The sequence below is a fragment of the Robertmurraya sp. genome, assembly GCF_036676585.1.
Taxonomy (GTDB): Bacteria; Bacillota; Bacilli; order Bacillales; family Cytobacillaceae; genus Robertmurraya_A.
In genome coordinates this window covers 1-82,213 of record NZ_JAKFCQ010000087.1, presented here as the reverse complement: position 1 = coordinate 82,213, position 82,213 = coordinate 1, and the positions used below count along the sequence as shown (strand labels likewise).

Annotated in this window: 84 protein-coding genes, 1 pseudogene and 1 other annotated feature; of the genes and pseudogenes, 66 read left to right on the top strand and 19 right to left on the bottom strand. The window is 38.3% G+C overall.

Annotated features, from left to right (window positions below):
- The 3 genes and pseudogenes from ACGLXV_RS12555 to ACGLXV_RS12545 all read left to right on the top strand — a co-directional run.
- Nucleotides 1-196, top strand: a pseudogene (locus tag ACGLXV_RS12555) (carboxylesterase/lipase family protein); the annotation flags it as partial.
- Between the two features lie 230 nt (nt 197-426).
- On the top strand, nt 427-903 hold the full coding sequence (locus ACGLXV_RS12550; RefSeq protein ID WP_391558873.1) for a DsrE/DsrF/DrsH-like family protein: 477 nt from the start codon (nt 427-429) through the stop codon (nt 901-903).
- 99 nt (nt 904-1,002) lie between these two features.
- On the top strand, nt 1,003-2,502 hold the full coding sequence (locus tag ACGLXV_RS12545) for an aminotransferase class V-fold PLP-dependent enzyme (RefSeq protein ID WP_391558872.1): 1,500 nt from the start codon (nt 1,003-1,005) through the stop codon (nt 2,500-2,502).
- Between the two features lie 55 nt (nt 2,503-2,557).
- On the opposite strand, the gene ACGLXV_RS12540 is transcribed toward ACGLXV_RS12545, so the two are convergent.
- Both ACGLXV_RS12540 and ACGLXV_RS12535 read right to left on the bottom strand, forming a co-directional pair.
- On the bottom strand, nt 2,558-2,716 hold the full coding sequence (locus ACGLXV_RS12540) for a hypothetical protein (protein WP_391558879.1): 159 nt from the start codon (nt 2,714-2,716) through the stop codon (nt 2,558-2,560).
- A 65-nt stretch (nt 2,717-2,781) separates the two neighbouring features.
- Nucleotides 2,782-4,296 carry a PucR family transcriptional regulator gene (locus tag ACGLXV_RS12535; protein ID WP_391558871.1) on the bottom strand — a complete coding sequence of 505 codons (1,515 nt, stop codon included), beginning with the start codon at nt 4,294-4,296 and terminating at the stop codon, nt 2,782-2,784.
- Nucleotides 4,297-4,507: 211 nt separating this feature from the next.
- On the opposite strand from ACGLXV_RS12535, the gene ACGLXV_RS12530 reads away from it, so the two are divergent.
- The 11 genes from ACGLXV_RS12530 to ACGLXV_RS12480 all read left to right on the top strand — a co-directional run bounded on the left by ACGLXV_RS12530 (nt 4,508) and on the right by ACGLXV_RS12480 (nt 15,795).
- Nucleotides 4,508-6,454: an NAD(P)/FAD-dependent oxidoreductase gene (locus ACGLXV_RS12530; RefSeq protein WP_391558870.1), complete on the top strand. Its 1,947-nt coding sequence runs from the start codon at nt 4,508-4,510 to the stop codon at nt 6,452-6,454.
- Nucleotides 6,455-6,659: 205 nt separating this feature from the next.
- Nucleotides 6,660-7,250 carry a CBO0543 family protein gene (locus tag ACGLXV_RS12525; RefSeq protein ID WP_391558869.1) on the top strand — a complete coding sequence of 197 codons (591 nt, stop codon included), beginning with the start codon at nt 6,660-6,662 and terminating at the stop codon, nt 7,248-7,250.
- 229 nt (nt 7,251-7,479) lie between these two features.
- Nucleotides 7,480-8,583: a 5-methyltetrahydropteroyltriglutamate--homocysteine S-methyltransferase gene (locus ACGLXV_RS12520; protein WP_391558868.1), complete on the top strand. Its 1,104-nt coding sequence runs from the start codon at nt 7,480-7,482 to the stop codon at nt 8,581-8,583.
- A gap of 376 nt (nt 8,584-8,959) precedes the next feature.
- Nucleotides 8,960-9,415 (top strand): DinB family protein, encoded by a 456-nt coding sequence (locus ACGLXV_RS12515; RefSeq protein ID WP_391558867.1) that lies wholly within the window; start codon nt 8,960-8,962, stop codon nt 9,413-9,415.
- A gap of 379 nt (nt 9,416-9,794) precedes the next feature.
- A complete protein-coding gene (locus tag ACGLXV_RS12510) occupies nt 9,795-10,043 on the top strand; it encodes a hypothetical protein (protein WP_391558866.1) in 249 nt (82 codons plus the stop codon).
- Between the two features lie 197 nt (nt 10,044-10,240).
- Nucleotides 10,241-11,254 (top strand): macro domain-containing protein, encoded by a 1,014-nt coding sequence (locus ACGLXV_RS12505; RefSeq protein WP_391558865.1) that lies wholly within the window; start codon nt 10,241-10,243, stop codon nt 11,252-11,254.
- A gap of 81 nt (nt 11,255-11,335) precedes the next feature.
- Nucleotides 11,336-11,989 (top strand): vWA domain-containing protein, encoded by a 654-nt coding sequence (locus ACGLXV_RS12500; RefSeq protein ID WP_391558864.1) that lies wholly within the window; start codon nt 11,336-11,338, stop codon nt 11,987-11,989.
- Between the two features lie 148 nt (nt 11,990-12,137).
- Entirely contained in the window at nt 12,138-12,569 is a 432-nt protein-coding gene (locus tag ACGLXV_RS12495) for a hypothetical protein (RefSeq protein ID WP_391558863.1), read from the top strand.
- Nucleotides 12,535-12,792 carry a hypothetical protein gene (locus tag ACGLXV_RS12490; protein ID WP_391558862.1) on the top strand — a complete coding sequence of 86 codons (258 nt, stop codon included), beginning with the start codon at nt 12,535-12,537 and terminating at the stop codon, nt 12,790-12,792. Before ACGLXV_RS12495 ends, ACGLXV_RS12490 begins: the two co-directional genes overlap by 35 nt.
- Before the next feature lie 219 nt (nt 12,793-13,011).
- On the top strand, nt 13,012-14,637 hold the full coding sequence (locus tag ACGLXV_RS12485; RefSeq protein WP_391558861.1) for a glycoside hydrolase family 13 protein: 1,626 nt from the start codon (nt 13,012-13,014) through the stop codon (nt 14,635-14,637).
- Nucleotides 14,638-14,730: 93 nt separating this feature from the next.
- Nucleotides 14,731-15,795 (top strand): Gfo/Idh/MocA family protein, encoded by a 1,065-nt coding sequence (locus tag ACGLXV_RS12480; protein ID WP_391558860.1) that lies wholly within the window; start codon nt 14,731-14,733, stop codon nt 15,793-15,795.
- A 119-nt stretch (nt 15,796-15,914) separates the two neighbouring features.
- Here the strand turns inward: ACGLXV_RS12480 and ACGLXV_RS12475 are convergent, their stop codons facing one another.
- Together ACGLXV_RS12475 and ACGLXV_RS12470 are read right to left on the bottom strand one after the other, a co-directional pair.
- Entirely contained in the window at nt 15,915-17,624 is a 1,710-nt protein-coding gene (locus ACGLXV_RS12475; RefSeq protein ID WP_391558859.1) for a sensor histidine kinase, read from the bottom strand.
- A 15-nt stretch (nt 17,625-17,639) separates the two neighbouring features.
- Nucleotides 17,640-19,178, bottom strand: a complete 1,539-nt coding sequence (locus ACGLXV_RS12470) for a response regulator transcription factor (protein WP_391558858.1) — start codon at nt 19,176-19,178, stop codon at nt 17,640-17,642.
- A 205-nt stretch (nt 19,179-19,383) separates the two neighbouring features.
- Here ACGLXV_RS12470 and ACGLXV_RS12465 point away from each other — a divergent pair, with 205 nt between their 5' ends.
- The 4 genes from ACGLXV_RS12465 (at nt 19,384) to ACGLXV_RS12450 (ending at nt 23,689) form a co-directional block, all read left to right on the top strand.
- Complete coding sequence (locus ACGLXV_RS12465) at nt 19,384-21,075, top strand: type 2 periplasmic-binding domain-containing protein (RefSeq protein ID WP_391558857.1); 1,692 nt, start codon at nt 19,384-19,386, stop codon at nt 21,073-21,075.
- Nucleotides 21,076-21,161: 86 nt separating this feature from the next.
- A complete protein-coding gene (locus ACGLXV_RS12460; protein ID WP_391558878.1) occupies nt 21,162-22,079 on the top strand; it encodes an ABC transporter permease in 918 nt (305 codons plus the stop codon).
- Nucleotides 22,080-22,093: 14 nt separating this feature from the next.
- Nucleotides 22,094-22,987: a carbohydrate ABC transporter permease gene (locus ACGLXV_RS12455; RefSeq protein WP_391558856.1), complete on the top strand. Its 894-nt coding sequence runs from the start codon at nt 22,094-22,096 to the stop codon at nt 22,985-22,987.
- A gap of 84 nt (nt 22,988-23,071) precedes the next feature.
- The gene (locus tag ACGLXV_RS12450; RefSeq protein ID WP_391558855.1) at nt 23,072-23,689 is read left to right on the top strand and encodes a YesL family protein; all 618 of its coding nucleotides are present in this window, start codon (nt 23,072-23,074) and stop codon (nt 23,687-23,689) included.
- A 226-nt stretch (nt 23,690-23,915) separates the two neighbouring features.
- Here ACGLXV_RS12450 and ACGLXV_RS12445 read toward each other — a convergent pair whose 3' ends face one another.
- Nucleotides 23,916-24,056, bottom strand: a complete 141-nt coding sequence (locus ACGLXV_RS12445) for a hypothetical protein (protein WP_391558854.1) — start codon at nt 24,054-24,056, stop codon at nt 23,916-23,918.
- Nucleotides 24,057-24,407: 351 nt separating this feature from the next.
- Between ACGLXV_RS12445 and ACGLXV_RS12440 the strand changes: the two genes are divergently transcribed.
- Nucleotides 24,408-25,481, top strand: coding sequence for a PrsW family glutamic-type intramembrane protease (locus ACGLXV_RS12440; RefSeq protein WP_391558853.1), 1,074 nt, complete (start codon nt 24,408-24,410; stop codon nt 25,479-25,481).
- A gap of 107 nt (nt 25,482-25,588) precedes the next feature.
- On the opposite strand, the gene gltC is transcribed toward ACGLXV_RS12440, so the two are convergent.
- Complete coding sequence (gene gltC / locus ACGLXV_RS12435; RefSeq protein WP_391558852.1) at nt 25,589-26,491, bottom strand: glutamate biosynthesis transcriptional regulator GltC; 903 nt, start codon at nt 26,489-26,491, stop codon at nt 25,589-25,591.
- Nucleotides 26,492-26,623: 132 nt separating this feature from the next.
- On the opposite strand from gltC, the gene gltB reads away from it, so the two are divergent.
- The 12 genes from gltB to ACGLXV_RS12375 all read left to right on the top strand — a co-directional run bounded on the left by gltB (nt 26,624) and on the right by ACGLXV_RS12375 (nt 44,169).
- Nucleotides 26,624-31,165 (top strand): glutamate synthase large subunit, encoded by a 4,542-nt coding sequence (gene gltB / locus ACGLXV_RS12430; protein ID WP_391558851.1) that lies wholly within the window; start codon nt 26,624-26,626, stop codon nt 31,163-31,165.
- Nucleotides 31,166-31,183: 18 nt separating this feature from the next.
- A complete protein-coding gene (gene gltD / locus ACGLXV_RS12425) occupies nt 31,184-32,650 on the top strand; it encodes a glutamate synthase small subunit (protein WP_391558850.1) in 1,467 nt (488 codons plus the stop codon).
- A gap of 167 nt (nt 32,651-32,817) precedes the next feature.
- Complete coding sequence (locus ACGLXV_RS12420; protein ID WP_119708269.1) at nt 32,818-33,090, top strand: HU family DNA-binding protein; 273 nt, start codon at nt 32,818-32,820, stop codon at nt 33,088-33,090.
- 234 nt (nt 33,091-33,324) lie between these two features.
- Nucleotides 33,325-34,314 carry a LacI family DNA-binding transcriptional regulator gene (locus ACGLXV_RS12415; RefSeq protein WP_391558849.1) on the top strand — a complete coding sequence of 330 codons (990 nt, stop codon included), beginning with the start codon at nt 33,325-33,327 and terminating at the stop codon, nt 34,312-34,314.
- Between the two features lie 43 nt (nt 34,315-34,357).
- Nucleotides 34,358-35,365 (top strand): Gfo/Idh/MocA family protein, encoded by a 1,008-nt coding sequence (locus ACGLXV_RS12410; RefSeq protein ID WP_391558848.1) that lies wholly within the window; start codon nt 34,358-34,360, stop codon nt 35,363-35,365.
- A gap of 195 nt (nt 35,366-35,560) precedes the next feature.
- Complete coding sequence (locus tag ACGLXV_RS12405) at nt 35,561-36,370, top strand: sugar phosphate isomerase/epimerase family protein (RefSeq protein WP_391558847.1); 810 nt, start codon at nt 35,561-35,563, stop codon at nt 36,368-36,370.
- Between the two features lie 19 nt (nt 36,371-36,389).
- Entirely contained in the window at nt 36,390-37,382 is a 993-nt protein-coding gene (locus ACGLXV_RS12400; protein ID WP_391558846.1) for a Gfo/Idh/MocA family protein, read from the top strand.
- Between the two features lie 70 nt (nt 37,383-37,452).
- Nucleotides 37,453-38,436: an ABC transporter substrate-binding protein gene (locus ACGLXV_RS12395; protein WP_391558845.1), complete on the top strand. Its 984-nt coding sequence runs from the start codon at nt 37,453-37,455 to the stop codon at nt 38,434-38,436.
- Nucleotides 38,437-38,519: 83 nt separating this feature from the next.
- The gene (locus ACGLXV_RS12390) at nt 38,520-40,007 is read left to right on the top strand and encodes a sugar ABC transporter ATP-binding protein (RefSeq protein ID WP_391558844.1); all 1,488 of its coding nucleotides are present in this window, start codon (nt 38,520-38,522) and stop codon (nt 40,005-40,007) included.
- A gap of 18 nt (nt 40,008-40,025) precedes the next feature.
- Complete coding sequence (locus ACGLXV_RS12385) at nt 40,026-41,060, top strand: ABC transporter permease (RefSeq protein WP_391558843.1); 1,035 nt, start codon at nt 40,026-40,028, stop codon at nt 41,058-41,060.
- A gap of 268 nt (nt 41,061-41,328) precedes the next feature.
- Nucleotides 41,329-43,707: a beta-glucosidase gene (locus ACGLXV_RS12380; RefSeq protein ID WP_391558842.1), complete on the top strand. Its 2,379-nt coding sequence runs from the start codon at nt 41,329-41,331 to the stop codon at nt 43,705-43,707.
- A gap of 168 nt (nt 43,708-43,875) precedes the next feature.
- Entirely contained in the window at nt 43,876-44,169 is a 294-nt protein-coding gene (locus ACGLXV_RS12375) for a hypothetical protein (protein ID WP_391558841.1), read from the top strand.
- Nucleotides 44,170-44,282: 113 nt separating this feature from the next.
- Here the strand turns inward: ACGLXV_RS12375 and ACGLXV_RS12370 are convergent, their stop codons facing one another.
- Nucleotides 44,283-44,996, bottom strand: coding sequence for a 5-formyltetrahydrofolate cyclo-ligase (locus ACGLXV_RS12370; RefSeq protein ID WP_391558840.1), 714 nt, complete (start codon nt 44,994-44,996; stop codon nt 44,283-44,285).
- Nucleotides 44,997-45,111: 115 nt separating this feature from the next.
- Here ACGLXV_RS12370 and ACGLXV_RS12365 point away from each other — a divergent pair, with 115 nt between their 5' ends.
- Both ACGLXV_RS12365 and ACGLXV_RS12360 read left to right on the top strand, forming a co-directional pair.
- Nucleotides 45,112-45,411 (top strand): hypothetical protein, encoded by a 300-nt coding sequence (locus ACGLXV_RS12365; protein ID WP_391558839.1) that lies wholly within the window; start codon nt 45,112-45,114, stop codon nt 45,409-45,411.
- A gap of 104 nt (nt 45,412-45,515) precedes the next feature.
- Complete coding sequence (locus ACGLXV_RS12360) at nt 45,516-46,766, top strand: MFS transporter (protein WP_391558838.1); 1,251 nt, start codon at nt 45,516-45,518, stop codon at nt 46,764-46,766.
- A gap of 70 nt (nt 46,767-46,836) precedes the next feature.
- On the opposite strand, the gene ACGLXV_RS12355 is transcribed toward ACGLXV_RS12360, so the two are convergent.
- Complete coding sequence (locus ACGLXV_RS12355; protein ID WP_119708280.1) at nt 46,837-47,208, bottom strand: VOC family protein; 372 nt, start codon at nt 47,206-47,208, stop codon at nt 46,837-46,839.
- 200 nt (nt 47,209-47,408) lie between these two features.
- Between ACGLXV_RS12355 and ACGLXV_RS12350 the strand changes: the two genes are divergently transcribed.
- The 3 genes from ACGLXV_RS12350 to ACGLXV_RS12340 all read left to right on the top strand — a co-directional run bounded on the left by ACGLXV_RS12350 (nt 47,409) and on the right by ACGLXV_RS12340 (nt 48,381).
- Nucleotides 47,409-47,639 (top strand): SRPBCC family protein, encoded by a 231-nt coding sequence (locus ACGLXV_RS12350; RefSeq protein WP_391558837.1) that lies wholly within the window; start codon nt 47,409-47,411, stop codon nt 47,637-47,639.
- 6 nt (nt 47,640-47,645) lie between these two features.
- A complete protein-coding gene (locus tag ACGLXV_RS12345; protein WP_391558836.1) occupies nt 47,646-47,861 on the top strand; it encodes an SRPBCC family protein in 216 nt (71 codons plus the stop codon).
- A 124-nt stretch (nt 47,862-47,985) separates the two neighbouring features.
- Nucleotides 47,986-48,381, top strand: a complete 396-nt coding sequence (locus tag ACGLXV_RS12340) for a VOC family protein (protein WP_391558835.1) — start codon at nt 47,986-47,988, stop codon at nt 48,379-48,381.
- 58 nt (nt 48,382-48,439) lie between these two features.
- Here the strand turns inward: ACGLXV_RS12340 and ACGLXV_RS12335 are convergent, their stop codons facing one another.
- Nucleotides 48,440-48,832, bottom strand: coding sequence for a DUF2243 domain-containing protein (locus tag ACGLXV_RS12335; protein ID WP_391558834.1), 393 nt, complete (start codon nt 48,830-48,832; stop codon nt 48,440-48,442).
- 296 nt (nt 48,833-49,128) lie between these two features.
- Here ACGLXV_RS12335 and ACGLXV_RS12330 point away from each other — a divergent pair, with 296 nt between their 5' ends.
- The 5 genes from ACGLXV_RS12330 to ACGLXV_RS12310 all read left to right on the top strand — a co-directional run bounded on the left by ACGLXV_RS12330 (nt 49,129) and on the right by ACGLXV_RS12310 (nt 53,329).
- Complete coding sequence (locus ACGLXV_RS12330; RefSeq protein WP_391558833.1) at nt 49,129-49,935, top strand: carbon-nitrogen hydrolase family protein; 807 nt, start codon at nt 49,129-49,131, stop codon at nt 49,933-49,935.
- Nucleotides 49,932-51,431 (top strand): sodium:solute symporter family transporter, encoded by a 1,500-nt coding sequence (locus ACGLXV_RS12325; RefSeq protein ID WP_391558832.1) that lies wholly within the window; start codon nt 49,932-49,934, stop codon nt 51,429-51,431. The genes ACGLXV_RS12330 and ACGLXV_RS12325 overlap by 4 nt, the downstream gene beginning before the upstream one ends.
- A gap of 14 nt (nt 51,432-51,445) precedes the next feature.
- Nucleotides 51,446-51,610 carry a hypothetical protein gene (locus ACGLXV_RS12320; protein WP_162927754.1) on the top strand — a complete coding sequence of 55 codons (165 nt, stop codon included), beginning with the start codon at nt 51,446-51,448 and terminating at the stop codon, nt 51,608-51,610.
- Between the two features lie 358 nt (nt 51,611-51,968).
- On the top strand, nt 51,969-52,172 hold the full coding sequence (locus ACGLXV_RS12315) for a hypothetical protein (RefSeq protein ID WP_391558831.1): 204 nt from the start codon (nt 51,969-51,971) through the stop codon (nt 52,170-52,172).
- A 95-nt stretch (nt 52,173-52,267) separates the two neighbouring features.
- Nucleotides 52,268-53,329: a flavin-containing monooxygenase gene (locus tag ACGLXV_RS12310; RefSeq protein WP_391558830.1), complete on the top strand. Its 1,062-nt coding sequence runs from the start codon at nt 52,268-52,270 to the stop codon at nt 53,327-53,329.
- Between the two features lie 42 nt (nt 53,330-53,371).
- On the opposite strand, the gene ACGLXV_RS12305 is transcribed toward ACGLXV_RS12310, so the two are convergent.
- Nucleotides 53,372-53,866 carry a metallophosphoesterase family protein gene (locus ACGLXV_RS12305; protein WP_391558829.1) on the bottom strand — a complete coding sequence of 165 codons (495 nt, stop codon included), beginning with the start codon at nt 53,864-53,866 and terminating at the stop codon, nt 53,372-53,374.
- A 314-nt stretch (nt 53,867-54,180) separates the two neighbouring features.
- Between ACGLXV_RS12305 and ACGLXV_RS12300 the strand changes: the two genes are divergently transcribed.
- The 14 genes from ACGLXV_RS12300 (at nt 54,181) to ACGLXV_RS12235 (ending at nt 68,023) form a co-directional block, all read left to right on the top strand.
- Nucleotides 54,181-55,182 (top strand): GerAB/ArcD/ProY family transporter, encoded by a 1,002-nt coding sequence (locus tag ACGLXV_RS12300; RefSeq protein ID WP_391558828.1) that lies wholly within the window; start codon nt 54,181-54,183, stop codon nt 55,180-55,182.
- A 125-nt stretch (nt 55,183-55,307) separates the two neighbouring features.
- A complete protein-coding gene (locus ACGLXV_RS12295; RefSeq protein ID WP_391558827.1) occupies nt 55,308-56,867 on the top strand; it encodes a spore germination protein in 1,560 nt (519 codons plus the stop codon).
- Between the two features lie 22 nt (nt 56,868-56,889).
- Nucleotides 56,890-58,041: a Ger(x)C family spore germination protein gene (locus tag ACGLXV_RS12290; protein ID WP_391558826.1), complete on the top strand. Its 1,152-nt coding sequence runs from the start codon at nt 56,890-56,892 to the stop codon at nt 58,039-58,041.
- 343 nt (nt 58,042-58,384) lie between these two features.
- Nucleotides 58,385-58,534, top strand: a complete 150-nt coding sequence (locus ACGLXV_RS12285; protein ID WP_391558825.1) for a hypothetical protein — start codon at nt 58,385-58,387, stop codon at nt 58,532-58,534.
- Nucleotides 58,535-58,691: 157 nt separating this feature from the next.
- Entirely contained in the window at nt 58,692-60,116 is a 1,425-nt protein-coding gene (locus ACGLXV_RS12280) for an amino acid permease (protein ID WP_391558824.1), read from the top strand.
- A gap of 83 nt (nt 60,117-60,199) precedes the next feature.
- Nucleotides 60,200-61,297 (top strand): D-TA family PLP-dependent enzyme, encoded by a 1,098-nt coding sequence (locus ACGLXV_RS12275; protein ID WP_391558823.1) that lies wholly within the window; start codon nt 60,200-60,202, stop codon nt 61,295-61,297.
- A gap of 384 nt (nt 61,298-61,681) precedes the next feature.
- Nucleotides 61,682-62,014: a nuclear transport factor 2 family protein gene (locus ACGLXV_RS12270; RefSeq protein ID WP_391558822.1), complete on the top strand. Its 333-nt coding sequence runs from the start codon at nt 61,682-61,684 to the stop codon at nt 62,012-62,014.
- A 102-nt stretch (nt 62,015-62,116) separates the two neighbouring features.
- Nucleotides 62,117-62,341 (top strand) — a binding site (T-box leader).
- A gap of 46 nt (nt 62,342-62,387) precedes the next feature.
- Nucleotides 62,388-64,079 carry a 2-isopropylmalate synthase gene (locus ACGLXV_RS12265; protein WP_391558821.1) on the top strand — a complete coding sequence of 564 codons (1,692 nt, stop codon included), beginning with the start codon at nt 62,388-62,390 and terminating at the stop codon, nt 64,077-64,079.
- Nucleotides 64,080-64,767: 688 nt separating this feature from the next.
- Entirely contained in the window at nt 64,768-65,331 is a 564-nt protein-coding gene (locus ACGLXV_RS12260; protein ID WP_391558820.1) for a CBO0543 family protein, read from the top strand.
- A 97-nt stretch (nt 65,332-65,428) separates the two neighbouring features.
- Nucleotides 65,429-65,845 carry an RrF2 family transcriptional regulator gene (locus ACGLXV_RS12255; RefSeq protein ID WP_119708296.1) on the top strand — a complete coding sequence of 139 codons (417 nt, stop codon included), beginning with the start codon at nt 65,429-65,431 and terminating at the stop codon, nt 65,843-65,845.
- Nucleotides 65,846-65,910: 65 nt separating this feature from the next.
- Nucleotides 65,911-66,210 (top strand): iron-sulfur cluster assembly accessory protein, encoded by a 300-nt coding sequence (locus ACGLXV_RS12250; RefSeq protein ID WP_391558819.1) that lies wholly within the window; start codon nt 65,911-65,913, stop codon nt 66,208-66,210.
- A 51-nt stretch (nt 66,211-66,261) separates the two neighbouring features.
- Nucleotides 66,262-66,624: an IDEAL domain-containing protein gene (locus tag ACGLXV_RS12245; protein ID WP_391558877.1), complete on the top strand. Its 363-nt coding sequence runs from the start codon at nt 66,262-66,264 to the stop codon at nt 66,622-66,624.
- 16 nt (nt 66,625-66,640) lie between these two features.
- Entirely contained in the window at nt 66,641-66,955 is a 315-nt protein-coding gene (gene trxA, locus ACGLXV_RS12240) for a thioredoxin (RefSeq protein ID WP_119708299.1), read from the top strand.
- 36 nt (nt 66,956-66,991) lie between these two features.
- Nucleotides 66,992-68,023: an NADH:flavin oxidoreductase/NADH oxidase gene (locus ACGLXV_RS12235; protein ID WP_391558818.1), complete on the top strand. Its 1,032-nt coding sequence runs from the start codon at nt 66,992-66,994 to the stop codon at nt 68,021-68,023.
- A 36-nt stretch (nt 68,024-68,059) separates the two neighbouring features.
- Here the strand turns inward: ACGLXV_RS12235 and ACGLXV_RS12230 are convergent, their stop codons facing one another.
- Nucleotides 68,060-68,380, bottom strand: a complete 321-nt coding sequence (locus tag ACGLXV_RS12230; RefSeq protein ID WP_391558817.1) for a hypothetical protein — start codon at nt 68,378-68,380, stop codon at nt 68,060-68,062.
- An 81-nt stretch (nt 68,381-68,461) separates the two neighbouring features.
- Between ACGLXV_RS12230 and ACGLXV_RS12225 the strand changes: the two genes are divergently transcribed.
- The 4 genes from ACGLXV_RS12225 (at nt 68,462) to ACGLXV_RS12210 (ending at nt 71,171) form a co-directional block, all read left to right on the top strand.
- Complete coding sequence (locus ACGLXV_RS12225) at nt 68,462-69,025, top strand: histidine phosphatase family protein (protein ID WP_391558816.1); 564 nt, start codon at nt 68,462-68,464, stop codon at nt 69,023-69,025.
- A 2-nt stretch (nt 69,026-69,027) separates the two neighbouring features.
- Entirely contained in the window at nt 69,028-69,567 is a 540-nt protein-coding gene (locus tag ACGLXV_RS12220) for a GNAT family N-acetyltransferase (RefSeq protein ID WP_391558876.1), read from the top strand.
- A gap of 274 nt (nt 69,568-69,841) precedes the next feature.
- Entirely contained in the window at nt 69,842-70,186 is a 345-nt protein-coding gene (locus ACGLXV_RS12215) for a PadR family transcriptional regulator (RefSeq protein WP_391558815.1), read from the top strand.
- On the top strand, nt 70,173-71,171 hold the full coding sequence (locus tag ACGLXV_RS12210; protein WP_391558875.1) for an HAAS signaling domain-containing protein: 999 nt from the start codon (nt 70,173-70,175) through the stop codon (nt 71,169-71,171). The genes ACGLXV_RS12215 and ACGLXV_RS12210 overlap by 14 nt, the downstream gene beginning before the upstream one ends.
- A 298-nt stretch (nt 71,172-71,469) precedes the next feature.
- Here ACGLXV_RS12210 and ACGLXV_RS12205 read toward each other — a convergent pair whose 3' ends face one another.
- From ACGLXV_RS12205 to ACGLXV_RS12195, 3 genes are all read right to left on the bottom strand, one after another.
- The gene (locus ACGLXV_RS12205) at nt 71,470-71,907 is read right to left on the bottom strand and encodes a GNAT family N-acetyltransferase (RefSeq protein WP_119708303.1); all 438 of its coding nucleotides are present in this window, start codon (nt 71,905-71,907) and stop codon (nt 71,470-71,472) included.
- Between the two features lie 219 nt (nt 71,908-72,126).
- Entirely contained in the window at nt 72,127-73,446 is a 1,320-nt protein-coding gene (locus ACGLXV_RS12200; protein WP_391558814.1) for a prolyl oligopeptidase family serine peptidase, read from the bottom strand.
- A gap of 256 nt (nt 73,447-73,702) precedes the next feature.
- A complete protein-coding gene (locus ACGLXV_RS12195; RefSeq protein WP_391558813.1) occupies nt 73,703-74,227 on the bottom strand; it encodes a DinB family protein in 525 nt (174 codons plus the stop codon).
- 85 nt (nt 74,228-74,312) lie between these two features.
- On the opposite strand from ACGLXV_RS12195, the gene ACGLXV_RS12190 reads away from it, so the two are divergent.
- From ACGLXV_RS12190 to ACGLXV_RS12165, 6 genes are all read left to right on the top strand, one after another.
- Nucleotides 74,313-75,071, top strand: coding sequence for a GNAT family N-acetyltransferase (locus tag ACGLXV_RS12190; RefSeq protein ID WP_391558812.1), 759 nt, complete (start codon nt 74,313-74,315; stop codon nt 75,069-75,071).
- A gap of 194 nt (nt 75,072-75,265) precedes the next feature.
- The gene (locus ACGLXV_RS12185; protein ID WP_391558811.1) at nt 75,266-75,763 is read left to right on the top strand and encodes a hypothetical protein; all 498 of its coding nucleotides are present in this window, start codon (nt 75,266-75,268) and stop codon (nt 75,761-75,763) included.
- A gap of 342 nt (nt 75,764-76,105) precedes the next feature.
- Nucleotides 76,106-76,810 (top strand): CAP domain-containing protein, encoded by a 705-nt coding sequence (locus tag ACGLXV_RS12180; protein ID WP_391558874.1) that lies wholly within the window; start codon nt 76,106-76,108, stop codon nt 76,808-76,810.
- 139 nt (nt 76,811-76,949) lie between these two features.
- The gene (locus ACGLXV_RS12175) at nt 76,950-77,375 is read left to right on the top strand and encodes a hypothetical protein (protein ID WP_391558810.1); all 426 of its coding nucleotides are present in this window, start codon (nt 76,950-76,952) and stop codon (nt 77,373-77,375) included.
- 206 nt (nt 77,376-77,581) lie between these two features.
- Nucleotides 77,582-78,493 carry a ParA family protein gene (locus ACGLXV_RS12170; protein WP_391558809.1) on the top strand — a complete coding sequence of 304 codons (912 nt, stop codon included), beginning with the start codon at nt 77,582-77,584 and terminating at the stop codon, nt 78,491-78,493.
- Between the two features lie 9 nt (nt 78,494-78,502).
- A complete protein-coding gene (locus ACGLXV_RS12165) occupies nt 78,503-79,075 on the top strand; it encodes a hypothetical protein (protein ID WP_391558808.1) in 573 nt (190 codons plus the stop codon).
- A gap of 20 nt (nt 79,076-79,095) precedes the next feature.
- Here ACGLXV_RS12165 and ACGLXV_RS12160 read toward each other — a convergent pair whose 3' ends face one another.
- The 5 genes from ACGLXV_RS12160 to ACGLXV_RS12140 all read right to left on the bottom strand — a co-directional run bounded on the left by ACGLXV_RS12160 (nt 79,096) and on the right by ACGLXV_RS12140 (nt 81,523).
- Nucleotides 79,096-79,464: a DMT family transporter gene (locus ACGLXV_RS12160; protein ID WP_391558807.1), complete on the bottom strand. Its 369-nt coding sequence runs from the start codon at nt 79,462-79,464 to the stop codon at nt 79,096-79,098.
- Nucleotides 79,461-79,787 carry a DMT family transporter gene (locus ACGLXV_RS12155; protein WP_391558806.1) on the bottom strand — a complete coding sequence of 109 codons (327 nt, stop codon included), beginning with the start codon at nt 79,785-79,787 and terminating at the stop codon, nt 79,461-79,463. The genes ACGLXV_RS12160 and ACGLXV_RS12155 overlap by 4 nt, the downstream gene beginning before the upstream one ends.
- A 5-nt stretch (nt 79,788-79,792) precedes the next feature.
- Nucleotides 79,793-80,341 carry a TetR/AcrR family transcriptional regulator gene (locus ACGLXV_RS12150; protein WP_391558805.1) on the bottom strand — a complete coding sequence of 183 codons (549 nt, stop codon included), beginning with the start codon at nt 80,339-80,341 and terminating at the stop codon, nt 79,793-79,795.
- Nucleotides 80,342-80,446: 105 nt separating this feature from the next.
- Nucleotides 80,447-81,073: a nitroreductase family protein gene (locus ACGLXV_RS12145; protein ID WP_391558804.1), complete on the bottom strand. Its 627-nt coding sequence runs from the start codon at nt 81,071-81,073 to the stop codon at nt 80,447-80,449.
- 21 nt (nt 81,074-81,094) lie between these two features.
- Nucleotides 81,095-81,523, bottom strand: coding sequence for a MarR family winged helix-turn-helix transcriptional regulator (locus ACGLXV_RS12140; RefSeq protein ID WP_391558803.1), 429 nt, complete (start codon nt 81,521-81,523; stop codon nt 81,095-81,097).
- Between the two features lie 201 nt (nt 81,524-81,724).
- Here ACGLXV_RS12140 and ACGLXV_RS12135 point away from each other — a divergent pair.
- On the top strand, nt 81,725-82,213 hold a 489-nt coding region (locus ACGLXV_RS12135; RefSeq protein ID WP_391558802.1), incomplete at its 3' end, for a GNAT family N-acetyltransferase.

The following is an 82,213-nucleotide window of genomic DNA, read 5'->3' as shown; positions in this document are numbered from 1 at the left end:
TGCGAATGAAACAAATGCCTTGGCAGAAATGTCTGTGGTTTCTACTGATAAATTAGATGTGATAAATGAGATAGAAAAAGATACTTCTATTTCTTCAGAGGCCAAGAAAAAGATCATTAGTGACGTATTGAATGGGCGTTGGTTCAGTGCAGAGCTTGATGAATTCTACGGAAACAAAAGCTTGTGGGTTGAATAATTTCTAAAAATTAATAAAGTTAAAAGTAGCACAGGTGAGTATTGCGATCTGTGCTATTTTTTTTCTACTTTAAAAAATGTAGAGCTCACCTATTTGATTTAGTTAATACCTAAGTTAAGAAATCTGGGATTAACATGATATACTTCCAACAATTCTGTGACAAGCCGCATACGATTTTTGCCTGATTACATAATAAGACCATTCTACAATGGAAAGAAGGGTGGTTTATTATGCCAAAAAAGATGTGCTTAATCATGTTTAGTGGCGAGTATGATAAGGCGATGGCCGCGTTGATTTTAGCGAATACGGCTCGTGAAATGGATGTGGAAGTGACGGTTTTTTGTACGTTTTGGGGGTTATTTATGCTACGCGAACCAGAGAAAATGACCATGGATGATAAGACCGCATTTGAAAAAATGTTGAATTTTATAACACCAAAAGGGGTGGAGGACCTTCCGTTATCGAAAATGAATGTTGCTGGGCTAGGAAAAAAGATGATGGGTCATATGATGGAAGATGACGATGCACCACCTCTTATTGCATTTTTAAAAGGGGCACGGAAAAAACAGGTGAGATTCTGTGCCTGTAAGCTATCAGTCGATATTCTTGGATTTAAACAGGAGGAGTTTTTTCCAGAAGTAGAGATTGTGGATGCAAAAGCGTATATGGAGGATGCATTGCAATCCGATATTCAATTATTTATCTAATGAGTTTGCCAATCCTGTGACAGTTTTTCTAGACAATTGCCCAATTCCCACCACTTTACATACGTTATAAAAGCCCTTTGTTTTAAGGAGGATTACCACATGTTGTATGTAAAGATTGGGAGCTACGAAAGGTCTTTTAACGGTAAACTCGAGTCCTATTTTACCCAATTTCGAACAGAAACGATAGGAACAAATCATATGATTACTACCCCTTTTGGTCTCAAACGAATGATTTATGCAGATTGGACAGCAAGTGGCCGGCTCTATCGCCCCATTGAAAAAAAGATCATCGATGAGCTTGGTCCGAATGTTGCTAATACTCATACCGATGTAAATTATAGTGGTTTGTTTATCACAGAAAGCTATAAGGAAGCTAAAAACATTATTAAAAAACATGTGAACGCAGGACCAAAGGATGTCCTACTATCAAGTGGGACCGGAATGACAGATGTCGTAAATAAACTACAAAGGATATTGGGATTACGAGTTCCTGAGAATGTTAAAAAGGGTCTCAAATTGGAAGGAAAAGACCGTCCAGTTATTTTTATCACCCACATGGAGCATCATTCGAATCACATTTCATGGGAGGAAACCATTGCGGATGTGGTCGTATTGAAACCCACAAAAGATGGGATGATTGATGTTGATGACTTAAAAGCGATGCTAAAAAAATATGAGAACCGTAAGCTAAAAATTGGTTCTTTTACAGCCTGCTCGAACGTTACAGGCGTTCAGACGCCCTATCACAAACTAGCAGCCATCATGCATAACCATGGAGGACTATGCTTTGTTGATTTTGCCGCATCCGCCCCTTATGTCCCGATTAATATGAATCCAGAGAATCAAGAGGAAAGACTTGATGCGATTTTCTTTTCTCCGCATAAGTTTTTAGGTGGACCAGGTTCGTCTGGGATATTATTGTTTGATTCGGACCTTTACCAAAATATGATCCCAGACCATCCGGGTGGAGGAACGGTTACTTACACGAATCCCTGGGGAGGTCGCCTCTATTTGAAAGACGTGGAAGAGAGAGAAGATGGGGGAACACCTGGATTTTTACAAACCATTCGCTCCGCTCTAGCTATTAGACTGAAAGAAAAGATGGGAACGCAACAAATCTTAGCAAGAGAAAAGGAACAGCTAGATATCCTGTTCCCTGCGCTAGGTAAAATAAGTCATTTACATGTATTTGAATCTCAGCAAGTAGATCGACTAGGCATCATTTCTTTTCATGTCGAAGGGATTCATTACAATCTTTTTACCAAACTACTAAACGATCGGTTTGGTATTCAAGTCCGTGGCGGCTGTTCCTGTGCGGGAACGTACGGTCATTATTTATTGAATATTGATAAGGGGACTTCCAAACAAATGAGTCATACGATTTCTAAAGGTGATCTGTCTTCTAAACCAGGCTGGGTAAGACTTTCGGTACATCCGATTATGACAAACGAGGAAATGTATGCCATCATTTATGCAATCGAGCAAACCGTAGCGAATATAAATGATTGGGCGAACGATTATATGTATGATCCTAACAAAAATACTTTTTATCATAGGAAAGAAAAGAATGGTAATGGAATGAAAGGGTTGAACTATTAAACCAGATATAAAGCTGTAGTCATTAGAGCAGAGGATGAACCTCTGCTCTTTCCATTCAATCTTGCATGGATCCTGCCTCACGGGAAGTCATTGCACCTTTTCCTTGGCTTACATCTTTTTGTATTTCTTTTTTAACCTTTTGAGTATTCGTTCCAGTGAATTCTGGTTTCATGATAGATTGAGTTTGTTGATTCTGTTGATTCTGTTGCATCATACTTCCTCCTTTATTTTGTTAGTCTGTTGTAGTGTTTACAAGAATATAGACGATAAATATATTTTTTAATGTTCCAACAATATTTCCAACGATAACTGAACGTGCCGACATTGGCTAATATTATCTAAAGAGAAATTCACTATCTCTTCGGCCTTTCTTAGACGATAGGTCAATGTATTCCTATGTATCTGTAGCTTCTTAGAGGTTTCTGTAATACTTTTGTAGTGCTGAAGGAAGGTTTGCAGTGTTAGACCATACTGGGTATTATTAGCATGGTCATATTCGATGAGTACGGTTATACCAGGATAAACAAAAACGTTCGACTGTTCTTGTTTTATCGCCGATTGAATCAAATGCTGGTGAACATAATCACTATATTTATAATAGGTCTTGGTTTCATCTCTTTTTTCACCTAGTTCATAGGCGATTACTGCCTGTCGGTAATAGATTGGGGTGTCCATTAATTCAAAATAGGTTTCGCTAATCGCTAATGGCAGTTTACCTTTAGAAAGAATACGTTTAGATGTTTCTAGAGAGTCTGCCAGTTTTTTTCCGAACAAAAGTAATACGATATTGCCGCGATGGTTAATAAGGTGGATATTAGGTATGTTTGTACGTAATTTGTCTTGGATTTGTTGGAGATTCGTATAACTGTTGGAAAGACTTAATGGAACAACAAGTATGGAATAAGGGCCCCTCAATCTCAAGTTGATAGTAGTGCCAGCTTGTTCAAGGGATTCCTTCGATGTTACACCTCCATCTAATAGATTGGCAAGAAAGGTTTGTTGCATGATAAGAGAATCATAGTTGGAGGAGTTATTATTAATTAGCAAGTTCCTGAACATAACGCATAGAAGATTGGTAATTTCGTAATCAGCTTCGATAAAAGGGCGATTATACTCCAGAACGCCGAGATAACCAAATACATGATTTCCGTCCATGATGACTCCTGATATCCTCGGAATCTCTTCTGCCCAACTCCAATTTAAATAAATGGGTCTCGTGCTTTCCAATGTTTTCTTTCTCGTCATATCTGCTTCGAGCAGCATGATGTAATCCTGATGTAAAAAACGTTTTTCGTACAGGCAATCCCAAATGGGGTCATTCAGGGTTTTATATGGAACCATGTCAATTAACCGAAACGTAGAACTGGTTAGAACAACAGGATTTCCCAAAAGGTCATAAGCTGTTTGGAGCAGGGAAGATACCGTCATTTCTTTTCCTGAGATGGTTTCGTGAAACAGTCTTTCCTTTGCATCCTTGACGATCACTTCTTGTTTCAAGATCTCTTTTGTACGATCCATCATTTCTTTCAATTGGTTATTTGGCACAAAGATTAGATTCATGTTTTTCAAAGGGGAGTATCCTTCATCGCTATTTTCAATCATGAAATTGAGAAGCTTAGAGGACTGACTAGTTGATGGTTGAATAAGAGATTTGCAGATATATAAGGTGTTTGAATCCCATTCGGTAAACTCATTATTTAAGAATTCAATCCGATGGATAGGATATGTTGGATCAGTAAATTGGGAGGTTAACCCGGTTATGTTCAAATGTTCAAAAAGCTGTAATATATTCATCTAATACTCCTCCAGAATAGAAAAGCTTGTGATTACAACGTTCGTGTACTCTGGTTGTGCAAGACGCACAACTACATTAGCAGCACTTGTTCTAAGTATACATTGTTCACTACTGAGCATGTCAATATAATCGAGATAAATCTATGAGTCAAAAACCTTTATAAGTTTGTTTCATTTAAAGGAGGACTTAATAAAAAAGGAGTTGCTCAATATGTCACAAAGTTTTGAAGTGCTGTTTACCCCATTTAAGATTGGAAAGATGGAAGTTAAGAATCGGATTGTTATGTCACCCATGGGTACCAACTCAGCTGAGAAAGACGGAAGAATCTCAGAAGACGAAATCACGTACTATGAAACACGAGCACGTGGTGGAGTAGGAATGATCATTATGGGTTGTCAGTTTTTGACTCATGAGTTAGCTCAAGGGTCACAGGAAGGAGTTCTAGAAGATGACATTGTCATTCCAAGATTAACAGATTTGGCAGAAGCTGTTCAAAGATATGGGACCAAAATAATTGCTCAACTCAGCTGTGGGACTGGAAGAAATGCTTTTCCAAACATGTTTGGAGAACCCCCAGTATCTGCATCAGCCATCCCTTCCACTTTTAATCCAGATCTCTTATGTCATCCGTTGAGTGTGGAAGAAATTAAAGTCATTATGAAGCAATTTGCTGCATCCGCAAAAAGAGTAAAAGCAGCAGGGATTGATGGAATAGAAATTCATGGGCATGCAGGTTATCTAATCGATCAGTTTATGTCTCCGATTTGGAACAAAAGGGAAGACGAGTACGGAGGAACGCCAGAAAAACGGATGAAATTTGCCGTAGATATTGTTCAATCTATTCGTGAAGCAGTGGGACCAGATATGCCTATTTTATTCCGAATATCTGTGGATCATCGATTTAATGGGGGACGGACTTTAGAAGAAAGTATGAAATTACTACAAGTATTAGAAACTGCCGGTGTAGATGCGGTGGATATTGATTCTGGCTCTTACGAAACCATTGATTATATCTTCCCACCATCCTATTTAGGAGATGCCTGTATGGCCTATGTTTGTGGGCCTGCGAGGGAAGCGGTTTCTATCCCAATTTTAAACTCTGGTAATCACACGCCTGAGTCAGCAAGAGAACTAATCCAATCAGGTCATGCTAATTTTGTGATGTTTGGCCGTCCACTAATTGCCGATCCCGACCTACCAAATAAACTATTGGAAAACAGACGGGAAGATGTTCGACCTTGTATTCGTTGTAATGAGGACTGTATTGGAAGAATCGCAGGGCGCTTAACAAAACTAAGTTGTTCGGTAAATACACAGGCATGTAACGAAGTGCGTTTTGCCATTGAGAAAAGTCCTTCTCCTAAGAAAGTTGTGGTCGTGGGAGGAGGCCCAGCTGGAATGGAAGCGGCGAGAGTTGCAGCAATGAAAGGTCACACAGTTACCCTGTTTGAGAAGGAAGCCATTCTAGGCGGACAGCTTGCCAGTGCAGCTACCCCACCTTTTAAAAAGAAGTTGCGGGAATTAATTACCTGGTATGAGGTTCAGCTTAAAAAACTCGGAGTGACTGTTTCTATGAATACAAAGCTAGAAGCTGATGATCCTGTGTTAGAGGAAGCGGATCATATTATCGTTGGATCAGGGGCCGTTCCGGTTGTACCACCAATTGATGGAATTAATAATGAAAATGTAGTAGGAGCAATCAATGCCCATTTAGAACGAGATCTAGTTAAAGGAAAGAACATTGTCATCACTGGTGGGGGATTAACAGGCTGCGACCTGGCTCTCGAACTCGCAATGGAAGGGAAGAATGTTACGATCGTGGAAATGCAGGATAAAATGGCTCCGGATCTATTCTTTATCAATGCTGCTTCATTAATGCCAATGCTAGAGGTACATAAGGTTAAACAATTAACCAACCATAAAGTATTAGCATTTGAAGAGAATGGCTTAAGAGCATTAAATGACAATGGTGAAGAGGTATTCATTGAAGCAGATACCATGATTACGGCTTTCGGAATGAGACAAAATACATCGGTGAGCAATGAAATAAGCAAAAAATATCATACGAAAACTCGCCAGGTGGGTGATGGTGTTTCTATCGGAAAAGTTGGAAATGCGGTACGTTCAGGGTTCTTCGCTGGAAGTACAATAGCATAGGCAAAAACATAGGGAGGGTTCTCTTGCTTCTAAAGGTGTTAGGAGCGTAGGGGAGAAATATAGACCTAATTGAAGAGCATTGTTTAGAAGAATATGTTTGATCTACTGTACATACGGCTGCTTAATGCAGCCTTTTTTTTCGCCTCCTAGATAAAGTATAAATCTCCTGCTATTCAAAATAATAATAAAAAAGGACGGTGCATAGGTGAAAAGTGAACAATTAGATTTGCTTGATAAAATCATGAAAGCCGAGATAAAACAAAACACTAGATGGATAGAATATTGGGAGACTTATTCTCATTTTTTCACATGGCAATTTTGGGTTGTACTCGCTATGTTTATCATTCCTCTGATTTTAGTCATATTATTTATTGACCGAAGAAAAATATTCCAGATTGGATTTTATGGATATAGCGTCCATGTATTTTTTACCTATACGGATTTAATAGGAACGAATCATGGGCAATGGATATATCCTTATAAACTTCACCCTTTCATTCCCTCAAGTTTGACACTTGATGCTTCATTAGTACCAGTAATCTACATGATGCTTTATCAGTATACATTTAATAAAGGGAAAAATTATTACATATGGATAACAGTCCTATGCCTAACTTTAGCGTTTATATTTAAACCACTTATGGTGGGAATTGGTCTATTCCATTTTCGTAAGAAAGAAAATTTCTTCATTCTTTTTGTAGGGTATGCTGTTGGCGCTCTTATTTCAAAATGGATCACAGACCTATTTATCTATTTGAAAAGAACTTCAAAATTTAGTTTGTACCGAGGGGAGTAAAACAATAGGTATTATTGTTTGTCCTAGAACAGGTTATTTCCAGAATTAGTGGAAACAGTGAACTAAACGATCAGTTTACAACAAAGCACTTTAACAAAACCACCTCGGTTATAGCTAAAAGTTATAACGAGAGATAGATATATAGTGTTACGTTATAATGATTTTCCTATGCTACACTGACCTTAGATCAGAAAATTAAGAGTATTTAAAAGAAAGAGGGAGATCATTTATGACAAAAACACTAGTTAAAGCACCATTTCGAGCGGATCATGTAGGTAGTTTATTACGACCTGAGAGAATTCATCAGGCTAGAAGAGATTTCCAAGCAGGCAATCTGACTGCACACGAACTACACGCAATTGAAACGGAAGAAATTAAACACATCGTTGACAAGCAAATCGAAGTCGGGCTACAAGCTGTGACAGATGGAGAATTCCGTCGTAGATTTTGGCATACCGATTTTCTCGAACATTTACATGGTGTAGAGGGCTATGTTCCGGACCATGGATTTGCATTCAAGGGAGAGGAAACGGAAAGATACGATGTGCGTGTGACCGGGAAAATCTCGTTTAACCAAGATCACCCTCATATCAAAGAATTTATCGAATTTAAAGAAATTGTAGGAGACCGTGCAGTTGCCAAACAAACGATTCCAAGTCCAAACCAATTATTTAATGCGGGTATTCGCAATCTAGATATTTATCCAGACCTTGAAGAATATACAAATGATATTATTCAAACCTATAGTGATGCCATCAAAGCTTTTTATGATGCTGGCTGCCGTTACCTACAGCTAGATGATGTATACATTGCTGGTCTAAATGCACCGAACATTCCATTTAATGATAGTGGGTATTCCCGTGAAGAATTAATTGATTTAGCTCTTCGTGTGGTGAATGGAGTATTAGAAGATAAACCGGAAGATCTTATTGTAACCACTCACCTTTGCCGTGGAAACTACCGTTCGAAATGGGCATTTGAAGGTAGTTACGCGAAAATCGCCCCAACCTTATTTGCAAAAGAAAAAGTCAATGGATTTTTCTTAGAATATGATGATGATCGTTCTGGAGATTTCGGTCCATTGGAATACATACCAAATGGTGGAGCACAAGTAGTGCTAGGTGTATTCACATCAAAACATGGGGAATTAGAAGATAAGGAAAATATTAAAGCTCGTGTAGAAGAGGCAACAAAATATGTGCCATTAGAGCAATTATGTATTAGTCCTCAATGCGGCTTTGCTTCTACGCATCACGGAAATATTTTAACCGAGGAAGAGCAATGGGCCAAGCTGAAATATATTGTAGATATTTCTAAAGAGATCTGGGGATAAGATTTAAACGAACACCTTTTGGCGGGTGTTCGTTTTTTATAATATCGGAAAGGGTATTTAGTTCATATTATCTGTGTTTGGACCTGAAATTGTCGATGTAAGAATTAACAGTCAAAAATGAACCAATCAAGAATAATACTATTCCTGTTATACTAGTAGGATACAATAGTTCCCACATATAAACCCCTCCTTGTTTATATCGTATTAAGATGCTTTGTTATTTAAAATAATATCATGTTGAGATATAATTAACAACATAAAAAGAGTGGATTCCTTTTATCAAAAAATGTTTTGATTCAGGTAACCTCAAAGGGTTTTGAGTGATTAGAAAAACGACAACCTAAGCGCATTTCCAAATTTTAAGGAGGGTATAATTATGAAACATCTTATTGATGAGTATAAAGAAAGTTACAACAAAATGGTTACGGAAATGGAAGGTTTAACGAAAGAGCAAATCTTATATAAACCAAATGAGAATAGCTGGAGTATAAGGGAAATTATCATACATGTTACGGATGCCGAACTCGTGCATGTTCATCGAATGAAGTCAGTTTTATCAGAAAATAATCCTATACTTACTGCCTTTGATCAAGATGCATGGACATCTAAATTACAGACACAATCCCTTGATCATAAGCTGTATCTTACGTTGTTAGATGCTATGATTAATAGTTTTATTCCTATTTTAACTAAATTAGACGAGGATGATTTTTTGCGTGTTGGTACGCACAATGTAGAAGGAGAATTTACTTTTAAAGAGTTGTTAGAACACTCTATAGAACATATCCAAAACCATGTAGAGCAGATTAGAAAGATAAAGAAAGTATTTTAAAATTTTTGAAAAAGGTAACGACTGGTAAAAAATATATATAAATATTTATTTAAAATTTGATCCTAATCAAATCCCTTTTTAAAAGAAAGTAATAGAATATACCTATTATCAAATGAAGGAGGAACTACATGGTAAAAGCCTAGAACTTGAACCCCACGTAAAAAAACAGCTAGGTGTGAATAAAAAAACAATAAACAGACTGGAGTATATCTTATTATTCTCAGAAGTCTCGTAGAAGTGTATCCCTCACATGTTAGATTAGATGCCTTAGAAAGTGTAATCCTTTCAGGGCATTTTTTTATAAAATCAAATGACACAACTTTATTTTGTGAAGACAGAGATTAGTTCTTTTTAAATAATGAAAGGTTGGTGTGAAATAATGTTATATCGAGTAACTTTATATGTTCTAGGAATCTGCTGTTTAGATAGCTTATCTTCCATTAAGAAAGAAGTTGAGGGATTAGTTGGGGTAATTTCCTTTAAAGGGTATTCCCCAAAGGGAAAGATAGTTATTGAATTCAAACCTAACTCCTTATCTACTTCGGATATTGTTAGTAAGGTTGAAGATCAAGGTTTTGCGGTAATCAAGAAAGTACAGAGAGAATTTTTCCAGGAAATATATAATTAATTCAAGTTTCTTATTCGTAAGTAGGTATAGTATCTTTTTAAAACAAAAAGAAGTACCCTAATACAAACGTAACGCTGTTAAGAGAGTGGATTTGATTTTGTGGTAAATTAGAGAGTAACTAGTAATCTTTTCTTAGTAAGATATTTTTAAGGTACAAGGAAATTGAAAAATTTTTAGATTGGAAGGAGACTACTTGCATGCCATTAGAAATTGTCCGCCACGATCTAACAAAGATGAAGGTAGATGTGATTGTAAACGCTGCAAACACAGAATTAAAAATGGGTGGAGGTGTTTGTGGAGCAATTTTTCGTGCCGCCGGTGTGGATGAGTTAACACAAGCGTGTGAGGAAGTAGGTGGGTGTCCGGTTGGCCAGGCTGTCATAACAAAAGGGTTTCATTTGCCTGCCAAATATATCATACATACACCAGGGCCTGTTTGGAAGGGGGGATCTCATCAAGAATCAGAACTGCTGAAGAATTCTTATGCTCATTCTCTAGAGCTAGCGAAAACAAATCAATGTGAGTCCATTGCCTTTCCACTGATTTCGACGGGTATCTATGGGTATCCGAAAGAAGAGGCGTTACAAATTGCCGTTTCTACCATTAGTCAATTTCTATTGCAACATGACATGCTTGTTTATTTAGTTGTGTTTGATCAAACTTCCTTTGGGTTAAGTCAAAAGCTATTCTCATCAATCTATGAATATATTGATGAACATTATGTTGAGGAAGTAGAACTGACCTTTCATCGACGACAAGAGCGATTCATCCTAGAAGATTTGCAAGAGTCTGTGACTAAACCAGAAGATTTTTACGAAAAAAAGAATGAGCCTATACTAGAAAATAGTCTAGCGCATCTTGTGGATGAACTCGATGAGTCCTTTTCGGAACGTTTGCTTCGGCTGATTGATGAAAGAGGAATGACGGATGTCGAGACCTATAGAAGGGCGAATATGGATCGTCGCTTGTTTTCAAAAATTCGTAATAAAGTAGATTACTCCCCTACAAAGAAAACAGCCCTTGCCTTTGCTATTGCTTTACATCTAAATGTCTACGAAACCAACGATTTGCTGTCTGCTGCAGGATATACGTTGTCGCGTAGCAGTAAATTAGATGTCATTATTGAATTTTTCATCCAACAAGGCAATTATAATATTCATGAAATCAATGAAGCTTTATTTGCTTTTGAACAACCTTTACTAGGGGCGTAAATGTCGCTTTTGAAGCGACCATATCTTTTTCAAATCTTGGTATCCTTCATATATAAATAAATGAAGTGGAGGAAAACAAGGATGAAAAAGAATGTAACAGAAGTGGTGTTTATCCTAGACAAAAGTGGGTCAATGGCGGGGCTTGAAACGGACACAATCGGTGGCTATAATTCGATGCTAAATAAGCAAAGAAAAGCGGAAGGAGAAGCATTTGTCACGACGGTATTATTCAATCATCAGTATGAACTCTTGCATGATCGAATCAACGTAAGAGGCATATCTCCCATCACCGAACGTGACTATGAGGTAGGGGGAACGACAGCCTTACTGGATGCAATCGGCTTTTCCATCCAAAAAATCGGTAATGTCCAAAAGTATACAAGTGAAGAAGAGAGAGCCGATAAGGTCCTATTCGTCATTACAACCGATGGCATGGAAAATGCCAGTCGTGAATTTTCTCCAGATAAAATAAAGAAGATGATCAAGCATCAAAAAGAGAAATATGGATGGGACTTCATCTTTCTAGGCGCGAATATTGATGCCATTTCAACGGCTGCACAGTTTGGAATTGAGGAGGACTTCGCGGTTGACTACCATGCCGACAACATTGGAACAAAATTAAATTATGAGATGGTAAGTGAGGCCGTAGTCAAGCTTCGAAGCGGAAAGAACATTGATCGGAGCTGGAAAGAAGGGATTGAGCGGGATTATCAGGGGCGTTTGAGAAACAAATAGGAAAATTCCAAGTTGAAGCTTTTTATAACCGTAAATAAGTTATCCGGAGAAGGGACATAGGAGATACCGACTTCTATGTTCCTACTATTAGATTTTTTACATCCATGAACGAAACTTCTTAGATTGATAAAAATAAGGAGTGAATAAAATGGAGTTAATAAAGGCTGAGCATTTGAAAACGAAATTTGAAGTAGAAGGAAGTTTTTATAATATAGAGATTGGTAGTAAAGTTTTCGAGTGTAGAAACTATGCTCAAGTATATCGAATTGATAGTAAAAATAATCAATGGTATGATGCTATTTTCGTATTAGCTAATCCGGGATTATGTACTCCAAAACAATCATCATATGAAATTCCACATTTATCTATTGAAGAATCCTCAGTGAATTATACTCTCGCTAAAACAGACAATACCCAATACCAAATCATGCGTTTTATGCAATTAAAGAACTGGAACAAAGTATTATTAATCAATCTTTCTGACATGCGTGCCGGAAATCTAAATGAATTTAGGGGGAAATTAAACGAAGCGAAGAAGGCAGGATTTGAAAGTCATAGCATCTTTTCCTTTAAGAGTTAATGAGTTAAAAAAAATCATCGCCCAATGTACTGGCCAGACTATTTTGGCTTGGGGCACTGATCCAATTGTAAAACAATTAGCCAATCGTGCTTGTGATGTGCTACCACAAGAGAGAATTATAGGAATGAAACACGAAAAAGCACCCTTTTATTATCATGCTAGTCCCACTCCATTAAAGGGGAAGATCAGGTGGTTAGAATATATGAATGAGAGGATTTCTTGATATTAGACCAATTTGATTCATATCCAACCGAAATAACTTGACAGGAATTCCGGTAAAAAGTACATGAAAACGGTTTATTTGATATTTATTAAATAATCATAAAAAATTAAACTTAATTTAATTGGGAGAAATGAATTTACAAAGGCATAGCTACTTAGAAAAAATAGCCGTTAAGGTATATGAAAAAACAGTCAAAAAAGATATTTAGGAGTGGAATGAATGAACGTGAAATGGTGGCAGACAGCAGTAGTTTATCAAGTATATCCGCGCAGTTTTCAAGACAGTGATGGTGACGGGATAGGTGATTTAAGGGGAATTATTCGTCGATTAGATTATTTAGAAAAACTTGGGATTACTGCTATTTGGTTAAGTCCTGTTTACAAATCACCGAATGATGACAATGGCTATGATATCAGTGATTATCAAGATATTATGACGGAATTTGGCACAATGGATGATATGGATGAATTAATCAAACAAGCAGATCAAAGAAATATCAAGATTATTATGGATTTGGTCGTCAACCACACATCCGACGAACACAAGTGGTTTATTGAATCTCGTAAAAGTAAAGACAATCCATATCGTGATTACTATATCTGGAGAGATCCGGTAAACGGTGAAGCTCCCAATTCTTTAAAATCAACATTCAGTGGTTCTGCTTGGGATTTTGATGAAGATACAGGTCAATATTATTTACACTTATTCAGTAAAAAGCAGCCAGATTTAAATTGGGAAAATGAAAAAGTTAGAAAAGAAGTTTGGGATATGATGAATTTTTGGTTGGAAAAAGGTGTTGGCGGATTCCGGATGGATGTCATTGATTTAGTAGGTAAAATTCCTGATAAAGAAATTACAGGAAATGGACCGAAATTGCATGATTATTTACAAGAAATGAATCGAGAAACCTTTGGTAAATATGATGTTTTAACCGTGGGAGAAACATGGGGGGCCACTCCAGAGATTGCGAAGCTATATTCTGATCCAAAACGCAATGAGTTATCCATGGTCTTTCAGTTTGAACATATAGGCTTAGATCAACAACCTGGGAAAGAAAAATGGGATCATAAACCTCTAGAAGTAAATGAGCTAAAACAAGTTCTTAGTAAGTGGCAAACAGCTTTAGGGAATGAAGGCTGGAACAGTTTGTTTTGGAATAATCATGACCTTCCAAGAATTGTCTCTCGATGGGGAAATGATACAACCTACCGTGTGGAAAGTGCAAAAATGTTCGCGATTTTACTTCACCTTATGAAGGGAACACCTTACATCTATCAAGGGGAAGAAATTGGAATGACCAATTATCCTGTCAATGATATTAGTGAAGTTGAAGATATTGAAAGTGTGAACATGTATCACGAACGTTTGGCGAATGGATATAAGAAAGAGGATATCATTGCTTCCATCAATTTTAAAGGGCGTGATAATGCGCGGACACCGATTCAATGGGATCGAACAGAAAACGCGGGTTTCACAACTGGAACACCTTGGTTACACGTAAATCCAAACTATCAAGAAATTAATGTAGAAGCTAATCTGGAAGACCCAAATTCTATTTTTTATTGTTATCAAAAATTGATTCAATTAAGAAAAGACCATCCAATTATTGTTTGGGGAGATTATGAACTGGTGACGGACACACCGGAACAAGTGTTTATGTATCTAAGACATTTTGAGGGTAAGACTTGGAGTGTAGTAGCCAACTTTGGTGAGCAAACGAAAACCTTACAACTTGAGCATTTTGGTCAGAGTAGTGATGTCGTAATAAGTAATTACGAAAGAACTTCCGTTAATTTTCAACACCTTGAATTAAAACCATATGAAGCATTTGCTGTAAAGTTGTAATTACTTTTTAAATGAATAGCAAAAGAAGTGAAGCGGTGAGGCGGGATAGAGTGTTTCATTGCTTTTCTCATTTTAGGGATAAGGAGGAAGCAGATGATGAAAGATCAAGTTGTAACAGTAGGGTTAATTGGTTTAGGAGGAATGGCGAATGCGCACCGCCGCATGATTTCCGAGTTAGATCAACTATCATTGATTGCTCTTTGTGATGTGAATCAAGACCTCTTAAAGAAAATAGGTGAGGAGGAAGGAATTAGCGAGGAGATGTGTTTTCATGAGATGGAAGCCTTAATATCACATCCTGATGTTGACGCGGTTATCTCAATTGTGCCTAATCACTTACATGCTAAGGTGATAGAGTTATGTATTCACTATCAAAAACCGGTTATGGCTGAAAAACCTTTTACACTAAACTTTGCCGAAGCTGAGAAATTGGCAGTTTTGTATGAAAAACAGCCCATTCCTTGCATGGTTGGATTCTCTTACCGCTATATTCCGTCTTTTCGCTATGCAAAAACACTACTAGAAGAAAATAAAATTGGTACAATCCGGCATATTAATGTGCGATATCTGCAATCATTTGGAGCACCTTTATATGAAGTTCCATACACCTGGCGTTTTAACCAATCTATTTCTGGTACAGGAGCACTGGGGGATTTAGGTGCTCATATGATTGATAGTGCTCGATTCTTTATTGGTGAGTTTCAATCGGTATCCGCACTTATGAAAACATTCATACATGAACGGAAAGACCCAATGAGTGGAGAAATGAAAAAAGTGGATGTAGATGACTATGCTAGTTTTCATGCAATTCTAGAAGAAAATGTGATTGGACATTTTGTCACGACAAGAAATGCGGTTGGATCAGAAAATCAGCATGAAGTGACCATTTACGGTGATAACGGTACGATTCACATTAATTGTGAACGCCCGAATGAGATCGATATTTGTTTCAAAGATGATACAAACAATAAACCTGTTTTTAGGACCTACGATGTCCCAGAAAACTATAAAAGACAACAACTTGAGGATTTTGTGGACGTAGTCACGTTCAATTCCAAACAGGGGATACCTACCTTTTATGATGGCTATCAAAATCAAAAAGTAATAGAAAAAATAATTCAATCTGCAGAGAGTGGACAAACAGTAAGAATCGACTAGCTGCTTTTATATCATAAAAAGACCGATTGGTAAAATCCTAGAATATGGGATTCTATCAAACGGTCTTTTTCATTCTATGAATTAAAGTAAGAAGATACTTATACTTAACATGAATTTACTCAGCTAACTTTTGGAATAGTAAGTGTCACGGTTGTTCCCTCCATCCATTTACTTGTATAAGCTAAGCCATAATCAGTTCCATAAGTAAGTTGCACACGATGGTGAACATTTTGGACCCCATAGCCTTTCGTTTTAGTAGTTAGAATGGATTCTAACATTTCAAGATCCATACCACACCCATTATCAGAGACTTTAAAGATGAGACTATTATCTGTTTGTTTTGCTGTGATGGTTAATACCGCTTTTCCAGGACTTTCTTTATGATCAATCCCATGATTAATAGCATTTTCAACTAAAGGTTGTAAAAGAAGATTCAGCATGGTGTAATCCAAGATCTCTTCGTCAATTTCGCAACGAACATCAAAGGAGTCAGAATGCATCATTCGCTGAATTTGAATATAAGATGTTGTGTTTTCTAGTTCCTCTCTGACGGAAATCGTATTTTTCCCTCTATTTAATGTGGTTCGATAAAATGTAGAAAGAAGTTGAGCCATCTTACTTATGTCTTCTTGTTCAGCTATAATTGCCTTGCTGTTAATAAGGGAAAGGCTGTTATAAAAAAAGTGTGGGTTGATCTGAGCTTGAAGAGCTTTCATTTCATATTGTTGTTCGGCGATTTTACTTTTATAAACTTCATTAATCATTTCCTGTAGTTTATGAACCATATTGGTAAATCGCCTAATTAGGTTCCCGATTTCATCCGTTGAAGAATTTGTAACGGTTACAGATAATTCGCCTTTTTCGATCAGTTCCATATTCTTCTCTAGCTTTTCTAAAGGTCGAACGGTAATTCGGGAGAGATAGTAGATGGAAAGAAACAAAGTCAATACACATAACAAAATCACGATAATAACGGTGACAGTGATCTTATAAGTAGAAGCATAAATGGTGTCCAATGGACGATATAGATATGCAGTCCAATTATAAGAGCTTAATGAGGACTCTTTATATACAAAATCCTCCGACAGAGAACCATCATTTAATTTTTTTTGGAATTCGTTTGTTGTTAATTCATATGAATCATATGCTTCCTGAAAATTTTGGATGGTATATACAGGTTTATTATATTCATCAAGGATGACTAAACCATAATTGTTTTCAAATAAACCAGACATGCTTTCAAAGACATGTTCGTAATCAATATCTATATACACTACATTTGTAATACTATGATTTCGATCAAATATTTGGGTGACTACTTCAAAAGTCCGATCCGCTGCGGAAACAACAAATTTTGGAGTAGACGTTTCTAATATTTGATCAAACCAGCTTTTTTGTTCAATGGTTGTTAGTGGGCGAAGAATATCACCATGTGCATGCATTGGATTGTCACTAAAGATAGTGATGGTATTAATTTCGCTGTATAAAAAATGAGTGTTTAAGGATAATGGGTCTAGTATGTCTCGGTAAAACAAATACATCTCATAGGAATTGTCATACTCAGAAGTAACTCCTCTCTTTACATCTTCATTCCAAACAATTTGGTTAATCACATTTGTATACGTATTAACTTTGTAATCGATACTTGAAACTGCCTGGTTTAAGGACTCCTCTAACACTTCACTTTCTCGATTGATTAGTATATTTTGAATTTGATGATAACAGTAACTCCCCAATACGACGACAGGAAGGATACTTGATAGAAGGCATATAAATAGAATTTTACTTCTGAATTTCAAATTTTTGAACCAAGCTGTCATTTTCCGCATAAGAATCTTCTCTTTCTATTGCTTTTTCATCTGGCGGTATTTTTCAGGACTTGAGCCGAAATGTTCCCGAAAACTTCGAACAAAATAGGATAGATTATGATAGCCTACCTTTTTACATATATCAGTGATTTTCATATTTGTATTATTAAGGAGATCTTTTGCATTTTCCATCCGAAGACTCTTAATGTATTTATTAATTCCACAGCCCGTTTCTTGTATGAAAATTTCGCTTAAATAACTAGGGGACAAGTACACTTTTTCAGCTAGTATATTCAAACTTAAGTCATCTCCATAGTGCTCAGTAATATATTGCTGAACGAGATGAATGACGTGTTTAGGAGATTGTTCTTTTTTCTCTAATTTTTCTATCACTTCATCCTGAACATTGACTAAAATCGTTTCAATTTCAGAAAAATGCTGACAAGAAAAAATAGCTTCCATCTTTTTATTTATCAATTCCTTGTTATAATGAGGCAGCTTCTGACAAAGTGTCTGCAATAGCTTTGAAAAGAAATAGCGGACATAAATATGGGAAATCCCCTGTTTTGCATGATATTTTTGAAATAGAAGTTTCATGTTTTGTTTAAAGGTAACAATATCTACTAATTGAATTGCTGTTTGTATCCTCTGGAGGGTATGTTCATCTTGTTCAAGATACTCATTGCTTTCTCTAGTTGAGGCATCTATTGGATAGATATAGGTATCAGAATAGAAGAAACGATCTTCTAGATACTGTTCCAACTCTTCAAATACTTTAGGCAACTCACTTGGAGAAAAGGATTCATTACTGAAAGATATATAACAATTTACTCCATAAGTGGAGTAGACCTGTTTTTGGATCTTTATTGCCATTTCTTTATATTCCGTATGTTTTTCCTTTTTCCCAAATAACAACAGGATTTGAAACGCATTCAAATTAATAAAATCGCACGGATAATCTGGGATCATTTTCTTAATTTGATTATAAAAGAAAAATGTATCTTCTTCCTTTGGTAATCGATCAAAAAATGGTTCTTCAAACTGCATTAACATTAAGGAAGTATAATGATGTAAAAAATCAAAATTCATAGTGGGATATTCATTCTTTAACAAATCAATAGGTGTTTTATTAATTAGTCGATATAAAACATGAGTTTTAAGAAATTCGGTATTTGCTTCTCTTAATTCATGTTCCTTTTCTTCTTTTTTTATATTTTGCAAAACAGTTGAAATAGTATTCTGAAATTCATCCGGTTTTACTGGTTTCAATATATAATCTACAGCCCTTAATGATAGTGCCTTCTTGGCATAATAAAAGTCATCATGACCACTGAAGAATATAATGTGAAGGTTAGGATAAAGCTCTCGAGCCCTCGTTGCTAATTCAATTCCATCAACAAAAGGCATTTTTACATCTGTAAATAATATATCTACAGGCTGTGTTTCTAATAGAGAAAGAGCCTCTTTTCCGTTAGAGGCTTCGTCTATTACAAGTTGAAAATTGTACTTATTTAGAAGGAATCGAATAACATTCCGTTCGTCTCTTTCATCATCTATTATCAAGATACGATACATTGTTGTTACCTCCACGTATAATTCATGTTGATTATATCATTGTGATTTCCTTTCTTATACTCTGTACTAAAAGTTCCGGAAAAAAGTACATGAAAACGTTTTTTTAAATATTTAGGATTATGCTAGTATCACTTAAACTAAACGTAAGCTTAATTCAATGGCCAGAAATTAAATTGGTCAGAGACAAATAAAAGTTGGAGGGGTCATGATGAAGAAGTATAGGGCATTATTTAAACGTGTGACAACACTTTCTATTGCGTCCATGCTCACAGTTTCTTTAGCAGCATGTGTTGATTCATCTTCACAGCAAGAAAGTGCGTCAACAACAGAAGATGGAAAAACCGTTATTACTATGGGACGTGTTACAGCTGCAAACTCGAAATTACCAGAGGGTGATACGTATGAGAACAATGCTTACACACGACTTGTTGAAGAAAAGTTGGATGCGAAAATTGTCAATCAATTTGAAGCTGAAGGAGAAGATTACGATCGTCAGGTGGCTCTAGCCATTGCATCAGGTGAATTGCCAGATATGATGCGAGTGAACTCAAAAGATGAATTGAAGGAGTTAGTGGAAAACGATTTAATTGCTGATTTAACCGATGTTTATGAAAAGAATGCAAGCGATTACATTAAAGAAATATATGGTTCCTATGATGGGAGAAGCTTAGCAGATGCGACATTTGATGATCGTCTCATGGCGATTCCAGCAACCGTTGGTGCAAACGCTCCAAATATGGTTTGGATCAGACAAGATTGGATTGAAGAACTAGGATTGGAACTAGATAAAGACGGGGACAGCCTAATCACATTAGAAGAGTTAGAAAATACTGCGAAGGCTTTCATAGAAAATGATCCTGGTGCCTCTGGGAATCCTGTTGGAATACCTTTTGCTCATTGGTTGAATGCTGGCGATTACGGTGGATCGGCTTTAACGATGTCCTCTGTAGCTGGTGTTTTTAATGCACATCCTAGACATTACATGGAAGATGAAAAAGGAAATATCACCTATGGATCAACTACTGAGAGCACAAAACAAGCACTTGGAGTTTTGGCTGAATGGTTTGATAAAGGAATTCTTGATCCACAATTTGGGACAAGAACCTGGGATGACATTATGGCACTTCTAACAAACGGACAAACAGGTATCGTAACAGGTCCGTGGCATATTCCAGATTGGGGTCTATCTGCTGTAAGGGAAATGGATAAAAATGCACAGTTTGTTCCCTATACATTAGAAGGAGAAAATGGTAAAGCAAACGTTTTTCGTGAAAATCCGACTGGTCAATTTATTGTAGTTAGAAAGGATTATGCACATCCTGAATTAGCCCTAAAAATAGTAAATCTATTCTACGATGAATTAGCTAATGCATCTGATCTAGAAACAAATTATCCCGAAATCGCAAAATATGCTGAACTTGGTGTAGATGGGTCAACTAGACCATTTAACATTGAAGTTTATAAATCTACTAGTACGCTAGATGATTTTTCGGACTTTATTGTGCCTGCAGTAAATGGTGAAATATCAATCGACGACATAACAAAAGCTGGTATTAAAACGGATGCTAAAACGATTCTTGATTATGTAGAAGCTCCTGAAAATGCAGAAACGTCAGCATGGTCAAAATACCATTCTCGTATGAAAGGGATCGGTTTGATTGAAAAACTTACCGATGAAGATACTTTCAATTGGACAACTCCTGTATATTATGGAACAACCGCTACAATGGAGAAAAAGGGTGCTAACCTTTTAAAATTAGAAGAAGAAGATTTTATAAAAATCGTAACTGGTACTGAGCCTTTGGATTATTTCGAAACATTTGTTACGAACTGGAAGAAACAAGGCGGAGATGAAATTATTGCTGAAATAGAAGCAGAATTGGCAGAACAGCAATAAGAAACAGTAATAAGGGCTGCTTTGCAGCCCTTATTATATAAGGAGGTTTACTTATGAAAGTACAGACTGAAAAAACTGCCAACTTTATGAATGCAGATACGGTAAAACAAAAGAAAAAATGGACAACGGGCAATTCTGTTTACCATATGATGATGCTACCCGGAATGATCTTTCTTTTGATATTTAGTTATATTCCCATGTTTGGAATTATCATGGCATTTCAGGATTACGTACCAGCAAAAGGGATGTTGGGCTCGGAGTTTGTAGGATTGGAACATTTTATCTATATGTTTCAATTACCGGATATTGGCCAAGTATTTAGGAACACAATGGTCATTGCTTTTGGGAAAATTCTAATTGGTACTTTCGCTGCCATTGTATTCTCTATTTTATTGAATGAGATCCGTATAAAGCTATTAAAAAAATCAATTCAAACGGTTGTTTATCTACCACATTTTCTATCATGGGTGGTGTTGGCATCTGTGGTCGTCAATATGTTTAATCTTGATGGGTCTGTGAATCAAATATTAACCTTTTTCGGATTGGAAAAATTGAATTTTCTTGGAAGTAATTCACTATTTCAACCATTATTAATTGGTACTGATGTATGGAAGGAATTTGGATTTAATTCGATTGTTTATTTAGCCGCCATCACTGCAGTTGATCCAGGACTTCATGAAGCAGCTAGTATTGATGGGGCCAATTGGTGGAAGAGAGTTTGGCATATCACACTTCCTAGTATGCTACCAATTATTCTTCTTTTGGCCATCCTTAGCTTACCCAATATTTTAAATGCTGGATTTGATCAAGTTTATAACCTATATACACCAATGGTTTATGAATCAGGAGATATTTTGGACACTTATGTATACCGAATTGGATTACTAGGTCGTGAGTATAGTTTCGGGACAGCCGTTGGTATATTTAAATCCATTATTGGCATGATTCTAATCATTTCTGCAAATGAAATGGCTAAAAAATACACAGATCGTAAATTATTCTAAGGAGGAACAATAATATGGTTGAAAGTAAAAGTATTTCAGCGCGAATTGGACGAACTGTTATTCATACTATTGTGATTTCTTTGGGATTGATCTGTCTGCTTCCTTTATGGAATATTCTAGCCATTTCTTTTAGTAGTAGTGAGTCAGTTACAGCAAATGCAGTAGGGTTAGTACCGGTGAATTTTACGATTGAAACATATAAGATGATCATGGAGGATGCGCAATTTTGGCGTTCGTTTGGAATTTCGGTACAAAGAGTATTCCTATCGCTCATTATTAATATGGTCTTGATTGTGTTAATGGCATACCCTCTATCGAAATCTAAAAAGGTTTTTAAAGGTAGAAACATCTATATGAATCTACTAATCTTCTCGATGTTATTTAATGGAGGGATGATTCCTACGTATTTAGTAGTGAAAAATTTAAACCTATTGAATACTATATGGTCTCTGGTTTTACCTGGTGCCGTACAAGTTTTTAGCATTATATTAATCATGAATTTCTTCATAGGAATACCTAAATCGTTGGAAGAAGCGGCCATTATGGATGGTGCCAATCCATTACAAATATTAGTCAGGGTTTATATTCCAATCTCGTTACCAGCATTAGCTACCGTTGCATTATTTAGTATTGTAGGGAATTGGAATGACTTTTTCTCAGGGTTAATATATATGACGAAAGTTTCTAATTATCCATTAATGACCTATATTCAATCCTTATCCATTAATATCGAAGAACTGCTGAAGTCAGGAGCAAGCTCTAATTCTTTAGAAAATATGATGCAAGTCTCTAATAAAAACTTAAACGCTGCAAAAATAGTGGTTTCTATTATTCCATTATTAGTGATTTATCCATTATTGCAAAAATATTTTATTCATGGGATTGTTGTCGGCTCGGTTAAAGAATAGTAGATGATTGATGAAACACTACTTTAATCATTAGACGATTTGTGTAGTGTTTCTTATTAATTTTTATCATTTTAGAGGTGAGTTATGAAACATTTTCTATCTATGGAAGGTCCTGTGTATCGTATTCTAACAAGATTTGTCGAGTTGATTGTATTAAATGGCTTGTTTCTATTATTTTGCATCCCTATCTTTACGATTGGAGCTTCTACGACTGCACTTTACTCCGTGACATTAAAAATGGTTCGGAATGAAGAGAGTGGAGTATATAGTGGATTTGTACAGGCTTTCAAGAAGAATTTCAAACAAAGTACAAGTATCTGGATCCTGTTAATGTTCGCTGGGCTAATCCTATATTTAGATTATTTATATTTAGGTTTATATGAAGGGGATTTTACGCTGCTCATTATTTTAAGTCTATTCTTTTTCACATGCATCTATTTGTTATTAACGATACTTATCTTCCCTTATGTTGCTCGTTTTAAAAATACAATAAGAGAATCAGTCGTAAATGCTATGAAAATTGCCATTACGAATCCATTCCAAACGATTTCTGTACTGATTTTTTCTATCGGGCCAGTATTGCTAATTTTCTTTTCACCGTACCTCTTCTTACTTGCTCTATATCTAAGTATATTTTTGGGATTTTCTCTTGTAGCATATTTAAATTCATTTCTATTGCGAAATATCTATGAGAAATATTAAAAACGAAGTAATCCTTGGGGTATGAAATTCTAGTGATCAGAAAAGTGATGGAATCAGAATTATCTACCTTTGAGACTGACGGTAATTGTATTACAACCATGTAGTTATCCTAAAGCATAGAATTTGATGTTTCGTACTGACAACTAACTGTATTTTTGGAAGAGAGCAGAGGATGATCCTCTGCTCTTTACGTTTCCTATAACGACATCTTCAGTGTGTTTTAATCTTACATCGCTCCTGCCTCTCGGGAAGTCATTGCACCTTTTCCTTGGATAACATCTTTTTGTATTTCTTCTTTCACTTTTTGTACATCTGTACCAGCGTATTCTGGTCTCATAATATTTTTAGGCTGACGATTCTGTTGCAAAAAAGTTCCTCCTTTATATTTTTGTAATCAATTTATTGTTTACAAAAAGACATTTAATAATTATTGGGGTTATTAGATACGAAGACAACTCTTGGAGTTAGTCTTCATTATATGGACAGTATAGATACGGTAATGATGGTAGGAATTTATTCTTTTTCGAAGTTTAGTAAAGTGGACAAATGATTTGAAGAGGTTTTTTGAAATGGCTTTTTTTCTTTGGTTTTGTAGATAGGAATTTATATGTAAAGAATAATTAATTTTCCTATTCTGGGACATACTCTTTTTGATATCGTTATTGCCCGTAAGAGCTTTTTTGAACCTAGCTACATTAATTGATAGAGGTGGGACTTTTTGAAATGTTCACAATGTGATTACGCCAATCCAACTGGTTCGAAGTTCTGCTTAAGCTGTGGCGAAAAGTTCCTTAAAATGAATACACCACAGGATGATAGCAGCTTTTTTTATGAGTTTGCTAATTATGTAAATGTGGTACCAAAGGTGGAACGTTCGGTTGAACCAAAATTTGTCAATATTTTTTCTCGTGTTTTTGCTGATCATAGTGAACTGGAAGCGGAACGATTGTTTATTGTGGGAACAGCACTTACTACACCGAAAATATCTGAAGTAAAAGATACATGGCCCAAACCTTGGCTGTTTGCGAGGTTATTCATTATTGCACTACTAGTTTTTGCGGGATTTTACGTAGGTGCGAGTTACTTTGGAAATGCGAACTTTCTACCGGGACTGATTATTGTTGGGGCATTTGGGGTTCCGTTGACCACGTTAATTTTCTTCTGGGAGATGAATGTACCACAGAATATTGCGATTTACCGTGTGATTTATGTGGTGTTAGTTGGCGGTATACTCTCCATGTTAATCGCACTCGTGTTTTTCGACATTCTGAAGAAAACCATCAATCCGATTACCATTGGAATCATTGAAGAGCTTGCCAAAACCGTCATCGTTATTACGTTTGTTCACTACAGAAGGTACAAATATATTTTAAACGGTTTACTTATCGGTGCTGCAGTCGGGGCAGGTTTTGCAGCTTTTGAAACGGCAGGGTACGCACTTAGAGCACTGCTTTCGGGAGATGCAGTCAGTCTGTATGGAACGATCCTATTGAGAGGCTTCTATGCTCCTGGTGGGCATGTTGCGTGGGCTGCTTTGACAGGTGCTGCGTTTTGTAGAGTGCAAAAGGACCAACCTTTTCAATTTAACATGCTATTCCATTATCAATTTTTACAAGTGTTTATTTTAGTAGTGGGGATACACGCTTTATGGGACACATCGATTCCCGGAATGTTTCCCTTTGGACAGGTTATTTTAATGGTTATCTCATGGCTTGCGGTTTTCCTATTCATTCGTGGGGGTCTAAAAGAGATTGGCGAGAAAAAATTAATGCATTCGAAGATGTACACTTAGGAATGGTAGGGGAGAAAAGCACTGCCAGATATAAAAGTGATTAGAGAAAATGCTGATTTCCGTTTGGGGAATCAGCATTTTCTCTATAGCCTAGTAACTGGACAACACTATTTATACTGCTCCAACCGATTAAAAAACTCTATAAGAAACTGATAAAAATTCCTCTCAGCCGGTGCCAGTTCCCGGTGCTTCGGAATAATCACACCAACGGTACGCATGGCTTTTGGCGTTTCAATCGGTACTTTAACGGTAAAACGAGGAGTAGAGTCATAAAACGTGCTCTCCGGTAAGAGACTGACTCCAATTCCGGCGGAAACGAGTCCTTTTAACGCATCCATGTCCTCTCCTTCAGAGGTAATCTCTGGTTCAAAGCCGGCTTCACGACATGCTTCAACCGCCAGCTTTCGAAGAACATACCCCTTCGGAAATAAGACAAACTTATCTGACCGCAAATCACTTAAAGGAATTCTTTTTTTCTCAGCTAACGGGTGCAGAGAGGGAATCAAGGCCACGATGTTTTCCATAAATAAAATCTTTGTTTCTAAGTCAGGATCATTGGTTGGGACAGGTCCAAGGAACGCCAAATCAATTTCCCCGTTTTTCACGGCATCGATCAAGTTGGCATACGATCCTTGACGCAGATGGAAAGATACATTTGGGAAATCATTCTTATAAGCAGAAATCACCGTTGGAAGCCAATATCGGGCTAGACTTGTTGGATAGCCGATTTTAATCGTGCCTGCTTGAGGATCGAGGTACTCGTCTATTTTCTCTTTTGCTTCATCCAGCTTTTTTAAGGAGCTTTTGACATACTTCAAAAAGATATATCCAATCTGTGTGACCTTAATGTTTCTACCGACTCGTTCGAGTAGCTTTACCCCTAGCTCCTCTTCTAGCTTGGTTATTTGATAGCTCACCGCTGATTGTGCCACGTTTAAGTTATCAGCTGCTTCTGTCATATGTTCTCGTTCGGCTACTTCTATAAAATAGCGCAATTGACGGAGTTCCATTTTGTTTCTTCTCCCATTCATATTGATTTTCGATTGATTTAATATAAATTATATATTGTTTATATGATTTTGAAAACATAAAATGATGTTATATGAATTTTTCGACAACAATCGGCAGGGAGAGAATAGAATATGACATATCATCAACTACCAAAAGCACAAGGTCTCTACCGTCCTGAATTTGAACATGATGCATGTGGAATCGGCTTATACGCTCACATTAAAGGGAACGCCACACATGATATAGTGGCAAAAGGACTATCAATGCTTTGTCAATTAGATCATCGCGGCGGACAGGGAAGTGACCCGTTAACAGGCGATGGCGCGGGACTAATGGTTCAAATACCGGATCTATTTTTCAGAAAAGAATGTTCAGACATGAACTTACCTGAAAAAGGGAAGTACGGTGTGGGAATGCTATTTTTCTCAAAGGATGACAGAGAACGGGAAGAAATAGAAGCTTATATTAATAAAATAATAGAACAAGAAGGTCAAACGGTGCTTGGCTGGAGAAACGTTCCAGTCGATGCAGGGAAAATTGGGGTAACTGCACAGGAAAGCTGCCCGGTTGTTCGCCAGGTGTTTGTTGGGGATAACGAAGGTGATTCACTAGCGTTTGAACGAAAATTATACGTCATTCGTAAGCAAGCAGAAAACTGGGCAAAGGGTTCTGACTATCGTTTCTATTTTGCAAGTTTTTCAAGCAGAACGATTGTTTATAAAGGACTATTAACTCCTGAACAAGTAGATCAATTCTATTTGGATTTACAGGATGAGAGCTTTGTGTCTGCGTTTGCTTTAGTGCATTCACGCTTTAGTACAAATACCTTCCCAAGCTGGGAAAGAGCCCATCCGAATCGTTATTTAATTCACAATGGTGAAATTAATACTCTTCAAGGAAATATTCACTGGATGAAGGCACGTGAAACTCAATTTATATCAGAAGCATTTGGTTCTGATTTAGAAAAAGTATTGCCGATCCTTGATACTGATGGAAGTGATTCGTCGATTTTAGACAATGCGCTTGAATTCATGGTTCTTGCCGGCAGAAAGCCTGCTCATGCTGCGATGATGTTGGTTCCAGAACCTTGGTCTAATAATCCTCATATCACGGACGAGAAGAGAGCTTTTTATGAATATCACAGCTCATTAATGGAGCCATGGGATGGACCATCAGCGATTTCATTTACAGACGGAAAACAAATTGGTGCCGTTCTAGACCGTAATGGACTTCGACCAGCACGTTATTATGTAACAGAAGATGATTATATTATTTTCTCATCTGAGGTTGGTGTCATCGATGTAGAGCCGGAAAAGGTGTTATACAAAGAGCGTCTTCAACCAGGGAAAATGCTTTTAATCGATTTAGAAGAAGGTCGTATTATTTCCGACGAGGAAGTAAAATCTGAGATGGCGCAAGCCCAGCCTTACCAGCAATGGCTCAATGAAGAGCTTGTTCGCTTGGAAGATAGCGTAGAGTCTGAAGGAGAGGTTCCGGAGGATTTAATCGTCCGTCAAAAAGCGTTTGGATATACGTATGAAGATATTCAAAAATACATTATTCCAGCTGTGAGTGAAGGCAAAGATCCGCTTGGAGCGATGGGGAACGATATGCCGCTAGCGGTCTTATCAGATAAGCCGCAGAATTTGTTTAACTACTTTAAGCAATTATTCGCTCAAGTAACGAATCCTCCGATTGACGCGATTCGTGAAGCAATTGTTACATCAACGGTTTCCTATTTAGGAGCAGAAGGGAATTTACTTCATCCATCAGCAGAAAATTGCCGTCGCATTCAGTTAGAAACACCGATTTTGACAAACAGCCAGCTAGAAGCTTTAAAAATTGGTAAAGAGTTCAAAAGTGCTGTCATTGAAAGTGTGTTCCAAGAAGATCTAGAAAGCAGTCTGAACAACCTTTGTCGTCAAGCAGAAGAAGCGATTGCAGGTGGAGCGAGTTTACTGATTCTATCTGACCGTCATATTAATGAAACAACGATTGCGATTCCATCTTTACTAGCAGTGAGTACCCTTCATCAGCATTTGATTCGTGAAGGATTACGAACAAAGGCAAGTATTATTGTGGAATCTGGAGAAGTAAGAGAGGTTCATCACTTTGCTGTATTGCTTGGATACGGTGTGGACGCGATCAACCCTTATCTAGCGTTCTCGATTTATCAGCAAGCTGTTTCTGAAGGCACATTACCATACACGTATCAAGAAGCGGTGAAAAAGTACATCGTTTCTATGAATGAAGGCGTTGTGAAGGTTATGTCAAAAATGGGGATTTCAACGGTACAAAGTTACCGTGGCGCTCAAATTTTTGAAGCGGTTGGAATCAGCTCTGATGTGATCGACCGTTATTTCACGGGAACTGTTTCACAGCTTGGAGGAATTGGGTTAGACACGATCGCTGAAGAAGCGAAGCTGCGTCACGCGGAAGCTTACTCTCCATTATCTGACCATACGTTAGAGTCCGGCAGTAACTTCCAATGGAGACATGACGGCGAACACCATGCCTTTAATCCAGGAACGATTCATACCTTGCAATGGGCTTGCCGTAACGGTGATTATGAATTATTTAAAAAATATTCGACACTTGCCAATGAAGAAAGACTCGGCTTTTTACGTAACTTATTCTCTTTCAATGGTTCAAGACAACCGTTACCAATTGAAGAAGTAGAAAGCGTGGATTCGATCGTTCGCCGCTTTAAAACAGGTGCGATGAGCTTTGGATCAATTAGTAAGGAAGCACACGAAACATTAGCTATTGCCATGAACCGTTTAGGTGGAAAAAGCAATAGCGGTGAAGGTGGAGAAGATGCTAGCCGATTTGTTCTTGATGAAAATGGTGACAACCGAGGAAGTAAAATTAAGCAAATCGCTTCTGGTCGTTTTGGTGTGAAAAGTCATTATCTTGTAAATGCTGAAGAGCTGCAAATTAAAATGGCTCAAGGAGCGAAGCCTGGTGAAGGCGGACAGTTAATGGGGAAAAAGGTGTATCCATGGGTAGCAGATGTTCGTGGTTCAACACCTGGTGTTAGCTTAATTTCACCTCCACCACATCATGACATCTACTCGATTGAAGATTTGGCTCAGCTAATTCATGATTTGAAAAATGCCAATCGTCAAGCGCGCATTAGCGTCAAGCTTGTATCAAAGGGCGGAGTCGGAACGATTGCTGCTGGTGTAGCAAAAGCTGTAGCTGACGTAATCGTGATTAGCGGATACGACGGTGGAACAGGTGCCTCACCAAAAACAAGTATTCAACACGCTGGATTACCTTGGGAACTTGGATTAGCAGAGGCACATCAAACGCTAATGCTCAACGGATTACGCGACCGTGTGGTTCTTGAGACAGACGGAAAATTAATGACTGGTAAAGACGTAGTCATGGCGGCATTATTAGGTGCCGAGGAATTCGGCTTTGCTACTGCACCATTAGTAGTTCTTGGCTGTGTCATGATGCGTGTGTGTCATTTGGATACATGTCCAGTAGGGATTGCGACTCAAAATCCAGAGCTTCGTAAAAAGTTCACAGGTGAAGCAGATTATATCGTGAACTACATGCGCTTTGTGGCACAAGAAGTTCGTGAGATGATGGCGGAGCTTGGCTTTAGATCGGTGGAAGAAATGGTTGGACGTACCGATGTATTAACGGTAAGTGAACGTGCAAAATCACACTGGAAGGCGCAACATTTAGATTTAACAGCATTGCTGCACAAGCCTGAAGGAGCAACAACCTTTAAACACCCTCAAAATCATCGAATTGACGAAAGTCTTGATATAAAGCATATCCTACCGGCTGTTCAAAAAGCATTAGAAGACGGAACACCTGTAGAAGCAAGCTTCCCGATTACAAACGTGAATCGTGTAGCGGGTACGATTGTTGGAAGTGAAATCTCGAAACGTTATGGTGAAGTTGGTCTTCCAGAGGATACGATTACGTTAAAGTTTAACGGATCAGCTGGTCAAAGCTTTGGTGCGTTTGTACCTAAGGGAATGACACTTGAATTAACGGGTGACGCGAACGATTATGTTGGAAAAGGACTTTCTGGCGGAAAAATCATCGTGAAAGCTGATGAACATACAAAGATCGCTTCAGGCGAGAATGTCATCGCAGGAAATGTTGCCTTCATTGGAGCTACCAGCGGTGAAGCGTATATTAACGGACGTGCCGGGGAACGTTTTGCTGTTCGTAATAGTGGCGTACATGTTGTGGTTGAAGGAATTGGTGACCATGGCTGTGAATATATGACAGGTGGACGCGTCGTTATTTTAGGGGATGTAGGGAAAAACTTCGGAGCTGGAATGTCTGGTGGAATTGCCTATGTTTATACAGAGGACGAGAAAGCATTTAAGAATCTAACCAACCAAGAAATGATTGAATTTGAAGCAGTATCCTCTCCTACTGAAGAGGATGAGCTAAAAACATTAATACAAAACCATTACCGCTACACAGAGAGTGTGAAGGCGAGTTGTATTCTAGAAGACTGGGCAAAATGTGTCAGAAAATTTGTCAAAGTCATTCCAAAAGATTACAAACGAATGATCACTTTGATCGACGAGCAAAAACTAGCAGGATTATCGGAAGAAGAAGCCGTCATGAGCGCCTTTTTAGCGAATTCCGGAGCAACAACAAAACCATCGAAACAGCAGGAAGCTGCCATCCGCTAAGAAAGGGGAGTAAAAAACATGGGAAAAGCAACAGGATTTATGGAATATGCTCGTGAAAAAGCAGCAGAAAGAGATCCATTACAAAGACTAAATGATTGGAAAGAACATAAACTTCCTATTTCTGATGAGAAATTAAGTACACAGGGGGCGCGGTGTATGGACTGCGCCACTCCCTTCTGTCATATCGGTATGGAAATTGGGGGAGCTACTTCTGGGTGTCCGATTCATAACTTGATTCCTGAGTGGAATGATCTTGTGTATAAAGGCCGCTGGAAAGAAGCGCTAGATCGCTTGTTAAAAACCAATAATTTCCCTGAGTTTACAGGGAGAGTATGTCCGGCACCTTGTGAAGGTTCTTGTACTGTGGCCCTTTACGACCCGGCAGTTACGATCAAAAATATTGAACAAGCGATTATCGATAAAGGCTTTGAAAACGGATGGATTACACCGCGAATTCCTGCTTCACGCTCTGGGAAGAAAGTGGCGATCATCGGTTCTGGCCCTGCCGGTTTAGCAGCAGCGGACCAACTGAATCAAGCCGGTCACTCGGTTACTGTGTTTGAACGTGCCGACCGTCCAGGAGGCTTGCTCATGTATGGAATTCCAAACATGAAGCTTGAAAAAGAAGTGGTTGAACGCCGCATTCGTTTATTAACGCAAGAAGGAATCGACTTCGTGACAAATACAGAAGTGGGCAAGGATATTCAAGCTTCTGAACTTCAAGAACAATTCGATTCGGTCATCCTTTGTACAGGGGCGCAAAGACAACGTGATTTAGTGATTGAAGGCCGTGAAGCAAAGGGTATTCACTTTGCGATGGATTATTTAACTCTATCAACGAAAAGTCTATTAGATTCGAATTTTGAAGATGGGAACTTCATCGACGTGGAAGGCAAAGATGTGATCGTAATCGGTGGCGGAGACACAGGTGCTGACTGTGTGGCAACCGCTCTTCGTCAAAAATGCCGCAGCGTTGTTCAGTTCGGGAAACATCCACAATTGCCAGCACAACGTACGTCTGATAACTTATGGCCTGCATATCCAAATGTGTTTACCATGGATTATGCGTATAAGGAAGCAGAAGCGAAATTTGGAGAAGATCCTCGTCAATACTCGATTCAAACAAAGAAGATCGTTGCTGATGAGAATGGGAATTTGAAGGAGCTTCACACAATCCAAATGGAAAAACTAAAAGATGAAAACGGACGTTTTTACTTTAAAGAAATTCCAGGTACGGAAAAAGTATGGCCAGCTCAGTTTGTGTTTATCGCGATTGGCTTTGAGGGAACAGAGATGCCTCTGTTAAGCCAATTCGGAGTAGAATCAGTTAATCAAAAGATTAAAGCTACTAAAGGTGATTACAAAACAAACGTAGAAGGCGTGTTCGCTGCTGGCGATGCAAGAAGAGGACAAAGCCTGATCGTTTGGGCGATCAACGAAGGTAGAGAAGTGGCTACCGAAGTTCACAAATACTTGATGGTGTAATATCAAACAAATGTAGGCTGCTTTGGCAGCCTATTTTTTTCTATAATTCCTGTAATCCGTTAATCCATTAAACTACTTATTCCTTGCATTACGGAATACGCTTATGTTAAAAATAACAAATAGGCAATTCAAGAATTGCTAGAACATGATTAATAGAGGTACATCATATGAACAAAACAGATTTAATCTACTCAATAGCTAAAAAATGTGACTTACCAAAAAAACACTCAAGAAAAGTAGTAGACATTATTATAGATAGCATATCAACTTCATTAGCAGGTGGCGATCAGGTACAATTATTTGGTTTCGGAAACTTTGAAACGCGTGAACGAGCGGAGAGAAAAGGAAGAAACCCGAAAACGGGGGAAGAGATAACGATTCCAGCTACTAAATATGCCGTATTTAACCCCTGTAAAGAGTTGAAAGATGCCTTGAAATAGGGCATTTTATATAAGTAACATCATAGGAAAACGCTGCTGACTTTGATTTCAGCAGCGTTTTTTATTTATTGAGAGACTTCCACATAATATTTTTCGTGTCTTCAATGAGTGAAAAAAGAGTTTTTACGCCCAACAAAAACATATTGACAAATAATTCTAAACATTCTAAAATCAGTTTTGTAATCGATTACATTTATCTTCAACCCATCAACTATACTGAAAGTGGGAAGTATCATGGCAAATATTCAACAGGTAGCGAAAACTGCGGGTGTGTCAGTGGCTACGGTTTCCAGGGTACTTAACAAGGCTACGTCAGTAACTCCAGAAACTAGACTGAAAGTGGAACAGGCGATCAAGGCTCTTAACTATGAACCTAGTATGCTAGGTAGAAATTTAAGGAACTCTGAAAGTCGGCTTTTACTTGTTCTAATCCCCAGTATCTCCAATCCTTTTTACACAGAAATTATCAATGGGATCCAGAATATTGCAATTGCTAATCATTACAATATTCTCCTTTGCGAAACCGATTCTAATCCGGAACGAGAGAACATTTATTTTCACATGGTCAAAAATAAAGTGGCAGATGGCGTGATTTCCATGGATCCTACCGTCAATATGCAAAAGCTGAACGAACTAGCTGAGAATCATTCCGTGATTTTATGCAGTGAGTATGAAGAAGGTGGTTGTATTCCATACGTCACGATTGATAACGAATTAGCTGCTTATCATGCCGTGAAGCATTTAATTCAATTGGGTATGGACCAAGTGGCGTTAATCAATTCAGATGAAAAATTCTTATATGCTCGTCAACGTAGAAATGGATATGAAAGAGCGTTAAAAGAGTTTCAGCTCCCGATTCGTGAAGAATGGATCTATAACACGGATCAGCTCGACTTTCAACACGGTGTGCAAGCCATGAGACGGCTGCTTCAATTAGAAGAAAGACCCACCGCGGTGTTCGCAGTTTCTGACACCTTAGCCATCGGTGCATTAAAAGAGTTAAACACAAGTGGTTTGCGAGTTCCCGAGGAGATAGCAGTGGTAGGCTTTGATAAGATTAGTTTTTCTAACATGACCAATCCCACTCTAACGACGGTTTCTCAGCCCATGTATCAAATGGGGTGTACGGCAGCCACCATGTTGATTAATCAGATCAAGGGTAACAAAGTGGAGAGTATCATTTTGGAGCATGAATTAATTATACGAGAATCAACAATGGGATAAAGGGGCTCATATGTGTTGTTAGAAACAAAAAGGAGGGACAAAATTGGGGATAAAAGTAGGGATTATTGGCTGCGGGTCCATTGCTAAATACCGACATGCACCAGAGTATCAAGCCAATCCGCATGTGGATAAAATCATCTTCTTTGATCGTAATCCGGGAAGAGCGAAAGCACTTGCTCTCAAATTTGGAGGTCGTGCGGTAGAAACGGTCGAGGAGTTATACAACGATCCAACCATCATAGCCATCAGCGATTGTTCCTCCAATGAAACCCATCATATTCACTCTACTCAAGCCTTGTTAAGTGGAAAGCATGTTTTATGTGAAAAACCGTTAGCGATTTCTGTAAAAGACGCTGAGAAAATACTCGAGGCCGAGCGAAAAACAGGTAAGATATTAATGGTTGGCCATAATCAAAGATTCACAAAAGCTCACCAAAAAGCAAAGGAGATGATTGATAAAAAGGAATTAGGAGAGGTGTTAACCTTTCAAACCACGTTTGGTCATCAAGGACCCGAAACTTGGGGAGTAGACAAATCCAATGCCACTTGGTTTTTTAAAAAAGATCGGTCCCACTCGGGGGTAGTAGGCGATTTAGGTATTCATAAAATTGATTTAATTCATTACCTTTTAACCGATGAAATCGATGAAATACGTGGCTTTCATGGGTCACTTGATAAAGTTAACGAATCTGGTCAGCCTATCGAAGTATGTGACAATGCCGTTTGTGTAATGAAGACAAAAAAAGGTCGGTTAGGTACCGCGTTATTTTCTTGGACGAATTACGGATCCGAAGATAATTCTACGACCATCTACTGTCAAAAAGGGATTATGAAGCTCTACCAACATCCGAAATATCAGTTGATCGTTGAAACAAAGGACGGGGAGGTGAGGAGATATGAACTCGAACCGATCCAGACCAATGACAACCAAACCAATAGCGGAGTCATAAATTCCTTTATCGAAGCCATTATTAAGGATAAAGAACCATTGGTTACTGGCCAACAAGCGCTTGCCACATTAAGAGTTATTGAGAAACTACTTAGCTCTTAATACATTCATCTACTTAATATTCCCACCCAAAATACTTTTTATCTACCAACACCAAATATCAATACTATATAAGTAAATTCGAAACAAACTTTTATACTATTTTTGTAAACGATTTCATACTCTGGTTATAGGTATATGTTATCGCTTGTGTCAGATTTAGTAGTCATCCATTACCTTGTAGACGGGAGGGTGGATATGTTACAACAGCTAACCATTAATTCGAATACGTACCATGGTTTTTCACTAGAGGACGCGGTGGTTGGAGCAAGGAAAGCAGGGTTTACACAAATCGAGTTAGCAGCGGTGAAAGACCATACGGCACATGTGTTACCGGACATGTCGAGGAAACAGCTAGAAGAGATTAAGTTCTTACTGAAGACCAACGGAATGACATGTGTAGGAATTGGCGCACATAGCAACGTGATGACCGAAGAAGGAAGAGAAAATCTAATAAGAAGCATTGACTTAGCCGTGGAATTGGATTGTAAATATATCATTACCGCAACAGGGGACGCACATAACGATACAGATAAAATTGAGGATGAAGAGGCTCTAGCTAAGAACCTGGAACCATTGATTGAAAAATGTGAGAAAAGAAATAAGATGCTTCTCCTTGAAACACACGGAAATAATTATGCAACAGGTGGTTCTCTAAAAAAACTCGCTCAAAAGTTAAATAATCGCGTGAAAATCAATTATGATACGGCGAATGTCCTATTTTACGCGGATATTCTTCCTTATGAGGACTTAGAGGCTTCTGTTGATTACGTTGAATTTATTCATTTAAAAGATAAACTGGGTTCTTATCAAGAATGGAACTTTCCAGCGATTGGGGACGGATTTTTGGACTTTCCAAGATTATTTCGCACACTAAGGCAAGCAAATTATCAAGGTCCGATTAGTGTGGAAATTGAATTTACTCCGTCAGGACCCAAAGACCTAGACGAAGTCAACGAAAGTGTCATCAAGTCTTTCAACTATCTTTCAAACATTTTTAAAAAGTAAGAGGTTGAAAGGAGGAACTATGAAGAATATCGGACTTGTAGGGTTGGGGTTCATTGGGAAAACACATCTAGAAGCGTATCAGCATATGGAGAATGCACAGGTAAAGGCCATTTACACGCGAAAGGGAGGGGATGACGATGGTGTAGGTACAACGTATCCCTTTGTGGAAGAATACGAGGACTTACTAGCTAATAAAGATATTGATATTGTTGACATTTGCTTACCCACATTTTTACATGAAGAATACATCCTAAAGGCAGCAAATGCCGGAAAGCATATCATTTGCGAAAAGCCGCTCACGTTAACCGTTGACTCAGCCCTTCGGATCTTACAAGAAGTCAACAGAAAACAAGTAAGGTTATTTGTTGGGAATGTGCTTCGGTTTTGGCCAGAATACGAACTCATCAAATCCTACAGCGAAAGTGACCTTTTAAAAGATATCGAACTGGTTCATGCCAAACGTTTAGGGCAAGTACCTGCATGGAGCAACTGGTTTCAATTCCCGGAAAAAAGTGGCGGTGCCCTATTTGATCTACATATCCATGACATCGATTTTGTTTCTTTTCTATTAGGGAAAGTAGAATCGGTTTATGCCGTTGGAACGAAGAACAGCTATGGTGCATGGGATCATGTGATGACGACTCTTACGTTTCAAAATCAAAGCAAGGCTTTTGTGGAAGCTTCTCAAAGAATGCCAAATGGCTACCCCTTTACCATGACCTTTCGGGCACAAACCAGTCAAAGTGTACTAGATCTTCATATCAAGGCTGGTGAAAATATTGAACACAGAAATAACAGTGACCATCAGTTTTGGTATTACACCCATCAGAAGAAAGTACCGATTACACTAGATTCTAGCGATGCCTTTCAGAAGGAACTCTCCTACTTTGTGAATTGTATAGAAAAAGGGGAAGAGAACCATGTCATACCAAATGAAGAGGTGTTATATACACTACAGTTACTAGAGGCGATTGAACGTTCCTTGGAAACAAAAAGTGTAATTAGGCTATAAAATTTTTATGAAGGCGATTGTTTGTCAGTCTATTGATTCCAAGTTAACCATTTTAAGGAGGTAATTTGATATGAAAAAAGCTTTCAAGCCATTCATGATACTCCTATTAATATTGGTCACTTTTCTCAGTGCATGTGGTGCAGAATCAACGGGTAACAATACCAACACAGATAATGAAAATAATTCCGGTGAAGATAAGAAAAAGATTGGAATTCTCGCACCGGCCGTTACACATGGATGGGTGGCAGCCGTTGCTTACCATGCGGAGGAACGGGCGAAGGAACTTTCGGATGAAATTGAATACCAAATTCAAACGAGTAGCAATGCAGCAGAAATGACTTCTCAACTAGATGATTTAATGACATGGGGGGCTGAGGCAATCGTTGCCTTTCCGCAATGGGAAGGGATGGAAGTACCGATACAGAGAGCCCTTGACGCGGGAATTGAAGTGATCAACTTTGATATTGCCATTGATGCAGAAGGCGTCTATCGTGTGTCTGGAAACAATGAAGATATGGGAATTCAAGGTGCCAACTATATCGTTGACAAAATTGGGACCGAAGGAAATGTAGTCATCCTGGAAGTTCCGACATCTGGTTCGGTGTCGGAGTTAAGAAAGAAAGGCTTTGTTGAGACCATCGAAAAAATAGCCCCTAATCTGAATGTATCTACCTATGCCACACAATTTACACGAGAAGATGGACTAAAGGATTTTGCAGATATCCTCACTAGTAATAAACAAATTGATGCCGTGTATTCTATGGACGACGAAACTTCCATCGGAGTGTTACAAGCGATCAAGGAAGCCGGAAGAACGGATATCAAGGTCGTTACAGGCGGGGGAGGAATGCAGGAGTATTTTAAAATGATGCCAGAAAATGAAGAGATCTGGATTCAATCTGCTCTTTACAGCCCAGCGATGGTAAAAGATGCAGTAGATGTAGCTCTTAAGGTGTTAAAGGGTGAGGAAGTAGAAGAGGTTACGATTATTCCGACAACCATCGTGGATAGAGAAAATTATACCGAGTTCCTTGACGACAAATCTCCTTACTAAGATTTTCGAAGCAAAGAAACTAAGAAAAGAGAGGTTATGGCAGAGCTATAGCCTCTCTTTTCATCAAGAATATGGGTGATGAGATGATCATTAAAATGAAAGAGATCACAAAGTCTTTTGGAAGTAATGAGGTACTCAAACAGGTGACTTTTACAATAGAGGGCGGAGACATTTGTGCCTTGCTCGGTGAAAATGGAGCCGGAAAATCTACACTTATGAATATCCTCGGAGGAGTGCATCAGATGGATTCGGGTACGATCTCCATCCATGGGGAACAAGTGGAGTTTAGTCATCCTAAACAATCTCAAGAAGCGGGAATTGCCTTTATTCATCAAGAGCTCAACCTGATTAATGACCTGCCAATCTATGAAAATATGTTCCTTGGCAGAGAGTTACTAACAAAAAGGGGACGTCTAGACCTCGAAAAAATGTATCAAGAAACCCTGAAGATGTTTCAGAAAATGAAGATCGATTTAGACCCAAACACCATGGTTCGTGATCTCGATTCTTCCTATAAACAAATCGTTGAAATATGCCGAGCGATGATGACGAACGCATCGATTATTATCATGGATGAGCCAACCACTTCACTAACGGACCAGGAAACGGAACGCGTGTTTGAAATGATGAAAACACTAAGAGACCACCAGGTGGGCATCATTTTTATCTCACATAAATTAAATGAGGTTATGCAGGTGTGTAATCGATATGTGGTACTAAGAGATGGACATCTGGTCGCAGATGGGAACGTGAGTGAGGTCACAATTCCTTGTCTTGCACGCTTAATGGTTGGGTACGAAGTAAGATCAGAGAGCTTAAGAAGAAAGAAACAGCTTGGTGATGAGATATTGCGTGTTGAGGGACTTACGAGCGTTCCATTCTTTAAGGATATACACTTTTCCATTAAGGTTGGTGAGATTGTTGGTGTGACCGGGCTCCTTGGTGATGGTCGAAGCGAACTTTTTCAATCCATTTTTGGAGCAAACCAAATCACATCCGGACAAATGTTCCTTCATGGGAAGTTAGTAAAAATTACGAGTCCCGCTCAAGCCCTAGAGGAAGGAATTGCGTATCTGCCAAGAAATAGAAAGGAAAACGCCATTCTCAAAGATATGGATATTTTTGAGAATGCCTCTATTGTGACGTGGCCAACCTTCGCTAAACATGGTGTCATAAACATTAAAAAACATGAGAAAACATTTGCTGAGCAACGAAACGCTCTGAAATTAAAAATGGGGAATCTCACGGATAATATTACTAGTCTATCTGGTGGAAACCAACAAAAGGTTGTACTAGCAAAATGGTTAGCGGCAAATCCTAAACTATTAATCTTAGATAATCCTACACAAGGAGTGGATGTAGGAGCGAAGGAGGACATCTATGATATCATCCTTCAGCTTGCAGAACAAAACATTGCGATCGTCGTCCTTTCGAGTGAAGCACAGGAAATTATGCGTGTCTGTGATCGATCTCTCGTCATGTATCATGGCGTTATTCAAGGAGAAGTGACGGGAGAGAAAATGAATGAGCACAATATCATGACTCTTGCTACAGGTGGTCATTTGACATAGGAAGGGGGAGACTCATAGATGGACATTAGGAATGGGAATTTTATCATATGGTTTAAACAAAAATGGACGAATGGACCACTATTTAGTACAGCGATAGCCCTTTTCATTATGATTATTGTACAAACATTGGTATTGGGCTTTGATTATGATTCGTTTGGGGAATGGTTTCACTCGTGGTTGAACAACTGGATTAATATCCTTAGAAATAATGCAGGTACAGGAATTGTAGCATTAGGAATGACATTTGTGATTATGACGGGTGGCATTGATTTAGCGGTTGGTTCTACATTAGTTGCCACAGGCGCATTCTCTATGATTCTCTTAAACACGGGCTCCCAAGGTATATTAGCTGGAATGGGATTAACAGGAACACCAGCCATCATCGTTACGATTTTTTTAGTATTGCTACTCGGTTATTTACTAGGTTCATTGATCGGTTTGTCGATCACCAAAGGAAAGGTCCCTCCATTTATTGCTACATTAGGGGCGATGATGATCTTTCGAAGTGTGACTCAACACTTTATGCAAGGCTATAACACGACCATCCCAATGGAATTTTTACAAGTAGCTAGTTTCAAAATGGGGAATTACATGCTCATGCCTATTATTTATTGGGCTGTGATTGCGTATATCCTTTATTATATGTCCAAACGTACGACCTTTGGCAGACAGATTATTGCCGTAGGTTCCAACGAAAAAGCGGCCAGACTTTCTGGTGTCCATGTGGAAAAAGTAAAACTACGGGTGTATATGTTGATGGGCGTCCTTGTTTCGATCGCATCTATTATTCAAGTGTCTCGGATCGGTTCAATGGATTTTTCCAACGCGGGTAGAGGGATGGAAATGGATGCCATTGCCGCTGCGGTAGTGGGTGGTACCAGTATGAGTGGTGGAAGAGGACTGATTCTAGGAACCGTATACGGAATGTTAATTATCGCCGTGATGAATAATCTTCTTAATCTATTCGGTGTTCCACCTTTTTTAAGAGAAGCCTTTAAGGGTCTCATTGTTATTGCTGCTGTCCTTTTACAGAAAAAGGAGAAAATCTCATAAGCGGAAAGAATAGAAGTATACCGAATTCAACCTCTACCTTTGGCTAGAGGTTTTTTGGTATACTTTGAAGCTTATTTCTATTCTATGATGATTTAGTAGTGAATAGATAGGACTAGTTTGTTAAAAGTAAAATACAGAACAATAAATAATTCCAGATACAACTAAAAAAATACAGAACAATAATCAGCGGAATATTCTGATTTTATTTAAGCTTAATGTAAGCGCTTTAATAAAACTTTGAAAAGACGAAGGGTGAGTGGGGGTAAACATGTTAAAGAAGTTAAAGAAAAACAAAAGAAAAAAGTTATTAGCATTGGCCATGGCATCAACGGTCGCATTATCGGGATTCTCAACTATACCTATAAGTGCAGCTGAGAATACTACCACAACGGTACAATCTTCCGTCCTTACGGCTACGCCAAAACTAGTGGATGAAAAGTCGATTGATGCAGTTATTGCAGCGATGACACTTCAGGAGAAGGCATTTATGGTTGTTGGTGGAAATAAAGGTGGCTTGGTATCCGAAAACGGAGAAGTCATAGGCGGTCAGTCTACTAAGGTACCAGGGGCAGCCGGTCAGACACAGGCGATTGAACGTTTGGGCATCCCAGCCATCGTCATGGCAGATGGACCAATGGGAGTTCGCATCTCTCCGACAAGACCAGATGACAGCAAAACCTATTATGCCACTAAATTTCCTTCTCCAACCGTCCTTGGTGCTTCATGGGACAAGGAGTTAGCAAATGAGGTCGGAGAGGCGACGAGCCAGGAGTTGAAAGCTTTCGGAATTGACCTTCTGCTTGCCCCTGGCATGAATATTCAAAGTTACCTTCTTAATGGAAGAAACTTTGAATACTTTTCCGAAGATCCAGTGGTTACGGGAGAAATGGCCAGTTCATTTGTTAATGGTGTGGAAGATAACGGAGTGGGAACAACGATCAAACATTTTGCCGCCTTTAATCAGCGGACCAACAACAATGGAAATATGGTCGTCAGCCAGCGTGCACTCAGGGAAATTTATCTAAAAGGTTTCGAGATTACGGTAAAAGAATCTGATCCATGGTCGATTATGGATTCTTATAATATGATCAATGGTACATACGCGACTGAGAATAAAGAACTTTTAACCGATGTGTTAAGAAATGATTTTGGCTTTACTGGCTTCGCTATGACGGACTGGGAGTTCGGTCTGAGAGATATTGCTAAGCAAATGGAAGCAGGGACGAATCTCTTGATGCCTGGAAGTGCCGCACAGTCACAAAGAATCATGGATGCGGTGAATAGCGGGATCCTGGATGAAGCCATCCTTGACAGAAATATTAAGGAAATTCTAAAAATAGTGGTTAATACACGCACATTCAAAGGGGAAACGGCTACGAATAATCCGAATCTCACAGAAAATGCCAAGATTTCAAGAAAAGCAGCTGCAGATGGAATGGTTCTTCTTGAAAATAAAAAAGCGGCCTTACCAATTAGCAATAAGCAAAGTGTTTCCTTATTTGGGGTACCTGTGAGTGAAATCAATACGGGTGGCAGGGGAAGCGCCCTGGTTTACGCACCTTACCATGTAGGAGTTGCTGAAGGACTCCGCAATGCAGGCTTCACACTCAATGAAGAGTTGATTAAGAAGAATGATCAATATGTTGCGGAAATGAGAACCAAAGACGAATACAAAGGCACGCCTGGAACATTCGGATCAGTCGGACCGAAGTTACCTGAAATGGATATCAGTGAAGACGTGATTGAAGCAGCCAAGAATACAGATGTGGGAATTGTGGTCATAGGAACCGCTCCTGGCTCCTATGCGACTGATCGGGCAAAAGAAGACTTCTATCTTTCTGATTCCCAGAAGGAAATGGTCGAGCAGGTGTCAAAAGCGTACCGAGCGCAAGGCAAAAAAGTTATTGCTGTGTTGACGGTTGAGGGTCCAATTGAGACGGAAAGCTGGAAGGATCAAGTAGATGGAATCCTGCTTTCTTGGCAGCCGGGACAAGAACTTGGAAATGCGGTGGCGGATATCCTGACCGGGGAAGTCAATCCTTCCGGAAAATTGGCCCAGACCTTCCCGAAAGACTATGAAGATCTTCCATATGCGGACCGATTCCCTGGATCAGCAGAAGGATTCCCTTATGAAGAGGATATCTATGTTGGGTACAGATATAATACAACCTTTGACGTCGAACCAGCCTATGAATTCGGCTATGGATTGTCTTATACAAAGTTTAATTACAGTGACATAAATGTGAAGGAAGGAAAGAAATTCGATGGAGAAATTAAAGTCACTGCCACGGTGAAAAACACCGGAAAGACATCCGGAAGAGAAGCCGTTCAACTCTATGTGAACGCTCCGGATGGAAAGCTTGAAAAACCTGAGCTAGAATTAAAAGATTTTGCCAAGACGAAAGAATTACAACCTGGAGAAAAAGAAGAACTTACTTTTGTGCTTAATGCAAAAGACTTAGCCTCCTTTGATGAAGAGTCCTCTTCCTGGATTCTTGAAAAAGGCACCTATAAAATTAATATAGGCGCGTCTTCTGAAGATATTAAAGGATCGGCGGTATTCAAGGTGGATGAAACGATGGTCGTTGAGAAAGTAAGTGACGTCCTAGCTCCACAGGTTGAATTCGAGAGATTGTCACAAAGATAGTATAACCAGTGAAATTAATATAGAGGGAAAAACTAAAAGTATATACTAATTTTCGGAGACCTCCCAGGGGTCTCTATTTTTTGAGGTGGAATGAATAAACCGCCAGGCCAATGGTATAAAACTTTTCAGTGAAGTATAATGAAATTAAATGATAGGGAGGTGAGAAAGATGGAACAAATCCTACATCAAATACTTGATAAACTCCAAGTGGTTGAAAACAGCCAACTAGACATGAGAAAAGATATACATGACATCAAGACTGAGCAAGCGGAGATGAGAAAAGAACTTGGAGGATTAAAAGGAGAGCAAGCGGAGATGAGAAAAGAGGTAGCTTTTTATTATGGGACAATGATGAAGAAGCTTGACGAAGTAAAAACAGAGTTAAGCAGTGAAATCAAACACATATCTTCGGTTCAAAAACAACATCAACATGTACTTGAGATTATAAACGAGAAGCAATAACCCTCATTACCTAGACCCACTTTTTTTAAAACCTCTAAGTGGCTAAATTCCATACTTCATAAAGAACCCTCTGGACTCTACTAGTATCAAAGGGTTCTATTTTATACAATACTTTATTTTCCTGTTAATTCCCGAATCTCCCGTAATACAGGCATTTCCTCTAATTCCTCTTCTGTGACAAGCTCCCACTGAATCCCACTTGGCTTTTTATAAGGGGAATGGGTCTTGATTAACCCGGTTTCAGTGGCGATCCAATCAACGGTTAAATCATATGGATCCCTCGGAATTTCATGATCCGTCAATTGACCACTATGAATCGTTCCAATGATTGGCACATCTGGATTACCGAGTTCTCTAATAATGGCATATTCCCGGTCAGAGTATCCTTCACCTTTTCCCACTCTTCTTCCATCTCTATGTAGGGCCACAGAGCCAGTAAAGAACAAATCAATTCTGGGCATTTCAGCTAGTGAGATTTCTTTGCCGTAAGATTTGATATGAGAGAGACTGGCTGCTTTTCGCTCTTCACCTGTTGGAACCCATTCAGGCTTTACCATAATAAATCCAGCTTTGAGCCTGGGAGTAGGAACAAGTAAGGTTTTTCCGTCCTTTAATACTTGTGCGCGAATAGGAAGCTGAGGAGAGTCTGGATTCACTTTAATAACTTTGGCGTTTTGATACTCAGGCATCGTCGTGACAAAATGCGCCGCTTTTTCTGCCCCTTTGAAATTGGGAATCCGAGTTTGTAAGGGAAATGGAAATCTCCCTAATTTATGTTCTGTTAGATAGCTCCACTTTTCTTCGCGAATGTCTTGTTTGGTTTTCATTTCGTACACCTACATTATTTTTAATATAAGTTTACCAAAACTTACAAAGTATTATAAACTCAAATAAAGAAACTATCGAATGATTTGTTTTTGCTAACAAGTGAGGAGTGTTTATATGGAAAAAATGAACGAGTATTTCGACACCGCCCTGGAAGCTTGGTCCATGATGCAGAAGACGGAAGGTGATGAAGGAGCCGAATGGGCTGAGAGATTTGAACGATACTTTTATGCATTCTTTGATGAATTAAAGGTATGGTGGAACGGTCTGGATGAGAAGCCTGAAACGGTTGAGGAAGCAGAGGAATTACCAGAAATTAAAAGCTTTGCTGAAAGAATACCTGGTCCTGTTTATATCACCTTTTTAACGGAATTAGAAGATATTTTGGATGGATTTGAGACGACTAGGTTTGATTGAAGATTAAAATATCTATAATATTCTTATGTAAACTATACCGACATAAATTTACTGGGGAATTCAGGTAGATAAAAGTGTAATTTAACTAGAGAAGGTGTGAAAAGATGAACTCAGTAAAAGCGCACAGAACGGAAAATTGGAAAAAGAACATAATATTATTTTTAAGCAGTCAGACCATCTCGCTTTTTGGCTCAGCCTTGGTTCAATATGCGATGATGTGGCATATCACATTACATACAGAGTCTGGAATGATGATGACCCTATTTATCATATGTGGCTTCATTCCAACTTTTATTTTATCGCCATTTGCTGGAGTGTGGGCGGACCGTTATAACCGAAAAATCCTGATTATTTTATCAGATGGGTTAATTGCTACAGCCACATCAATCTTAGCCATTGTTTTTTTCATGGGATATGATGCCGTTTGGTTACTCTTCCTTATGGCAGCAATCCGTGCCATAGGAACGGGCATTCAAACTCCCGCAGTAGGAGCGATCTTGCCTCAAATCGTTCCAAAGGAAAATCTGACAAAGGTGAACGGAATAAACGGGAGTCTCCATGCAGTCATTATGTTTGTCGCTCCTATGGTGAGTGCCGCCTTATTAACTATGGCTACACTTGAAGTGATTTTCTTTATCGATGTGATAACGGCAATAATTGCTATCTTCAGCTTACTTGGATTCCTTAAAATCTCCGTACATGAGAAGGCAAATGATCAACAACCAACAAGCTATCTCGAAGATTTTAAGCTAGGTGTCACGTATATTAAAAGTAACCCATTTTTGAAACAGTTTTTTCTGTTCTTTGGAGTATTCTTTATCTTGATGGCACCTGCCGCCTTTTTGACACCGCTTCAAGTCACACGAAGTTTTGGTGATGATGTTTGGCGATTAACGGCGGTCGAAATCGCTTGGTCTATTGGCATGATGGTCGGAGGAGGGATTATTGCTTCTTGGGGGGGCTTTCCAAATAAAATTCATACCATGACATTTGCGAGTCTTTTAATGGGGATCTGTACTTTTGCACTAGGGGTTGTTCCGGTTTTCTGGGTGTATCTACTTTTCATGGCAATCTTCGGTATTTCTATGCCGATCTTCAATACTCCAACCACGGTTTTATTACAGGAGAAGGTAGATGAAGGGTATTTAGGAAGGATTTTCGGTGTGTTTGGGATGATTTCTACTTCGATGATGCCAATCGGGATGCTGATTTTCGGCCCTATGGCAGACGTGATCAAGGTGGAATGGCTATTGGTTGGAACGGGAATATTGATTTTCATCCTTTCCCTTTTCTTAGGGGTGAATAAAGTATTGCTCGAAACGGGTAAGCCAGTAATAGAGGAACCAGCCAAGTAAGAATAATAGACTCAAGTAGGCTCAGAGTATTCATGCTCTGAGCCTTTACTTTATTGGAATCAACTTCCAATTATCGGTGTTGGTCCAAAAGAATAGGGTTCCCATCTGGATCTTCAATAGTAAAGTATGCCGGTCCTTCACTTGATTCATTTACTCCAGAAACGATATGGATTCCTTTTTCTTGAAGCATTTTTTGAAGTTCTCGTACGTCCGTAAAGGATTCAAGATTTTGTGCATTTTCATCCCATCCTGGATTAAATGTAAGGATATTTTTTTCAAACATTCCTTGGAAAAGTCCTATTATACAGCTATCATTCTTCATAATGAGCCAGTTTTGAGAAATATCTCCTCCTAATGCTTCAAATCCAAGTTTAGTATAGAATTCCTTTGATTTATGTATATCTTTTACATTTAAACTAATAGAAAAAGCGCCAAGTTTCATCCTTCCGATCTCCTTTTAAAATAGTATTTGTTAGATTTATACATTTCCTAATTTCAGTATAATTGAGTATTTGTGAATATACAATTTTACACAGATGGAAGGATTAAAAACTTACCCAAGAAGGATTTGGTGTAGTTATGTTGAACATATAGGTGTGCGTATAAGGAGCTCTACATTTGAGTTGAGAGGAGGAGATCCACTTGAGTATTCGTTTTGAAGTGAAAAGAACAATTCAGGAAACCCAACCAATCGCTTACAAAGGGTTACTTGATCTCGATTCCGCTAAGCACTGGATGCAAGGATTAGTAGGAATCGAGCGATTAGATGTAGGGCCCATTCGTCTGGGAAGTCAGTGGAAAGAAACAAGAAAGATGTTCGGAAAAGAGGCAACTGAACATTTTGAGGTGGTCGAACTCACTGAACCAGATTAAATTGTGATGCGTTGTGATGGAACAAAAGGAACAACAGGTAAAGGAGAATTTATGTTTACATATATTCTATCTTCCTCTGATAATCATACTGAGGTGACTCTGAAAGGGGAAATTAATGGACTAACAGGGTTATCGAAATTCTTCAGCAAGTTGATGGCTGGGACCTTTAAGAAAGCCTGTGAAAAAGATTTGGATAGGTTAAAAAACTATTTAGAGAAGTGATTAGAATGGGTCGTAAATAAGAATAAATTAGTCTATTTGTTACCATAATGAAGGAGTACCAAATTTTTACTACAATACATAATAGATCCAATAAAAACTATTCTTTTCAAAATAGGAGGAAATCATGGGAAGACCAATTCATTTCGAAATCCACGTTGATAATATGGATCGAGCAACCAAGTTTTATGGGGAAGTATTTGGGTGGACCTTTCAAGACTGGAGTGAGTATGCAGGCATGCCTTATTTTGGGGCTGTTACCGGCACGGAAAATGAACCTGGAATTAACGGTGCCTTAATGCAACGCCAAGGTCCTCCGCCAGAACCAAACCAAGCGATGAATGGCTATGCTTGTACATTGGGAGTGGAAGATTACGATTCTATTGAAGCAAAAATTCTGGAGAATGGAGGCAAGGTGGCCTTGCCGAAACACGCACTTCCTGGAATGGCCTGGCAGGGATACTACCTGGATACGGAAGGAAACATTTTCGGGATTCATCAAACAGACGTGAATGCAAAATAAACGAAAAACTATCCTAATTAAATATAAGGACAGGATGTATTCCTGTCCTTTAGCTTTGTTACATACTTATCCCATTATCTTTTAAAATCCTCACAGATCTTTCTTTCTTAATTCCATATAATAGAAGAAATGTTCCCCCTAACACAAACAAGGGCTCCAACCAATTCGCCTCCGGACCACTGGTAATTCGGTGAAGCTGAAAGACCCAATGAAACACCACGATATCAAAACTTAAGAAAAGACCAGTTGCTACGATAAATCCGTGAAAAAAGGATTTCGAAAACAATCGGTAAAACAAGGTCATAAGTAAAAGAAGGATGAGGATTCCGATTCCAACCGCACCAATCCGCTCTGGTCCGGTATCAGCTTTCAACCCAAATGCTAACGCATCTATGATATGAAAAAGAAAATCCACTGTAAAAAAACCTACAACTGCCCCTAAAATTCGCATATGAAAACTCCATTTCTATCCAAAATACTCATTCATTATACCTCTTTACCTATTAAACTGTTAAGTGGAGTGTACTTTTAGTGTCAAATGTTCCTTGTTAGAAAATATTACTAGCTTATAGATAAACCGAAATACATATTTTTATAATAAGGCATAAACCTAATACTTTAACATTATGTTAAAAATAACCCCCTAAGAAATTAACAATGTGACTAAGGTTAATCACAGCACCAGAGGATATAATTACATCAAGAAAAGTCAGATTAATCAAAATATTAAATGAAGGTGGGAAGTCTATGAAAGTAGCTTTAGCACAATTAAAGCCTGTACTACATGACAAATCGAAAAACCTCGAAATGATGCTTCACCATATTCAGATGGCATCCCAGCAGAATTGCCAGCTTATTTTATTTCCAGAACTCGTGTTAACGGGCTATTTCACTCGGGAAAAGACAAGAGAACTCGCGGAACACATCAATGGGGAAAGTATCTGCCAATTAAAAGACTGGGCCCGTGAATACAACCTAATGATGATTGCTGGTTTTCCTGAAAAAGTACAGGAGGAGGTGTTTAATTCAGCCGTCATCATTGATCAGAGTGGCGAGGTAGTAGGTACATATCAAAAGGTCCATTTATGGGACGAAGAAGAGAAGTATTTTTCTGCAGGTCAGGAGTTTCCGGTCTGGAATACATCTTTTGGTACGATTGGGGTCATGATTTGTTATGATACCGAGTTTCCGGAAACCGCTCGAATTCTAGCAGAAAGAGGGGCAGAACTCATTTTGGCACCAACGGCAAATATGACTCCCCTGGAGCATTTGCAAAAGACTTATATACAAAGTCGCGCAGCCGAAAATCAGGTATTTGTCGCCACAACCAACCGCATTGGAGTGGAGGAGACAACCCACTTTTTTGGACAAAGTGCAGCGGCCAGTCCATTTGGAGAATTATTGGTTTTAGGTGACGGAGAGGAAAATCAATATTATGTCGAAGTAGATTTTTCTCAAATTCAAGCAGCTAGGAATCAGTTCTGTTATTTAGCGGACCGGAGACCAAGTGTGTACCAGTCGACCATGAATCGAAAGGGGGAAACAATCGTATGAACAGTCCAATCATGGGATACTCCGTAATTATTCTCTTTGCCGTTATGATGACGGCCATTACCCTTTTCATTAATAAAAAGGATGGCAATCAAAATGTCGATGATTTGCTAACGGCGGGACGAAGAGTTCCGTTTGGCCTCGTTGCTGCCAGTGTTTGTGTGGCCTGGATCTGGACAGGCACGATTATGGCTTCTGCGGAAGCGGGGGTGTGGTTTGGAATTAATGGTGGCTTTAACTATGCTTGGGGTGCTGTCGTTCCTTTTATGATTTTTATCCCGATTGCGTTACGTTTACGAAAAATTATGCCAAAGACCACCACGTTTATTGAATTCATTCGTGAGCGGTTCGGTACAAAGTTAGCCAATGTGTATTTATTGTTCGGAATAGCCTTGGTGTTATATGTTTGTGTCATGCAGGCGGTAGGAATTGCGTATGCCTTCGAATATACCTTTCATCTAAATTTTAAAGTCGTTGCTTTTTTATCAGCGGTCCTCTTCTCAAGCTTCATTGCCATGTCTGGGCTAAAAGGCTCCATCTATAATTCTGTCTTCCAATTTTTCATTATCATGATTGTTATTTTTGTCACGATACCTCTCATTATTAAGAGCGTGGGATTAGAAAATATGTACGAAGGAATGCTACGGGCTGCAACCGACACGAGCCATCCGCAGCATAATCCGGATGCTCTGAACTTTTTTGGCTCCGCAGGCTGGATGTATGGATTATCAGCCGTGGTTATCGCCATGGGTCAAGTTGTATTAAGCCAGGGCTATTATTCAACCGCCGCTGCTGCTTCCAGTTCAAAGGGATTGTTTTGGGCGTATCTCATCGGAACTATTATCGCATGGTTGCCAATTCCGATGATATTTGGAAATGTGATTGGAGGAAGTGTCTATCATTTAGGTGTTTCCTCAGAAGAGCTCGGTGTATCGACGGGAGCGGCTCCATATATTTTCGATTATTTTCTCGGTAGCGGAGGGGCCATCATCTTCGTTGTCATGATCTTTATGGCTGGACTAACGACGGGAGGAAATGGTCTCGCCGGACTTCAGGCGATGTTGACGATCGATTTTTATAAAAGATACGTAAACAAGCAAGCGACTGAAAAACAACAACTCACATTCGGTCGAGGGATTATTTTTGCCTTAGGAATCACCATTGGAATTTGTTCTCTGTTTTTAGATGGGGTGTCCCTATTAACCATTGATATTTTTAGTGGAATTTTATTTGCTGCTCCTACCGCGTCGTTAATCATTGGATTGTGGTCTGGTCGACTAAACCCGAAAGTCTCGTTGCTTTCCATTGTCGTTGGATTGGCTTCAGGGTTAGCTGCCTACTTTATGATCGCTAATGATGATCTGAATTGGTTTGTCGGAAATATGCTATCCCTCTTTTTACCATTTCTCATAATCTTGGTAAGCCTGCCATTTACCAATAAAAAGTATGACTTTAACAAGCTGAAAAACTATCAACCGGAACATAAAATTAACCTATAAAAGGAGACTAACAGATGTCATTTGGTGTATATCAGTTTTTTAATTGGCTTATTTTTATCTGGTGCGGACTAGGAATGTTGTTTATCGCCATTGCGTCTATTCGGGAAGTATTTTTTCAGTTGAAAAAGACAGGGAAAGCGAAGGATCAGGATTCGGGAACAGATATAAAGCTTTCATGATTTGGAGAAAGAAAAGTTTTCAGTCTTGAACATTTGCATGAAGTAACATATATATTCAATCGATAAACTCTTCTACGACAATTGTAGAGGAGTTTTTTTAAGCCTTCAAAATATATAAGAATACAATAATATTATTATGTAAACTAATAGAGTGTGAGTGAGCTGCTCGTTGAACTTAAACCATCGAGGAGCGGTGTTTATTTATTCTACATCCTTGTTTGGAAGGTAGGGTGGTCAATATTATATTTTCTTCATAGAAATTACTTGTAATTTACAACTAAATACTCTATAGTTAATGATATCATAACTTGGTAAATGTTAGTGGAATAGAGATTACTAGGTAAAGGTGGTAAAGTTGATGACGGTGAATCATTCTAGTGTTCTATCAGTTGAATATTTCGAATCATATTTTCACCTCGTAATTTCATCAAGAAATTATGAAATTGATAAAGCGAAGGAGTTTATCATTCAAAACTTTTTTAAAGGTAATGTAAAGCAATATGGAGAAGATACTTGTTTAAGCTTCTGTTTGGCCTACTCCAGATTAACGGAAAGAATATGAGTAAATATGATATTTTGCAGGACCTATCTCCAGTCGTTTTTGTGAAACATCCATTAATATAATACTTGCAAAATACAAATAAAAGAGGGATGAATATGCGTGAAATTTGGGATGTTATTGTAATCGGAGGAGGTCAGGCGGGTCTGTCTTCAGGGTATTACTTACGCAAGAAGGGATATCAATTTATTATTCTCGAATCAAGTAACATTGCAGCAGGTTCCTGGCCAAATTATTATGACAGTCTTCAATTGTTCTCCCCAGCCAACTTTTCATCCTTGCCTGGAATGAAGTTCCCAGGTGATCTCAATCATTACCCTAGTAAATATGAAGTGATTCAATACTTAACAGATTATACTCAACATTTTCAACTTCCCGTTCATATTCATAAGCAGGTCCTATCTGTTGAGAAAAACAATAACCTATTTACAGTTGTTACCGGAACTGGAGAGACGTATCATTCTAAAGCGATTGTTAATGCTACGGGCACTTTTCGAAGTCCTTATATCCCTGTGATAAAGGGAAGGGAGTTATTTAATGGACGTATGCTTCATTCCTCTCAATATCGAAATCCCGAACCTTTTATTAATGAAAGAATTGTTGTTGTTGGAAGTGGAAATTCTGCTGTGCAAATTGCCATCGAGCTTTCAAAAGTTAGTAAGACAACATTAGCTGTACGTCAGCCCGTTCGTTTCCAAAAACAAAAAGTATTAGGTCAGGACATTCACGTTTGGCTGAAACTATCAGGTTTTGATCAATTTCCTTTTTGGAGATTGGGCAAAACCGCACCAAAAACAAAACCAGTACTGGATTTTGGACCATATAAAGAACAAATGGATAAAGGAAAACCAGACCAAGTCAACATGTTTACTAGTTTTTATAGAGATGGGATCATTTGGCCAGATGGGAGGAAGGAGCAGGTAGATACGGTCATTTTTGCCACTGGATATAAAAATCATCTTTCTCACTTAAAAACGGGAGCAATAGATTCAACAGGGGAACCCATACACGTAGGTGGGGTTAGTACTTCAGTACCTGGTCTCTATTATGTGGGGTTAGAAGGTCAACGCTCCTTTGCTTCTGCAACTTTGAGAGGGTCCGGTCCTGATGCAAAATTTGTGATTCGGAAGTTAGAACGGTATTTAAAACTATATAAATAAAGAGCACAGGGAGAAGATTTTCATAAATTATCTTCTCCTTGCTTATTCTTTCTCGAAAAATACATGCTCCGCATGAAGTCCATTATTCACGGTGATGATACCGAACGAAGGCTTCGGCTGTCTCCTTTTATCCGTGCAGGATCCAGGATTAAATAATAAGATACCGTTTATCTCCTTCAAAACCGGAATGTGTGAATGTCCAAAGATGATGCAATCCACCGAATCATCTGCAAATGCTTCCATTGCACGCCTCTCCGTCGTCCAGCGTTTGCCGTGACCATGAACGACCCCAATTCGGACACCTTCTTTATCTACTACAATTTTTTCGGGAAGAAGTTCTTGAAGTTCCTCAGAGTCTACATTCCCAAACACTCCTCTAACTTCTCCATATTGTAAACATTCATGATAAACATCTAACGTTTGCCAGTCTCCTGCATGGATTAGGAGGTCGGACTGTTTTAGCTCTGTAATGACTCTACTAGGGAGTGATTTTGCCTTTTTAGGGATATGTGTGTCCGAAATGACTGTAATTTTCATATTGTACCTCTTGTATGTAATCTCCATTTCTATCCGTTCTAACTATTAAAATATCAAAAGTTCATCATTTAGAACATTGTTAATTCAATTAACAATTTCTTGCTTAAGGAGTAGGATGCTTAAGAAGGCATTTCCTCTAGCACTTTAGTTCCCACACTTCACTAAATTCTGGAATACTAGGCACTTGATAAACCCCAGGGTTTCAATTAATACAGAATGACACCCCTATGTATAACATGTCCTTAATTGAAAATACTATACAAAAGTGGATTTTCCACCCAATTTTACCCCAACCTTTCTAAGGGAGAATTTGTATGAATATTGAAAAAATAAGTGGAGTCCAACTTTTTTACATCATGTCTGGATATATACTTGGGACAGCCATTATTTTAGGGTTAGGTCAAGATGTGAAGCAGGATGCATGGATTTTTATCACACTTGGCATGATAGGTGGGTTAATCTTAATGGCTGTTTATACTAAATTAGCTATTTATTATCCAGGTGACACACTTGTTCAGATGCTTCCGAAAATAATTGGAAAATTTCTTTCCTATCCCATCATCTTCTTATATATTTTACACTTTACCTATTCTGCAGCCAGGGCGTGTAGGGAATTAGGCGCTCTCATTATTACTACCATTTTAAATGAAACGCCAATCATTGTTGTCATAGGAAGTTTTATGTTGTTACTGATTTATTGCTTACGTGGGGGTGTTGAGAGCTTCGGACGTTTAGTAGAAATCGTATTTCCCGTTTATATTTTTTCTTTGCTTTTACTTTGGATTCTATTATTGACTGTAGATCAATTTAATGTGAAAAATCTAACTCCTATATTCGGTGAGGGTGTAAAACCTTTACTAATAAAAACATTTACAAATTCAATAAACTTTCCATTTGGGGAATCCATAGTCATCATGATGTTTTTTCCTTTTCTAAGCAACAAGCAGCATATAAGAAAAGTAGGTATGTCCAGTATGATATTGGGAGGTCTTCTATTAATCGTTAACTCCATTATGATGATCTCTGTAGTAGGGGCGGAAATTTACAGCTTGGATGCTTTTACACTTCTTTCAGCAACTCAAATGGTATCTGTTGCTGATTTCCTCGAACGCTTTGATGCACTTGTTATTTTAATGATGGTTTTAGGGGTGTTTTTTAAGGCAGGAGCGTTTTTATTTGGAGCTGCGGTTGGCATCTCTCAATTATTTCGTTTAAAACAAACTCGTTCTGTCTTGCTTGGACTTGGGACTATTATCGTGCCTTTATCGCTTATTAGTGCATCTAGTTATGTAGAAACACTTGGAAATTGGATTTGACTATTATGTTCCATATTTCCTCACTTTTTTACAAATCGTTTTGCCAATTGTGCTTCTTTGCATCGCGTTTATTGGCAAAATTAGATCCTCATAAAGGTCCATTTATTAACTGGGTGGTGCTGTTCATGGGAAGGTTAAGGTGGAAAAAAAACTTCACTTCCAAAATTGAAAATGATCTTCAAGACAAAATTCAAGTGCCAATAGAAAAAGATAAATTATCAGGCAACCTGGATAAAGACTTTAATCATATCAAACAGCTTTTTGAAGGTGCCCAAGATTTTGCCTATCGGGAGCTTAAAATATGCTCATCAAACTCTGCAGTCATATTATTTCTTAATGGGTTAGTCAACGTAGAAAGAATGGAATTACATGTAATTAATCCTTTAAATAGTTGTAACAGGGAATTACTTAAGCCTTCTGAACTAACGATTGGCCAAATCAAAGCAGTGATTAGTTCAGCACAAGTATCTCATGGGGGAACATTCCAGGAAGTAATTGATCAAATTTTGTCAGGCGGGACGATTTTATTAGTCAATGGCTTTGGAGAAGCACTTTTCATCAGTGAACAGTACTGGGAGCAGCGCTCAGTTGACGAACCAGTGTCTGAATCAGTCGTGTTAGGTCCAAGAGAAGGTTTTACGGAAAATATCCGAACAAATGCAAGTATGATTCGAAGACGGTTAAAAACAACAAAACTAAAAATGGAATACATGAAGATCGGAACACACTCGAAAACGGAAGTGGCCATAACCTATCTTGAAGATATCGCCCAAGCCTCAATTGTAGAGGAGGTTCGGAGCAGATTAAAAAGAATTGATATTGATTCCATTGAGGACAGTGGCTATATTGTTGAGTTTATTGAGGACCAACCTTTTTCCGTGTTCCCTCAGGTCTTGCAGACGGAGCGACCAGATCGAGTAGTGGGTAATCTTCTTGAAGGAAAAATCGGAATTATCGTAGCCAACAGCCCTTTTGTACTAATTGTTCCTATTACCTTTTTTGAAATGATGAATTCCCCTGAAGATTATTATGGAAGGTTTATTATGACATCGTTTATAAGATTTATAAGGTATTTATTCTTAGTGATTGCTTTATTGTTTCCCTCCATATATATTGCGGTGACAACATTCCATCAAGAATTATTGCCAACAAATCTTTTGTTTAGTGTCGCTTCCTCAAGGGAAAAGGTGCCCTTTCCAGCCGTTGTTGAAGCTTTATTAATGGAAATAACCTTTGAAGCACTGCGCGAAGCAGGGTTACGATTACCAAAACCGATTGGATCAACAGTTAGTATTGTTGGAGCTTTGGTAATTGGCCAGGCTGCGGTTGAGGCAGGAATTGTATCCGCCCCATTAGTTATTGTGGTTGCAACAACAGGGATTGCCTCATTTATGTTTCCTAATTATGCCTTAACAGGAGCCATTCGCCTCCTTCGGTTTTTTATGATATTTTTTTCCGCTATGCTTGGATTTTATGGAATTCTTTTAGGAGTCCTCTTTATAATGGTTCATCTTGTACAACTTCGATCGTTTGGTGTTCCCTATCTGGCACCTGTAGCACCATTAAAATTTAACAATTTAAAAGACATATTTATTCGAGTCCCATGGTGGAAAATGGAGGATCGGTCACAACAAACCGGGAAAAGGAATTTAAGGAGATTAGGTACTAGAAATCGTAAATATTAGTTTGTAAGGATTGATGGTAAAGATGAAAGTAATTAGAATGTTCTTGATAGGGATGCTGACTCTTATTTTACTTACAGGTTGTTGGAATCGTATAGAAATAAACGATATTGCTATCGTTACAGCGATTGGATTAGACCTTACCGAAAGTGATGAAATTCACTTATCACTTCAAGTAGCCATCCCATCAAAATTAGGATCATCTGGACCAACAGGAGGATCTAGTGAGAAAAGTACTTTTGTCATTTCAGAGACGGGTTCAACGATTTCGGAAGCTTTCAGTAATATACAAGGGAAGCTGTCAAGAACCATATTCTTTTCCCAAAGCAGGATCGTAATCATTGGAGAGGAATTAGCCAAAAAAAGTGTTTCACATGTGATTGATTTCCAAACAAGGTATGCTGAACCTCGAATCAACAGTTTTATTATGTTTACAAAAGGAAAGGCATTTAACATCATCAAAAGTATGCCGAAATTTGAAAGTATTTCCGCTGAAGAAATTAAAGAACTGGCAAAGCTCGGTGTAAGCCTAAAGATTTATGTAAGGGATTTTTTGAACATGCTTCTTACGGATGGCATAGAGCCCTTTGCTCCGCAGCTTACCTTAAAACCCTTAGAAGTTAATAGAAATAATACATCAGAGAAAACACTGGCTATAAATGGAATTGCAATTTTTAAACAAGACAAGCTAATAGGCTGGATGAGTGAAGAAGAAACTCGGGGTCTTTTATGGCTACGAAATGAAATGGAAAAAGGTGTTATTACAACCAGCGTGCCAAAGGACAAAGGTGGTGGGAATATTAGTATGGAAATTACAAGAGCAGATGTAAAAATCGTTCCCATCTTAAAGAACCAGGACTTAAAAATGGACGTACATATAATCTCAGAATTGACTGTCATAGAAAATGACTCACAGTTGAACCTATTTGATACAAAGGTAATCGAGGATATACAAAAAGATATTAATACTCAGATTAAGAATAAAGTCCAAATGGTCATTGATAAGGGACAAAAGGAATATAACTCAGATATTTTTGGTTTTGGGCATTTAGTTTACCAAAGATACCCAAAAGAGTGGAATGCTAAATATAAAAATAATTGGGAAGAGGTATTTGCTGAGATAGAGGTAACCATCAATTCAAAAGCTCTTATAAGAAGAATCGGTTTAATCAAATAACAAAAAGGAATGGAATATGCTTAAGATTCTCATGATTTTCCTCATTTTTGTTTCACTTTATGCATGGGAGGCTATAAATTTATTAAGAAAGAGAGAAATAAAAGAGTTAGCTGTTTTTTCTTTTCTCATGATGATTGGCTTAGCCCTTAGTCTATTTATGGTTATTCGGTCTTTTATCTAACATGGATCGTTGCTTACCCAGGTAGCTTAATATAGTAAGTTTCATGTGGACCTTCATGTTTCGTCTAAACACTAACGTATGAATCTCCTTTAGGGAATAAAATCATACCTTTCATAGGATAATAATCGTAACCGTATCTGTTATTAGAGGAGTGTAACCAACTTGACTAAAAAAGAACCGTTTCAGTGCCAAGAAGATATGGACCAAGTTAGTCACTATTTGATTGAACAAATAGCCCGGATTAGTGTCGATGAAGAGGAAGAGCGAATGAGAGATGAATTGGAATTGCATAAATCGGAGAAAGCTGACTGAAGTTGAGGTCAGCTTTTTTGCAATTATCTTTTAGACTTTGACTCGAAAGTCGAATCATGACTTTTTGTTTAAAATTAACATCTCACTCAAAAACGTATCCTTTCACCATTTGCGTAAATAATAACGGTACATCATGAAGAAAATGGGTGAAAAGTGAATGAAGAAAGAACGAAGAGGGTTGTCTGCTTGGCAGCTGACGATGATGGCGTTAGGAAGTGTCATCGGGGGTTCCTTTTTCCTCGGATCATCGGTTGCCATTAATGCGGCAGGACCTGCGATTTTGATATCGTTTATATTAGGGGGAGCACTTGTTTATTTTATCCTTTATGCATTGTCTGAAATGACAGTGGGAAGTCCGACGATTGGATCGTTTAGTACGTTTGCTGCACGAGAGCTTGGAAATGGGACGGGTTTTGTAGTAGGCTGGCTCTACTGGACAGGTACGATTCTCTCGATGTCTAGTGAAGCAACAGCGATCTCAATGCTTATTAGCAATTGGTATCCGAACGTGTCGATCGCATGGCTTGGTGGATCGATCATCGTCGGAATTACGCTGATCAATTTATTAGGAGTAGACAAGATTGGGAAGCTTACCAGTGGGTTATCGGCGATTAAAGTGTTCGCGATTATCTTTTTTATCCTTACCGCCCTAGGGTTGATTTTCGGAGTATTTCCTGGGGCTACAGCGATTGGATTAGGAGAGGTGACACGACAGCCCCTCATGCCAGGAGGAATCAGCGGAATTGCAGGGAGCATGCTGTTGGTTATTTTTACATACGCTGGATTTGAAATTATTGCGCTCGCTGCAACCGAGGCAGACAACCCTACAGACACCATTCCCAAAGCAATTCGTAATACAGTGTTGTGTTTGGTAGGGCTGTATCTGTTATACGTGCTTGTGTTACTGCCACTTATCCCAACAGCACTTCTAAGTGAAAATGTCAGTCCAATGGTCGCATCACTCACTCGATGGGGGATTGGTTGGGCAGGGACGGCATTAAACTTGGTATTAATTTCGGCGATTCTCTCAGCCATGCTGTCAGCCGTATTTGGTTTAGGAAGAATGATTCGTTCCCTTGTGATTGAAGGTCATGCGCCACAAAGATTAAAAGACAATACGGACGTTCCTTATCGGGGAATAATATTTTCTGGATTAGCGATGCTCGCCGGCTTATTATTCGGTCTTTTGTTTCCGAGAGCCTATCTGGTATTAATCACATCAGGTGGATTTGCATTAATTTTCACTTATGCCGTGATTATGGCCAGTCATATTCGTTATAGGAAAAGAAATGGCTGTCCACCGGGTGGCATTTGTCAGATGCCAGGATTTCCTTATACTTCGTGGATTGCTTTGGTCAGCTTAATCATTGTGCTCCTTAGTATGCCATTGATTCCCGGACAAACAGCGGGATTGTTTACTGGGATAAGTATGGTCGTATTCTTCTCGTTAACGTATTTGGTCATGAGTCGTAGAAGTGGTCTACAAGGTCATGACGACCGAGTCCGTGGAACGCTGCAATCGAATTTTGCTACAGAGTTTTCTGAGGAGTTATATGGAGATAATGATAAGGATAAAAAATAACCTAGTGAACTCTTCTTGTATTCATTCAAGAGGAGTTTCTTTTTGTATAATGAATGTAAATACGATATAAAGGAGTGTATTCATTGTACAAGTTAGACACACCTTCATTGCTTCTTGACTATCAAAAGCTTTTAACAAACATAAACGAAATGTCATCCTTTGCAAAAGAACAAGGAATCGCTTACCGTCCACATATTAAAACACATAAGTCGATAAAAATTGCCCAGCTACAGATGGAAGCGGGTGCCGTTGGGATTACAACAGCAAAAATCAGTGAAGCTGAAGTGATGGCTGCTGGTGGAATCAAAGATATATTGATTGCTTATCCCATCTCTAGCCCTGATAAAATCAAACGATTAGTCAAGCTACTCGAGCAAGGAGTTCAAGTAAAGATTGCTGTCGATAATAAGGTAGCATTATCGTATTTGCAAAGAGAGCTAGAACATACTCCCTTTACACTTGAAGTATGGATCAAAGTAAATTCTGGACTGAATCGTTGTGGAGTGGAACCAGGAAAGAAAGCGGTCATCTTAGCGAAAGCGATCATGACTCACTCCAAGTTAAAGCTTGGCGGTATTTTTACTCACGCAGGTCATTCCTATGCTGCGAAAACAATGGACGAGATTGAAAAGATTGGACATCACGAAGGCCTGAGCGTTGTCGAAAGTGCGGAACAGTGTGAAAAAGAGGGTATCCGAATTCCTGTTCGTAGTGTCGGTTCAACACCAACCTATAAGAAGGCTGGTAAAGTAGCAGGCGTGACGGAAATTCGACCTGGAAATGCTGTGTTTTACGATGCTATTCAGGCTGGGTTGGGTGTGACATCAATTGAGAATTGTGCCCTTACACTACTTGCTTCAGTAGTGGGAGTCTACAAGGATCGCGTCATTTTTGATACAGGAAGTAAATCACTTTGCTTAGACAAAGGAGCACATGGAAACCAGACCGTTACTGGCTTTGGACATGTAATGGGACACCCAGAAATCGTCATTGAACGCCTGTCGGAGGAACATGGAGTTGGGGATTTGTTACAGGAGACAACATTAAAGCTAAATGATAAAGTGCAAATTATTCCAAATCATGCATGTACGGTGGTTAACCAGTTTGACGAATATGTGGTACACGAGAATGGTCGTGTGATGGATGTTTGGAAGGTAGATGGTCGAGGAATGGTTAAGTAAATTTAAGGTTTATTCAGACAGAGACGATACCCTCAGAACAAAACGAGTCCGAAACAGGGTCTCATTAGGACAAAAACCACAGGGATACTCCAACCCAAGTCCGAATAAAGGATGAATTAGGACAGAAGCCGCTTGTGTAAGCGAACCGGAGTCCGAAACAGGGTCTCATTAGGACAAAAACCACTGAAAAGAACCAATCCAGGTCCGAAAAAAGGTCCTATTAAGACAGGAACAACTTCGATAATCTAAAGGGAGTTCAAATTATGGACAAGATCAAACAAACCGTCTTCATCACCAAGCATTACATTGCTAAAAGCTCTAAGTAACTAAGACAAAGAAATACTATGTTAAAATAAGTTCATTATTATTAATGAGGTGAACCCATTGTCCATAGAAAACATCGTTCAACAACAAATTGAATTTTACAACGCCGGAGATCTAGAAGGTTTCGCCAGTACATATTCCGATGACATCACTGTCTACACTTTCCCAGACAACACCGTTACACTAAGCGGAAAGCAAGCACTGATCGAACGATATACAGAAACCTTTAAAAAGAACATGCACGCAGAAATTAAAAATCGCTCTATTGTCGGAAACAAAGTGATTGATTGGGAGTTTGCGACCAACGGGTTAACAGGTGAAACGGTGAGCTTAATGGCCATTTACGAGGTGGATAACAACCTTATTTCAAAGGTCTGGTTTATCAGAGAGTAAAAGTTTTATAAATAAACTTTATTTTTGCACAAATGAAAATTTTTCAAAAATCCGGTTGACTTATCCCATCACTCGTAATAGAATTAAGAAAATTTAAAAAGTTGAAACACAGTGAATGGGAGCATTAAGGATCATTTATTGTTTAGAGAGCTGTCGGTTGGTGAAAGACAGTCAATAAATCCCCCAACTCGCCCAGAAGTGGTAAGGCTGAAGTGGTAGTAGGCCTTAACGGATGACAACCGTAATCAAGTCATAAAGTGGGTTTGTTGTGTTAACGAACAAACCAAAAAGAGTGGTACCACGTAGGCAAAGCCTGTCGTCTCTTATGAGATGATGGGCTTTTTATATTTTCTGAAGAAAGGTCGTTGTGACAATGGAAAAATTTGAGAAGTACTCTAGAAGTTATTTTATGCCTCCTGTCAAAAGTATGAAGTGGATGGAGAAGGAATACATTACCGAAGCGCCTTTATGGTGTAGTGTGGATTTAAGGGACGGAAACCAAGCGTTGGTTGTTCCGTTAACACTTGAAGAAAAGCTAGAGTACTTCCAATTGCTCGTAAAAATTGGGTTCAAAGAAATTGAAGTTGGCTTTCCAGCTGCCTCTGAAACGGAGTACACATTTTTACGTACATTGATTGAGCAAAACTTAATCCCAGACGATGTGACGATCCAAGTGCTAACACAATCAAGAGATCATATCATCAAGAAAACGTTCGAATCGCTTCAAGGTGTGAAAAAAGCTGTTGTTCACTTATATAATTCAACGTCTGTTGCTCAAAGAGAACAGGTGTTTAGAAAAACAAAAGAGGAAATCATTGATATTGCGGTAACAGGTGCGAAGCTACTACAGAAGTATGCGGCTGAAACAGAAGGGGAGTTTGTTTTCCAATATTCACCTGAGAGCTTTACCGGAACGGAAATGGAGTTTGCCTTAGATATTTGTAATCGAGTCCTTGACGTGTGGCAGCCAACAGCTGAGAACAAGGTGATAATTAATCTACCTGCAACGGTTTCTCACTCGATGCCACATGTGTATGCCAGCCAGATCGAGTACATCAGTGATCACTTAAGCTACCGAGACAACGTAATTCTTTCGATTCACCCGCATAATGACCGTGGCAGCGGAATTGCCGATGCTGAATTGGCGGTATTAGCAGGAGGACAACGAATTGAGGGAACATTGTTCGGAAACGGTGAAAGAACAGGGAATGTCGATATCGTGACACTAGCTCTGAACCTTTACTCACACGGTGTGGATCCAAAGCTAAACTTTGAAAATGTCATAGAAATCATGGAAACATATGAGCGCTTAACAAAGATGAAGGTTCATGAAAGACATCCGTATGCTGGGAAGCTTGTGTTTACGGCGTTCTCTGGTTCCCATCAAGATGCGATTACAAAGGGCTTTAAGTGGCGGGAAGAAAAGGAAAATGTAGCATGGAATGTTCCTTACTTAGTCATCGATCCTAAGGATATTGGAAGAGAATACGAGGGAGATATTATTCGTATCAATAGCCAATCGGGTAAAGGCGGAATTGGTTATCTTCTAGAACAGCAATACGGCTTTGATCTTCCACCGAAAATGCGGGAACACTTTGGGTATGCCGTCAAAAATGTTTCTGATCATGAAAATAAAGAGCTTATGCCAAATGAGATTTACAACATCTTTATCAATGGTTATGTGAATATTACTGATCCAATTCAGTTCATTCAGTCTAAAACGGCTAAAAATGAAAACTATGATACGATCGTCACGGTTAAGTATGAAGGCATTGAAATGGATATTCCGGGTGTAGGTAATGGCCGCTTGGATGCGGTGAGCAATGCACTACAAACGAAGTTCGGGATCGAGGTTGCTGATTTAGAGTACAAACAGCATGCCCAAGAAATCGGCTCGAAATCCAATGCCGTCTCTTATATTGGCATAAAAGATCAAACTGGAAACGTCCATTGGGGCTGTGGAATTGACACAGATATTATGACTTCATCCATCCGTGCATTGTTTAGTGCCGTGAATTCTTTGGTGAAAAGCAATCAAAAAATAGAAGCCATTGCCCATAAATAACAGATATCGCTAAAAAAGCCTAAATCTTATTTGGATTTAGGCTTTTTACATGTAAGTCATTCTTAAGGTTTACTATATTTTGCTACTAAAATTCCCCTACTATGGAAAAAAAGACCTGTCCGATGTGGTATAATAGAGTAGACAATTGCATATAGGCAGGGTGGGGCGGTTGAGCCTTCCGTAGGGGAGGTGATAAATATCGTTGATTTGAATACCGCAATGTTTATGATATCGCTGGTAACTCTAATCATACTTTTGATTGATAAAATAAAAAAGTAAAACCCACCCTGATCTTGGCGGACAGGTGGGCTCTACTCAGAAAACACTAATGTTCATGCCAATCGCATCATTCTGCGATTATGCGTTGTCAAGGTAAGCGTAGTGTTTAGAGCACTGCGCTTATTTTTAGTATTTGGAATATCTATCCTTATTATAGACTAATTTTATAAAAAAATAAATGAATTAGAATGGAATCTTATAACAAATTCCTGACCGGAAACTAAATGCCGATAGAGGAAAGACTAACTACCAGTATCATACTACACGTAGAGGTAAGAAAAACAACAAATGGAAACAAAGCTACACTGGGATCAGCGGACTATAGGATAATTACCAATACCTTTGGAAAAAATATATCTTTAATATGGTAAAAAAACTATTTAGGAATTCTAATAGAAGGAACAAAATCATGATTATTCCAAAAGAAGCTGCTAAAAAGATAGATACTGTTTATAAGGATTTAGTTAAGGCTGACCAAAAGGACCATGATATTTGGTTTGAATATGTGTTTTTATCCTGGCAATGGTGGCTTTGTATCATACTTTCGATCATTCCATGGGTATTATGGTGGAAATATAGAAAAAAAGAGTCCACGAATCGTTTATTACTCGGGGGATTTTTTATTATGTTCATTTCAACGCTCCTAGACTCTTATGGAACAGAACTAGGTTTTTGGGATTACAGATATGAACCTGTTCCGTTCCTTCCATCTTTCGTCCCATGGGATTTAAGTCTTCTTCCTATTACTTTCCTTGTTCTTGTGCAAATAAAACCCAATATCTCTCCAATTTTAAAAGCCATGCTCTATTCGTTTTTTAGCTCATTTATTGGTGAACCTTTTTTTGAATACTTAGGATTTTATCAATCAATAAATTGGAACCATCTGTATTCATTTCCTATTCATTTCTTGATATTTCTAATTGGTTATTTCCTTGTTACAGGCAAGAATTTTGAGGAGATAAAAAATAAATAGGCAATGAATGTTTTGTGGGAATAGGTTTTTGCACTTGACATGTTTTACTGTAACGAATATTATTACAGTAAGAAAAACAATTCGTAGGAGGCAACCCATGAATAGTGATTTCACCCTTGCGATTCACAGTTTAACTCTTCTGGCGTTGCAGCCGGACCGAATGTCAACCAGTGAGTACATCGCGGAGAGTGCAGGAGTACATCCCGTTCGTATTCGCAAAGTGCTTAGCTTGTTAAAGAAGAATGGCTTTATCACATCAAAAGAAGGTACAGGTGGCGGATTTATTTTTGCCTTGGACTTGGATCAGGTTAATCTTTGGGATATTTATCAAATCACATCTGAAGGTGCTCTCCAGCCAAAATGTACAGAGTCTAACGGTCAGTGCATTGTAGGAGCGAATATGAAAAGCGTTCTATTCTCCATCTTTATGGGAGCAGAAGAACATCTAGGTGTATATTTGAAAGAATACACAATAAAAGAAGTAGTTGAATTAGTGAAACAAAAAGAAACATAATTAGCTCGTTTCTTTTTCGAATAAATGTAATAAAAATCATTACAGATGAAAAAGGAGACCTACCCATGAAAGTGAAAATCAATCGTAATGCAGCGAAGGTTTTAAAGAAAATGTTGGAAAGTGAAGAGGCTCAAGGAAAGATGGTTCGTGTATACGTGACAGAAAATCATGTGAATCACGCACACTTTGACCTAAAGCTTGATACACCAACCGAGCATGATGAAATTGTAAAAACAGACAAAGATATTGAAATTCTGTTAGATCGTCGTGAAAGCTTTTTAGATGGCGTATGGATTCAATATTTCTTTTTACCAAAAGAAGAATTTATGATTACGAATCCATCAACAGGATTTCACCAGCATTAATCACTAGGTAAAATGTAAAATAAAACATTACAGTTAAGGTGGTGCAACGTGATGAAACCTTTCCAAGTGGGAGATTGGGTAAGAGGGAAAACAAACTACGGGGAGTTGTTTCATGGCTATATTCAAAGCGATGAACCATTCTCACAGAACATGAAAGTCAGAGTCATCAAGAGTGACAATGAAGAGATGGAGGGAAAGGTGATCTCAGCGAATTCTATTAAAATGAGACGCTTAGAAACATCCGCAACCTATTCCAAGGATTCAATCCTTGCATTAATTGATATTGCCCTTTTGATCAAGGACAAAGAATGGTTTATGGAACTTACCTCCTTGTTAACGAAGCCAACCAAACTTGAAGCGCAAATGATTAATAAACCAGCGAACAATCGCATAGAAAAAAGACAGAACATATAAAGAAAGAGGGATAAACATGAGCATTGTGAACATTACTGATGATACGTTTAAAAATGAAATAAGCAACGGGTTAGTCCTTGTTGACTTCTGGGCACCTTGGTGTGGACCATGTAAAATGATTGCGCCTGTTCTAGAAGAAATCAACGAAGAAATGGGAGACCAAGTAAAAATTGCTAAACTAAATGTAGACGATAACCAAGTCACAACAGGTGAATTTGGAGTCATGAGTATTCCAACCCTGCTTTTATTTAAAGACGGGGAAGTGGTCGAAAAGGTTATAGGATTCCAACCTAAGGAAAATCTAGTAGAGGTAATATCTAAACATCTTTAATAAAAAACGTGCCCTGCACCAAAAAGGAGTTTAACGATGAATCATTTATTCACCCCTTATGAAATCAAAGGATTATCATTAAAAAACCGTGTCGTAATGCCACCTATGTGCCAATATTCTGTTACGAATAAGGATGGAATTGCTACAGATTGGCATTATGTGCATTATGTAAGCCGCGCCATTGGTGGTGCCAGCCTAATCATTATTGAAATGACAGACGTAGAGCCAGACGGCCGCATTAGTGATTACGATTTAGGATTATGGTCTGACGAACAAATCCCTGCACTTGCTCGCATTGTGGAAGCTTGTCATCAGCACGGGGCAAAGGTAGGCATCCAAATTGCGCATGCTGGACGTAAAGCGCAGGATGCAGCTGAACCCGTTGCACCATCTGCTATTCCGTTTGATGGGAATTCAAAAACACCAAGAGAACTTTCCAACGTGGAAGTAAAAGAAATGGTTGAAAAATTCCGTCTAGCCGTTCGACGTGCTGTTCAGGCGGGGGTTGACGTGATTGAACTTCACGGGGCACATGGATATTTGATTCACCAATTCACCTCTCCATTCACGAATAAAAGAACCGATGAATATGGTCAAGAGCTAACCAAGTTTGGCCGTGAAGTCATAGAAGCTGCAAAAAGCGAAATGCCTGAAGATATGCCTTTAATCATGCGAATCTCTGCTAGAGAGTATGTGGAAGGTGGATATGGTATTAACGAAAGCATCGAGTTCTCAAGAGTATTCCAGCAAGCGGGAGTAGATATGTTCCACGTAAGTGCGGGTGGAGAAGGACCAATCGCTGCTGCCGGTAAACCTGGTACACATGTGGCGTATCAAGTACCGCTAGCTAGAGCAATCAAAGAAGAACTAAATGTTCCCGTTATTGCCGTTGGTCGTTTAGATGAACCATCTCTTGCAAACTCCGTAATTGGAAATGAAGACGCCGATCTTGTCGCGGTTGGAAGAGGAATGCTTAGAAATCCTTATTGGGCACTCGAAGCAGCAACGGTATTAAAGAAGGAAGTAGCATTACCGAAGCAGTATGAAACTGGTTTTCCGAGAAATTAAGGATATATTTGTATATATTTGAAAAACGCTCAGAGATTATCTTTGAGCTTTTTTCGTGTAAAAATTATGGCGGGTTGCGGTTCTATAAATCATTAGATTCAAGATTATTAAAAGAAAAAGGAAAAAAAATAAGTACATAATATAAGGATCACCACCTGAATATATTCCATCTGCTAAATACCCACCAATGATTCCAGTGATTGTTGACACCAATAATGTAATGCCACTAAACAAGACAATCGTAAATCCATTAACGAGTTTTTTCTGTTTAAATGGTCCCATCATAAGCAAGGTGATTAGTAGAGAACTCCCTATAAAGATAAGTAATATAACTTTTAGAAAAAAATATATTTCCATTGAGTGCCACCCCTTCCAACCTGCGATATACTTATTTTGGCATATTTTTACATTTTATATAATTTGCTAGGGAGAGATTTGATGACAAATATATATTTTGTGAGACACGCTCACTCTACCTATTCACCTGATGAAATGGAAAGGCCTTTATCTGAAAAGGGCTATCTGGATGCTTTAAGGGTCACTGAGTTATTAAAAGAAGAGAACATCGATGTGGTCGTTTCAAGCCCGTATAAACGAGCCTTTCAAACCGTGCAGGGGACGGCAGATTTTTTTCATAAAAAGATTGAGATAGTAGAAGAATGTAAAGAACGTCTATTAACTACATCTCCTGCTGAAAACTTTACCAATGCCATCACAAAGGTATGGGAGGACTACAACTTTTCATGGGAGGGTGGCGAGTCTAATTTCTTTGCACAACAACGTGGTATAAAGGGTATTTACCAGATTTTGGATAAATATAAAAATAAAAATATCGTGATTGGTATTCACGGGAATATTATGGTATTAATCATGAATTATTTTAATCATCAATACGATTTTACCTTCTGGAAAGAACTTGATATGCCTGATATTTATAAATTAACTTTTGAAGGTAGAGAACTAAAGGAAGTAAAGAGAATATGGAGAAGAATTCCACAATGATCATAGGGAATGTTGAGATTCGAAGACCAAAACCTTCAGATGTACTTGAATTACATGAGTTTTTTAGAAGGGTCATAATGGATACGTTTATAAAAGAAGGTATCGGAGACTTATTGGATGATATTGAACAGGAAATAACAACAAAGAAGGATTATTTAAGGAAAGACTTAGAAAGTGGCGGTAAAGATAGGTATTTCCTCATTGCTTTATATGGAAATAAAATCGTTGGAACCATTGAGTATGGTCCAACAAGTGAGCTTATCAAACAATGTACAAACGATGTTTTAAAGGATCTGAATGAAGTGGGGACAGTTTTTGTTCATCCAGATTATCAAAGACAGGGAATTGGTAATAAGTTATTAATTAAGATGTACGTAGCTCTAAGGAATCATGGAATCGAAGAGTTTTGTTTAGATTCTGGATATACAAGTGCACAAAAAATTTGGAAAAAGAAATATGGAGCACCAAATTTTTTGTTAGAAGATTATTGGAGGAAAGGTGTACATCATATGATCTGGAGGATAAAGTTAGAATTTCAATAGCAAAGATCTCAAACATTCATTTTTAGTTGAAGATTGAAATAATAGCTTCAAGGAATTTGGCCAATTAACAGAGATGTCTTTTATTATCTTATAAGAATTGTTTATTTCTCTTTAGAAGAGCAGGTACCTCAATGGTATCTCCTTTACGTTTATCAAATATCTTTTTTCAAATTTAGGAGTTCAATTTCAATTGTTGTTGTAACGATAATACTGTACGATACATAGTATAAAACATATACTGTATGACATATAGTAATAAAAATGAGGTGGGTGAATGAGTGATTTATTGAATTCATTAACAACAGAGCTTAGGAGAGGAACATTGACACTTGCGGTTTTAAGTCAGTTGAGAACCGCCCAATATGGATATTCACTTGTACAATTATTGGAGGAATCTGGGGTTTCTATTGATCAAAGTACCTTATATCCATTGCTTCGCAGATTAGAAAAACAAGAGTTGGTAACAAGTAGTTGGGATACTACTGAGAGTCGACCACGGAAGTATTATGTATTAAGTGAATATGGGTTAGAAGTATTTCTACAGTTGAAAAAGGAATGGATGAAGAATACTAAACAGCTTTATCGCATATTAAAGGAGGAAGATGATGAATTTAATTGAGGTGTATATTCAAGAAGTTACTCGGAGGCTTCCTGAGAAAAATCGTGAGGATATCGCACTTGAGTTACGGTCGACTATTGAAGATATGCTATCTGATGACTATAGTGAAGAAGATGTAAAGGTGGCACTTGAAAAACTGGGGAGTCCAGTCTCTTTAGCTAATGGTTATCGTGATCGCCCCATGTACTTAATTGGTCCACGTCATTTTGATGTATATGTTACGTTATTAAAAATGATTTTGCCCATTGCCGCTGTCATTTCTTTCATCTCAATGATTGCAGAATATTTTACAGGATATAATGGCGAGGAAGCAATCATAAATGTAGTATTAGATATTGTTGGTTATGGAATAGGGAGAATTCTTGAGGTAGCCATTCAAACATTCTTTTGGTTAACCATCGTGTTTGCCATTTTAGAAAGAGTGGATAAAGGAAAAGATGACCATCCATTAACAGCAAGCCTTCAAAAATGGACTCCTGATGATTTGAAAAGTATCCCTTATATCCCTAAGAAGAAAGCCATATCCAAGTGTGAAGTATTTGGAGGATTATTATGGACGGCAATCTGGGCGACACTATACTTTTATGCGAATCATCTGGTTGGTGTATATGTAGGGGATGAGGACGGACTAGAATTTGTGACTCCAGCCTTGAATCAAGAAATATTGCTACAGTATTGGTTAATCGTCGGAATGGTGATCCTATTAGAAATCGGATTATCCCTGTATAAATTAATTAAGGGTCAATGGACGAAAAAAATGTCTATATTCAATACGATCCTCCAGGTTTATGCCACTTTTGTTTTTATTGTTATCGTCATCACTCCCAATCTACTAAACCAAGAGTTTATTATATTCATGACAGATATCTTTACTATTAGTGCAAATCATTTTAGAGCGTGGATGGTTGGTGGTGGGATATTTTTCTTTATCTTATCTGCGGCTATCAGTGTGGTTGATGGTTTCCGCAAGGCTAGAGTTCGTTAATATCATTCAAACGATTGGTGAAGGGAGACATTACACTAAAGGATATAATCTAAAACCAAGCGAAAAACTAGTTTGAAAGTTGTTGAACGGTTTTGAAAGCTAACATATAACACAAACCCTAAGGGGCATTAATCTAAGAAGGATTAATGCTCTATTTTTATCTAGTTGGTTCAACGGGTCCGTTGATTGATTTGCACATATCGTGCAGATTATATCAAGACAAATCTCCGAGAATCACAATATACTTATAGAAAGTTCACTTATGAAGGAGTTTTTACCATGCTTCACTCGTTTATTCCTATAAATTTAATTCCATAATGGTTGAGATTTTTTTAAACCCCAGTGATTTATACAATGCTTTAGCTGGATTTCCGGTGAATACATTGAGCTGAATAGTTTGTATTTCTTGCTCATAAAAGTTTTGGATGGCTGCTTTCATTAAATTTTTACCTATACCTGTCTTTCTATAAAAAGGAAATACATATAACTGGTCAATATGTCCGATTGCCTTACCTGTCAACTGATTCCAATCTATCGTTAACAAAATCCAGCCTTTTAGAATCCTGTTCTCCTCTTCAATCAAATAATAGCCCCCGTTATGAATAACTGGGAAAAACATGGTATAAGAATTTTCAAAACTATTAGGTAAATACCCCATAGAGCTCTCGTTAAGCACAGTTCCTGAAAGCCTAAGAATATAGTCAGTTTCTATTGCGTTTCCTTTTCTTATTGTCATAAGTGCACCTCAAATCAAACATATAATGAATAATATATATTTAAAGAAGTTTAATGGTGCTTGATTAACTCACTGACAAGTAAGAAATAAATAACTTTGTTATCTAGGATTTATCGACTTATATGTAATAACAAGTGGGGAAAGAATAAGGATAGGAGAACTCCTAATGGTAAAAGAAAAATGCACTCTTTAAATAGAATGCATTTTTCTTCTAAAATATTATTTCGACTGAGCAGCCATCCATTCCATAATGGTAGTTGTTTTCCCGTCGATCATCGTAGTTGGTACGTTGTTGTAAACATAGATCCAAGACCAATGTCCAGGGTATTGGTATGGAGTACCATCTGCGTTTTTATATAATCCTGACGTATCACGGACATCATCAAACAATGACAAATGAACATTGGTAGCTCCGGCATCAAGTAAACGGTTATAAGTTGGTATAGTGTTTTGTTCAGGTCGAAGAGTAGTGTCATTTTTCGCGTGTACAAACCAAATTGGCGTTTGTTTCAGAGCCTGAATATCATCATCCGAAATTAACGAATCATTTAATCCTTCACAGACAGGGTAGGCAGCTGCAAAGTATCCTGGATAATCACGAACCATGAGCATGGTCATATATCCGCCGTTCGAAGCTCCGCCAATATAGATGCGATCTGGATCCACATCTTTATGATTGGCCACATAATCTTCAATTAAAGCCATAAGAGCCTCTTGATAAATGGATGTTCCATCAGCAGAGCCAGTAACACCTTGCATCCATCTAGTTGGTGTTTGAGGTGCTAATACATGAGCGCCATCAAAGTAGGCCTGGATTTCTTCTGAAGCAAAGGCAGTAGCTTTATTAGCTGAAAGAGGGATGGTTGTATCTGTACCACCTTCACCGCCACCGTGCAGCCAAATGACTAGTGGATTCTTTTCTTGTCCTTTAGTTTTTTGAGGTTCATAGTTTGCATAAGTTAAAGTCGTATCTTCATGCGTGAAACTTCCAGATGAGAAATCGTCAACTAACTCTCTCGTTCCTCCATCACTTGAAGTTACAACTAATCCTGAAATCTTTCCTGAATTGTATACAATATCCTTCACTTGCGTAATTGTATATTCACTATCAACCCAGTCGTTAAATCGATAATAATTCAGAGCAGATCCTAATGTTACAGTTGGTCCTATCTCCATTTCTAATACAACATATTTTCCTCTCACAGCAGGGTTTCCATTTGCATCAGAAACATAAGCTTTGGTAACCTTTCGATTTCCTTCCTCTAAAAATGGATTGGCCAATCTGTCGTCACTTCTTTTCACATGAACGTTAAACGTATCTTTTGTCACCGAATTCTGGGGGATAGGGGTGTTAAGATCGACGATGACCTTTGTAATAGCGGCGCCCCAGTCTTCAATTTCTGTGACCGTTCGATAAGTGGACGAGTTTGTGTCTAATTGGTTAGCAGCGGATGCATCAAGAGTGAATGAAAAGGTCATGGCAGCAGCAAAAGTTACCATCATAGCGGATTTTACACGTTTTTTCATTGTTTTTAACATGTTCTTCTTTTTCCTCCTTTGTGTTAACAAGTATGGGCACAGAAACACTACATTAGGAAAAAAGATGATCCCTCCTCTATCAGATTGTATGTAAGCCCTTACAAATTAAAGGTTATCATGAAGAGGACGATAGGATAAGGGCTGATGTATAGCAATTTTTTGTGTTTACAAGTATTTTTTTATTATATTCAGAAAATTAAAATAAATTTTAAATTAGCAAGAGTCGTATTACCTAATAATGAAGATCAACAGTGAATTACTTTCTCAAAATCCCTAAATATTCCTTCCACGGACCAACATCGGTTTGGTATCGTTTGGCCATCACACGTACAATTTGTGCCATATGGGTTAGATCATGTACGACCCATGTGGAAATCAACTCTCTTACCTTTACCACACCAAAAGCAGGATGGATGCCAGTTAATTCAAGATGTTCCTCTGGACCAACCAATTCTTTCAGCTTTTTGATATTTTGCTCTCTCAATCTTTTATACTGTGTAAACTTTTCCTTCAAACTTTGCTCAGACTTTTGGTCTAAGTGGGCAAAGCGGTCAAAAGGGGGAAAGGGTTTGCTTTTACCGTCTTCTAGGATCATTTGTAAACGAGGAATCCAATTTGTTTTTTCTCCATCAATCAGATGATCAATGACTTCTACGGCATTCCATGTTCCTTCACCTTCACAACTTTCGAGCCAGCCCTCCGATAAACCAACAAGGAACGTTTCTAGGGTGTGGGGTGTTTTTTCCAATACCTCAATCGCTTCTTCAAGTGTAAAATTCATAACTTTTCTCCTTTCCGAATATATAAGGATTCTGGGAACATTGTATAATTAAAATATATACTTTTTTACATAGGGAGAGGCTTTTATGACACCAATCACGTTCAATGATATTCATAAAGTAGGTCATAATATACACGAAACAGAAACATTCACGCATTTCCACTATCCAGAAATGCTATCAAGATATAATAGTAATTTTATAGAATACAAAGCATGGGTATCAAAGGAAGAGTTATTACGTGATATAAAATATTTACGAGATTTTCATGTAAAAAATGGCCAAAAGCATGTGAAGTTTTATTTTCCAGCTGGGGGAGAAATCCCTGATCACATAAAGGCCGTTTTAACTGAAAATGGATTTGAAGTAGAAAAAATGGAATTATACACAATACAGCCAAGCTTGTTTCCACGCGTGGAATCTCACCCAGATATCAGCATTCAACCGGTAAATGACGCTAACTGTGAAGACTTTTTATCCTTACAGTACCAGCAGGATATTCAATTTGGAACGAACTTTGCTGTGGAAAAGATTGCATTGTATAAGCGATTCTTTGAAGATCCTAAAATCGTCCAGTTGCTGGCTTATTACAAAGGAATACCAGTCGGTTCTGTACATTTAATTCTATCTGAAGGCACAGTTGAAATCGATGATTTTTCGGTAAAACCTGATTATCAACGAAAAGGGATCGGTAGTAGGTTACAAAAATACGTCATGGAACATTATTCAGATAAAACGGTTATTTTAGTGGCGGAAGGTAGCGATACGCCAAGAGAAATGTATCAAAGACAAAATTACCAATTGATTGACTTTCAATATGAAGCAACGAAAGTCTATGAATCATAAGAAAAGGAAAAAAGCTGTTACACATTTGGATTTTGTTTAACAGCTTTTTTATTAGAGGGGATTCAACCTTTTAAATATACATCTTCTTCATTCGTCATTCATAAACATAGGTAGAAAATGTTTTATCGAAGTCACAGTATTGTTGTGTAGGGTACTTGTTCATCATGTGCTATTTTTCAATGGAGGTTATGAATATGATTAATTTTTATTCTTTCCAAGGTACCGTTACTATGATTAGTGATTTTAACACTGGGCAAAATGGGGAAACAGCAGGATGTAATAAATTCATTTCGGTTGTGAATGAAACGGGAGCAGTTGTAAATTTCGTCGTTACTCCAAGCACGTATTTCGTTGATCAGGCCGTAGTGGCCGTTGGAGATCGTGTAACGGGTTATTATGATGGAAATGCACCAACTATTCTTATTTATCCTCCACAGTATCAGACACTGGTTATGGTGAAAGAAGCAACAAATCGAAATGTCAAAGTAGATTATTTTAATAATCAGTTGGTGAGTAGCGATGGACAATTGCAGTTAAATCTTTCGCCTTATACGCCAATCTTATTAACGAATGGTCAACCTTTTTCAAGAATCCCTGCGAATCGAGATTTAATTGTCGTCTATGGACCTTCCACTATGAGTATTCCTGCTCAAACTACACCTTATCGGGTCATCGTTTTGTGCTTTCAATAGTTCTATCCTGAAGCTCGTTAATCATAACAAGTTTTTTCGTAAAGTTAGAAATTATATTGAAATATTTGTTATACAACTACTAACAAATAAAACCTGTCAATATCCATTTTTACTATAATTATTGGTGCAACTTGAAAAAAATAGTAGATTTATAGAAATATGGTAACAACCTTTTTTAAAGCGATAAATCCTTTATACGGAAAAGACCAACGAAGTTTTACTAGCGAGTTTTTAGAAGGTACTAGTTAGAACTGTAAATTCCTTCCTGAAATATGACAAAAATCGTATGATACGATGAATTTGTCATGAACGACCAATTGATTTTAGGAGGAAGAACACATGATGAAGAAAAAAGTCATTCTTACAGTGGCTGCAGCGGCAGCATTAGCCGTAGCAAGTCCAATGGCAGAAAAAGCAAGTGCTGCTGAAAACACGACGACCGTTCAACAGAAGGTATACGTGTACCAGGGCTCCAATTTAAATGAATTAAATAGTTATCTACAAAAGTATTTTGCTAATCTAGGAATCAATTTCAATACAAATACAACAACAACGACTGAGACGCAACAGCCAACTCAACCAACAGCTCAGACGCAACAACCAACAGAAACAACAACCCAACCAACTACAACAACAGAACCAACTCAAACCACTCAAACAACAAGCGCATTAAGTGCGTATGAACAAAAAGTAGTTGATCTGACGAACCAAGAGCGTGCGAAAAACGGTTTAGCTGCTTTAAAAGTTGATACGGCTTTAAGTAAAGTAGCTCGCGAAAAGTCACTGGATATGTCAAAGAATGGCTATTTCAGTCATACAAGCCCAACGTACGGTTCGCCTTTTGATATGATGAAGCAGTTTGGAATTTCTTATCAATATGCAGGTGAAAACATTGCGATGGGACAAAGAACTCCAGAAGAAGTTGTACAAGCATGGATGAATAGTGAAGGCCATCGTAAAAATATCTTAAGTGCAAACTTTAACTACATTGGTGTGGGATATGTAGAGTCTGGGAACTACTGGACGCAAATGTTTATCAGTAAATAAGAGATGTTTTGTGGAGCGTATCTGAAGGGATACGCTCTTTTTGTATCCCTTCATTGACATAAGAATGATTGTCCCAAACATACAATGAAAGAATTAGATAGTCATTCAGACGAGTAGTCAATATTAGGAGGGTGTTTACATGTTAAAGCATGTGTGGAAAAGCTATCGAATGATTCAAGAATTGCTCAAAGAATTTCCGGTTAGTCATACCCCTATAGAACAACAAATGACCCCTCTGCTGAATGGTGCAAACACGGTATTATTCTCAACGCTATCAACCTTGCAACAATCCCCGCTCGCAAAAAAACAACTTAAATACTCGTTGTCTGCGATTTATCAAAATGTCGAAGAATTGGACCGACTCATGCGCTCATGGGTACGAGCATCCACCTGGATGGACAGCGCAGACAGCGATGAAATCGAGCGACGTAAGCAATTACTATCTCAGTTAAACGACCAGCTAAAACAGATGGTCCCATATATAGAAGATATTTATGGAATCGAGGAAACCCTTACAATCGTTCCACCGTTATACCGGAGAAAGAAAGGGTTGATGTCTGGGTAATGGGTGGTTTTATTTTACTAGGCATTTTCTTTGTGAATTGGACTTTTAAACCAAAGGATATGCCCAGCTCTGAAAATGGTTATCAAGGGACTTAACCAATGAAAGGTTAGGTCTTTTTTACATGTAGAAAAACCCCCACGCATATACATAAACTGTGAGACAACGAACGGGCCACAGGGGGCGATGAATTTGGGATAATTTCAGTCATGAATTATAAGGGTGGGGTAGGGAAGACAACGGTTACGTCAAACATAGCGGCGGAACTAGCACATCAGGGAAAGAGAGTTCTACTAATTGATTTAGATCCGCAAGCAAATTTAACGCTTTCTTTTGTAAGTTTTGAAGAGTGGCGGAATTTGGACCATCAGAAACGAACGATCAAGGACTGGTATGATGAATTTTTAGATCACAACACGAACGCTCCCTTGAGAAATTCCATTATTTCTCCTTATCAAGTCAACAACAAGCTTCATACTTTTTTTAATCAAGATGGAAAAATAGATCTCATTTGTTCTCACTTAGAATTAATTCATGTGGATATGGAGTTATCAAGTAGGCTTGGTGGACCGACGGATCGGGCGATTCGCGGGAATTATTTACGTGTGTTATCTCTTTTAAAAAGAAATCTAGATTCTCTCAGAGAGGAGTATGATGTGATCTTAATTGATTGCCCCCCGAATTTTAATATTGTAACGCAGAACGCGATGGTGGCGAGCGATTATTACATAGTCCCTGCGAAAGCAGATTATTTATCCACCCTTGGAATTCATACTCTTATACGGCATATCCATATTTTAAAAGATAAATATAATCACCATCTTCGCCAAGGGGACGCTAACCAGTTGACTGAGATTTCACCAGAAATGCTCGGCGTGGTTTTTACGATGATTTCCACCAATGGGAAAAAACCGATTACCATTCAACAAGAATACATGAGACAAGTGAGAAATGATTTTCATATATTTACATCTTATCTGCGTGAAAATAAAACACTGTATGCGGATGCACCTGAGTCAGGCATACCAGTGGTGTTAAAGAAGGTCACAAGGCAGCAAGAAGATGTGATAAAAGAAATTCAAAATCTTGCGATAGAAGTACAGCAACTGGCTAATTTATAGGAGGAGAATATGTCGAAAAAAAATGTTGAAGAAATACTTCAGTTGATGTTAGATACCATGAAGCATTTGTCTGAGGACCAGGTTGAAAAGCTCAGTACAGGTAAAGCAACCCTCCAATATACAGAACTTTCAACCCAAAGCCATCCTTATGAAGAAATTATAGAAGAGATTCATAAAGCAGAAAATTTAAAAGACATTGAACAGCATTTTAAAACTCATACGAAAAAGTCACTCATATCCATTTGTAGATACTTTCAAATTCCTACGAAATCAACGGATACAAAAGCTTTACTAACGAATAAAATAGCCGCTCATTTTGGGAAATCAAAAGTAAAAGTTCCAGAGGAGTCAATAGAGTTCCAAAATATCCAGCAACAGCTTGAAAAAATAGAAACGATCAAGGATGGAAAATCATTTATTAATAACCATGGTACCCTTAAAACCAAAGTAAACTTAATAAAGCTAGCCAAGTCACTAAATGTGTACGTTGATCCCAACAATAAAAAGAAAGACATACAATCAAGAATTGTGGAATCCATTGTCGGTGCTAGACTGAGAGGGAAGGGAATAAGAGAAAGATAAAAAATGTAGGGCTGGAGCGATTATCTGTCCAGCCCTATACTTGTATTCATTTGATCTTGAAACTCTTCCGTCTCTTTCGAAGAATTTAACAGAACAACCCCGCCAATAATAAAAACAATTCCTACTAACATAAGGATCGTAAGAACTTCACCCCAAAAAACCACACCAATCAAGGCAGTCAAAGCGGTCCCTACACCAGACCAAATCGCATAGGCCAAACTGAGTGGAATCGTTTTTAATGATAAAGATAAAAAATAGAATGCTAGACCATAACCGACAGCAACACCCAGTGAAGGGAGCAAGACACTCATTCCATCAGACAGTTTAAGCAAGGAAGTAGCCACTAATTCAGAAATAATGGATATGGATAAAAACAGATAACCTTTCATGAATGAGCTCCTCCTATATTTAATAGTATCACTCCACCGATAATGAGCAGTATGCCCCATGCTTTTTTCCTATTAAAATGTTCCTTGTAAATAAAGACACCAACAAGTGCGGTAAGGGCAGTACCTAAACCTGCCCAAACGGCGTAGGCCACACCGAGTGATAAGGTTTGTAGTGAAAGGGATAAGCAATAAAAAGCCAATCCATAACCAATCACGAGCCCAAGAGTTGGGAAGAGCTTTTTAAATCCATTTGTCGCTTTGAGCATAGAGCTGCCAAACACTTCACAGAGGATCGAAACGATCAAAAGAACATACGCATTCATAGTGGTTACTCCTTCTTTTCCGTCATCGCAAATAACTGTTGAAACACTTCATCTTGCCTCTCTTTTTCTAATGGAGCAATATTTAGCATTTTTGAATAATAAAGACCGTCTAATGCCAAGCGAATAATGGTAGCCGTCACTCGATCGATACCGTCGTTTTCTAATTTCGTTAGAATCGACTGATAACCCTTTGAAATGTCATTTGCTAAATCAGGATCTAGGTAAGACGCTGCAAAGATTCCAACATTTAACTCTGCATTCTGCTCCAAATCTGTTTTAGAAGCTTCGATTAAGGCACGAGTCCATTTCCCTGACTCCAACGAATCTTTTTCAGCAAATTGATCAAAGTTTACATAAAGCTCCTCGAACACAAATTGAGCTAACCCCTTAATTAAACTTTCTTTATTTGGAAAGTGATATAACAATCCGCCTTTACTAATGCCCGCTTGTTTTGCCACCGCGTCTAACGTGAGGGCATTAAAGTCATTTTCAAGTATGATTTGAATAGCAGTTTGTAAGATCAGCCGGCACTTTTGACTCGCTTTTGATTCCATCGTCTCTCTCCTTATACAGTATTGATTACATTTATTGTACCGTCTGGACGGTTTTATTGTCAAAACAAAAAACACCAAACCCATTAAAGATTTGGTGTCAAAAAACTACTTCCAAGTAGTAACTGTATCAACTGGTAAACGATAAGAAGGGCGACCTTCAACGGCTGCTTTTCCAATCGAAATAAGCATAACAGGAACATAGCGATCTTTATCTAAATCGAATGCTTCAGCTATCAATTCTCTATCAAAACCACCGATTGGGTTTGTGTCATATCCGTGTGCACGGGCAACGAGCATAATTTGCATGGATACAAGACTAGCATCCACTAATACCAATTCTTTCATTGATTGGTCTGGCATGTTTTTATAAAGAGGAGCGTACATAGCTAAAAGCTTCTCCTTGATATCTTCCGGCATAAAACCGTGTTCCACTTGTTTTCCATAAATTTCTTCCGCATACTCGATACTGTTCATATCACCAAATACAGCAATTACTGCAGCAGATGTCGATACTTGTGAAGAATTAAATTGAGCAAGCTTCAACATTTTTTCTTTTCCTTCAGGAGTATCCACAACAACAAATCTCCATGGCTGCATATTGATCGAAGACGGAGCAGTAGTTGCTTCTGTTAAAATTTCTGTCATTTCCTCACGGCTGATTTTTACATTAGGGTCATAAGTTTTTACCGAACGACGTCCGTGTAAAATTTCTTTAAAATCCGTATTTTTCATGTTGTGATCACTTTCCTTTTTTTAATATTCTTTTATGTTTGTTTGAATCCGGATTAGCATGGTTACTAATGAACGTAATTCTTCCTCCGAAAAATCATGAAACATTTGATTGATAAAGCTTAGCTTATCTGATTGGCACGTAAGTATGCGTTCGCGTCCTTCATTAGTAAGTTGGACAAATGTTTCTCGATTGTCAGACGGATTTCTTCGCCTTGAAACCATTCCTTCCGATTCCAACTGTTTCAAGTGTCTTGTGATGGCTGCATGATCAATATTGACCACCTTTTGCAAGGAAGACTGTTTGATCTCATCCACCTGATACAATTGATGTAACAATTCATATCTGGATAAGCTAATCTGAGTATTACGCTCAAACTTCGGGCCCATTTGATTACTAAGCTCTTTTAGCAAAAACAAAATATGCTCCTGATCGGGTATGGAATGAGTCATTTCCAAGCCTCCATTACCAAAATAAAATCATTGAGGTATCAATTATTGACCTGTCAATCATAATACGAATATATTTTGAAATCAAGACTTATGCACTTTTTCAGAATATATAAATTTTATTTTAAGATAGTAACATGAGAAAACTAACGTGCAGGAATAGTGAACTATTTTGTAGAAGAGTTACAAAAGAAGGGGAGTGAGATGGTGATAGAAATCAAACAAGCGGACGCGAATCACATTAATGGAATAATCCAGGTTTGTTCGGAAGGGTATCGAGATACCTATAAAGACACCCATACTAAAGAGTATATTGAGCGAATTATAGGTGATTTTTATAATAATAAAAGAGTGGAAGAAGAAGTTTTACATATTAGTGATGGCTGGAATGGCTATTTTGTAGCTATAGATGATGGTGTGGTAGTTGGAGCAATTGGTGGGGGACTGATCGATAAAGACCAAAGTGAGGTTTTTGTCCTTTATTTAGACCCTAATCGACGAGGAGAAGGAATTGGAACCAAGCTCCTACAAGCTTTAACAGAAATTCAACAAAAGAAAGGGTCTAGAAAACAATGGGTTTCTGTTGCAAAAGGAAACGAAAAGGGCATTCCTTTTTATGAAGCTAGGAATTTTCAATTGGTAAATGAACAAACCAGCTATGGAAACACCGATGATGAAGAGTATGTATCTTTA

Bases quoted from the DNA above. Each gene is read 5' to 3' on its own strand.
- gltB (WP_391558851.1), top strand. From the start codon at position 26,624: ATGACATATCATCAACTACCAAAAGCACAAGGTCTCTACCGTCCTGAA.
- trxA (WP_119708299.1), top strand. From the start codon at position 66,641: ATGAGCATTGTGAACATTACTGATGATACGTTTAAAAATGAAATAAGC.
- ACGLXV_RS12460 (WP_391558878.1), top strand. From the start codon at position 21,162: ATGAATGCAGATACGGTAAAACAAAAGAAAAAATGGACAACGGGCAAT.
- ACGLXV_RS12280 (WP_391558824.1), top strand. From the start codon at position 58,692: ATGAAGAAAGAACGAAGAGGGTTGTCTGCTTGGCAGCTGACGATGATG.
- ACGLXV_RS12150 (WP_391558805.1), bottom strand. From the start codon at position 80,341: ATGGAATCAAAAGCGAGTCAAAAGTGCCGGCTGATCTTACAAACTGCT.
- ACGLXV_RS12400 (WP_391558846.1), top strand. From the start codon at position 36,390: ATGAAGAATATCGGACTTGTAGGGTTGGGGTTCATTGGGAAAACACAT.
- ACGLXV_RS12540 (WP_391558879.1), bottom strand. From the start codon at position 2,716: ATGATGCAACAGAATCAACAGAATCAACAAACTCAATCTATCATGAAA.
- ACGLXV_RS12415 (WP_391558849.1), top strand. From the start codon at position 33,325: ATGGCAAATATTCAACAGGTAGCGAAAACTGCGGGTGTGTCAGTGGCT.
- ACGLXV_RS12140 (WP_391558803.1), bottom strand. From the start codon at position 81,523: ATGACTCATTCCATACCCGATCAGGAGCATATTTTGTTTTTGCTAAAA.
- ACGLXV_RS12520 (WP_391558868.1), top strand. From the start codon at position 7,480: ATGACAAAAACACTAGTTAAAGCACCATTTCGAGCGGATCATGTAGGT.
- ACGLXV_RS12545 (WP_391558872.1), top strand. From the start codon at position 1,003: ATGTTGTATGTAAAGATTGGGAGCTACGAAAGGTCTTTTAACGGTAAA.
- ACGLXV_RS12370 (WP_391558840.1), bottom strand. From the start codon at position 44,996: ATGAAAACCAAACAAGACATTCGCGAAGAAAAGTGGAGCTATCTAACA.
- ACGLXV_RS12405 (WP_391558847.1), top strand. From the start codon at position 35,561: ATGTTACAACAGCTAACCATTAATTCGAATACGTACCATGGTTTTTCA.
- ACGLXV_RS12145 (WP_391558804.1), bottom strand. From the start codon at position 81,073: ATGAAAAATACGGATTTTAAAGAAATTTTACACGGACGTCGTTCGGTA.
- ACGLXV_RS12235 (WP_391558818.1), top strand. From the start codon at position 66,992: ATGAATCATTTATTCACCCCTTATGAAATCAAAGGATTATCATTAAAA.
- ACGLXV_RS12215 (WP_391558815.1), top strand. From the start codon at position 69,842: ATGAGTGATTTATTGAATTCATTAACAACAGAGCTTAGGAGAGGAACA.
- ACGLXV_RS12190 (WP_391558812.1), top strand. From the start codon at position 74,313: ATGACACCAATCACGTTCAATGATATTCATAAAGTAGGTCATAATATA.
- ACGLXV_RS12205 (WP_119708303.1), bottom strand. From the start codon at position 71,907: ATGACAATAAGAAAAGGAAACGCAATAGAAACTGACTATATTCTTAGG.
- ACGLXV_RS12180 (WP_391558874.1), top strand. From the start codon at position 76,106: ATGAAGAAAAAAGTCATTCTTACAGTGGCTGCAGCGGCAGCATTAGCC.
- ACGLXV_RS12390 (WP_391558844.1), top strand. From the start codon at position 38,520: ATGATCATTAAAATGAAAGAGATCACAAAGTCTTTTGGAAGTAATGAG.
- gltD (WP_391558850.1), top strand. From the start codon at position 31,184: ATGGGAAAAGCAACAGGATTTATGGAATATGCTCGTGAAAAAGCAGCA.
- ACGLXV_RS12355 (WP_119708280.1), bottom strand. From the start codon at position 47,208: ATGAAACTTGGCGCTTTTTCTATTAGTTTAAATGTAAAAGATATACAT.
- ACGLXV_RS12170 (WP_391558809.1), top strand. From the start codon at position 77,582: ATGAATTATAAGGGTGGGGTAGGGAAGACAACGGTTACGTCAAACATA.
- ACGLXV_RS12300 (WP_391558828.1), top strand. From the start codon at position 54,181: ATGAATATTGAAAAAATAAGTGGAGTCCAACTTTTTTACATCATGTCT.
- ACGLXV_RS12260 (WP_391558820.1), top strand. From the start codon at position 64,768: ATGATTATTCCAAAAGAAGCTGCTAAAAAGATAGATACTGTTTATAAG.
- ACGLXV_RS12550 (WP_391558873.1), top strand. From the start codon at position 427: ATGCCAAAAAAGATGTGCTTAATCATGTTTAGTGGCGAGTATGATAAG.
- ACGLXV_RS12200 (WP_391558814.1), bottom strand. From the start codon at position 73,446: ATGTTAAAAACAATGAAAAAACGTGTAAAATCCGCTATGATGGTAACT.
- ACGLXV_RS12185 (WP_391558811.1), top strand. From the start codon at position 75,266: ATGATTAATTTTTATTCTTTCCAAGGTACCGTTACTATGATTAGTGAT.
- ACGLXV_RS12155 (WP_391558806.1), bottom strand. From the start codon at position 79,787: ATGAATGCGTATGTTCTTTTGATCGTTTCGATCCTCTGTGAAGTGTTT.
- ACGLXV_RS12365 (WP_391558839.1), top strand. From the start codon at position 45,112: ATGGAAAAAATGAACGAGTATTTCGACACCGCCCTGGAAGCTTGGTCC.
- ACGLXV_RS12450 (WP_391558855.1), top strand. From the start codon at position 23,072: ATGAAACATTTTCTATCTATGGAAGGTCCTGTGTATCGTATTCTAACA.
- ACGLXV_RS12290 (WP_391558826.1), top strand. From the start codon at position 56,890: ATGAAAGTAATTAGAATGTTCTTGATAGGGATGCTGACTCTTATTTTA.
- ACGLXV_RS12375 (WP_391558841.1), top strand. From the start codon at position 43,876: ATGGAACAAATCCTACATCAAATACTTGATAAACTCCAAGTGGTTGAA.
- ACGLXV_RS12245 (WP_391558877.1), top strand. From the start codon at position 66,262: ATGAAACCTTTCCAAGTGGGAGATTGGGTAAGAGGGAAAACAAACTAC.
- ACGLXV_RS12320 (WP_162927754.1), top strand. From the start codon at position 51,446: ATGTCATTTGGTGTATATCAGTTTTTTAATTGGCTTATTTTTATCTGG.
- ACGLXV_RS12535 (WP_391558871.1), bottom strand. From the start codon at position 4,296: ATGAATATATTACAGCTTTTTGAACATTTGAACATAACCGGGTTAACC.
- ACGLXV_RS12485 (WP_391558861.1), top strand. From the start codon at position 13,012: ATGAACGTGAAATGGTGGCAGACAGCAGTAGTTTATCAAGTATATCCG.
- ACGLXV_RS12295 (WP_391558827.1), top strand. From the start codon at position 55,308: ATGGGAAGGTTAAGGTGGAAAAAAAACTTCACTTCCAAAATTGAAAAT.
- gltC (WP_391558852.1), bottom strand. From the start codon at position 26,491: ATGGAACTCCGTCAATTGCGCTATTTTATAGAAGTAGCCGAACGAGAA.
- ACGLXV_RS12335 (WP_391558834.1), bottom strand. From the start codon at position 48,832: ATGCGAATTTTAGGGGCAGTTGTAGGTTTTTTTACAGTGGATTTTCTT.
- ACGLXV_RS12330 (WP_391558833.1), top strand. From the start codon at position 49,129: ATGAAAGTAGCTTTAGCACAATTAAAGCCTGTACTACATGACAAATCG.
- ACGLXV_RS12325 (WP_391558832.1), top strand. From the start codon at position 49,932: ATGAACAGTCCAATCATGGGATACTCCGTAATTATTCTCTTTGCCGTT.
- ACGLXV_RS12345 (WP_391558836.1), top strand. From the start codon at position 47,646: ATGCGTTGTGATGGAACAAAAGGAACAACAGGTAAAGGAGAATTTATG.
- ACGLXV_RS12530 (WP_391558870.1), top strand. From the start codon at position 4,508: ATGTCACAAAGTTTTGAAGTGCTGTTTACCCCATTTAAGATTGGAAAG.
- ACGLXV_RS12505 (WP_391558865.1), top strand. From the start codon at position 10,241: ATGCCATTAGAAATTGTCCGCCACGATCTAACAAAGATGAAGGTAGAT.
- ACGLXV_RS12310 (WP_391558830.1), top strand. From the start codon at position 52,268: ATGCGTGAAATTTGGGATGTTATTGTAATCGGAGGAGGTCAGGCGGGT.
- ACGLXV_RS12255 (WP_119708296.1), top strand. From the start codon at position 65,429: ATGAATAGTGATTTCACCCTTGCGATTCACAGTTTAACTCTTCTGGCG.
- ACGLXV_RS12420 (WP_119708269.1), top strand. From the start codon at position 32,818: ATGAACAAAACAGATTTAATCTACTCAATAGCTAAAAAATGTGACTTA.
- ACGLXV_RS12250 (WP_391558819.1), top strand. From the start codon at position 65,911: ATGAAAGTGAAAATCAATCGTAATGCAGCGAAGGTTTTAAAGAAAATG.
- ACGLXV_RS12515 (WP_391558867.1), top strand. From the start codon at position 8,960: ATGAAACATCTTATTGATGAGTATAAAGAAAGTTACAACAAAATGGTT.
- ACGLXV_RS12480 (WP_391558860.1), top strand. From the start codon at position 14,731: ATGATGAAAGATCAAGTTGTAACAGTAGGGTTAATTGGTTTAGGAGGA.
- ACGLXV_RS12265 (WP_391558821.1), top strand. From the start codon at position 62,388: ATGGAAAAATTTGAGAAGTACTCTAGAAGTTATTTTATGCCTCCTGTC.
- ACGLXV_RS12340 (WP_391558835.1), top strand. From the start codon at position 47,986: ATGGGAAGACCAATTCATTTCGAAATCCACGTTGATAATATGGATCGA.
- ACGLXV_RS12225 (WP_391558816.1), top strand. From the start codon at position 68,462: ATGACAAATATATATTTTGTGAGACACGCTCACTCTACCTATTCACCT.
- ACGLXV_RS12160 (WP_391558807.1), bottom strand. From the start codon at position 79,464: ATGAAAGGTTATCTGTTTTTATCCATATCCATTATTTCTGAATTAGTG.
- ACGLXV_RS12360 (WP_391558838.1), top strand. From the start codon at position 45,516: ATGAACTCAGTAAAAGCGCACAGAACGGAAAATTGGAAAAAGAACATA.
- ACGLXV_RS12230 (WP_391558817.1), bottom strand. From the start codon at position 68,380: ATGGAAATATATTTTTTTCTAAAAGTTATATTACTTATCTTTATAGGG.
- ACGLXV_RS12210 (WP_391558875.1), top strand. From the start codon at position 70,173: ATGAATTTAATTGAGGTGTATATTCAAGAAGTTACTCGGAGGCTTCCT.
- ACGLXV_RS12500 (WP_391558864.1), top strand. From the start codon at position 11,336: ATGAAAAAGAATGTAACAGAAGTGGTGTTTATCCTAGACAAAAGTGGG.
- ACGLXV_RS12195 (WP_391558813.1), bottom strand. From the start codon at position 74,227: ATGAATTTTACACTTGAAGAAGCGATTGAGGTATTGGAAAAAACACCC.
- ACGLXV_RS12495 (WP_391558863.1), top strand. From the start codon at position 12,138: ATGGAGTTAATAAAGGCTGAGCATTTGAAAACGAAATTTGAAGTAGAA.
- ACGLXV_RS12305 (WP_391558829.1), bottom strand. From the start codon at position 53,866: ATGAAAATTACAGTCATTTCGGACACACATATCCCTAAAAAGGCAAAA.
- ACGLXV_RS12455 (WP_391558856.1), top strand. From the start codon at position 22,094: ATGGTTGAAAGTAAAAGTATTTCAGCGCGAATTGGACGAACTGTTATT.
- ACGLXV_RS12315 (WP_391558831.1), top strand. From the start codon at position 51,969: ATGACGGTGAATCATTCTAGTGTTCTATCAGTTGAATATTTCGAATCA.
- ACGLXV_RS12465 (WP_391558857.1), top strand. From the start codon at position 19,384: ATGATGAAGAAGTATAGGGCATTATTTAAACGTGTGACAACACTTTCT.
- ACGLXV_RS12475 (WP_391558859.1), bottom strand. From the start codon at position 17,624: ATGCGGAAAATGACAGCTTGGTTCAAAAATTTGAAATTCAGAAGTAAA.
- ACGLXV_RS12470 (WP_391558858.1), bottom strand. From the start codon at position 19,178: ATGTATCGTATCTTGATAATAGATGATGAAAGAGACGAACGGAATGTT.
- ACGLXV_RS12175 (WP_391558810.1), top strand. From the start codon at position 76,950: ATGTTAAAGCATGTGTGGAAAAGCTATCGAATGATTCAAGAATTGCTC.
- ACGLXV_RS12385 (WP_391558843.1), top strand. From the start codon at position 40,026: ATGGACATTAGGAATGGGAATTTTATCATATGGTTTAAACAAAAATGG.
- ACGLXV_RS12380 (WP_391558842.1), top strand. From the start codon at position 41,329: ATGTTAAAGAAGTTAAAGAAAAACAAAAGAAAAAAGTTATTAGCATTG.
- ACGLXV_RS12165 (WP_391558808.1), top strand. From the start codon at position 78,503: ATGTCGAAAAAAAATGTTGAAGAAATACTTCAGTTGATGTTAGATACC.
- ACGLXV_RS12510 (WP_391558866.1), top strand. From the start codon at position 9,795: ATGTTATATCGAGTAACTTTATATGTTCTAGGAATCTGCTGTTTAGAT.
- ACGLXV_RS12395 (WP_391558845.1), top strand. From the start codon at position 37,453: ATGAAAAAAGCTTTCAAGCCATTCATGATACTCCTATTAATATTGGTC.